Consider the following 92,949-nt stretch of genomic DNA (forward strand, 5'->3'; position numbering starts at 1 on the left):
TTGCCTGTGATAGCCGCTTTAGTACACTGGAAGTGGTGGAAATGCGCATGCCTTTGATTATCAAGCGGACAGGTGAAAAAGTGCTGTTTGATCCTGCTAAACTTTATACCAGTATAAGTAGGGCATTACATAAACGGCCAATGGATAGAGAAAGTATTGAGAATGCAGTAGCAGAGATTGAAACCAATCTTTACCATATGGGTATTAAAGAAGTGCCCAGCCATATGATTGGAGATATGGTACTGGGCTTACTGGCAAAACTGGATGAAGTAGCGTATGTCCGTTTTGCATCGGTATATAAAAGTTTTCATGATGTTTCAGAATTCACACAGCTCATCGCTAGTTTAAAAAAGAAAAATTAGAAGTATAAATTCTCATAGTGTTTCTTTCTGTTCGCTGCAATGGCAGCTAAATCTTGTTATACTTTGTAACTATTATGCCTTGTCATGAAAGCTTGAATTTATCATGTTGAAATCTCGTTTATGGTTGCTGGTTGCAATTGCTTTGCTGAGTTTATCTGCTTGTAAACAGAAAGATACCTCTGTAACGATTGATGCCAGCGACACTCAGGCAGCAAGTAGTGCCAGTGAAGCTTCTGAGACTAATGCAACCTCTACTCAAACATTAAGCAGTAACGATGGCAAAGTTAGCATTGTGTTGGATGGTGATTTTACTGATGTTTTGGATAGTGCCTCAGACTGGGTTGATCAGAGTCAGGTAAAGAATCTGACATTATTGCAGCACGATGATGGCAGCAATATTACACTGGCGGTAAATAATCTGGGCGTAATGAAAATTAAACCAGACGAATATTTTAAAAACTTAGCAGACAGCTTGAAAAACAATGCAGCCATAAGCAAAGTTAAGCTGGGAATTGCTACTGAAAACCGCATGAATTACCGCTTCAGCCATCAGCAGAACGGCACTTTATTAAATGAAAGCTGTGTTGCATTAGTGGCAAATGGAAATCTGTATACAGTTTGTGCCAGCAGCGATAGTGCTTCTGATGATGCTCTTGCCGCTACTTTGAAAACAATTAATTTACAGAATAGTTAATGATGAGCTTTTCCGAGCTGGATAGAAAATTTATGCAAACCGCCCTTGATCTGGCCTGGCAAGGGCGGTTTTCTACTTCTCCCAATCCCCGTGTTGGATGTGTCATTGCTCGTGGTGAGCAGATAGTAGGTGAGGGTTTCCATGTGCAAACTGGTTTAGCTCATGCTGAGGTTAATGCTTTGAAACAGGCTGGATCATTGGCTCACGATGCTACTGCATATGTCACACTAGAGCCTTGCAGTCATACAGGTAGAACGGGGCCCTGTGCACAGGCGTTGATAGAAGCAGGTATTAAGCGCGTTGTTGTGGCCATGCTAGACCCTAATCCACAGGTCAGTGGCAAGGGTATAAAGATGCTGGAACAAGCTGGTGTGAATGTTGAAAGTGGATTGTTTACCTTACAGGCGCGTGAACTTAATCCAGGTTTCCTTTCTAGACAAGAAAGAAACAAACCTTATATCAGACTAAAAATTGCAGCCAGTCTTGATAGTAAAACTGCATTGAGTAATGGGCAAAGCCAGTGGATTACAAGTGATGCTGCTCGTAATGATGTTCAGACATTGCGCGCTGAGAGCTGTGCAGTCTTAACTGGTATCAATACCGTTATTGCAGATGATCCGCTGCTGAATGTGCGGAGGTTTACAACCTTGCGCCAGCCAGTACGTATTATTTTGGATAGTCAGCTGCGTATTACTCCTGCTTTCCATGTGATTCAGGATACAAATAGTCCAACACTAATTGTGACTACAATCCGAGACAAGGCTAAACAGGCCGTTTTTGCACCATATCCCCATGTTTCCGTTGTAACCATTCCTCCAAACCAGCACGGACAAATAGAACTTTCCGAACTTTGGCCGATACTGCTTCAACGTAATATCGGTTTGATTCTCGCGGAAACGGGCGCGACCTTGAATTCTGCTTTACTGGCAAGCCAAGCAGTAGACGAAATTATTTATTATCAGGCGCCGAAGATTCTAGGTTCATCCGCAAGAAACGCAATCGAACTTCCTGAAAATCATGAGGCATTGAATGAATCTGAATGGCAATCAGTCGATCTTAGACTGCTGGGTAATGATTGTCGCTGGACAATACGCCATGAGCAGAGTGCTTCTTGGTTAAAAGGTAGTTTGTTATAGCAGTTAAAAATCTACCTATATCAAACATTCTTTAATTAATGTATCAAACACAGCTGAAAATAAAATTTCGTTGTGTAACAATATTCTCATTGTTAGTTTATTTTACTAATCCTACATAATGTATGCAGCATTATTGATATTACAATATTAATTATTACATTGCTCATTGATAATAAAGGCTTCGCTATGCGTATTCTATTAACGGGTTCAAAAGGTCAGGTAGGAAGTTGCTTGCGGGAAAGATTTCCTGAAAACTGGGAATTGATAGCCAGTGATTCTCAGACACTGAATATTACAGATGCACATAATGTGCTCAATATGGTTAAGACATTTGAACCGGATATGATCATCAATGCTGCCGGTTATACTAAAGTCGATGCCGCTGAAACAGATAGCGATAAAGCATTTGCAGTTAATGCAACCGGAACTCTGAATCTAGCACAGGCTGCACAGTCGATTGGTGCACGTTTGATTCATTTGTCCACTGAGCAGGTATTTGATGGACATCATCATGTGGTGCTCACTGAAAATATGGCTCCTAATCCAGCAAATATTTACGGACACAGTAAATTGGCAGGTGAATTACTTGCTTTAAATGCCCATGTTGAAACTGCAGTCATCCGAACTTCTTGGGTTTACAGTGAACATGGTCACAATTTTGTTAAAATTATGTTGCAAAAAGGTTTGGAAGCACCGACTATCCGGGTCGTTGATGACCAAATTGGTTGTCCAACCTATGCCGGAGATTTAGCTGAAGCCATCATCCGCCTAGCTGAATTAAAGAGTTCGCCACGTGGAATATTCCATTTTGCTGGTAGTCAGCAAATGAGCTGGGCAGAATTTGCTCAGCGCATTTTTATCGAAGCTGCCAAAATAGATGATCGCTATAGTAAAGTAAAGGTAGAACGCATCGCTACCGCAGATTATAAGTGTGCAGCTAAGCGTCCTGAGTTTGGTATTCTAGATAGCCGTACCTTGCAAAATATCATACAGCAACCAGTAACCGATACGCCTTTATCGCAAGTCGTTAGCAAACTTTTGAAATAAAAAATATAAAATTAGCGGGTTAATAAAAACCCGCTAATTTTAGTTTGACGATTTATTTTTCTTTACGCATATCATGGTGTTCGATTACGAATCCTGCTTCCTTATAAGTACGGAATCTTTGTCTTGCCATTGCGACTTCATCCAGATCATTAGCCACCAGCTCTAATACACGCTCTGGTCTTTGTGGTGCTTCAGACCAATAAACATCTGCCAGATTAATAACTACCCAATCATTTTTAATAGCAGGTAAATCATTGCCATAAGAAAGTAATACCCATTGTCCTTCTACGGGTAAAGGCTGTGAGTGAGGCCAGATTTCATGTGGCAGGAAACTAGTAGCGTTAAATGACCACAAAGCATGATCAAGTTCGTTGACTTTACCTGCATCTTCCAGCCAAATTAATACACTTAGCCCGCTTTTAAACACTTTTTGTGTCAGCCGGCAGGTGAACGAAACTATGTCAGAGAGGTGCGTGTAAAAAGTGGTAGTGGCCATATCATCTCGCATTTAGACTTGTTGAAGCAGATACTCCACTAGCAGTGGCACGGGTCGGCCTGTTGCACCTTTATTAGAGCCGGAATGCCATGCTGTACCAGCGATATCCAAATGTGCCCATGGGTAGGATTTTGTAAAATAAGAAAGAAATGCCGCGGCAGTAATCGTACCAGCGGGCCGGCCACCTATATTTTGCAAATCCGCAAAATTGGATTTCAGCTGTTCTTTATATTCATCGAATAACGGCAACTGCCAAGTTTTATCGTTAATATTGTTGGCTGCTTCTAACAACTGTTCTATTAGTGGTTGATTATTGCCTAGTACTCCCTGAGCTACATGCCCCAGAGCAATAATACATGCACCTGTCAAAGTAGCGAGATCGATAACAGCTTTAGGCTGGAAACGTTCCGCGTAGGTCAGCGCATCACATAAAATCAGCCTGCCTTCTGCATCAGTATTTAGCACCTCGATGCTTAATCCATTCATGGCTTTTACTACATCACCAGGCTTGACAGCATTACCCGATGGCATATTTTCACAAGTAGGAATAACTGCAACTAGGTTTAAGGGCAGCTTAAGTTTTGCTGCAGCTGCAAACGCTCCGATAACTGAAGCTGCGCCGCACATATCAAATTTCATTTCATCCATAGTTGCGCCCGGTTTAAGCGAAATTCCTCCCGAATCAAAGGTAATACCTTTACCTACCAATACCACTGGGTTCTCATCCGATTCAGGAGCACCATGATATTGCAGTTCAATCAGGTAGGCACCTGCTGTACTGCCCTGAGCTACAGCCAGTAACGCATTCATCCCCATTTCCTGAAGTTCTGCAGTAGACATGATACGGGCACTGGCACCTACGTTTTCAGCAATCCTAGCCGCTGTAGAGGCCAGATAGGATGGAGTACATACATTACCGGGTGCATTACCAAGGTCTTTACAGATATTCATTCCGTAAACTATGGCTTCAGCTTTTATAAGGTATTCATTTACTTCTTGAGTAGTATAATAATGTACTTGCTCCAATTTGATTGGCTTAGCATTTTTTTTAAAAGTGTCAAAACGATAAACTGCCTCACCTACAGCGATAGTAAATGCCTGTACCCATTTTTGCACAATGACTTTTGAAACTAAACTCAGATCCACATCAATCCGAATTTGTTCTTTGGCCCAGCATGCTACAGATGTTGCCAGTTTTTGTATGCTGGCATAATCCTCCTCTTCTATACGTGCAACCGCTACAGCTTGTAACTGATTCTGCTCAAGTGTATGTGTAGCAAGAAAATCTTTTTCTTGCTGGTCTAATTGAGACAGCAAAGTATCGATAACTGTGTTATTGCGATTATTGTTGGCAGCGGCGATAATCAGTAAAGAACTGTTGTTTTGCGGCTGCAATAGTTCGGTTTTTATGCTAAATTTCATATTTCTTCTCCCAATCTAAGGGCGTTGTATATATTCTGTTCAAATCAGCCTTTAGGCAGATTTGGATTCCCCTATTGTAACGCAGGCTGTCAGTAAAATATGGACAGTCGCAGATGTGTTTATTAATTTATGATTTATCAACGCCAATTTATTAAAGAATTATCATGGACGGCCGTTGGCATATTCGTGATTTTACTTGTTGTACTGGTGGCCACTCAGGCAATCAATTTACTTGGAAGAGCTGCCAGCGGGCGGGTAGCCATTGATGCGGTAACAGCGCTGATTGGGTTTTGGACGATAGGTCTGACGCCGGTATTACTAATTCTGACAGCCTACATCAGCATCATTACAGTATTGACACGCTACTGGCGTGACAGTGAGATGGTAATCTGGCTATCCAGTGGCTTATCATTAAGAAATTGGATTTTTCCAATTATGAAATTCAGCATACCATTTGCTGTGCTGGTTGCGCTGGTATCAATGCTGATACAGCCGTGGGCAGAATGGCGCAGCCGAGAATTTGCAGAATTACTGAAACAGAAACAGGAAATGTCTTTGCTCGAACCGGGCGTATTCAGAGAAATAGGTAAAAGCCATCCTCGAGTTTATTTCATTGAAACTTTTGATCCTGATACGGGCAAGGCCAGCAATCTTTTTGTACGTGAAAAAGAAAAAAATGGCAAAGACAGTACCGTATTTGCCAAAAGAGGGGAGTTTAAACAGGATGGAGAAAAAAGAATTCTGACACTTGAAGACGGATTCCGCTATTACGGACAACCCGGACAGGCAGATTATCAAAGAGCTTCATTTAACAAAATGACACTTGTAATCAGTGTCAATACAATGATTATTGATCCGAAGCAAAATAGACATACCATACCAACAGCGGCACTATTAAGTAGTAATGAAGCCATTTATAAAGCTGAGCTGATGTGGCGGTTGTCACTACCGATTAGCGTAATTATTCTGGCTCTGCTTGCCTTACCTTTGTCTTATTTTAATCCGCGTACAGGTCATACTTACAATATCCTGATTGCAATAGCCATTTTCCTGATATACCAGAACGGACTCACTTTTCTACGTGACTTAGTTGAGAATGAACGTATTCCGCTATGGTTGGGTATCATACCAATGCATCTGTTGATGTTTCTGGTGTTTTTATTTCTATTACGCTGGCGGGATATGCCTTCAGCACCATTTAAAACAGCATTTACATCATTGCTGGGAGGCCGCTCCTGATGCGTCTGCTCAATCGTTATGTAATTAGCCAACTATCGATTTGTACAATTTATGCACTTTTAGCGCTGATTAGCTTGTACAGCTTCTTCGATATTATGGGGGAAATTAGCCATGTTGGTGACGGACGATATACGGCCGATAAAATGCTGTTTTATGTTTTATTGCTGATTCCCACTCATGCTTACGAACTGATGCCTCTGGCCGTACTGGTAGGTGCTTTGGTTTGTCTGAATCAGATGGCCAGCCATAGTGAATTTACCGTCATCCGAACATCTGGAATTAGTCTGGCCAGCATCATTGGTATGATGCTGCAATTTGGTCTAATGTTTGCAATTATCGCAGCATTATTAGGTGAATATGTGGTTCCTAAAACAGGACCATATGCAGAACAATATCAGTTGCACGCTCGTCAAAACACTATTAGTGCTGGAGATAGCGGTATCTGGCTCAAACAGGGCCAAGATATTGTAAATGTAGCAGAAATGTTGCCAGATGGTAGTTTAAAAGATATCAGCATATACCGACACGATGATCAATTTCATTTAAGTGAAACATTACATGCTGCCAGTGCTAATGTAGATGTGCATACTCAGGCGGGTAAACAGACAAAATGGCATTTGCATCAGGTAGACCAATCAATATTGCAAGCACATCAGATTGTCATAAACCATCTGGAAAATGTTGATTGGCATATGTCCATAAATCATCAGCTGCTCAATATATTGCTGGTAGCACCAGAGCAAATGTCTATAGTCGCATTATCTACGTATATCAAGCACCTGAAAAATAATCACCAGCAAATAATTCGTTATGAACTCGCTTGGTGGCGCAAAATTGCTTATCCATTAGCCTGCATTGTTATGGCGCTGGTGGCATTGGCATTTACACCTCAACAAAACCGGCGCGGTAATATGGGCTTGAAACTATTTTACGGCATCTGTTTGGGTTTGTTTTTTCATTTCTCGGGTCGTTTATTTGGTTTTACCAGTCAATTATATGGAGTGCCAACACCGGTAGCAGCTTTTTTGCCGACACTTTTATTTTTAGGTTTGGCAGTCTATCTTATAAGGCGACAAGAAAAGAGATAGTAAGAATATATTGATGCCCTATAGGTAAAGAAATTTATCAGTAGGGTATCAATTATTTTTTTCCCCTATAGTAGTTCATAATAAATAATTCACATGAAATTCAGCAGAAATGAAATATTATTTTGATATAGAATCTAGCTTAAGTTACAACTATTCCGAATAATCAACAATCATTTTTTACAATATCATTATTATGATTTTTTTTTATATAAATAAGAATGATAGAGATAAGCTAGCTATTTCAAGCAAAATCGAATACAACTGAGCAAAAACAAATACGTCAAAAGAAATACTCTGAATAATTAGAATTTCGAAAAAAACTTTTTAAAAATATCTTTCCATTGTACGTGAATATTTGTTATTCAATATATTCTAATTTATTCATATAATTTCAGTTCTTGATTCATCATGGGGAAATATAGGTCAGCAAAGTCACTTAAGAATCTAAATTTTTATTTATCAAAACTTTCAATGAATGATTAAATAATAATCTAAACAGCTTTTAAAAAGAGTTATCAAAGTTAATTTTAATAGCTATTTAATTTTTTCTTAAATCAAATAGAAAATATATATTTAATAAAGCAATTTATGCAGTTTTTTCTGTTCGTTCATTTGTGTCAGAACACCTGCACTTTGAAGCAACTGTATATAAGTAGTAATGTAGCTATACTGCGCTTCTGCCAGTTTTTGCTCTGCATCAGCTTTGGCCTGCAAAGCCTGTAATTCGTCCAAATTGCTTCGTATGCCAACCTTACGTCCCAATTGCGTAGCTTGAAGTTTTACTGCATTGGCTTTCAATAATTGTTGTTGGGCCTGAATCTGGTATAGATTACCCATAGTTGTTTGATAAGCCTGATCTATGTTCAGCTTAATTTTACGTTCAGTAGCAATTAGTTGAAATTTATTTTGCTGTTCTTTGGCTGCTGCTTCCTTGATTTTACTGTGAATCATTCCTCCTGAAAATAAAGGCATTGAAAGTTGAACGGTTACAATACCTCCTTTACTTCGCGTGCCATGATCCATACCATAAAACTGCTGAATCTGATGATTATCCTGATACCCACCATTTAGAGTTAGTTTAGGCCAGTTTTCAGCTTTGGCGGCAATATAAGCCTGTTTGGCATTTTGCAGAGCCAGTTTTTGTTGCTGCCATTCCGGATTATTTTTTTGTGCCAGCATCAGCCAGTCTGATTTACTTGTTTTCCCAAGTAAATCACCAAAATCGGTGTGTTTCAACCGCTTTGTTTGTTTGGGATCCAATCCTGTAATATTGGCTAGATTATTTTGTGCTACCAACAAATCTGTCATACTACTGACTTTTTTTGCGCGGGCAGCTTCATAGCCTGCCTGAGCTTCATTGGTGTCTACAATAGTGGCCGCACCCTTATTGAATAAAGCTTTAGCCTGTTTGATTTGCATGGCGTAAGCTTCTTTTTCTTTCTCAATTGAAACCAATTTGTCTTCTATCAATAAAACCTGAAAATAGGCTTTAGCAACTTTAAAAAGTAAATCTTCTTTCACATTTTCCAGCTGCCAATCAGCCATGCTGGCTGTGATTTTACCCTGCTGATATTGTGCCCATTTGGATTTATCAAATAATGATTGACTTGCCTGAACATTCCATCCGTGAGTCTGAGTCGTACTGGATAAAGAGGAAGGTTGTTTCTGGTATACATAGTTAGTATTTACTTGTGGCAGTAAAGCAGCTCGAGTTTGTGGCAGTTGTTCCTTTTGTACATCCCGCTCGCTTTGTGCCGCAGCATAATCTGCAGAGTAATTGATTGCAGCCTGCCAAGCTTCGAATAAATCGAATGCCTGTGCATTAGAGTGTAGAAATACGAAGCCGAGTAAAGTACAGATAAATTTTCTGCAATTAAAGGGGTAATTTTTGTGCATCAGCGTTCTCGCATACTTTCATCTACTTTGGTTTGTAACGGGCTTAATAAATAAGTAATAACGCGACGCTTACCGGTTTTAATTTCAACAGTAACATTCATACCTGCAGTCAAATTAACTTTTTTACCATCTATCATTAAATAATTTTTGTCTAGAACAATTGTTGCAGCAAACACCAATCCTAGTTTTTCATCTTCAATAGCATCAAAGCTAACATTTTTTACTTTTCCGGTTAGATAACCATAACGAGTGTAGGGGAAAGATTCGATTTTAATAACTGCATTCTGCCCAGCTTTGACAAAACCGATATCTTTATTTGATACCAATGCTTCAATTTCCATCTGATCCTGATCAGGCACCACCACCATAATCTGTTGAGCGGCAGTCACCACACCGCCCACAGTATAGGTGGCTAGCTGCTGTACTGTACCATCAACAGGGGATTTCAAAGTCATTAGCTGTTTGCGTTGTAAAGCCTTTTCTGTTGCTTCAGTGAGTTGCTGTATTTGTTCGTTTGCCTGTCGAAGCTGATCTAGCGTATCTCGTTTGAGTGTACTGGTTTGTAATTGACGATTTTGCTCTGCTTCACGAATACTTTCCTGTATCTGACGTAACTGACTGCGCTGACTAGCTAAATCGTTTTTATTCTGAATAAATTTGCTTTCCTGTTCATAGTAAGCGTGTTTCGAAACAAAATTTTGTGCCAGTAAGTCTTTATAGTCTGATGTACGGCTTTGTTCAATGGCTGTAGTTTGCTCCAGCTTGCTTACCTGAGACTGAGTACCCTGAAGCTGAGCCTGATGTTCACGCAGCACCGTTTGCAATTGTGCATCTTGAGTAAACCAAGTCTGATACTGATTTAAAGCCAGAGATTGTGCTTCTGTAATCTGATCGGGACTAAGGTGCCACTGCGTAGCAAGCTCCTTATCCAGCATAGGAGGCTGATGAGAATTTAATGCGCGGATTACAGCCTCCAGACGCAATTTATTCAAACGAGCCGCCTGTAAAGATTTTTCCGATTGTGCATAATCACTGTCAGAGCCAATGCCACTTAACTCGACAAGTACTTGCCCGTTTTTCACATGGTCGCCATTTTTTACTGCAATTTTATCTACTACCGAAGTTTCCAATGGTTGAATAACTTTGCTGCGTCCACCTGGTGTTGTTTTGCCCGTGGCCACTGCAACAATATCCAGTTTACCAATTAGAGCCCATAGAAGAGCGATTACTGCGAACAGAATAATCAGACGAGCGGTCCACTTTGGTGCCGCGGATAGAGGAGTTTCGGTTAATTCCAGATGTGCTGGTAAAAAGGCACGTTCATCTTTATCGCGTTTAGGTGGATCGAGTTGAAACCGTACGGCCCACACATTTTTCCATACTGTGCTATAACGTTGCAGGAAATCTTTAAATGCTTGAATGCGAATACTCATATATTATTTTCTTATTCTGATTCGTTTCAGCTGTTTTGCAGCTGATATAAATAGCGATAATAGCCATCTGGTTTAGCCAGTAATTCTTGATGAGTACCTTCTTCTACAATGCTACCCTTATCCATGGCAATAATGCGATTAGCCATACGCACTGTAGATAAGCGATGAGCAATAATCAAAACGGTACGACCTTTACAAATAGCCTGCATATTTTTCATTATTGCACGTTCAGATTCATAATCTAGCGCACTTGTCGCTTCATCAAGTATTAAAATACGCGGATTTCCAACCAGTGCTCTAGCAATGGCAACACGTTGTCGTTGTCCGCCAGACAATCCTGCACCTTGCTCACCAACAATTGTGTCGTATCCTTCAGGCAACTCCATAATAAAATCGTGTGCACCAGCCATTTTTGCTGCATACATTATTTTTTCTAACGGCATGCCGGGATCTGCAAGAGCAATATTAGCGCGGATACTCTGATTTAGCAGAACGTTTTCCTGTAAAACAACGCCTACCTGACGACGTAACCACGCAGGATCTGCCAGTGCTAAATCATTACCATCAACCAGTACCCGTCCACGCTCTGGCGTATATAAGCGTTGCACTAGTTTGGTTAATGTAGATTTACCAGAACCGGAACGACCAACAATTCCTAGTATTTCACCCGGCTTAATCTTTAAATTCAAATCACGTAGAATTTCTGCACCATCTGGACGATAGCGAAATGAGATTTTTTCAAACTCGATTTGTCCTTTAATATTGGGTAAGGCCATACGTGAAGTGGGATTTTCTGTTGGGGTATTTAAAATGTCCCCAAGTCTGGACACAGAGATACCCACCTGCTGAAAATCCTGCCACAACTGAGCCAGACGGATAACCGGAGCGGCTACTTGTCCTGCAAGCATGTTAAAAGCGATCAACTGTCCTACAGTGAGTTCACCTTTAATTACCAGATGCGCGCCAAGCCATAAAGTAATAAGTGTGACCATTTTTTGGATGAACTGTACGCCTTGCTGGCCTATAGTAGCCAGACGGGCAACACGAAAGCCCGAGCTGACATAAGCTGCAAGCTGCTGATCCCAGCGTCTGGTCATCTGAGGTTCTACAGCCATGGCTTTGATCGTACCAATGGCAGTTACCGATTCAACAAGAAAAGACTGATTATCAGCATTGCGCGCAAATTTTTCATTCAGTCTAGAACGTAGTATGGGACTGATGGTGGCGGACCAGAAGGCATAACAGGGGAGTGAAATAATCACTACCAATGTAAGCCAACCACTATAAAACCACATGACTATCAGAAATATAAATGAAAAGCACAAATCCAGAACAGAGGTCAGAGCTTGCCCAGTTAAAAAGTTACGGATTTGCTCAAGCTCCCGTACTCTTGCCACCGTATCACCTACTCGGCGATGTTCAAAATAAGCCAGAGGCAGGCTTAAAAGATGACGAAAGAGTCTTGCGCCTAATTCGACATCAATACGTGAGGTAGTATGGGCGAAGACATAAGTACGCAGACCACTGAGGACTACATCAAAAATAATAATTACTAGTAATGCAAAGGTAATAACATCAAGAGTAGAGAAACTGCGGTGTACCAGAACTTTATCCATGACCACCTGAAAAAACATAGGCGTCACCAGAGCGAAAATCTGAATAAAAACCGATACTACCAATACTTCCAGAAAAATCCGGCGATATTTAATTACAGCAGGAATAAACCATGTGAAATCAAATTTAGCTAATTGCCCAAGTACAGATGCTCTAGAAGTAACCAGAATCAGTTGACCAGAATAACGCTGTGCAAATTCTTCTTGGCTGAGTATAACCGGTTTGCCCTGTGTTATATCCTGTATCAGATACCGGTCGCCATCTACTCTGGCTAAAATAAAATGTTGTCCATCATCCCGCCAGACTACTGCTGGTAATGCTACTAATGAAAGCCGCTCTATACGATGCTTTACCAGCTTTGCTTTCAGCCCTAAATCTTTTGCAGCAAGAAGCCATTGCTCAACATTTAAATCTTCTTTTTCTGTGTATTTATGCGTTATATCTGCCGGATTGACTGCAATACCATGATAGTGGGCTAGTAAAACGAGTGCTGACAAAGCAATATTATTTTTTTGTGCTGAAGATGTTTCAGATGATTCCGAAGATGGCTGCATAGGTGTGAGTAAATAAGTTAGTATAATTTATTATAATTTAACACAAATTCTTAAAAATTAATACACCTAGAATAGTTTGAAAATTATGTGGTTATTATATTTATTAGTTAGTTATAATTTTTAATATTGAAATGGTATAGAGTTGGATAATTAAATTTCAGTATATATAATGAATTAAAAAAAAGAGTTTTATATATATTTGTCTTACAAAATTAATGTCTATGAAATAATATTTAAATAATTTGCTAATTATAAACTCTAATATTAATTTCAAGTTTCTCTCTAATTATATTAAAATTAAGTTTATCAGTATTATATTAAAAGATTTATAACTTTATAGCCATATTTAGATTCAGGCTTAGATCGGGAAAGATATAATGAATAAGGAAAACGAATATTTAAATTATTAAATTTTTCATGTGGTTAATAACATATTTTTGGCTTGCTAGGTTTAAAAATAAAACACTATGATTGAAACTAAACAAGAAAATGATAATAGATATATCTTGAAATAATAAATACATACAGATTATGGCAATTTAGATTTCTAGATTTTATAATTTATTATTTAACAGCCATCTATTTACTAAAAAAACATGGAAATTAGGCTAATAAAATATTAGAATATTTCTTTTTAATTGTTTGATATTATTTATTCTTTTCATCAGTTGTTTTGACTATCGATTTATTTTAAGTTTTAAACAATATTTTCAAAACAAAAATAGAAATCAGAAATCCTTAGTTTTAAATGTTTAAGGATTTCTGATAGACATGAATAATTAAATTAAAACCGCGCAACCTTGAGCTGGATCGCTGCTGCGCGCAGCCAGAGCATCTTCAACGGTCATGCCTAAGGCTTTGGCTACACCGGCGCCATAATCAGGATGGCAGGCATGGCAATTGCGGATGTGGCGATATTTAATAAAATCAAGTGCATCCCCCATGGCTCGTGCGGTATTTTCAAACAATACCTGTTTTTGAGCATCACTCATCAGATTAAAAAGAGCTCGCGGCTGACTGAAATAATCATTATCGTCTTCATGAAAATTCCAGAAGTCTGCATCTCCGTGTATTTTTAATGGTGGTTCTCTGAATTCAGGTTGTTCTTGCCACTGATGAAAACTATTTGGTTCGTAATGTGGCAGACTACCGTAGTTGTCGTCCACTCGAGTTAAGCCATCACGATGATTGCTGAATACGGGACAACGGGCTTTATTTACTGGTATCTGATGATGATTTACGCCAACGCGATAACGAGCAGCATCTGCGTAGTTATATAAACGAGCCTGCAATACTTTATCGGGTGAAACGCTTATGCCCGGAACCAAATTGCTGGGGGCGAAAGCAGCTTGTTCAACATCAAGATAATAGTTATCGGGATTATGGTTTAGTTCGAATTCGCCTACTTCGATAAGCGGATAATCGCCATGTGGCCAAACTTTGGATAAATCAAATGGGTGATAAGGTACTTTTTCTGCATCAGTTTCGGGCATGATTTGAACGTACATAGTCCATTTTGGAAAATCTCCTTTTTCTATAGCATTGTAGAGATCTCTCTGATGGCTATCCCGATCCTGTCCCATGATGTTGGCAGCTTCTTCATCGGTAAGATTTTTGATGCCTTGTTGGGTACGGAAATGAAACTTAACCCAAAATCGTTCTTTGTTGGCATTGATAAAGCTGAAGGTGTGGGAACCAAAACCATGCATATGACGGTAACTAGCTGGAATGCCTCTGTCTGACATAGTAATAGTGACTTGATGAAAGGCTTCGGGAAGCAGTGTCCAATAGTCCCAGTTATAAGTAGGGCTCCGCAGGTTGGTACGTGGGTCACGTTTGACTGCTTTGTTTAAATCCGGAAATTTGCGAGGATCGCGCAGAAAAAAAACAGGTGTGTTATTACCAACTATGTCCCAATTGCCTTGCTCGGTGTAGAAACGCATGGCAAATCCTCGAATATCCCTTTCTGCATCGCCGCCGCCACGTTCGGCTGCTACTTCTGAAAAGCGAACAAACATTTCGGTCTTTTTGCCAATCTGACTAAACAATTTGGCACATGTATATTGTGTAATATCGTGAGTAACAGTAAATGTACCAAATGCGCCAGAACCTTTGGCATGCATTCGTCGTTCGGGAATGACTTCGCGCACGAAATTAGCCAGTCTCTCATTTAGCCACAGATCCTGTGCCAATAATGGGCCACGAGGACCGGCGGTGAGACTGTTCTGATTATCAGATACCGGGGCACCCAGATCAGTGGTCAGGTGGGTAACTGGGCATTTTTTTAAATCATGGTTCATGGTAAAGCTCCTTATTAATTTATTATTAAGTAAGAAAGGCCTTTACTGCTCTGGCACCTTGATTATTATAAGCTTGGTATAAAAATTCTAATGTAAATAACTTGTTATTTTACATTTTATTGAAGATGACAGATTTTTTTTAAAACTTGTCAATTTAATTATATTTTAATGTTCATTGTTTAGTTAAAAAATAAACCAGCCTGTTTTGGCTGGTTGAGGTTTTTTTAAATTTAGTTAATTTTGATTTATTTTAATTGAATTGCTTTTAAAGTTTTAGGGTTAAACAGAAAAAGATGAACCACAGCCACATGTGGTGGTGGCATTGGGATTGCGGATGACAAATTGCGAACCATGCAGGCTTTCGGAGTAATCAATTTCTGCTCCGACAAGATATTGGTAACTCATTGGGTCAATCAAAAAGGTTAATCCGTCTTTTTCAATTTCAAAATCGTCTTCATTTACGATTTCATCAAACGTAAAGCCATACTGAAAACCAGAACAACCTCCTCCAGTTACAAATACCCGCAGTTTAAGATCGGGGTTATTTTCTTCAGCAATCAAATCTTTAACTTTGGTACAGCAGCTTTCGGTAAATACAATGGGTGTTTCAATATCGGTTTCTGACATGGCAATTCCTTTTAAAAGATAAGTGCATACTGGATTGTCTATCCTGCCGGCTATTATGGCAATAGGGGAGCAAATGTTAATCCACAGCTTTCGTCCAGCCCATACATGATATTCATGTTCTGAACTGCTTGTCCCGCTGCGCCTTTAACTAGATTGTCTATGACTGACAAAATAATCCATGTATTATTTTCAGGAGCTTGTTGTACGCTGATTCTACAAAGATTTGCTCCGCGAACAGACCGAGTTTCCGGCGTACTGCCAACTGGCATGACGTCTACTACCTGACTGTTACAATAGTATTCATCAATCATTTTGGCTGGATTGTAACCATTTTTTACCTGTACATATATGGTGGCATGCATGCCGCGAATCAAGGGGGTAAGGTGGGGAACAAAAACTAGATTGTTTCCCATCTGGGGATGTAGATGATTAAGGGTTTGTCTAATTTCGGGTAAATGACGATGTCCGCTGATGCCATAAGCCTTAAAGTTATCGCTGCATTCAGCATACAGATTGCTGGAGCTCGCTTTGCGCCCTGCACCGGAAACACCAGATTTGCAGTCTGCTATTACTGGCTGATTATCAATCAGGCATTGCTTTTGCAGCAATGGGATTAAAGGCAGGCTGACGCAGGTCGGATAACAGCCTGGGTTCGCTACTAATTGTGCATTGGCGATGGTTCTGCGGTTTAGTTCGCACAGACCATATACAGCTTTCGCAACCCATTCTGGGCTACTATGAGTAAATGGATACCATTGTTGCCACAGAGAAACATCTTTGATGCGGTAATCCGCTGATAGGTCAATAACTTTTACACCTTGTGCCAGTAAAGGTGGTGCTTCCTGCATAGCTATGCCATTGGGAGTAGCAAAAAAAACGACGTCACAATCCTTTAAAGAGGCTTGTTCTGGATGTTGAAACACCAGATCATCGTACTGCCCACGCAGACTGGGAAAGTATTCACTTAATTTTATTCCTGCTTCATTTCGGCTGGTAACGGCAATGATTTCTGCTTCGGGGTGGTGGGCAAGAAGGCGCAGTAATTCTACTCCTGTGTATCCTGTAGCACCGACAATACCAATTTTAATACTCATAAATTTTTCCTGTTTTGGTAACGGGTATGTTGGTTAAATGACTACTTGAGCGCCCAGTTCGACTACACGGTTAGCAGGGATATGGTAGTAGTTTGTAGCTGTTGCGCTGTTTTTATATAGCCATTTAAATATGCGGGCGCGTAAGCGTCCCATATTGCCATGTTTGGTTCGAGCAGCAACGACGATGCTGTCATGAGAAAGAAAAAACGATGTATCCATGGTATCAAGTGTGATGCCTTGTTCGGCCATCAATGACAGAATGTGGCTAATGTTGGCGGTTTCCTGAAATCCGTAATTTGCAATTACGCGGGTAAAACGTGGCCCTATTTGCTTCATGGCAATGCGTTCATTATCGGCGATATAAGGTATTTCTTTGGTTTTGATACTGAGTAAGACATTGTAGCTATGTAAGACTTTATTATGTTTAAGGTTATGAAGTAATGCGCGAGGTACGCTGAATGGATCTGATACCATAAATACGGCATTACCTGTAACTATCTGTGGTGGGAAGTCATGTAGATTTTCGACAAAGTTATCAAGTGAAAATTCTTTGCTTTGCTGTGCTTGATGCAATTGCCATTGTCCACGGCGCCAGGTTGAAAAAAGAGTAACGACAATCAAAGCTACCATTACGGGAAACCAACCTCCATGAATAAGTTTCAATAGATTGCTGCTGAAAAAAACCAGATCAAAGCAAAGGAACAATGAGGTAAGCATTACTGCAATGGGTATAGGCCAGTGCCAGTTTTTAATCATGACAACACAAAACAGGCATGAGGTAATGACCATGGTTCCGGTAACGGCAATGCCGTAGGCTGAGGCTAGATGTTCAGAATCATGAAAAGCCAACACAACTAAGGTAACGGCAGTTAGTAATAACCAGTTGACTAATGGCAGATATATCTGACCAATTTCTTCATTATTGGTATGGATGATGTTCATGCGTGGTGCGAATCCAAGCTGAATGGCCTGACGAGTGAGAGAATAGGCACCAGCTATAACAGCTTGACTGGCAATAATGGTTGCGAAGGTAGCAAGTATGATTAATGGGATTAATAACCAGTGTGGAGCACTCAAATAGAAAGGGTTGTTAATTGCCGTTGGGTTATGCATAATCAATGCTCCCTGTCCCAGATAATTGACTATCAGGCTTGGCAACACTATTTTAATCCATGCTGTTTGAATGGGCTGGCGACCAAAATGCCCCATATCGGCATATAAAGCTTCAGCACCAGTAACAGCTAATACAACACAACCCAATCCGATAAAGCCATCCCAGCCATGATCGATGGCAAATTTGATGCCATAGTAGGGATTGAATGCCAGAATTATTCTTGGTGCCTGTACTATCTGATAGAGACCTATCAAGCCGATGGCACTAAACCAAACTAGCATAACAGGGCCAAACAATTTGCCGATTTTATGAGTGCCCTTTTTTTGTATCAGAAATAATCCGAATAGGATTGCCAGTGCTATCGGCATTACGTATGGCCGAAAGCTTTCATTGATGACGGTCAGGCCTTCAGCAGCTGAAAGTACAGAAACAGCAGGGGTAATCATGGCATCGCCATAAAATAATGCTGTGCCGGTAAGCCCCATCATCATGGCAATCCAGACTGGTTTCCCTTTTAGATGCCGCATAGCCTGTTGCATGAGGACTACCACTCCACCTTCACCATTGTTGTCAGCTCGCAAAATAAAAAGTACATATTTCAAGGTGACTATTAGAAGCAATGACCAGAGAATAAGAGAAACAAAACCTAATATATTTGCTTCAATGGGCGCTAAAGAAGATGCGCGAAAGCTTTCTTTTAAGGCATACAGAGGGCTGGTGCCAATATCGCCGTAGACAATGCCCAATGCTGCAAGTGTCATTGTCGTATTGGCAGAAAACTGTATACGCATTTATTTACCCTATTGATGTGTTTAACAGGGGGAGCAGTTTAGTCTTAACATGGGGTTTAGCCAATCCCTTAATATTGGGTTTTTATAGATTTTTTGTTTATTAGACCTTGATGTGTGCTCTTGGTGTGCAATGAGTGCTTATTTGTGGTAAATATGCTGTTTTCAGACAGTTTAAGTTAAGGTAGTAACAAGTATTGTTGTAATAAAACCAAGGGTTAAGCTAAAAGTTTTTAAGATTGAACTATTAAGAAGTTGTAAGAATATAAGAACCGATACAATTGATTGATATGTCTAGTTTTATCGTATGATATGGACAATCAAAATAATGGCAGGTGGTTTCTTTTTTTTCAACAATGAGTTAAAATAAAGAAATTTTTCGAATTATTGAGAAATGGCCCTGAGGCCATTTTTTTGTTTTTACGGAGCACAGATGGATATTCAGGGCATTTTGGAAAAAACTTTGCCAGGTCTGGGCTATGAGTTGGTGAATTATGAGCTGACTTCGCAAGGAGATTTACGGGTCTTTATTGATAAAGCTGAAGGCGGCATTTCTCTGGATGATTGTGTGGCTGTTAGCAACCACTTAAGTCGTGTATTGGCGGTGGAAGATGTTGATTATCAGCGTCTGGAAATTTCCAGTCCTGGTTTGGATCGTCCGCTGACTAAGCCTGCTGATTTTGCACGTTTTGCAGGACAACTGGCTAAGATTAAAACCCGTTTGCCGATTGATGGCCAGAAAAATTTTATCGGTCGCATCAATGGTATTGATGATAATGGTTTGATTAGTATTACGCTGGAAGAGGCGAATGAAATACGCAGGGCCAAACGTGCAGCGGTTGCAGCCGGTAAAACGGTATGTATTGAATGGCAGAATGTTGACAAAGCACGTTTAAAGCCAGAGTTTGATTTTTAAATTAAATTTTCATATTGTTGTAAGCGCAGGCTTGCAAGGAGAATTAAATGAGTCGTGAAATTTTACTACTGGCCGAAGCTTTGGCAAGTGAGAAAAACGTTGATACAGAAGTAGTATTTAGTGCACTGGAGTTTGCTCTGGCCAGTGCAGCTAAGAAAAAAACCGAGCGTGAAAATATGGATGTGCGGGTAGTGATTGATCGCAATACTGGCGATTACCGCAGTTTTCGCCGCTGGCTGATTGTGGCGGATGAGGATTATACGTATCCGGATATTCAGAAAACGATTGAAGAAATACAGGAAGAAATTCCGGATACAACGCTCCAAATTGGTGAATATTATGAAGAGCCAATTGAGAATGTTGAATTTGGCCGGATTGGTGCCCAGACCGCTAAGCAGGTTATTCTGCAGCGCATCCGTGATGCAGAACGCGAACAGATTTTAAATGAATTCTTACAACGCAAAGATAATCTGGTTCTTGGTACGATTAAACGTATGGAACGGCATGGTGCTATTGTGGAAATCGGACGATTGGAAGCATTGCTGCCGCGTGATCAGATGATTCCTCGGGAAAATTTTCGAAATGGAGACCGTGTAAGAGCTCTGTTTTTACGTGTCGACCAGATCGGCAATCGCAATCAGGTTATCCTGACGCGTATTTCGCGTGAATTTTTGCTGAAACTGTTTGAAATGGAAGTGCCCGAAATTGAGGACGGTCTGCTAGAAATTAAAGAAGTCACTCGTGATCCTGGCTTACGCGCCAAAATAGCGGTGAAATCAAATGATGCCCGCATTGATCCGCAAGGCACCTGTATCGGTGTTCGTGGTTCTCGTGTGAATGCGGTTACTGAGGAGCTGGCTGGTGAACGTATAGATGTGGTTTTGTGGTCACCTGAAACCGCTCAATTTGTGATTAATGCATTAAGTCCGGCTGAGGTTACGCGCATTCTGATTGATGAAGATCACCATTCTGTAGATGTGATTGTGGCTGAAGACCAGTTGGCACTGGCGATTGGTCGTGGTGGTCAAAATGTACGACTTGCCGCAGAACTGACTGGCTGGCAACTGAATATTATGACTGTGGAAGAGGCGCAGGAACGCCACGAAGCCGAAGATAAGGCTATTCGTGAACTCTTTATAAACAATCTTGGCGTTGATGAAAATGTGGCCGAAGTGCTAGTTCAAGAAGGATTTACCAGTCTGGAAGAAGTGGCTTACGTGCCTGTTCAGGAAATGCTGGAAATTGAAGGTTTTGATGAAAGTACAGTTGAAGAGTTGCGTAACCGTGCTCGTGATGCGATTCTGACTCTGGCTATTGCCTCTGAAGAGCAGCTGGAACGCATGGATGAAGACCTGAAAAATCTTGAGGGTGTCGATCAGGAGATGCTGCATGATTTGGCTAATGAGGGAATTAAAACCCGTGATGATCTGGCTGAGCTATCAGTTGACGAACTGATTGAAATTACTGGCATTGATGAGGAAACCGCCAAGAAAGTGGTGATGGCTGCACGCGCCCACTGGTTTGACGAAGTATGAGGGTACGCGAATGAGTAATCAAATAACTGTAGAACAATTTGCCTCGGAGCTACATATGTCTACTACTAGACTGTTGACACAGCTGGCCGAAGCAGGAGTACATAAACAGACAGCGTCAGATAAACTGACTGCTGAAGATAAGAAACAATTGCTGGTTTATTTAAAGCAGTCTAATGGTAGTCAGTCTGCCAGTACCATCACACTGAATCGTAAGAAGCAGGCCGAAAAGAGTACGGTAGGTGGGGTACAGGTTGAAACCCGTCGTCGTCGCCGTATTGTAGTGCCACCTGAAGAACAGCAGGTCAGTTTGTCTGAAGAAAAGCAGGCACCTGTTAAACATGAATCAGAACCAGTTAAGGTAGATACTGAAGCTGAGCTACAGGCGAAAAAAGCCGCTGAAGAGCAGGCTGAAGCAAAACGCAGAGAAGAATCTGCTGCTGCCGCAGCTGCAGAGGCGGCGCGTTTGAAAGCAGCAGCCACGGCCAGTAAAACCGAACAAAAACCTAAAGCGGAGGCTGTGCAGACAGAAGTGGTAAAACAGGAAGTGAAACAACAAGAAGTTAAACAACAAGAAGTTAAACAACAGCAGGTTGAAGTGGTAGCTCCTAAGGCAGAAGTTCCTGCTGATAAAAAAGCAGCAGATAAAAATGAGCAGCACAAATCCAAACGCAATCGTAATCGTAATAATGCGAAGAAAGTGGATTTGGCTGCTTTGGTGGCCGAAGCAGCCAAACCGATTATTAGTCCGGAAGAGCAAGCTCAACGCGATGAAGAAGCACGTCGAGCAGAGGCTTTACGAGAACAGCGTGAAATGCTGCTGAAACAGAAGCAAGAGCGTCAGGCGCGCCGAGAAGCGGCCAAGCAACAAGCTATGGAACAAAGCAAAGCCGCCAGCGAGCAGAAATCTGCAGAAGTACGTTCAGCCAAACCGACTGAGAAGAAATCGGTTAGCAGTGCTTCTGTCAAAGCTGCGGATAGCGGGACTGATTCAGGTTCACGGCGCAAAAAAGATGAGCAACGTCATCAGCGTGAAGATGATATGCCTAAAAATAAATCTGCTCGCGGAGGTAAAAACCGTCGCGGAACAGATATGGGTAATGGCGAAGACAGCCGTAGACGTGGTGGTAAAAAAGGTGGTAAGAAACAGCTTAAACTAGAGCCGAATCAGCATGCATTCCAAGCACCTACAGAACCGGTAGTACATGAAGTGCTGGTACCAGAAACCATCACGGCGGCGGAGCTGGCTCATAAAATGGCTGTTAAAGCAGCTGAAGTGATTAAGACCCTGATGAAGATGGGTATGATGGTGACCATTAATCAGTCATTGGATCAGGAGACCGCCCTGATTGTTGTGGAAGAAATGGGTCATATCGGTAAGGCTGCGGCAGCAGATGATCCTGAAGCATTTCTGGATGAGGATACGACTGTTACTGAAGCTGAAGCATTGCCACGTCCACCGGTGGTGACAGTAATGGGTCACGTAGACCATGGTAAAACTTCTTTATTGGATTATATTCGCCGTGCCCGTGTGGTACAGGGTGAGGCCGGTGGTATTACTCAGCACATCGGTGCTTATCATGTTGAAACGCCTCGTGGTGTGATTACCTTTTTGGATACTCCGGGGCATGAAGCATTTACGGCTATGCGCGCTCGTGGTGCTCAGGCTACTGATATCGTTATTTTGGTTGTGGCTGCCGATGACGGCGTAATGCCACAGACGATAGAAGCGATTGCTCACGCTAAAGCAGCCAAAGTACCTTTGGTTGTGGCTGTAAACAAGATTGATAAAGAAGGCGCTAATCCGGAACGTATTCGCCAAGAACTAACGGCACATGAGGTGGTGCCGGATTCATGGGGTGGTGATGTACAGTTCATCGATGTTTCTGCTAAGCAGGGTACGAATATTGACGCTTTACTGGAAGCAGTACTGCTCGAAGCGGATGTGCTGGAACTGAAAGCACCGGTTGATGCTGCTGCTAAAGGTATTGTTGTTGAATCACGGCTGGATAAAGGGCGTGGTGCTGTGGCAACTTTGCTTGTACAAAGTGGTACTCTGCACAAAGGTGATGTGGTGCTGGCCGGTACAACTTTCGGTCGTGTACGTGCTATGGTGGATGAGAATGGCAAAACTATTGCTGCTGCCGGCCCATCTATTCCAGTTGAAATTCTGGGATTATCTGATGTGCCTAATGCGGGTGAAGATTTCATCGTACTGGCAGATGAGAAAAGAGCTCGTGAAATTGCATTGTTCCGTCAGGGTAAATACCGCGATGTACGCTTAGCCAAGCAACAGGCAGCAAAACTGGAAAACATGTTTAATAACATGGGTGAAAATCAGGCACAAAGTCTGCCGATTATCATTAAAGCCGATGTACAGGGTTCTTATGAGGCTTTGGCTGGAAGCTTGCGTAAACTATCTACTGATGAAGTACGTGTAGATGTATTGCACAGTGGTGTAGGTGGCGTAAGCGAATCTGATGTTAATTTGGCGATTGCATCCGGTGCTGTGATTATTGGCTTTAATGTCCGTGCTGATGCTACTGCACGCAAACTGGCTGAGCATGAAGGTATTGAAATCCGCTATTACAACATTATCTATGATGCTATTGATGATGTGAAAGCTGCTTTGAGTGGCATGTTGGCACCTGAGCAGAAAGAAAATGTAATCGGTACGGTAGAAATCCGTCAGGTTATTACGGTATCTAAGGTAGGCAATATTGCTGGTTGTATGGTTACGGATGGTTTAATTAAACGTGACTCGCATGTACGCTTGATTCGTAATAATGTGGTTGTTCATACTGGCGAACTGGCTTCATTAAAACGTTTCAAAGACGACGTTAAAGAAGTACGGCAGGGCTTTGAATGTGGTTTGATGCTGAAAAACTATAATGACATTATGGAAGGTGATCAGCTGGAAGCATTTGAAGTGGTTGAGGTTGCCCGTAAACTTTGAAGATAATGAGCAGTAACAGGCAGCCTAAAAGGATATTTTGGGCTGCCTGTATTCTTTGCCTGTTCATAGAAAGGAATGATTATGCGCAAACCACAACGCGGTTATGCACGTCAGGATCGTGTCAAAGAGCAAATTATGCGTGAGTTGGCCAATTTGGTACGTGTGGGTCTGAAAGACCCGAGAGCCGGTTTTATTACGATTAATGAAGTTGAAGTAACTCGTGATTATAGCCACGCTACTATTTATTATACGGTGCTGGATGATGCTACACGTGCTGTTACTGAAGAAGCTTTAGAACATGCTAGAGGCTATTTGCGCAGTGAACTGGCGCGGCGAATTACTCTTTTCCGAACACCTGAATTGACGTTTATTTATGACGATTCTCTTGAACGGGGTATGAGTATTTCGCATCTGATAGATACGGTGGCAAAAGAAAAACCCATAGAAGATTGAAGAAAAATTATGAATAAAAGGTTGGTCTTTGAAGGCCAACCTTTTTTATATTTGGTGATAAATTAATATTATTGAATTAATTATCGACCGTAGTAAATAGTAATCGAAGCTTGAGCAATAGCATGGCTGTTGATTATAAAACCTGCATGGCTGGTTGTTACATCCGTCGGCAAATCAATTTTATTGGTATCTAAAGCATAAATGGTAAAAATATAACGATGGGGCGGAGTGCCTTCCGGTGGGTAGAATCCTGAATAACCTAGGGTTCCTGTGTCATTACGTAGTTGCTGTGCACCTAAGGGAAGATTTTGCCCATCTGCTGCTCCGGCATTGCGTTGTAATTCGGTTACGTCTTTAGGAAGATTGACTGCCATCCAGTGCCACCAGCCTGCACCTCCAGTTGGTGCATCCGGATCATGACATTGAATTGCAAAACTTTTGGTTCCGGCCGGTGCATTCTGCCATGCTAATGCTGGCGACTGATTATCTCGGTCACTTTGATAGGAGGAATCAACGGTATCGCCATTTTTAAATTCGGAACTGGTTAAAATAAAATTTTGGGTCATGATTTCCTCTCAATCAATTAATAATGTTAATGAATGTTTAATTTTGCGATATGTGCTGTGTCAAGTCAATTTTGCTGTGAATGTTGAGGTTTAAGGTGCGGATATAGTTATATGTATTGCATCTATGCAGGATGGCATAATGTTTATTATTCAGAGGATGTGGTTGAGAAATTTTGTGCATGTGTAGGGCGCGGTGATTGATGATAGCGTTGGTTGAAAATACTAATTACTTGCTAAAGTGAGTATTTGTAATGGTATTTCTGCTTGCTAGGGAAATAGAGACAATTAATGATTGTTATCTTGAAAAATGGCTCGCTGTTTTGCTTTAAATGCTTTAGCTTGAGTTGATATAGAATACTGATATATTAAGCCTGCTGTATTTTTATTTATGTGCAGAATACAAAATACCTGTTTTGATTTGTTAGTGGGCAGAGTAGAAATTAAGCTGATATTTAATTTGTAAAAATAATTTTTTTTGATGGTGAATTATAAAATGTCCGACCAAGGCTTTTTACCCTGGGTATGTATTCCCGGCTTTATGCTGGATGAAACATTATGGGATGAGATGAAATCTTGTTTACCTGTTTCTCAATCTGTATGCTGTGCTTCCTTGTCCAAGGGTGAAAATATTGAAACAATGGCGGAGAATATAGCAGCTTTTGCACCGAAACGGTTTGTACTGATTGGTTTTTCTCTGGGTGGATTTGTTGCAAGGGCTTTAGCTGCAAGATATCCGCAACGGGTTGCCGCTCTGGTGTTAATCGCATCGTCATTACGTGAAGATACTCCTGAACAGCATACGGCTAAGCTGAATACATTAGAGATTCAGCAACATTTACATTTTCGAGGATTAGGAAACAAAGCCATTATGCAGACTTTGCGTCCGGATAATCAGAATAATATGGATTTAATTGCCCGTATTCGTGGTATGAGTGAACGTTTAGGGTTTGAGGTTTTAAAACGACAGTCGCTGCTCAATCGGGCAACGCCAACTGACCAGAAAATTTCTTGTCCAACTCTGGTTATTGCTGCAGCACAGGATCAGATGCGCTCTTTGAATGAGGCACAAGAGTTGCAGGAATTTATACCACAGGCCAGCCTTAAAGTCATTAACAATTGCGGGCATATGATTCCCTTGGAGCAACCGGAAGTACTTGCTCAGACCATTTCTAATTGGATAAACCTATTGTGATTAATTATGCTAAATATTTTATTATTTTTGGAATAGGTTTATTTGGTAAAAGTAGAATATATCAATTTAAATTGATGCATTTAATGATTGTTACCAATAACAGTTGTGGTTTGAGCATTCTGCTCTAGCCATCTTTGTGCTGGTTCGATTTCACTAAAGTATTTTGGGTGTTGCAATGTCAATAGATTGGCAAAACGTGCACCAAGCCGAATCCATATGTCTTCAACAACGATAGCGGTACGGCCGAAGTCATGTGCATGTTGGCGTAAAAATCGTAGATGTTCTAGAGCCATATCGATGGTAAAGTCTTTCATTTGGCTCAAATCCAGCAATAAATCAGGCTGTTGTTTTTGATTAATGGCTGATAATAATGCTTCTTCCAGTTGATTGAAGTCTTTAAGTGTAAAGTCGTTATGCAATACAACATTGAGACCGTAACTTGTTTTCTGAATAGATATCATTTATCTGCCTTTTTATTTCCTACTTATGTGCAACGTGCGCCTGTGATTTATATCATCATACTGATGGTTAAATATACTGGCTATCTATATTACTGCTTTATGCTTTAATATCGACCTGAAATGGCTAGTAGCTGTCGTAGGTATACAACTGAATTTGGTAATATGAAATTTAGATTTGATACAAATTAAATGACATATCATATCTGTTAATAAAAACAGCTTTCATTAATGAAAGCTGTTTATCTGGGTAATTATTGATATGTCATCTTGTGGGTATGGTGGCTGATGTATCAGTTATGGTTGTGAGCGTTCCAGAGGGTACAAAGCGGTAAAATACTTCGCCTTCTTGTATATATCCCAGTTTATCGCGAGCCATTTCGTTGATTGCATCTTTTCCATCAGCAAGATCTTTAACTTCAGCAGTGAGGGCACGATTGCGTTGTATCAATGCTTCATTACTGGAATTTTGCGCAACAACACTTTTTTCCAGTTTCCACATGTCTTGCCAGCCGCCATGTCCCATCCACAGGTCGTATTGCAAACTGGCCAGTGCCAATAACAGTACCCAGGTTACCCACTTCATCTTATTTGCCTATCAGTTTTGCCTACATCCGTTTTAGCCCAGCTGATAAAAGGCTTTTTTACCTGGATAATAAGCAGCGCTACCTAGTTCTTCTTCAATTCGCAGCAATTGATTATATTTGGCGATTCGATCGGAACGTGACAGGGAACCAGTTTTAATTTGCATGCAGTTGGTACCCACGGCTAAGTCAGCAATGGTGCTGTCTTCAGTTTCACCTGAACGATGGCTCATTACACTGGTATAGCCTGAACGTTTCGCCAGATCTACAGCTTTTAGTGTTTCTGATAAGGTACCAATCTGGTTAACTTTAACGAGTAATGAATTAGCTAGTCCCTGAGCAATGCCTTCGCTTAAAATGGCGGGATTGGTGACAAATAAATCATCGCCTACCAACTGTACTTTTTTGCCCAATCGCTCTGTTAATAATTTCCAGCCATCCCAATCGTGTTCACTCATACCATCTTCGATTGAGACAATCGGATATTTGTTCACCAGTTCTGTAAGATAATCTGCAAATTGCGCACTGGTCAGGTTCAGTCCTTCTGCTGTTAATTGGTAATGTCCATCTTTATAGAATTCACTAGATGCACAATCTAAAGCCAGAACGATGTCTTTGCCGGGTTCATAGCCTGCGGCTTCTACTGCAGACAGTATCAGTTTGATTGCTTCTTCATGGCTGGACAGATCGGGTGCGAAGCCGCCTTCATCACCAACGCAAGTAGACATTCCTTTGTCGTTGCATAATTTTTTCAGCTGGTGGAAAACTTCTGCACCGCATCGCAGAGCTTGACGGAAAGATTCTGCACCTACCGGCATAATCATGAATTCTTGAATGTCCAAACTGTTGTTGGCATGTGCACCTCCATTAATAACATTCATCATGGGCACGGGCATAGACATGGGTCCGGCTCCACCGATGTATCTGTATAAAGGTAAACCAGCATCTTCTGCAGCGGCACGGGCGACAGCCAGTGATACGGCGAGGGTAGCATTGGCTCCAAGGCGACCCTTATTTTCGGTACCATCCAAATCAATCATAATCTGATCAATGTAGCTTTGTTCGCTGGCATCGATGCCAATTAATGCTTGTGCAATCTCATTATTAACATTTTCTACAGCGTGTAATACCCCTTTACCAAGATAACGCTGTTTGTCTCCGTCACGCAGTTCCAATGCTTCTTTTTCGCCGGTTGAAGCACCAGACGGTACTGCGGCTCTGCCCATTACGCCTGATTCTAGTAAAACATCACATTCAACTGTAGGGTTACCACGTGAATCGAGTATTTCACGCGCAAAGATGTCAATGATTGCACTCATGCAAGTCTCCAGATTTTTTAAATTTTTGTATTGTTGTGCGATAAATTGTACAAACAACAGGCCTGTCAATGATTAGCAGGTTAAGGTAATTAAGCTTGGTATTATACCGAAGCCTTGGTATGAGAACAGGGTAATTTACACTTGGATAAGACAGGCTGAAATTTGGAAAGCATTTTTTTGTATAGTGCAGCAAATTTTGACCCTTTAGGCGTGTAGCTATGTTAATACAAAATATCGTTTTTACTATTTGTATTGGAATAGTTTTAGCTTGAGATTGATACTTTGCTGGAATTGTCTGTGCTATGGAGGTATTTGCTTTATGTAATAAAATTATGAAGCTGATGATGGATTTTATCGAAAAGAAAATATCTTTTACTGTTAGTGTGTTAGAAATTGTTCTAATATTTCTGGCTGTTTTGCCGCGAATATTGTTTGACAGTAAAGCATCGATTGGGTATAGTTCGCACTTCTCTACGGAGAGTTGGCCGAGTGGTCGAAGGCGCTCCCCTGCTAAGGGAGTATACGGGCAAAACCTGTATCAAGGGTTCGAATCCCTTACTCTCCGCCATTTTTGAAAAATCCCTGATTTATTCAGGGATTTTTTATTTATTCTCATTTAGATAAATAAAACTGATTTGTTTTAAATAAAAATATCGAATCTTCTGGGCTGTGCTGCCTTTCTAATTGCGCTCATTGAGTCTGAGATAGTCATTCTTGCTTTCTTTGTTGTAGCTCTGATTGATGCTTTGTCAATAAATTTAATGCTTTTATTGTTTATTTATGTTAAATTACATAATGATTATTATTATCATTATGTAAATGTAACGCTTTAGTTTAAGCGTTTTTTTTGGCGTGATCATTTTCAGGAGTCTATTTTTTGTATGCGCAAACTCGTCCATCATTCTTTTTCGCTGGCGCTTCTGCCTACTTTGGTTTCTCCATTATATGCCGCGGAGGCGGATTTGGCTGATGTAGTGGTGACTGCATCTGGTTTTAAGCAACAGGCAAAAAATGCTGCAGCTTCAATTACAGTAATTAATGCTAAGGAGCTGGAAACTAAAGAGTACCATGATGTGACTGATGCTTTGCAAGATGTTCCGGGTGTGGTGATAACCGGTGGCGGCAGTACTAAGGACATTAGTATCAGGGGTATGTCAGGCGCGTATACGCTGTTGCTGATAGATGGTAAGCGTGTAAATTCGCGTGGTGTGCGCCCGAATTCTGATGGGCCGGGGATTGAACAGGGGTGGATGCCGCCCATATCTGCAATTCAGAGAATAGAAGTGATTCGGGGACCGGCTTCGGCTTTATATGGCTCTGATGCGATGGGTGGTGTAATTAATATTATTACGAAAAAAACGGCTGCTGACTGGACAGGATCGGTGAAAGCAGATGGTACGATTCAGCAGCACAGCAATAGTGGCAATATATTGCAAAGTAGTGTGTATGTTTCCGGTCCTCTGATTAAAGAGCGTCTGGGTATTCGAGCCAATGCAGGATATTCTCATCGGGATGAGGATAAGTTTATTGGTGGCTATAAAGAACAGCGTATGCGCAATGGTGATTTTGTGCTGTCTTGGACGCCTGATGATAGTAACACGGTTGATTTTGAAGTCAGCCGCAGTCTGCAGAATCGTAATGGTAAGGTCGGTAAAACGATCGATCCGACTCCGCGACGCGGAGCTAAACCAACTGATGACTATACGCTATATGACCGTAATCAATATAGTGTCACTCATCGTGGATATTATGAAAATATTGATACTCAATCATATGTTCAGCGAGAGGAAAATGATAACCCGTCTCGTGATATGCATGAAAAAAATACTATTTTCAATACGCAAACTCAGTTTCGCTTGCATCGGCATACGCTAAGTATTGGTGGCAGATGGCAGCGAGAGCAGCTTAATGATTCCGGTAATCAGTTGATTATTAATGGACGAAGGTTAACAAAACTAGAGCGTGATTCTTGGGCAGTTTTTGGTCAGGATGAGTGGCGTATTGTGCCAACTTTTGCTTTAACTGGTGCGGCACGTCTTGATCATGATGAAAATTATGGTTCGGAGTTAACACCGAAGTTGTATGGGGTATGGACGCCGAATGAAAAATGGACGATTAAAGGAGGATATTCCCGTGGCTACAAGGCGCCGGCGTTACGAGCTGCGTCAGATGGCTGGGGACAGGCAACTGGTGGTGGTTATTCTAATGGGATGATTGTGGGTAATTCTAAATTGAAACCAGAAAAATCAGATAATTTTGAAATCAGTTTTAATTGGGATAATAACCGTAATTTGTCCGGCGGGGTGACTGCTTATCACACTAAATTTAAAAATAAAATAACAGAAGTACGTACTTGTCAGGGTAAGGCTGGTTCAAATGCTTGCTCATGGCGAAATGAGTATTTTGATTTCATAAGTCAGCGTGAAAATGTGGATAAGGCGCTCTTGCGCGGTATTGAGGCAACTTTTGGCTGGAAAGTTACGCCTAAAGTAGATTGGTCTGCTAATTATACTTTTACTCGGAGTGAGCAAAAAAGTGGGCAGTTTAGTGGTAAACCGCTAAATGAGATGCCGAAACATATGTTCAATACCACGCTGAATTGGAATGCGAATACAAAATTTTCTAGTTGGGCGCGCTGGAATTTCCGCAGTCGTACTTCAGATTATTTGTCACGTACTTCTATGGCGATTGGTAAGCCTTCTTATGGTTTTGTGGATACTGGACTGGTATATAAACCTCGGAAAGATTTGATTCTGAGTGGTGGGATTTATAATATTTTTGATAAAAGAGTTGATCAGCAAGATTATGGCCGTACTTTGGATGGACGCCGCTATAATATCAGTGCACAAGTCAATTTTTAATCTAAGTATTTTAGTTAAACAAGGGGGAGATTTTCCCCTTGTTTAATTTTAAATGATTTAGTTTATCTGCGGGTTCTTTATTTTAATAATAAATGCATAAAATTACAGAGGAATCGGGGTGTAGCATGTTTGGAAATTATAATTCATTGCATTTAAGTAAGATCTGGCTGTACCAGATGAGTGATTAAATACATTATCTTTGTAAATAAGAGTTTAATTTATATTTAATAATTTAAACATATTTTGAGTGGTGATAGTGGCGATATCCTGCCAATGCATGTTACGCAAGTTGGCTATGATTTTAGCTATCTGAAGTAAATGCTCAGGACTGTTGCTGTGTTGAGGGTTAGGGGACATATAGGGTGCATCTGTTTCGATGACCAGATGCTGTAAAGGAAGCAATGTGGCGATTTGGCGTATTTTTTTAGCCTGTGGGCGCAAAAGCAGAGAACCGGCACCAATTAGAAAACCCTGTTTAATCCATGCCTGCGCTTCTTCTATGCTTCCAGAAAATGCATGTGCAATACCTCCATTGGTAAAACCACAGCGTTTAATGCTGCGCAAACAGTCAGCTGTAGCATGTACATGATGAATGATTGTTGGTCGCTGAGTTGTTTTGGCCAATTGTAATTGGGCTTCGAAACAGTTAATTTGTTGGTTTTTATCATTTATATTTTCAGCATGAACATAATCAAGTCCGATTTCGCCAATTAAGGCTTGTGAATGCTGAAGCAGCAATTTTTCCAGATTGTCGATTGCAGTATCGCTAAAGCTGTCTAAATACCATGGATGAATGCCGATTGCTGCGTATATGTAAGGTTGAGATTGTGCCAAATTAAGGGAGGCTATCCAGTCGTCAGGATTGGTTGCTGGCACGAGGAAGTGGCTGATGTTTTTTTCGGCAGCCAGCTGCAGCACTTGAGTCAGGTTCTCAATAAGTGGGCTATGGTTAAGGTGGCAGTGGCTATCAAAGAGCATAATATGAAAACACGAGCATGAAGCTCGTGTGTTAAATATGTAGTACTAGTTTTGTGTTTGTTCGCTATCGATACTTTGGCCAGGTTCTAGAACTTCTTTTTCAGTGATTGAAGTATTGTCTGCAACTGGTTTGGTGGTTTGCATCGAGGGATGTTGCTTAGCAATGGCTTGTTCTTCTGGTGAAACTTCACCTTTGAAGCGGTTATTCAGGTCAAAGCGTTTGCCGCCGCGTGCCAAAGATTTGATATAACGTGGCCGGCGACAGTGATTAGCTAGTACACGCGCAATCAATGCTGGATCATATTGTGGCAGTGCTGTGATTAAGTCCTGATCAATACCAATTGCCAATGGTTTGAAATGTTTGAATACGTCGTACTTACGGTAGATATGTTCGGCAATCATATCAGTTTGTTTTTTCTTGCTCATGGTTTGTACAGCTGATTTGAGGGCTGCACCCAAAGCGGTTTCTTGACTCATATAGTTACTTCCTTGTTGTTTACGGCCACTTTAGTAATTGGAATTAATCAGTTGATGATTCAGTTCATTACATGTATGGATGGCTATAAAAATTACATCTAGATATTGGTGGGCTATTGGTTATGATGGGCAATATTTGGTGTATTTACCTGTATATCCGCATTCTGGGCTCGATGGCGTAATGCATGATCTATCAATACCAGTGCAAGCATAGCTTCTGCAATCGGCGCGGCGCGTAAACCTACACACGGATCATGGCGACCATGGGTGGCGAGTATAACTGGTTGACCATGAATGTCGATAGAGTGTCGCGGTGTGGCGATGCTGCTGGTAGGCTTGATGGCTAGATTAATGTGAATATCTTGGCCACTGCTAATTCCGCCAAGTATACCGCCAGCATTGTTGGATAGAAAGCCTTCGGGTGTCAGTTCGTCTCCATGTTCGCTGCCTTTTTGGCAAATACTTTCAAATCCGGCTCCGATTTCAACACCTTTTACGGCGTTGATGCTCATCATGGCATGGGCTATATCGGCATCCAGTCGATCAAATACAGGTTCGCCTAAACCTACTGGAACATTACGGGCAGTAACATGCAGTTTAGCTCCGATAGAGTCGCAGGCTTTGCGGATGCTGTCCATGTATTGTTCCAGTTCTTCAATCTGGCTCTGATTGGCAGCGAAAAAAGGATTGTTGTTTATAAAACTTTCGTTTTCGAATGGTATTTTTTTTTCGCCAATTTGGGTAATATAGGCAACAATTTCAGTTTGATAATGTTCGCGTAGCCATTTTTTGGCAATGGCACCAGCAGCGACTCGAGCGGCAGTTTCGCGAGCAGAGCTACGCCCACCACCACGAAAATCGCGAATACCGTATTTGTGCCAGTAAGTGTAATCAGCATGTCCGGGGCGAAAGCTTTGGGCAATAGCGCCATAATCTTTACTACGCTGATCGGTATTTCTGATTAATAATCCGATGGGTGTACCAGTGGTTTTGCCCTCAAATATACCAGAAAGTATTTCGACAGTATCTTCTTCACGACGCTGAGTGACATGGCGGCTAGTGCCTGGTTTTCGTCTGTCAAGATCTTGTTGAATATCAAATTCACTTAGATTCATTCCAGGCGGACACCCATCTATCACGCAACCAAGTGCGGCACCATGGCTTTCACCAAAGGTGGTAACAGTAAAAATTTGCCCGAAAGTATTGCCAGCCATAGGTTTTACTCTGATTTTTGAGTAATTAATTTAAGTTGCTGTTGAGTTTAGCACGGTTTATACGGTTTAGGCATAATTTGTCTAAAAGCTATTTTGTTTTTGTGGCATAGGTATTGATGTTGTTATGAATTTACATGATTTGGAAGTGTTTTTTGAGTTTGCAGTGTCTATCTCTTTGGTATTTTGTTTATGTTTTATTGATTGTTAAGTTTAATGCCAGTATTGCCAAACAGGCTATCTTGCTGGTTGTTTCTTGTTTGAAGCAGATGGAGTGGCAGTAGGAGAGCTGCTTTTTTCGGTACCTGCTATGGCAGGCGGTTCTGCAGGTATTGGCTTGGTTTTAATAGGAAAATATATTGACGTGCCTAGTCCGAAATTATGATTACCTCCGCCTATACCTATGGCGACGTTGGAAGGCACTCCTATGCTACAGGCACAAAGTAAGAAGCAGGCTATCTGTGAAACGATAAAAGGTTTCATGGCTTTTTTTCAAAAGAAATAAGTGTTTTATTATAAATCTTTCTTCTTGTCTGGCGATGAAATTGTTTGATGCTTTAAATAGACTGATTTTCTTTCGCAGGAATTTTTTAATTTAATTTTTCAGTTATACCCTCGGTTGACATTCTGTGGTTTGCTCTAACTGAAGTTATAGATAATATGAATTAGTGTAGTCAATGTTTTTAAACAATCGATTAAGCATTTCGGCCAGTTAAACAATAGTTTTACTGGCCGAATTTGTGCGAATGATAAGAGAAAATAAGTTTAGTCAGCAGGGGCTATGGTTTGTGCTACGTTGGATAGTCCCTGTGCTAGTGCATTAACCATGTTGCTGTAGCCATTACCTTGCTGCGGAATATGGATATTGAAATTTTTGTTGTTTTCAGTTGCTCCTTGCCAGCTGCTGTAACCATTGATGTTTATATATCCATCATAGCTACCCTGAAAAGATTGGATGTATACGGTGAGTGTGGCTTTGGTTTTGTTTTCTGGTGTAAACCAATATCGCTCGCTTTTTTTGTTTAGTTCATTAGCCAGAACCAGTTTGATTTCGTTGCTCAAGTCGTCTGCCCATAAATGTGTCTGGGTAAATTGAAGGGTGGTTGGACTGTCTTGATACACTAGATTACCTTGATTGAGTCGTTCTGCCAGAACAACTTTTATCTGTACCGGTATTCGCTGGCTTGTGGTGGGCAACTGATAATTGCTGCCTGGTAGTTGATAATAGGTCACTGGTGTGCCAGCACACGCGGTGAGGGTCAGAGCAGCAGTGCATACAAGTGATAGTATGATTTTCATTATCTGGCTCCTTTAGGTTCAGGATCATGGCCGCGACGGTTGAAGATAAGGGCGTTTGGTTGCTGTCTGAGGGTTTTCAAGGTTGGCTGTGCTTCTTTAAGAGTAGTATCTATACTTTTCAGGGTTTGCTGAATATCACCATAAAGTGGGGATGTGCTGGAAACACCTTGCAGAGTGGTGCGCAATTCTTTCAAGGTGGCGGTAAGCTCTGCTGGTAGTTGCTGGGTTTTATTCTGTGCCAGCAGTTTGTCTGCGCTGGCCAGTGTGGTTTTTAGCTGTGCTAGTGTGCTGTCCAGCTGTTTCATGGAATGTTCTATCGGTAGGTTATTGAGTTTTGTCAGTAAGGCAGAAAGTTGATTCTGAATCATATCTAATCCGGTTCGATTGCTGCCGATAACGGTGTATCCCTGATAGCGTGTGAGCGGTTTGAGCAGTGTTTCCCCCGGTTGAGCCTGTGTGAGGCTGATGTATTGATTACCAGTGATTAAGTTGTCTTTTTCTAGCGAGGCAGAAAGACCGTGATTAAGTGCCTGCTGAATTTGCTGCTGCCAGATTTTGTCATCTTGTTTACTGGCATTAATTTCCATGCGCCCGGGTTCGATACGCAGCCGAACGGGTACCCAGCCATGCTGAAAGAGTTTATGGCTGTCATTGAGTGCAAAATAGGGTACGTCGGCAACGGAACCAATATTAATGCCTTGATACTCTACTGGAGCCCCGACACTTAAGCCACGTACGGATTGCTGGAAGAAAACAACGTAATATTGGGCGCGTTTGGTAGGCAGGTTGTCTAGTTCTCGTTCGCTGTTGTATAGAGTAAATTCTGTATTATTGCCTACAGGTGTACCTTTGCCTTCAAACATAGTTTTAAATACGATGGCACCGGATAAAAGAGCAGGTAATGGTGCTGAGTCGATATGGACGCCGCCGCCAGATGCGGTAACCTGCACACCGGTTTGGAGCCAAAATTTGACTTTATCACCAATAAGGCTGTCGTAAGGGCTGTTGATATATATTTGGTAGTGAACGTTGTTGTCTTTGGGATCAAAATAGGCCTTTTCTATCTGGCCGGCACTGATATCACCATATAAAACAGGGCTACCGGGGGTAAGCAGTTTGTCACTGTGACCCTTAAGGCGCAGACGGATGCCGCTCTGAGAAATGGCGCTAACAGGTGGTAAATCTGCTACGGTAAACGTTTCAGCTTTTTCTTTGCTGTGCCCAGGCGTAAAGGCAATATAGGAACCCGATACCAGTGTGTTCAGTCCGGTGATGCCGCTTTGATCGATGCGTGGTTTGACTATCCAAAACTGTGTATCTTTACGCAGCATATTTTTGACATCGGCATTCATTTTGGCTTTGATTTGTACACCTTTTTCATCCGGACTGATGCTGATTGATGTGACTTTGCCTACCGTAACATTTAATACTTTAATTTCTGTTGAGTTGATTGCAATTCCATCAGCATCATTGATATATAAGGTAATTTCCGGTCCTGTATGGCGAAGATGTTGTATGAGTAGCCATGCGCCAGTGAGTAAGGCTAGGGCAGGAATAATCCATACCAGTACATTGAATGGAGGTTTATGCTTTACAATTGCTGTAGTTTGCGTTGTTTCGTTTTCGTTTTCGGTTTGGCTCATGATGTATGCCTTATTGCGCTGTTTTGATGCTGGGCTTGTTGTTTTGCTCATCCCAGATTAAGCGTGGATCGAAACTAAGTGCCGAGACCATGGTCAGGATTACTACGCCGCAGAAATATATGGTAGCTGAACCCGGCGCTACGTGGGCAAGTGGTGTAGAGAATGCGGACATCAGTATGATTACTACAAAGATATCTATCATAGACCAGCGTCCAATTGATTCAGTAATGCGATATAGAATGGTTAAACGGCGAGGGGACATCAGCGGGTGATAGGCTGCAGAATAGAGCAGTATCAGCATAGAAATGATTTTAAGCACAGGAATGGCCATACTGGCACTGAATATCACGACGGCGATAAATACATCTCCATCACTCCACATGTATTCGATACCATCAAGAATGGTGCTGGCAAGATTGGTACCTGGAGAACGAGTGATCATCATTGGTAATAAATTGGCCGGAATATAAAAAATAATGGCAGCCAATAAAAAGGACATGCTGATACTGAGGCTGAGAGGTTTGCGCCGGCTCAGATAAGAGCCACACACACCGCAGACATTTTGGGTATCTGGTTGTTCAAACAAGCAGTAATTGCAATTAATGGTGTGGTCGCTGTAGATTTGTCTGGTAGGATCGTTTCCGGTAAGTCGCTGTATCTGATAAAAAATCCAATGTTCAGGTACGCCTTGAGAAGTGCGAATCAATAGAATAGCTAAAACCATCATAAACCAGAATGCCAACCCAAAATGCATTTGTGCCATGGCACTGATTTTAATGTATGACACCAGTGTGGCTATATAAAAAACGTCTATCATAATCCAATGGCGCAGGCGTACTAGTGTTCTTGTGGCGTACAGCATACCAGGTAGAACTTGCTGATAACGCAGTCCGGTATATACGTACAGGCACAGCAGTAGAAACAGAACTGGTGAACCAAAAGTGAGAAAAAACATTACTTCTGCCAGTATTGAATAGTCCTGCTGGGCTAAAGTACCCATTATATAGGGAATGGTAAGGTCAACATGAATGCCAAGCATGTCTATAGTCATGTACAGTTGTGTATATACAATTGTCATGATAATTAGTGAGGCGATGGCAAATGCTATCGGAGTATCAAGAGGGTGAGTTTCTATGCGAACCAGTCGCTGCTGGCAGCGCGGACATTCGGCAGATTCGCCAGGTATTAGAGCAGGAATAGTTAATGACAAGCCACAGCAAGGACAGCCAACATGATGTGCGGGCAAGCTGCCGGCAGGCAGGTTTGTAGTTTGATGTTGCGCTGGTTGTATTAAACGGTAGCTCAAGATATTCGATTTCAGTAAAGAAAACAGCTGTACAAAAAATAACTTAACAGAGAGTTGGCATGCTCTGTTAAGTTAAATATACGTAATTTGAAGCGCTTGTGCAATTGACTTATAGTGCAGCCAGTACAGCATCACCCATTTGGCTGCATGAAACACGCTGGCAGCCTTCTTCATAGATGTCACCAGTACGTAGCCCTTGTGCCAATACTTTGCCTACTGCTTGTTCGATTCTAAATGCGGCTTGCTCATTATTTAGGCTGTAACGCATCAGCATCGCTAGTGAAAGAATGGTGGCAAGCGGATTGGCCAAATTTTTGCCAGCAATATCGGGTGCAGAACCATGTGACGGTTCATACATGCCTTTACCTGTTTCGTTGAGCGATGCTGAAGGGAGCATACCTATGGAACCGGACAGCATAGAAGCTTGATCGGAAAGAATGTCACCAAATATGTTACCCGTTACAATAACGTCAAATTGCTTAGGTGCTTTTACAAGTTGCATGGCTGCATTGTCGACATACATGTGGCTAAGGCTGACATCAGGGTAATCTTTATTCATATCGGTCATGATTTCACGCCACAACTCGGTAGTTTCCAATACATTGGCCTTATCTACTGAACAAAGTTTTTTATTGCGTTTTTGTGCTGCCTCAAAGGCAATCTTACCGATACGGCGAATTTCACTTTCGCTGTAACGCATGGTGTTAATACCTTCGCGTTCGCCATTTGGCAAGGTATGAATGCCGCGTGGTTCGCCAAAATAGATATCGCCGGTTAGTTCACGCACAATCAAAATATTTAGACCAGATACTACTTCTGGTTTTAGGGTAGAAGCATTGGCCAGCTCAGGATAGAGTATGGCTGGACGTAGATTGCCAAATAAGTTGAGATCTTTTCGGATGGCAAGTAGTCCGCGTTCGGGACGCAGTGGGCGTTCAAGGCTGTCGTACTGTGGACCACCGACTGCACCAAGCAACACTGCGTCTGCAGCGCGGCAGATTTTTTGAGTAAATTCTGGATAAGGATGGCCGTATTCATCATAGGCAGCACCCCCTAATGGAGCATATTGATAATCTGCATCTAGTCCTTCTGCAATCAGTTTGTCTAAAACACGGACGGCCTGAGCAATAATTTCCGGACCGATTCCATCCCCCGGAAGAATAGCAAGGTGTTTACTCATTTTATTCTTTCTGAATGTTGTCTGACTGCCACTGATTGGCACTCAGTAATAATTTATTTTTAGTGTATGAAAACGAAACAGGTTTCTATGGAGTCAGGACTGATACAGCCATGGTTGTTGTTGTTTGTGGCTGCTTTCATAAGCTTTTATAGCATCCGCATGTTGCAAGGTCAGGCCGATTTCATCCAGACCATTGAGGAGACAATGTTTGCGGTGTTCGGTGATATCGAAATAGTAATGATGACCGCTGGGTGTGGTAACGGTTTGTTCGGGCAGATTGATGCTGAGCTGATAGCCTTCATGAGAAGTAACTTCATGAAAAAGTTGATCCACTACTTCTTCGGGCAAAATTATGGGTAATAGACCGTTTTTATAGCAGTTGTTGAAAAAAATATCTGCAAAAGATGGTGCAATGATGGCGCGAAAACCGTAATCATCTAGAGCCCATGGTGCGTGTTCGCGGCTTGAACCACAACCAAAATTCTTACGGGTCAGCAGAATGTGTGCACCCTGATAACGTGGCTGATTGAGTACAAAATCCGGATTCAAGGGACGTTTGCTGTTGTCCATACCCGGTTCACCGTGATCAAGATAACGCCACTCATCAAAAGCATTTGGGCCGAAACCACTGCGTTTGATTGATTTTAAAAATTGTTTAGGAATAATGGCATCTGTGTCTACATTAGCGCGGTCAAGCGGTGCTACCAGAGCCGTAAGAGTTGTAAAAGATTTCATGCGGGTGATTCAGTATGTGTGTAGTTAATGATTGAATTTAGTGCAAGCCCTGTCGGGCTTGCATGCAGTTACATTTCTGAGCGTACGTTGTCTGAAGCATTACTTACTGCCTGACCACCGGCAGAAATATCACGACCAACGCCGGAAACTGTATGACAACCAGCCAGAAAACCAACAATGGCAACGCTTAAGAGCATCAGTTTTTTCATGGTTTTATCCTTGTAATATTATCGACTAGCTGCGTTGGACAGATGCTGACCCCCAGCACGGACGTCTTGTCCTACGCCATGAATTGTGTGACAACCAGAGAGTACAGCCATAACCATTGCAGCAATTAACAACATTTTTTTCATGCTTTACTCCTTCAACAAAGATAATAATTAACACATTCAATCAGAACTACATGCTTATCATGCACTTGCTGGCTTAAAACTGCAAGTTATTCACTTTATATGTGTCGCACATCAGTAAAATGGCCAGTGACTGCTGCAGCTGCTGCCATGGCAGGGCTGACCAGATGAGTGCGACCGCCGTTCCCTTGACGGCCCTCAAAGTTACGATTGGAAGTTGAAGCACAACGTTCATGTGGCTGTAATCGATCTGCATTCATAGCCAAGCACATTGAGCAGCCTGGTTCACGCCACTCAAAACCTGCGGCTGTAAAAATTTTATCCAGCCCTTCTGCTTCAGCTTGTTGTTTGACTCTTCCTGAGCCGGGTACTATTAATACCCGATTAACATTATCTGCCTTATGTCGTCCTTTCGCTACTTGGGCAGCAATGCGTAAATCTTCAATTCTTCCGTTGGTGCATGAACCAATAAATACAACATCAACTGGAATTTCATTGACTGGTGTACCGGCAGTTAAGCCCATATATTGCAGTGCCCGCTGCATACCCTCCCGTTTTACTGGATCCGTTTCTGCGTCAGGGTCGGGCACTTGTTGATTTACTGCAATTACCATTTCTGGTGAGGTTCCCCATGTAACCTGTGGTTCGATGTCCTCCGCATTAAAATGATAAGTTTTATCAAAGCTGGCTCCTGCATCTGAGACCAGTGTTTTCCAGTAACTAACAGCCTGCTCCCATAATTCACGTTTAGGTGCGAAATGGCGATCTTTGATGTAATCGATTGTGGTTTGGTCAACTGCTACAAGGCCTGAACGGGCTCCTGCTTCGATGGCCATGTTGCAAAGGGTCATTCGACCTTCCATTGATAAATTGCGGATTGCTTCACCGCCGAATTCAATTGCATAACCAGTGCCTCCGGCAGTACCTATCTGGCCAATAATATATAAAGCAATATCTTTGGCGGTTATACAAGGTTTTAGCGTGCCGGTAATTTCAATCAGCATGGTTTTTGATTTTTTGGCAGTAATACACTGTGTGGCCATGACGTGTTCTACTTCTGATGTACCGATGCCATGAGCCAGCGCACCAAAAGCACCATGGGTGGACGTGTGTGAATCTCCGCAGACTACTGTCATACCTGGTAAAGTGGCGCCTTGTTCGGGGCCTACTACGTGCACGATACCCTGATTGATATTTTTGAATGGATAATATTTTTCTACACCAAAGTCGTGTATGTTTTTATCCAGTGTATTGACCTGAAGCTTGGAAATAGGATCGGTGATGCCTTTGTCCCAGTGGTCTGTAGGGGTGTTGTGATCAGCAGTAGCAACTATACTTTGTTCGCGCCACAATGGACGATGAGCCAGCTTCAGTCCTTCAAAAGCTTGCGGGCTGGTGACTTCATGTACTAGATGGCGGTCGATATAGAGTAAAACTGTGCCATCAGCCTGTTGTTGGACAATATGGCTATTCCACAGTTTTTCATACAGGGTTTGTGCTTTCATTGTACTAGCTTTGTTTTGTTATGTTTTATGTGTGAAGCATCTTAATACTGTTAAGAAGGATTTACAAGCATTTTGTCTAAAAATATAAAATATTCAGATTTGAATGTAATTAAATGAATATTTTTGGACTTATTGTCTATTTTTTGCAAGTGTAGATGTCCTGAATGTCTGTTTGAAAACGATTATAGTTGCTGTTTTCTGTTAATCTGGCGTTTGTTGTTATAATAATGACCACTATATGCACTAAGTAATGCAGCATATATATGTAGAAAGGACTGAAATATGAGTTTACCTGATGTGGCCGCAGCGCATCGCTTGGAATTGCAGAATTTTGAACGGGCAATTTTAGCCAAACAGACGCAGATTGAATCATGGTTTCGTACCCAATGGCGACATCACCACGCTCCTTTTTACGGTTCGGTGGATATTCGTAACAGCGGATATAAACTTGCCAGTATTGACATGAATCTGTTTCCGGGTGGTTTTAATAACCTGAATCCTGTTTTTTTGCCTTTGGCTTCTGTAGCGGCACAGGATGCAGTGGAACGTGCCTGTGCAGAAGCACAGTCTGTTTTGCTGATACCTGAAAACCATACGCGCAATACTTTTTATCTGCAAAATGTTTACGCACTCTATTCTATATTGCGTCATGTGGGATTAAATGTGCGAATTGGTACAATTAATCCCGAAATTACTCAGATTACCACACTAGAAACGGCGCTTGGTGACCACATTACTCTCGAGCCAGTATTGCGGCAGGGTAATCGATTACAGCTAGCAGATGGTTTCACTCCTTGTATGATTTTGCTGAACAATGATTTGTCAGGAGGCGTACCAGATATTCTTCAGGGATTGGAACAGAAACTATTGCCACCATTAAAAGCTGGCTGGACCACGAGGCGAAAAAGTACCCATTTTCATGCATATAATCAAGTGGCAGCAGAGTTTGCCAAACTGGCAGGCATAGATGAGTGGACGATTAATCCATATTATGAAGTATGTAGTGGTTTAGATTTTGCCAGCCACGAAGGTGAAAACCGTCTGGCAGATACTGTGGAACGTCTCTTACAACGTATTCAGAATAAATATGATGAACTGGGCATTCAGGATAAACCGTTTGTGATTGTTAAAGCCGACGCCGGTACTTATGGTATGGGGGTGATGAGTGTTCATTCGGCAGAGGAGGTGCGTGGCCTCAATCGCAAAAAACGTAATAAAATGGCTAAAATCAAAGAAGGTCTGGAAGTCAGTGAAGTGATTGTGCAGGAAGGTATTTATACTTATGAAACACTGCATGGTGCTACCGCAGAACCTGTGGTTTATATGATGGACCGGTTTGTAATCGGTGGCTTTTACCGTGTGCATGAGGGACGCGGACCAGACGAAAATCTGAATGCTATAGGGATGCATTTTGTACCATTGCACTGCAATATTGTCTCACCGGAAACTGAGATTACGGAAGAAGATACTGCCAGCAAACGCGAATTTCAGCCGTGGGAACAATTGGGTATCGTGCAGACAGAGAATGTTAGTCAGGCCAGTGATTGTGAAAGTGTCCGTCTTTATGTGTATGGTGTACTGGCCAGATTATCGTTGCTGGCTGCAGCTATAGAGCTTGAAAATATGCCTGAGCTAGCGGTTTGATTTACTTCTATCATTCAGACTTTCTCACTGCAACGTTATTTAGAGTAAGCAGAAAATTTTGTTTCAAAATAATATTAATTTTATAAAGTACGATTCATAATGAAAAAAACGCGCGTTTTAACTGGTGTTACACCCAGCGGCATACCGCATCTGGGTAATTATGTGGGTGCTATTCGTCCGGCTATTCAGGCGAGCCAGAATCCAGATGTGGAATCTTTCCTTTTTTTATCTGATTATCATGCTTTAATTAAATGTCATGATCCGGAAAAAGTTCACGAATCAACCAAAGCTGTAGCTGCAACATGGCTGGCCTGTGGTCTTGATCCTGAGCGTACAACTTTTTACCGTCAGACTGATATTCCCGAAGTAATGGAACTGAACTGGATTCTGACCTGCAATACAGCTAAGGGACTAATGAACCGTGCCCATGCGTATAAAGCAGCCGTACAGGAAAATGCTGAAAAAGGACAGGAGGACCTAGATCACGGCATTGAAATGGGGCTTTTCTGTTATCCGATGCTCATGAGTGCAGATATTCTGATATTTAATGCCGATAAGGTACCGGTAGGGCGTGATCAGATTCAGCATCTGGAAATGGCGCGTGATATAGCAGGCCGTTTCAATCATCGTTTCAAGCCTTTGTTTACTTTGCCCGAAGCTCAAATAGATGACAATGTGGAAACATTGGTTGGTCTGGATGGCCGAAAAATGAGCAAAAGTTACGGTAATACCATTCCATTATTTGAACCGGAAAAGAAATTGCAGAAAGCGGTAAATAAGATTGTTACCAATCTGAAAGAACCGGGCGAACCGAAACAGCCTGATGAAAGCCCTTTGTTTGATATTTATAAAGCTTTCTCTACACCGACAGAAACGAGCAGCTTTACTCAGATGCTTGCTGAAGGTCTGGCTTGGGGCGAAGCTAAAAAAATGCTAGCAACAAAAATCAATGAAGAGCTGGCTGAAAAGCGTGAGCGATTTACTCAGCTAATGGCAGAGCCCTCATTGATAGAGGATATTTTGCAGGCAGGTGCGGTAAAAGCACGTGCACAGGCAAAACCCCTACTAGAGGAAGTACGTGAAGCAGTAGGCATTCGTTCATTAAAATAAAGTACTGGTTTAACCGGCTGGAAGTAGATTTTGAGCCGGTTAAATTATCTGTAGGTAAATATAATGAAAATCTTGTTTATAGCCGACCCAATGGCTGGCTTCAAAACTTATAAAGACACCACATATGCCATGATGCGGGAAATGGCTGCACGAGGCTGGACATTGTTTCACACATTAGCCAGCCAGCTAAGTGTTCAGCAAGAATATGTTGTGGCAGAGGCTAGCGAATTTGGATTTACCGAAGCCAGGGATGATTATGACCATTGCTGGTTTAGTCTTTTGTCTCAACAGCAATATCGGCTAAACAGTTTCGATGCAGTGATCATGCGTACTGATCCGCCGTTTGATATGCAGTATTTATATGCGACTCAATTACTGACTTTAGCTGCCAAACAAGGTGCCCGTGTTTATAACAGCGGGCAGGCTATGCGCGATTTCAATGAAAAACTAGCTATTTTAGATTTTACAGAGTTTACTGCTCCGACTTTGGTCACTACCCGTGCAGCAGATGTGCGTGCTTTTTTGCATGAATACCACGATATCATTATTAAGCCGCTGGATGGTATGGGGGGTATGGGGATTTTCCGCTTGCAGCAGAATGACCCTAATATCAGCAGTATTCTGGAAATGCTGATGCGTTTAGACAGCCGTACAATTATGGTACAGCGTTATATTCCAGAAATTGTTCATGGCGATAAACGCATATTAATTATTGGTGGGCGAGTTGTTCCCTATGCATTGGCACGTATTCCACAGCAGGGCGAGACACGAGGCAATCTGGCTGCAGGTGGCCATGGCGTGGCGCAGCCACTGAGTGAACGAGATAGGCAAATTGCTGAAACATTGGCTCCGGAACTGGTACGCAGAGGTATTCTGCTGGCTGGACTGGATGTGATTGGTGATTATCTGACGGAAATCAATGTTACCAGTCCGACTGGTTTTCAAGAAATTAGCAAGCAAACTGACTGTGATGTGGCTGCTATATTTGCCGATGCTGTTGAAGAAGCTGCACGTTTATATGGTTCCCCGCTTTAAAAAATCTTGTGCAGCCATATCCGATTTTAAAAGGACAATAATATTATCATGCCGGAAAATAATAAGCAGTATGCCAATACTATTAAAGGTAAAACCGGTATACGCCGCATATTCAACGCCTATGGTTACTCTCTGGCTGGTTTGAAAGCGGCTTGCAGCGAATCGGCTTTTCGTCAGCTGTTGTGGTTAAATGGAATTTTGATTGTGCTGGTTTTTGTATTGGATTTTGGCATCCTGACGCGTATGGTTTTAATTATGGCTTCGTTTTTAAGCTGGATTGTAGAGCTTTTTAATACGGCTATTGAAGCAGCTGTCGACCATACTTCGTTGGCAAAACATCCGCTGGCCAAACGGGCTAAAGATACAGCATCGGCTGCTCAATTATTAACCATGTTACTACTGGCAATTTTATGGGTGCTGGCGCTGTGGCGAGATTATCTGGTTAACTGGTTTTAAACCATAGTCACATTGCTGCCATTATGTACGAGCGCTGCCAGATTAAGAATTTCTAAAATTTTTCAGACATATTGACAATCCGATATCTGTTTATCGGTAAGGATATATTATGCATTTTCTGATGATTTTATTACCGGTTTTCGGAATTTTTGTTACTGGATTCATTGGTCAGAAAATCCTTAAATTCGATATAGCCGGATTATCGAAAATGTCTTTGTATATCCTTTCTCCCTTTCTGGCCTTCAAAACGTTTTACAGCCATCAGCTTACTTCTGCTTATGCTTATTATGCTTTCTATGTATTGATTTTGTGTATCGGACTGATTGTGCTGGTGTATCTGTGGTCGAAAATTTGTCATTACCGCAATCAGGATAATTGCGCCTTGATTTTGGCATCATGTTTTATGAATAATGGAAACTACGGTACACCGGTGATTCTGGTATTTTTCGGCAGTGCAGGTTTTGATATCGCTGTGATTCTGATGGTACTGCAACAGTTTGTTATGAGTACATTAGGCACTTATTTTGCAGCAAAAGGCAGCAATGATGTTGAAGGCATCAGCCAGCGCACGGTTTTGAAAAAAGTATTACGCATGCCGATTGTACATGGTGCTTTGTTAGGTTTGATATTTCAGATACTGCATATTCCACTCAGTAAAGAAATTCTGCTGGCTGTGGGAATGATAGGAGATTCTTCTATTCCTGTTATTATGCTTATTTTGGGTATGCAGCTGGCTACATTACATATTAAGCAGATTGAACTGCCCAAAATAAGCTTTGCGTTGATACTCCGATTGATAGTATCGCCTTTGTGGGCTGTGCTGCTGGTGTATTTTATGCCGCTAGACCTGATGGCAAAAAAAATATTAATTGTTCTTGCTGCCATGCCGACAGCAGCCAATACTACATTGATGTCTGTACAATTCAACACCAAACCACAACTAGTTTCTTCTGCTACTTTTTTCAGTACGGTATTAAGCTTGATTACCTTGCCGATAGTGCTGATGCTGGTGCAGCCGCCGGTTATGAATCTGTAAGCAATTTGAGTAGCGAGAGATGCAAATAAATGTATATTCGATATACGCTTATCTGAATCAATTACAGGCCTATTGTTGATTTTCTGGATCTTAAAGTTGTTTGATGTTACTTTATGTAATAAGACTTATTACTCGCTCTATAATGTTCTTTTACTTGAAATGAATTATAACAATATGCAGTACAATTTATTTCAGGATAAAAGACATGGGTATTAACAGACAATTTAGTTGCAGAAGTATTGTATATCTATTGATTACGGTAATTGGTTGGGGAATTATGTATCCCGCATCCAAACATGCCGTATCTTCAGGTATTGATGGCTATTATCTTACTTTTATTCGTTATGTTTTGGGGGCAATGCTTGTCAGTGTGATTTTAATCATTCTAGAAGGTAAAAAAAGTTATCAAACTGAAGGTAAAACCTTGTTACTCTGGTTTTTTGGAAGTATCGGCTTTGCAGGACTAAATTTTCTCACGTTTATTGGAATAGGTTATTCTTCAGCAGAACATGCAACGATTATATTAGCTCTGATGCCTTTATTATCGCTTGCGCTAACATGCATTATTCATCGTAGCTTCCCAGATTCTAAAACTAGTTTCTGCATGCTATTAGCTTTTACTGGTATTGTTTTGGTAATTACTAATGGTAATTTTAGTCATTTGAGGGCTTCATCTAGCTTTATCGGTGATTTGCTACTATTGGCAGCCACTATCTGCTGGGTAATATATACCTATTTTGCCAATATTATGATTTCAGTATATGGCTGGAGTGCTTTACGTGTCACTGCTTTAAGCTCTTCCTTAGGAACACTGAGTATAATATTCATTACTATAGCGGCAACATTATTAGGTTATGCCAGTTATCCGAATTTTCAGGCAATGGCAGCCAGTAAATTTGATATTTTTATTTTGGTTATAACTACTTTAGTGATTATCAGCTGGAATGCAGGTATTAAAGCGCTAGGCACAATCAATGGAGTTTTGTTTGTTAATTTGGTACCCGTTATATCGTACATTATTGGCCTTTTGCAAGGGCATCATGTTTCGTATATTGAAGTTTTGGGAATGGCAGTTACGCTTATAGCATTAATAATGAATAATCTCTATATGCGTCAAAATCAAGCAGATATTCAGTTGTTGAAATGAAAAACCATTTACAGGGTATGAATTTAGCTAGTCTTGAACTGTTTCTCGTAGCAGCTGAAAATGAAAATTTCTCAGCTGCTGCTGAGTATTTGAATATTACACCTGCTGCTGTAAGCCGCTCTATTAAAAGGCTTGAAGAAAGAATTGGTATTGAATTATTCAGTAGAAATACACGTAAAATCAAATTAACACCAGAGGGGAAAATTTATTATAAAAAATGCTCTGAAATTTTAGAATCATTAATCAGTATTGAACGAGAGCTTAAAGAACAAAAAGAGTCTGTAGCTGGAAGACTGAAAATCAGTGTTCCAGAAAGTTTTTTTAACTATAAAATGGCGCCATATTTAAATAAATTTTGTGAACAATATCCAAAACTGAAGCTAGATTTTCATGTAACTAATCGAAATATTGATTTTGTGGCTGAAATTTATGATTTATCAGTGAGGTTGATTCAGCCTGAGACCAAACTTGAGCCCTTTTTAATTAAAAAAAAATTGCATGATGCTACATCCGGTCTGTTTGCTAGTCCTGAATATTTGTCTAACAACAGCATGATACAATCGCCTTCAGATATTAAAAATCATCAGTGTATCAATTTCAGCATAAGCGAAAATAACAAAAAATTCTTATGGAATTCTGTAGATAATCATTCAAAAAGGGATTTTCATTATTCGAATCATATCCAAGTGTTTGACAGCATTCTGGCGACTAAGGTTCTTGCATTGAATGGTTGTGGAATTGTACATTTATTTAAATTTGCGGTGCAGAATGAGTTGCAGAGTAATAAATTGGTAGAAATCTTACCTGAATATTCTATTAATCATACATGGCAATTTTGTTTTCTTTACCCAGAGTCAAATAGGAATTTAGCAAAACTTAGAGTTTTTATCGATTACTTCATTGAAAACATTAAATAATCAAGCAAAAATATTTAGTATATATGCTGATATTTATAAAAAATAATAGGCTGATAGTATTCAGTGTTTCAATAATCAGATGATTTTCATTTTTTTAATACTATTTCTTATATCAGAATATATATTATTAGCGGTTTATACTGAATCTGATTCAAAAGATGAAGTATAAAAAATCACAGTTTAAGTTATTTTTTAAATCATATAAATGTAAAGATTTTTGATTTTATTGGTGTTCAGAACTTATCGTTATCAAGATAAATCGGTATCATAGTCGCCTATCTGCTGGAATAATAAACTGGGCGGCTTATGACAAAGTTAAAATTTACCAAAATGCATGGCTTAGGTAATGATTTCATGGTTATTGATGGTATCAACCAGAAATTTAACCCGAGGACAGCACCAATTGCCGCATGGGCACAACGGCATACCGGAGTTGGATTTGACCAGCTTCTTCTGATTGAGGCACCACGACAAGCAGAAGCTGATTTTCGCTATCGGATTTTCAATGCAGATGGTTCTGAAGTGGAACAGTGTGGAAATGGCGCACGGTGTTTTGCCCGCTTCGTTTATGATAAAGGATTAACCAGTAAAAAGCAGATTGTGGTAGAAACAGCTGGCGGTGTGATTGTGCCCCGTTTAACCGATGATGGTTTGGTAACAGTAGACATGGGTGTGCCGTTGTTGGCTCCGGAGCAAATTCCGTTTACCGCTATTGATGAGGATGATGCTCGTAGTATCAGCCATCAGCTTGTAATCGGCAATGAGACTGTTAGTGTTACCTGTGTCAATATGGGCAATCCGCATGCGGTGATAGTGGTGAAAGATATTGAGCAAGCACCTGTACACCGGCTGGGAGCAGCTATTGAAAACCACAAACAGTTTCCTCAACGCGTTAATGTCGGTTTTATGCAGATTGTGGCACCACGCAGGATTCGTCTGCGTGTTTTTGAGCGAGGTGTTGGAGAAACTCAGGCCTGTGGTACGGGTGCCTGTGCTGCAGTTGTAGCCGGAATCAGTTTGGGATTACTGGGCGATGATGAACCGGTAGAAGTTAATTTGACTGGGGGGCAGTTATTAATCAGTTGGCAGCAGCAACCTGATGCTCATGTATGGATGACAGGGCCGACCCAGAGTGTTTTTGATGGGGAGATTGATTGTTTATGAGTATCAAAGAAGCAGATGTACGTGCGTTTTTACATGCTCAGCCAGAGTGGCTGTACGAACATGCAGCAGAGTTTAACCTGCGACCTATTGAAAGCAAGATAATGTCTTTCCAGCAGGGCCGGATGCAGTTTATGCAGCGTAAAACGGAAAAAATGGCTTCACAATTGGTACAGATGTTGGGAGAAGCGGATGCTAATCATACTTTGATGGCTAAGTTCATGGCTTTCGACCGACGCCTGCTCTTGGTAAATACAGTCGCTCAATGGCAAAGGGCAATTCACGATGGCTTGAAAAACGAATTTGTATTACCTGATTTCGCCTTGAAAATTGTTACCGAAGCACCTAAAAGTGTGCGTATACCTGCTTCTTTAATGGCAGATGATAAGGTTAAAGCTGTAGCAAAAAAACTGAATAAGCCCATATGTGGTACCTTACCTGTGGTTGTTTTACGGGAATTATTGCCCGTACAGCCTCGTCTTGAAAGCTTTTTACAACTGCCATTGCGCTGGCAGGAACAGACGCTAGCAATTTTGATAGTCGGCCATGAGGATGAAGCTCATTTCACATCGGATATGGCTACTGAATGGGTAAACTATATGGCAGAAAATATGGCCGTGGTACTGGCACGTCTGCTAAAACTGGTACACTGATGACTACATTAATCATTTATGCGGTTGTAATGATTTATGCAGTCCTGTTTGTGTGGCAATGTTGTAAATATCAATTTTATGGCTGGCTGGCTGCTGCGTTAACCATTTGGGTGATTTTGGCAGCTATGAGTAGTGTGGTATTGCCGGGTATTGCTGGTTTGTTTAAACCGTTAAATTTATTTCTGATGCCAGTTTATGTGCTGTTGGGTTCGGTGTTTATGCTTCATCAGCGCAATAGACTTAAAAGCAACGGTTATTTATCTAATCTGCTTTATAGTAGTTGGTTACAGTTTGGAGCGCTGGCTATCTGTTTGACGCTTATTTTATGTCTAATCAGAAATACAATTTTATTAGTTCCTTTAATGGTTAGTGTTTTACAGATGCTTACTTGGCAACCTTTATACTGGATTGGAACTCAATGGTTATTGATGTTGATGCTATTTTCACGTACAGAAAATAAACAAAAAACGGTATGGCGCATGCAGACATTGTTGCTCTTTTGTTTATTTACTCAACTGATATATCTAATGTTAAGTTTTAGAGGAAAATTGTAGTTGGAGTTTGCTATTGTTTTTGAGCCAGATCTCAACTTTGCATCCTTTTTAAGAATCAGATAATAAAAAAGCCAGACTGGAAAGTCTGGCTTTTTTAATTTGATGTGCTTAGTGAGAAGCAGCTTCAGCAGAAGCGCCAGAAGCAACAGCAGGAGCTGAAACTTCAGAAGCTGGAGCTGGTTCAGAAGCCGGAGCTGGTTCAGAAGCTACAGGAGCTGAAACTTCTGATGCAGCAGAAGCAGCAGGAGCTGATTCATCTTTATTACAAGCAGCCAAGAACAAAGACATCAGGGCAGCAGCAGCTAACAGAGATTTTTTCATGATTATGTACCTTAATCTGTATCAAAAAGTATTACTTTAGTGATGGAAGTCCAGTTTTTGCACACTATATCATTTCTTCAATAAATAGCTACAGTGCGCATAACTTGTGCAAATCGAATTATGCCCCGCCTTGCAAACTAATGCAATCTGCCAAAGGTGTATTTTTGTTAAACAGCTACAGAAGCTTGTTGAGAATGGCGCGTTAGAATCTAGTCTAGTGCAGGATATACTTACTAGATAAGCAATAAGATTAAGGTATGGGTATAGTTATAAGATATTGATAAAATTTAATAAAAGTAAATAATATTCAGCAATAATGTTACAGTTTAATGATTACCCAACAAAATTACTGCAAATTAGAGAAGTTGTTTTTTTACAACAAATTTACATATTTATGGTTTATATACCTTGGATTCAGCTTGGTTTAGCTGCTGACACTGTGGATGATTTTCGTGCAATCTTGCCACAATTAAGTTAATAGGGAATGTTGATAGAGCAGCTGACGTACTTTAGGTTTATCCTAATTACAGTCTTCAATCTGATTATCAATTTCTGAGTCTATTAACAATGAAGTAATACCAATTAATCGCAATGAAAAGGTGTTAATTTTCATATTCAGAAATCAACAAAGATTGTTGTTTGGTTTTTTAGGATTGGTTGTGTAGCCAATTTTTCAGTTTGAGAAAATCAAAGCGATTCTCAGCATGAACCCTTGCTTTGAAATGATGTGCGCAGAATATAGACTATTACTACGGTTATTCTATTGAAACAAAGCCGTTGAAAAGTTAATGTTGATAAAACCTGTTGGGATAGATATCGTACATTTATTGAAATACAGTTTATTGTATTTTTGAGAAGTAATTTTTCAGCTTATATTCAAATATTTTAAGTAATGGTTTATTCCTTGGTTTGGCTAGTGTGAAATGGAAATCAGAACAGGCTTAGTCCCTTAGTCACTGTCTGAAGCCATTGTTCGATATAATGACAAGTTTTGAGTATTCAGCATGCATTTACAGGCATGGCTACTGAATTTTGAGTAATTTTGTTTCTATGCAGGAAAACTTATCATGACAGATACCCTTGAACGCGAGAGCATGCAATATGATGTTGTTATTGTGGGTGCCGGGCCGTCAGGTTTATCTGCTGCCATACGTTTAAAACAATTGGCCGCTAAACAACAGCGCGAGATTAGTGTATGCGTTGTCGATAAAGGTTCTGAAGTTGGAGCGCATATTATTTCGGGTGCTGTAATTGACCCTCGTTCATTATCTGAGCTGATTGAAAATTGGCAGGATAAAGACGCTCCGTTGTCGTGTGCGGTGAAACAAGACAGTTTGCTGTTTTTAACCGAAAAAAAAGCTTACCGTCTGCCAACGCCAGCCAGTTTTAATAATCAAGGCAATTACATCATTAGTCTGGGCGTGTTTTGTCGTTGGCTGGCGCAGCAGGCGGAAGAATTGGGCGTAGAAATATATCCTGGTTTTGCCGCTACAGAAATACTTTATCATGCTGATGGTTCGGTACGGGGAATTGCCACCGGCGATATGGGCGTTCAACGCGATGGTACTCCTGGTGACCAATATCAGCAGGGTATGGCACTGTTGGCACAACAGACTATTTTTGCTGAAGGTTGCCGCGGTTCGCTTACTAAAGTACTGATGCAGCAATTTGATTTAAGAAGAGACTGCCAGCATCAAACTTATGGAATCGGAATTAAAGAATTATGGGAAATCGCACCGGAAAAATCCAAACCCGGAACTGTGATTCATACTATAGGCTGGCCATTGGATCAGAAAACCTATGGCGGTTCTTTTTTGTATCATTTGAATGATAATAAAGTAGCAGTTGGTTTTGTGATTGGTCTGGATTATCAGAACCCTTATCTGTCTCCGTATGCAGAAATGCAGCGCTACAAAACTCATCCGGCCATTCGAGCTACATTAGAGGGTGGTAAACGTATTGCTTATGGTGCAAGAGCGCTGAGTGAAGGTGGCTTGCAAAGTTTGCCCAAACTAACGTTTCCTGGTGGTGTTCTGGTTGGTGATACTGCTGGTTTTCTGAATGTGCCGCGAATTAAAGGTATTCATGCTGCTATGAAATCCGGTATGCTCGCAGCAGAGGCCATTGCTGATGTATTAAGCGAGGGAGCTGGCGAAAGCAGTAATGCAGAGGCAGTAAATTACACAAGTTTATTCAGAAACAGTTGGTTATTTAGTGAGTTGAATAAAGTCCGCAATGTACGTCCTGCATTCAAATGGGGTCTGTTGGGAGGCCTAGTTTATGGTGCACTAGAAGAATATGTGTTCAAGGGTAAGGCACCATGGACTCTAAGGCATCAGCAGGCGGATTATGCGTCTTTACGACCAGCACAAGATTGCCAGAAGATTGATTATCCTAAACCGGATGGCAAACTCACATTTGATCGTATGAGTAGTGTATTTTTGGCTGGTATCAGCCATGCTGAAAACCAACCTGTTCATCTTAGGTTACATAATCCAGAATTGGCCATTAGTGTTAATTATCAAAAATTTGCTAGTCCAGAAACGCGTTATTGTCCTGCTGGGGTGTATGAAATTATGGAAGAAGCAGGAGAACCACAATTGCAGATTAATGCGCAGAATTGTGTACACTGTAAAACCTGCGATATTAAAGATCCTGAGCAGAATATTGACTGGGTGTGTCCCGAAGGCGGCAGCGGACCAAATTATGCCGATATGTGACTGCCGGCATGAAAAATATCAGAGTTGAGCATATACAGACCAGCTATCTGCTGCTGGTCTGTTTTATGATTTAATGTTCGCGTTCATGAAAAAAAGCGTAAGTGGCATCATGAAATAATTCTACTTGCGGATTCTCTTCATACTGCAATTCAGCAATTTCGTTATCAAAAGCTGTTCGAATAGATTCTGTAGCTAGTTCTGCTAAATCTGCGGGTAAGGCTCTCAATAAACCTTTCAGTGCAGTGGCTAGTACACGGTTTTGCATGAGTAGGGCTTCATTATTTTCTTCGAGAAATTCAATTCGTTGTTCTAAGGTACTCATTATTTAATTCCTAATAAAATTGGACAAAATATACATTATTTTAGCATTTTAACCTACAAAAGTTGTTATAATTACCTATATATGGCACAGTGAAAATTCATGTGAAGCGAGCCAGAATACATCAGACGATAAGAAGTGAGGGCATGGTGAAAAACCAGTATGAACAACAAAATCAATTTGTTTTTACTTTGAGTGAAGATAATCCGCCTGCACAGCAATCTATGACTAATACAGATAGTGAGTCGGCTGAAGCCAAACCTGATTGGGTACGCAATCTTGAACAACTGCGCCAGAATAAAAAGAAGCATGATAATCATGCTGTTCATCATGATGTGAACAAGAGTATTAAACCGACAGTGGTTGTGCATCAAACCAGAAGACACGAGCACGCTTTTAATACTTCTGCTGTAGTAACAGGTACAGTACCTCACAACCGGCAGCCTGCTACAGCTAAACCAAAAAAACCTAATCCTTCCCAGTATAATCGGACTGATGAGGTAGTATTGGATCCGATACAGCGAGAACGTGTTTATCGTGCCTACCTGCAGCAATGGCAGCAGCAGAGTACGTTGGAGGCTCAGCAACAAGAATCTGCTTTGAATGATACAGCATTACTGATTCAGGAAGACTGGCTGGCTGCCCAAAGCTGTTTGCAAAGTGCTCCGATTGATGAAACTTTGCCATCTGGCTGTACTGTTCAACTAAAAGGAAATCAGGCAACGATTGTGCAGGCTGAGACTTCTGAGTCTGATGTTACTGATGTCAATACAGACTTTAGTGAAAATGGCCAGCCAGTAATTCATGTACATATGCATGTAATCGAGCCGCGAGGTACAGCAAATCGTGCTGTTACCTGCATTTCAGAACAGGCTCTATTGCAGCAGCTTAGTGAAAAATTACGCCCTCATCTAGCCGATGTATTATCTGGTATGGTCAGGGTAGCGGTACAGAAACATACTGCTGGGCTGGTAACAACGCTACAGCGTGAGCTATTGGCGGAAGTGCCTTCGGCAGTGGATGACGTGCTGAAATATAACTTGACACAAGTTATGAACAATTTTAAGAAAAGACAACGTTAAAAATTGAATGTCAGTATTTTAGCTTTGCTATTTGCTTCTGTAAAAAAGTAGTAGCTGAAGGTGCTAACAGATCTATTGATTATTAGAAATAAAGAATTTTTCTAACATAGCTATAGTAGAAAGAAATTGTATTTCGAATAAAATTATGCTTATTGCGATTATTTTTAATTAACAGAAGCATAAAATTTAATGAGATAGTAACGCATAAAATGTACGGCTGCTAAATAAGTTTTATATGTATGATTAAGTATAAATTCTTAAGATTTTAAGATTTCAGGCATGTTTTGTTAATGATGGTGAATCAAAGGTAGGTATGTTATACTGCGCGCCACACTGAAAAAATTTATCCGTCAGCCAGTATAGCTCAGTTGGTAGAGCAGCGCACTCGTAACGCGAAGGTCGTAGGTTCGATTCCTATTACTGGCACCATCAAACCCATATTTATCAATATTTTATAGCAAGTATGTGACAATTCTGAGTCACTTTCTTTATATATNCGAAATCTTTAGTGTATCGTTACGCTTTTGACCAATAGTCTTGCATTTATGGCCACTATCGTAAAGCGCGGCGAAAAATATACTGCGCGCGTTCGCATTAAAGGTAATGAGATATCTAAAACATTCACTTCTAAAACAGAGGCGCGGGAGTGGGCTACGCAAACTGAAGCTGATATAAATAATCGAAAACTTGGATTAGCTCCCAAAAATATCACTGTTGGTGACCTTATTCAACGATACATGAAAGAAGTTACTATCAAGAAACGAGGCAGTAAAAATGAATGTATTAGGCTTGGGTTAATTTTAAAAACAGATTTAGCAAACGTTCTTACTTCGGAGTTATTACCCGTGCATGTCGCGCAATGGCGTGACGATAGATTAAAACAAGTTCAATCTCCAACGGTTGCGCGAGAACTAAGCACGCTATCAAGCGTTTTTAATTACGCTTTAAAAGAATGGAGCTTGATTAACGATAATCCAGCAAGAAAAATTACGAGGCCTAAAGGTAATAAAGCAAGAACGCGCAGGCCTACAGATGATGAGATTACGCGTATTTGTTTTTGGTGTCACTATGATGATGACACCCCGCCGGTGCTCAAAAAGCAGAGGGTGGCTTTAGCATTCTTGTTTGCAATAGAAACAGCTATGCGGGCTGGCGAGTTGTGTGGCCTAAAATGGCATGATATCGACTTTAAACGCAGGGTAGCACACTTAGAAATGACTAAAAACGGTTACTCTCGTGATGTCCCGCTATCAAAGGCAGCACTAAAACTACTTCGCCAGCTTGAACAAATCAATTTAACTACTGTTTTCGATCTTGACCCCGACTCATTAAGCACCACATTCAGGCGCGCTTGCCGTAGTTGCGGAATATATGATTTACATTTTCATGATTCGCGCCGCGAAGCTTTAACAAGAATGTCTAAAAAGGTTGATGTAATGAATTTGGCGAAGATTTCAGGGCATAGAGATATAAAAATATTGCTTAATACATATTATGCCCCCGATGCATCCAATCTAGCAGATTTACTTGATTAGCTGTTTTCTTTCTGCGAATTTCTTAACCTCCATAGGAATCCATAAAGAATGCGCGGTTTTATTCAACTTAACCGGTCGAGGGAAATCAGGTTTACAGGCGATGCGGGTTTTAAAATGGCTGGGGGAGCATGAAAAAAAATTAGCGCAACGTTCTGCGTTCCATAAATTGCTATTATCTGTTTGAGCCCGTATAAGGGCATCAAGTTTATCAAGAATTCCGGAAAATAAATTTACTATTTCATTTTGAGATATAACCATGTCTTGTGCTCCCAATAAAAAAATAAGCCGCTATAAAAACGGCTCGTTCTTGAACATTTTTAAATTACATTGTTAGCTAACCCTTTTATATTTTCTGGGTTAGTTAGAAGAGGGTTGGATTAAATTAATATCGCCATGAATTCTTGTCCTATCACCATCCATAATATTTTGGGTGTTTATTTTCTCCGCCCAAATTCCCGCGAGACCATGAGCCGCAATATTTTCGGCATCTATTGTTTTCCCCGCCCAAATTCCCGCGTTACCATGAGCCGCAATATTTGTGGCTTTTATTGTTTCCGCCGCCGAAATATCCGCGAAATCATAAAGCGTAATATTTTGGCCTTTTACATTTTTCGCCTGAATAATCACCCACCCAGTTAAATTAACATCATCCTCAATATTTACGTCGCCATTACCAATAATAAAACGCTCACCATCAATACTGGACTTAATGTCTATATTGCCGTTATGAATGATGACTTTTTCTGTTAATTCGGTTAGAACTAAGGGTTCCTGAGTCGGTGGATAATTGTCGAATAACCACTTGGCGTAGTTTACGTATTTTAAGGGGTAAAGGGCTGTGTTGGCTAATATTTGAAGCTTTCTAAGCACTTCAGTGAGGGTTGCGTGGCCGTTAGGGTACCACCTTTTAAACTCCTCAATCCCTCGGTCACATGCACCTTTTTCAGCAAGGAGGCCAAGTGTTAATACAATTTCCTTTTTCTGCATAATATCTGTCCTTGTAAACGGTAACAAAAAAGCCAGCTAGTTAGCTGGCTGTGTTTGTATTCTGTGGATTAGTTTGAGGAGGGTTGATTAAATTAATCTTGCCATGAATTCCATCATAAGAATCATCTATAATATTTTGGGTGTTTATTTCATCCGCACCAATTCCCGAGTGGTCAGAAGCCGCAATATTTACGGCGTCCATTGTTTCCCACGCCCGAATTACCGCGAAATCCTTAGCTGCAATATTTTCGGCATCTATTGTTCCCGCAAAAATTCCCGCGAAATCCTTAGCTGCAATATTTTCGGCATCTATTGTTTTCGCATGAATTCCCGAGTGGTCATAAGCCGTAATATTTTGGGCATCTATTGTTCCCGCCAAAATTTCCGCGTAAAACTTAGCTGCAATATTTATGGCTTTTACTTCTTTCCTCGCCCAAATTCTCGTGCGTCCATTTAAATTACCATTACCCTTAATATTTACGTTGCCATTACCAATAATAAAACGCTCACCATCAATACCGGACTTAATGTTTATATCGCCGTTCCAAAAGAGAAATTTTCCTGTTAGTTTATTAAGGACTAACGGTTCCTGAGTCGGTGGAAAGCGGAGAATTAACCATCTGGCGTAGTCTACGTATTTTAAGTATTTAGTACTTGTGTTAGCTAATTTTTGAAGTTTTCTAAGCACTTCAGAGAGGGGAGCGGAGCCGCTTGGGTACCACTTTTTAAACTCCTCAATCCCTCGGTCACATGCATCTTTTTCAGCAAGGAAGCCAAGTGTCAATACAATCTCTTTTTTCTGCATAATATCTGTCCTTGTAAACGGTAACAAAAAAGCCAGCTAGTTAGCTGGCTGTGCTTGTATTCTGTGGGTTAGAAGAGGGTTGGATTATATTAACCTTTCCATCAATTTTAGCATTATCTTTAACATCAAGGTTTTGGGTGTTTAATTCCACATAAACCCGTATGTAACTGTTATGACGAGCGTTGACTACACGTGCGGTTAATATATCAACCCAAATACGAGCCCAATCACGAACGTTGGCTTCTTGAGCATTTATTTCCTCAGCTTTGATAGAAGCATAATTCCCATAAACGGTTATTGTTTGGGTATATATTTCCTTAGCTTTAATGTAATCTTCGCCAGAAAGCTCGATACTATCTTCAACGGTTAATCTACCTCCGATAATTAAGCGACAGCCGCCACGTATTTTACTTTTAACGTGAACATCACCGTTATAGAAAAAGTAACCCTTGGGAAGTTTATCAAAAATTAAAGAGTGATGATTTTTTTTGGTGAATGCTATTATACACTCAGCATATCCTACATATCTATCTGCACATTTAGGCTCAGCGTTCGCTAATTCTTGTAACTTTTGTAGCCACTCAGAAAATAATCTAAATCCTTTCTTATAAAGTCTTTTAATAATTCCGAGGTCTAGTTCGTTTTGATTTTCCATAGTATTTGCTTCTAAACTACAATAAAAAAGCCAGCTAAATAGCTAACATAATTTGGTAATCTGTATGACCGCTTACGGCGGTCAATCGGCACATGCCTTTGACTAAGGAAAATCAAACCATGTGCTGCGCGCTGGGGGCAGAACACACCACACAAAAACTGATTACCCTCGGGTACTTTTTCTTTCTTTAGGGCAGTACGGAGGCAACAACGTGAATGCCTGCTTTTACCAGCTTGTAAATTACATTATTCATTTAATTACTCTTTGGGAATGTTATGCCTCTCACATAGTTGAATATAATGATTTAACTGGCCAATTAACTCGGTAATTTCTGCCTCTAATTCCTGCCCTAGCTTGGTGGTAGTGCAATGCTCCGCCCACTCCCTTTCTTTTAAGGCGTTAACAATCCCAACTACATCATCTCTAAGGTTACCTTGTTTCATTTTTATTCTTTCATTATTAGTCATCTCAACACCTCCGCATCACCATGTAATCGCTCTTCATCACTCATCCGTGCATAGGCATCAGCCATGCGCTTAACCTTTAAATCTGCCTGTAATTCCTTTTCCTGCTTTAGCCGTGCAGTGTAATCACTTTGCATCTGTTCTTGTTCTTGCAAGGTTAAAGCGGGTGAAACAGTTAAAAAGGTAGCCATAAAAAAAACTGCAATGAATGCAGTTATCTGTACCTTTATCATGATTTTTCCTTAGCTAAACAGAATTAATTCGCACATAACGACAATTTTTCTTTCCTGTTTTTTTTGCTGATTTCGGACTGACGCTGTGCAATATAAAATATTTTTATATCATCATATTTTTTTGCCATCTCTATAAATTCATAACACCGGCTTATACTGTTATAATCAGGTGAAATGCGGTAAGCATTTTTAGATTGATTGAGTCTTTGTTCTGGGGTAGTAGGGTAGCCAATTTTATTTTTTTGTTTTTCTTTTTCTGCCTCTAACGATTTACCAAAAACGGCAAACATAATTGCGCTCCTTTCTTAGAATTTTACTGGCTAAATATAGGGCCACGAAAAAGCCAGCTATTTAGCTGGCTGTGGTTGTGTTCTGCTGGTTAGAAGAGGGGCGGATTAAATTAATATCGCCACGAATTCCCCACCTAGTATCATCCATAATATTTTGGGTGTTTATTTTCTTCGCCGAAATTTCCGATTGGTCATAAGCCGCAATATTTACGGCATCTATTGTTTCCTCCGCCGAAATTCTCGCGTCGCCATAAGCCGCAATATTTATGGCTTTTATTGTTTCCTCCGCCAAAATTCCCGCGTCGCCATAAGCCGCAATATTTACGGCATCTATTGTTTTCACCCCAATTTCCGCGTCGTCATAAGCCGCAATATTTATGGCTTTTATTGTTTCCTCCGCCCAAATTCCCGCGCAATCATAAAGCGTAATGTTTTGTCCTTTTACATTTTTCGCCCAAATTCGCGCACATTCAGTCAACTTAACACCACCCGCAATATTTAAGTCGCCATTACCAATAATGATATGGTCACCATCAATACCGGACTTAATGTCTATATCGCCGTTCCAAAAAATAACTTTTTCTGTAAGTTCATTTAGAACTAAGGTCTCCTGAGTCGGTGGGAAATTGTCGAATAACCACTTGGCGTATTCAACGTATTCATCGTAGTCAGCACTTGTGCTAGCTAATTCCTGAAGTTTTCTAAGCACTCCAGTGAGGGGAGCGTGGCCGTTAGGGTACCACCTTTTAAACTCCTCAATCCCTCGGTTACATGCGTATCTTTCAGCGAGGGCGTCACTTGAAACTTCATTTTCTTTTTTCTGCATAATATCTGTCCTTGTAACCGGTAATAAAAAAGCCAGCTAATTAGCTGGCTGTGGTTGTTTTCTGTAGATTAATTAGAAGAGGGTAAGTCAATTAAAATAATCTCGCCAGTTTTGGACAAAACTGCGCGTTTACGTATAGGTTGAGAATAATATTCACGGTAATTAGCTTTAGGCATGGGTATATCTTCTATCGGAATGTAATGAGTAATCTCTTCTAATGAGTGTCCCGACCATTCTGGCGGCTCGATAGAATATAAATAATCTGTACGCACTCTGCCCTCTGGTTTATTGGTACGACGCACAATTAAGTAGTTACCTTTTTTAGTTGGCCACCCATCTTTTACTACTGAATGCCAATTAATATGATTAATCATCCCTAAATCCTTTGCGTGATGTTTAATGGTCAAGGTTTGGATAATTCAACCCTTGGTTTAACTGTTGAGGCTACTTTTTTTGCGTCCTCTGGGTTAAAAAAGCAAAGGCCTAAATCAAGCAAATTTTTATGTTCAAGGTTATCTGAATTAAAATCTATACAAATAAACCCGTCGCTATTACGTGGTGATGGTGTGTAGACTTTAGTGCCATTATCTGGGTAGGTAGTGTAATAGTGGTATAGTTCACTCTCATATACTTTGTTAAACACAGCGATAGCAGTTTTACAAGCGTAAATAGCTTTGTCTTCATTTTTAAAAAGCATATGATTACGCCATGCTTGTTCGAAATGATGGTCGCCACTTTTATATTTAAGTGCTAAATAGTGACCCTCTGCACTTAATCTGGCAGCGTAAACCAAATCCCCATTTTTGGGTTCGTTTTCAAGGTAATCAAAATCATTTTTATGAGCCTCAAAAATATTAATAAACATATTGGAGACCAGCCTCGCCTCTCCATTGGTCGTGTAAATAAGACCGGCATTGAGGCAAGCGCATTTATAAGGAGTTTTGCCCCATGAATCTAAAATATAACCATCAGCATTAATATAATCGGCTATATAGACCATACTACCAAGAATAGGTGTTATTACTGGGTTAAGAGTAAATTCTTTGGTCATTTTATTCTCCTTAAAGTGATTGGGGTATTGTAAACCTGTAATACGCCGCGATTAAATCCAAAAACTAAAGCCTGCTTAGGGGCAGGCTTAGATTTTTGAACTAGTTTATGTTTAGCTGGTTTTTAAGTGTTACTCATCGCTACCATTATCGCGCGCAGCAGGCGCGGCGGTTGAACGTCTGGTACATCAGGCACAGCCTTAGGCATAGTAGGATTAATCTGTTGTATGAGGTGTTTACACGCTCGTACAGCATCCTCTTCTGAGGTATAAAGTAGTCTTGATTCCAAAAGATACATATGATGTGGGTCTTTACTATTAAATCGCAGTGGAAGACAACCAAATCGGCTATAGGGGCTTACGACATGCACACATGTACCATCTGCAGGGGCTTTGGTTAGACAATTTAAGTTTTGCCTTAAGACTTTGGCTTTCAGCGCCGCTAAAATAAATTTAGCTGCTGCGCGGGCGTCCTTTTGGGAGGAAAACAGCATGTGGTTTTTGAAAACCGTCTGATGCACATTATTGGAATGCGAAAAACATATTAAAGAATAGTGGTCACAGGAGAGAAGATCTGTAACCCAAACCCTAGCACCCTCATCCGGCTTAGAAGTAATGCATCCGGAAAGAGGTTCTGTTTTACGCATCAAATTGAATATAAAATTTGCAGCGCGTTGTGCGTGTTTTTCCTCTTTAAAAGCAATACCTCTTTCCAGTACCCTATAATCAGTTAAATCCCCAGTAAAAGTTAATTCTTTTACCCATATAGCCTCATCACCTCTTTCTCTTACAAGGCGACCCACAACATAATAATCAATTCCTGCATTTGGGGTTTCTTCCATAGGTTTAATTTTCTTAGTCATTTCTATCTCCATTAAAAATTAAAGCCAGCTGATTAGCTGGCTTTGTGTATAAATTTAAAAACTAAAGCGCACTTGCTCGTAACAAATGCGCTGCGGTTTTTAAATTCACTCTTTCTTTAATTTTCCGACAACAAGGGTTTCTGAACTGATTATCTGATATTTTTTTGGGAAGTTATATTCTATCCTTTCCCCAATAAAAAGCAGAATTAGCCGCTCTTTAATGCTTAAATTTCTTTCTTCTGTGTAACCTTTCTCAGGCGTCATGCCTAACGTTGACAAAGCGGCCACCCTTGCAGGGTGGGCAAGGCCATCAATTTCCATTGAGTCATTTATCTGTACACGTCTGTATCTTCTTTTAATGGCATTTATGTTTTTATCATCTAAACAGATAAAAAGGGTTATATAATCGCGGTATTTTGCCTCAGCAACCTCAGATTTAGATTCGGATAAAGAGGTTATTTTAATAAAAGCCGCAATAGCAATAATAAAACTAAATACAATTGGATAATTCAAGCCCGTAGCAATAAAAATAGCTGCCAGTAAAATAACAAGTGAGGTTAATTTGTCTAGGCGGGAATAGAATTTGTACGTAAACTTTTCGTAAAAAGCCGAATATGCTAAAGACAATTTTAGATTATGCACTTCTTGTGCGGTGTCCATATATATCTCCAATTGAAATGGTTTGGTTAGGGTGGCAGGTGGTTAGGCACTCACTGCCATCGTGCATGTGCTAGAATGTAGTTCCCAAAAACAACCTAGCAAATAGAGGTACTTATGAGTAATCTTTTTGAACAGGTGAAAAGCGATATGTTGTCTACACTAGCCAAATACCCCATGCGACCGTTACCGGAATCTGAATTGGATACCTTATGCGAAAAATATGATGAGGAGGAATTATTTGCCGCTGTGCAATTTTTAATCGCAAAAGGAATGATTGACCCTAGGGCAGTATATGAACTCAATGATGGCTTTCATATAGACCCCGATAGATTAATGCTTACCGCAGATGGATATGATATTGCCGCCGGCGATAAGCTTGGATACAAAATTAGTGGAGTTACTGTTAAATTACACGGCAATACTCTTCAGCATTTAGATTCAATTATTAAATCTTCGAATCTAAAGGAAGAAGATAAAGAAAAATTACTGGCTGAATTAAAAGAAAAAGGAGCGGAGCACATTCTTACTCGCTGCATAGATTTAACCTTATCTAATGCTAAAACTGCTGGGGTGATGCTTATGCAATATCTTCAAAATATGTAGCATTAAATCTATACAATAAAGCCAGCTAAATAGCTGGCTTTTTAAATTCAAAAACTAAAGCGCACCCACTCATGGCAAATGCGCTTCGGTTTTTAACCTTACTATCCTGTGTAACGATATCTATGTATTTGTACATTTTGATACAAACTATATAAGATAATTTTTGAATTCGTTCTCCTTTCATATAAATTCTTTGGATTTTTAGACTTGTCTGTCTGTAAGCCTTACTGGCCTACTGGTTTTGTTCTGGCCGCCCGCTAAGGCTTAACGGCTTGCCAGCAAGCTCCTTAACTTGCCTCGGGCTTTTATATTCCGCTGCCCTGAGCCGATGCGGTGAAGCTGTATTGCTTCGATGGATGTATATTACAATTGTGATTGGTAAAAATCAATCACAAAATTGATTATTCAAGTGTAAAAGTGATAAATGATTGATTTTATAAAAAATAAAAAATCATAATTGTGATTATTAAGTATGAAAAAAAACCGCTAATTATTAGCGGTTAATGTAAAAAAAGGCCTTTTAACCCCCTCGCCATATCATTTTACCGATTACATGAAAGTCTTTAAGCGTCTCTTGGGTGACATGCATAGTCTTATAATCGGAATGATAGCTGATAATATCAATGCCATTTTCACTGGTTCGCAGTTCTTTTATATACAGTCTGTTTTTATAGATTACAGCATATATGTCCCCATCGACTATTTCAGTATTTGACTCATCTAAAAGTATTGTATCCATATCATAAAGCAATGGTTGCATGGAATTTCCTCGCACATACATTGCCTTTACCGATGAGGGTTTTATCCTTCGATGTTCAAACCAGCTCTCATGAAAAACTAATTTTTCTGCTGGGTCTCGAACTATCCATGTAGCGTTGCTACTATCAGGTGATATATTGATATCAAAATATGGAATTGTCACATACGCCCCTATATTGGTGATTACATCTTTATCTGAATAACAGCCTACATTAGAAGAAAGTGGAGCAAGTTTTAAATCAGTCACCCCGTTTAACAGATAGTTTGGTGTAGTCTCAAGCGCATCAGCTAATTCTATAATTTTGCTGGTACTTTTAGTTCGACCACTTTCAATCTGTGCAATGGTACTTTGAGGGATACCCGCCAATTTAGCCAATTTAGCTTGGGATAATTTTCTTTCTGTTCGAAGTGCATGAAGCCGCTCGCCGAAGGAACTCATATATATATCTCAATTGTAAAGCTTAAAATTTATCACGAATGTGATAACAGCGGCAATTAAGCTTAATCCAACCGATTAGTGTAATTACACTTGCAATACAATCAAGATTGTGATTAAATCAATCAAGAATTGATTAATTAATGGATAAGCTATGAATTGGCAAAAGTTATTAAGAGATATATATGCTAAAGGCTTAACACAAAGCGAGATTGCAAATCGTATTGGAGTATCTCAGCCTTGGGTTAACGCTGCTTTGCAGGGAAAGCGAGGTAAAAGTGTAAATTTTGACGTTGGTATTGCTATTAAAGAACTTCATGATGAACTAAATAAGATTAAAAATGTTAGAAAAGTCAACTAATTGAGTAATTATGTCTGAAGTTGACTTAAAAAACAATAAAATTTCAGCAATTATACAAATAATTGCGCAATGAAAGAATATCGTTAACTTTTGCTTTCATTTCAAATTATAAATTTTTGTTAAGTTTTCGTCATAAATAAGTGGCGCAATTATTTAGGAAAAAATATGAATAGCATAAATACCGATAGCGCTTATGATGACAAATAAAGTAAGCCAATCAAGAAAAGCTTTAGAAATTGAGAGGTTGACGAATGTTTCTGCTGTTTCAATAGTATTCCTGATAGAGAAAACAAGAATGAAGACTCAGACAAACCTGATTTTGAATAATCAAGATACAGAAGCAGCAGAGGTTGTATTTAGCCTCGCTGCTATTCGATATCAAGTAGAAAAATTAAAGCCGTATTTTCTTAATTGCAGCCTTGGCCTCAGCGATAGCGAGCTCTTTGAGTTGGCTTTTAATTTTATTGATATCGTTCCTAGTGAAGACGTGCCCGCATTTATCGCACGGCAAGCCTACGAATCGGGAAAGGTCGTTCTTTTCCCCTTTCTTTGTCTTAAGCCCTTTTTTGCCGCATTGAGGGCAAAACAGCGGGATTGAACTAGGTAAAGCCATGTAACACCCTTTCGGTAAGTAGTTGTGTAGGAACATCTATTTTACCACAGGCAAAGCGGGAAGACGCTTGACAGCCGGACAGACGGCAGTACGAAGCATACGAACCACAATGGGAATATTTCCATGCTAACAACTAAAGAAGCGCAAACAATTCAGATTCTTAAGTATCTAAAAGATGGCAATTCAATAACGCCATTAGAAGCCCTGTACAGATTTGGCTGTATGCGCCTAGGCGCACGGATTTATGACCTTAAACAAGAGGGTCATGTAATACGCACTCAGCTTGTTAAAGACGAAAATTCTGGGGCACGTTATGCGTGTTATGCGCTAGTAAAGTAAAGGTGCAATATGAGTCCATCAGATACATTAAAAATACTAGGCAGGCCAATAGCTTATCACCCACGACTAGCAAGGCTTTTGGGCAGTGTAAATGCAGCCATATTATTCGGGCAATTGGTGTATTGGTCGGATAAGACTAAGCATGAGCTTGGGATATATAAGACTGCTGCACAGATTGAAGATGAGACCGGATTAAGTGTGAAAGAACAGGAAACTGCTCGGAAGAAACTAAAAGAGCATGGGGTACTACTTGAGACACATAAGAGGCTAGAACACCGGCTGTATTTTAAGATTGATTTCGCTGCTTATGACGAACTTGTTTACAAGTATTTGGCGAATATCGAAACAGGAAATACTGAAACGCCGAATGACGAATCCCCAAACAACAAAACGGAGATTCCCGAAACGCAAAAAGGAGATTCGGGGAACGACAAATCGGGGGTTCGTGAAGCGACAAAAGAGGGTTTCGGGGATGCACAAAACGGAGATTCGTATAAAGGAGCATTAGATTACAGCATAAGAATACAGCATAAGAATACAGAAAATATAGGCACGGGGGTCGCTGACGCCCCCGCAGTGCCATCGCAGCAAGTAAAAAAATCCAAACAGGCAAACCCTGACAATGTTGCGTGTTGGCAGGCATATGCGAGAGCTTATCGCACCCGATACGGCGTACTACCCGCAAGCAATCAAAAAACAAGAGGGCAGGTTGCCACACTGGTGAAGTATGTAGGCAAGGATATTGCCCCAGCGTTAGCGGCTTTTTTCCTCACGCATAACGGCGGCTGGTTTGTGCAGTGCCGGCATGAATTTGGTTGCTTGCTCAAATCCTATCAGCAGGTACTGACAGACATGCAGCGAGGTGAGCAAATGACGCAAACAAGAGCACGCCAGACTGAGCAAACCCAAAGCAATTACGAGGCTGCTAAGGGCGCCTTGGCTAAGCTTAGAGCGAAAGGGCTGGCGTAATGAGTGCAGAAAAAATCATGCAGGCAATTGCTGTCACGGCTGAACTAACCGGTACACAATTATCCGATAACGCTATGGCTGTTATGGCAGAAGACTTGCTGGCGTATCCGCTGGATAAAGTTTTAATTGCTTTTGAGCGGTGCCGGCGAGAGCTCAAAGGCAAATTAACCCTAGCTGCAATACTGGAGCGTATAGACGACGGGTGGCAATCTGCGGAAGAAGCATTTAACGCTTTGGTATCAGGTTGGGAAAACGACAGCATATCAATCTTGACCACACACACTGCTATGCAGGCGGCACAAAGTGCAACAGCATTATTTAACGCGGGAGACAAATACCGCGCAGGGATGGCATTTAAAACCGCTTACGAGCGCATGGTTAGCGAAAAAAAAGCAAAAGGCATGCAGCCTGATTGGTTTGTTAGTGCTGGAGTGGATAAAGAGCAGCTGGCACACGTGGTCAAAGAGGCCGCCATGAACGGCCACATCACCCAAGATTATGCATTGACCTTGCTGCCGGCATCTCAAGAGCGCATAGACATTGAAACAGGTAATTTGCTGACAAATGAGCAGAGGGCGGCGGGCAAGGACAAACTGGGAAATTTAATCAATTTAATAGCGCACAAATGTGCAATGAGCTGACAACGTCTAATTGGAGCATTGGTAAAAATGAAAATTAAATACATAAAAGATTCGGCAGAAAACAAAATTAAGCACATAAAAGAGTGGGCTAAAACCAAAATTAAATACATCAAAATAGCGGCTAAATTGTGGTTAGTTGTACCAGATAAGGTACGGCGCAATCTGTTCCCCAGTGAATTTAAAGCGCTGTGTGAGGCATTGGTAATATTCTGTTTGAATGTTATTTTTTTATTGTTATGGCTGTTCCCATTCCCCATCATTTTCCTTTGGGCACTGTATTTAGAAAATGTAGATAAAAAGGAGGGGATATGAATACCTGTATAACATGCCGCCATTGGTTGTTGAGGGAAAAGAATAGCAACGGCAAATATATTCAAATGAATTAATAAAAATGCCGTCAACAACTTATGCAAATTGAAAACAGGAGTAAAAAATGACTATCGAAATAAATGTGCCATATCCTATCGATAAGATTAAAAAAACATTCAAAGAGGGTAATGATACATATGCGTTGCTTATGATATCTAACAGCCTAAATCATTTGCAGGCTATATCCAATTTATCTGGCGCATTAATCAAAGATACCCGCCTTGATAGCGGCCTTGCTGAAGAGCTTGAAAGCATCAAGCTCCAAGCAATATGTCTAAAAAAAGAATTATACAGTTTAAAAAATCTCCACTTTCCTCTAAGGGAAATTGAATGATGGACGCTATTGGAAATGAATATCTAACGGACATAAATCCAGCCATCCTTAAAGAGCAAGTACAGGCATGTCGGCGATTATGGAAGATGGTAATAATTTATGCATTACGGGAAGCTCGCGAACGAATAGCAAACACAAACCCCAAATATCTCTCTAAGGCCGTAGCCAAGGAGATGAAATATTTTAGAAGCCCAGATTTTGAAGAAATATGTGTTCGTGCTGGGGTTCCAATTAAGCCGGAGGCGATTGAAAAGGCTCTAAGAGACTTGCGGCGGTGGAATTTTCACATGACAACCACAAGGACAAGTAATGTTTAAACATTTTTACGCCCTTGGCCGCCTGCCAGTTGGTCAGATGAATAAAACCGAATGTGCTTACGAACAAGAGGTTTTAAAACCCGCCTTACACGCGGGCAAAATCGTTTGGTATCTCTTTGAGGGGGTCAAACTCAAACTGGCCAATAATACCTTTTACACCCCTGATTTTATCGTAATGAATGCTGATAGAACGATTGAAATGCATGAAGTCAAGGGTTTTTGGATGGATGACGCAAGAGTAAAAATCAAAGTAGCCGCAAATCACTACCCGTTCAAATTTATTGCAGTTAAGCGAGCGACCAAAAAGCTTGGCGGAGGCTGGGTTATTGAGGAGTTCAAATAATGGAAATCATGGCCGTTAAAGCTGTCGATAATAGTTTACGCCCCGTTACGCCTATTGATGCCGATGCTGTCAACAAACTAACGATAGGACAGGCGGTTAAACTCAAAGTGACGAGGCAAAAGCCTCGCAGCTTGCCGCACCATCGGTTATTTTTTGGCGGGTTATTGCCTCTTGCCTTTGATTACTGGCAGCCAGCAGGCGGCCTAATTAGTCCGAATGAGCGCGGTGTTGTTGAATGGGTAGCGAAAAGGTTGGACAAGTTTGCAGGAAACAAAGGCATTATCGTGGCCGCAGCTGAAGAAGCTTTGTCATTATTGGCCAAAAAACGAGCTGAAAAAATACCAACCTTAGAAAAAGATATTAACGCCTTTCGGGACTGGCTGACAAAAGAGGCCGGCTATTCTGAGCTTTTTATTACACCCTCCGGAGTAATCAAAAGAGCTAAATCTATTAGCTTTGCAAATATGGAGCAAGAAGAATTCAACGCATTCTATAAGGCATGTTTTAACGTGTGCTGGAACATGATTTTGTGTAACAAATTTTCCAGTGAAGAAGAAGCACAGGTTGCGATAGAGCATCTTATGTCATTAGGTAACTAGCCATGAGCAAAATTACTCAATCAGCAAAAGGGCAACAATGTCAGGTGCGTTTAGAGGGAATCTGCAACGGCAATCCGGAAACGGTCGTTTTAGCACATTACAGAATGTCAGGTACGTGCGGTACTGGGATTAAGCCCAACGATATTTTAGGCGCGTACGCCTGTAGTGCTTGTCACGATGAAGTAGACCGCCGGACAAGGTATATAGATGCGGATACAGCGCGACTTCATCACGCGGAAGGTGTTTTGCGAACACAATTATTATTACTCAACCAGCATTTAATACGAGTAGGCTAGGAGCGATTATGTACGAATCGATAGATGATATGCTGTGTGAAGTTTTCTACATTAAAAATACTCTCATAATGGGCAAAAGCAATTCAGCGCGTATAGAAGAGTGGATTAAATCTAAAGGCGTCATTGATAGAGAAACATCGGGATTAACTCAGCATGATTTACATGCTAACAGCGCCATGATTTTGAGCCGAGTAGAGAATATTTTAAATGACATTGAATGGACGTATATTAAAGCTGAATATGGCTATGATTTGTCAGGGATTATTGACCTGACTAATTATATAGTAGCTAGTACTAACGGGCTAAGCCGTTTGGAAAGCGATACATTATTGGAATATTTGTTTGTTGGGCAAATTAAACAGTCAACTATGCAAGACAAATTTAATTGGAGCAAAGGAAAGCTGTATAGAAAAATAAGACGGATTAAATTGGTAATTAACCGTCTTCATAATGATTGCATCATCAAGCTGGAGTCAAAGATGGAAAGCTATTTAAGTAAAAATATGTAATATATATTACAAATAAATAATATGACTAGAAAAAAGCGGGGAAAATATATACAATTTTGCTATTCTTCGGATAAGACTTACGGTAAGAGTAGTTTAATTTTAGATGTGTGTTTAATTTGGTTTGCACAATCCAAAACGCCAGCAATTTAGCTGGCGTTTTTTATTGATTCGAATGGAGTCGGAACATGGGTACCAAAGAAGCCCCCGCAGAAAAAATAAAAAGTCATCTTGAAGATGTTATATCTAAGTTTAAAGAGGATGCTCCAAATTGGAATATTTCTATATGGATTTGGAGAATTAGTAAAGTTGAGGACGATTTTGGCGGGTACCATTTTGACATGAGTCCATTTGAAAAATTGCCTTGTGTACCTTCTCCATTAACTTTGAGAGTGAATTTCTCAATTTTTTGCGAGTGGGGAGGAGAATCGCTGAGTGAATCTGATTTCCAATCGCTGGCAAGACAGTTTATTGGTTTTATGGATGAAAAATGTAAACAAGTAGGAATATTCAATTTTTACCCTTGGGAAGTGAAAACTGAGTGGCGTTCTGTTTATATTTGGGGTGTGCAAAAAGAAATTGATTATAATGATTAAGAATTCTATAACGCCAGCTAAATTGCTGGCGTTTTGTTGTTAATTAGCGCTTGCTTTAGTACTTGTACTATTCATTCTGTCAAGCGCTGCCTTGGCTAAAAAATTAGAACGAGAGTCATGGGTTAATGTTACATAGCTGTCTACTTTGTCTAATAGGTATTTTGGCCAGCTAACATTAAAGCGTTCTGGCTTTAGGGTCAGGTGACTGATATTAACTTCGATGCCAATCCATTGTGCGCCGGCATAGTCAGGGTTGGTCATGAGGGTTTCAAGGGTGGGCTGATGTATTTCAGGTTCTTCGCCATCTTCCAGCATGCCCTCAATATGGAACAAAATGGCCTGCTTGGTTTCTTCGATGGCCTTATCAAGTGTATCGCCGTATGAGAAGCATCCGGACAAGGCGGGCACGGTCACACCGTAGCCGGTATTTTCGTCCTTGTGAATAGCGATGTATAGAAACATGATGTGCCTTTCTTGTAACGCCAGCCTATTACAGGCCGGCTTGCTTGAATATGTTTTTAATTGTCCCTTTTGGTAAATCCTTTTTAGGGTGAGGGACGGTAACGCGCCCTGATTTGCTGGGGTGTTTGAATTGATGGTGGCTGCCTTTGGTTGCGACCTCGTACCATCCATCGTTGAGCAACATTTTTATCACAGCAGAGCTATTCATAATCCCCCCTTGTTTGTGTGTATTATTACACACTAGCAAAAAAATAACAATAATAATGCGTATTTGTTTGTATGAATTTTATTTGGCGGAATGGCGTGTGCTGTTCCGTTTTTTGTTTTAAGCAGGTTTACTACAGATAGTAATTTTAGATGAAACCTAACCCCATGCGCTTGCATGGGCTTTTTTTTGGAGTAGCTCATAATGAGTACATTAGGTTTTAAACAAGCATGCCTTAAAGGCCTTGGACAAGGCGCCATCAAATTCAACCAAGACGAAGAAGTAGCCGAAAAGACGCTAAATGTATTACGGCGGCTTTGTGATGATATTAAAGAGTTGGTTGGGCAGGAAAATGTAAAGTGTACAGAGAATGTGAATATATGGAGGTCATTAAAAATAGAAATTCAAATAGGCCATTTTGATTTTTTCGCGGTGACTATTAATAATATTCGCGACGGCTACCCATTAGCGGTTACCTTTGAGAACGCACTTTTTAAACAAAAAGTAGTTAATTCACAAGAAGAGCTGGTGCAAGTTCTATGTGACTATATGTCTGATGCAAGTGTTGGGAAGTGCTTTTATGAATTAATGCAGTGGATTGAACCTAGAACTCGTGAAAACAAACACCGTGCCGTTGTTGATGACAAATTAAAAGATGAGTTATGAAAATACCAACATTAAAGCCTAGCTTATCCGAGTACACAAATTCACGGGCAACGGTATTCAAAGACAAGGCGGGGGCAACAAAGCGCATTAGGGGATATGAATGGCAGTTAATCAAGCGCCGGATACTGGAGCGAGACAACTACAGGTGCCAACATTGCGGCCGAGTTGGAGGTAATTTACAGGTTGACCACATCATTCCGCTTGAGCAGGGCGGGAGTAATGACGACATTAACCTGCAGGTATTGTGTTCAGAGTGTCACCAGCAGAAAACAACAGAAGAACTACGCGAGAGATATAAGCGCGGATGGTAAATAAGAACGAAGATGAACGCGGCAAAGAATTTTAAGCAGTACCGGCGCGGTCGTGGTGCTGTGTGTGCCATGCCATGATGGTACCCAGATGGGATAGTAACATAAGGTTATTATCACGGTAGGGTGGTAGTAAAGTTGGGTTACTATGCGCTCCGACACCGCGCGTTCCCTCACCAATAAAAAAAAAGGCCTGTATACACCTGTTAATTAACAAAATCTGCTTAAAAAATAGGCAATAAAATATGATTTTAAATGAAAAACAGGAATTGTTCGCGATTAACGTTGCGGCGGGCATAAATCAGACGGAAGCGTGTATTAATGCGGGTTACAGCAAGAATGGCGCCGCGGTCGCCGCATGCCGATTAATGAAAAATCCGGCCATTTTAGCGCGGATTGAAGAGCTGAAAAACCAGCAAAACGGAATTAACAAAAAACTTAACAACACTGTTAAGTCAGATGTTAATGATGTTAATACGGAAAGCCGGCCGACAGCTGAGAATAATGACCCCTTACAGTTTTTGCTTAATGTCATGCTTGATGAGGATTCGCCGCTTAAATTGCGCGTTGATGCGGCAAAAATCCTGATGCCATATAAGCATGGCCGCATCGGGGAAACCGGTAAGAAAGAGGCGGCCAAGGATGCTGCGGCACAAAAATCGCGCCTTGGCGGGCTGTCTGCACGCTTAGAGCAAAAAGGACTACGAAAGGTAAAATAAATGGCTGATTGGGTAACAGCCTGCCCCGATTGGGAAACGCGGATTGTTAACCGAGAGTCATTAATACCATGTAAGCCGCTGTTTCCAGAGGTGGCAGAAATTGCAATAGAGGTTTTTGGCGATTTAATTGTGCCGGATATGGCGGGATTGCCCAAAATGCGCGACGTTATGCCGCCGTGGGTATTTGATTTCGTCGGCGCGATTTTTGGGGCGCTTGACCCTTATACGCAACGGCGATTGATTAAAAAATTCTTTTTGCTGATTAGTAAAAAAAACGCTAAATCAACGATTGCTGCCGGCATCATGATAACGGCGCTTGAATTGAACGAGCGGCATATGGCAGAAGCCATCATTTTGGCGCCAACCAAAGAAGTTGCGGACAATTCATTCAAACCCGCCGCGGGCATGATTGAGTTTGATGAGGAAATGAAAGATAAATACATCATTTCCAAGCACACAAAGACTATAACCCATCTGGCCACGGATTCTACTTTAAAAGTTATTGCGGCCGATGACAAATCAGCAGCAGGGGCTAAGGCCTCTTTTGTTTTAATCGATGAAATGCATTTATTTGCAGATATTGCCAATGCTGAATCTATCATTAAAGAGGCCACCGGCGGTTTGATGTCTAAGGTTGATGGTTTTTTAATCATGCTAACCACGCAATCAAAAGCACCACCGGCTGGTGTATTTAAAACCGAACTTGAGTACGCGCGTTCCGTCCGTGATGGCAAGATGGCAGACGGCGAAGAAATGGTAGATAAAACCTATTTGCCAATAATTTATGAGTTTCCGCCTCCGTTGATTAAATCGGGGGCATATAAAAAGCCCGAAAACTTCTATATAACCAACCCAAGCCTCGGCTACTCAGTAGACGAGGCTTATTTAATAAGCGAATACCGTCAGGCAGGACTAAAGGGCAAAGAAGCGTTAATAGAGTTTGAAGCCAAGCATTTAAATAAAGAGGTCGGGCTTAATTTGCGTTCTGACCGCTGGGGCGGGGCGGATTACTGGTTACAGCAGACTGATGACACCCTGACACTAGATACCCTGCTGGAACGTAGCGAGGTTGTTGTAATTGGGCTTGATGGCGGGGGGAATGATGATTTATTCGGTTTGGCTGTCGTCGGACGGGAAAGAGGTTCGCAGCACTGGCTATCATGGTGTTACGCATGGGCAAATCCACCCGTACTAAACAACCGCAAGGACATATTGCCGCAACTGGACTCATTTGCCAAAAATGGCGATTTGACTTTGTGCGAGAACGTAGGGGACGACCTAGAAGAAGTTTCCGAGATATGTTTAAAAGTGCTGCAAACAGGTCTTCTGCATTCGATAGCAGTTGACCGCTACGGCATGGAGCCGGTTTTACAAACCATACAAAATAAAATCATTGCCAATAATTACCCGTTTCCGGCTGACCTTTTTAAGGCAATTTCGCAAGGTTTCAAAATGACCGGCACCATTAAGGCTACGGAACGGGCTTTGGCAAGTGGAGAGATGTGGCATGCCAATCAGTTGCTGATGAATTGGAATGTTGGTAATGCGCGCGTTATTCAGTCGGGTAACGGCATTCAAGTTACTAAACAATATGCCGGATTTGCCAAAATTGATAGCTTAATGGCTTTGTTTGATGCTGTTGCGGTGATAGCCACCAATCCGCCATCACGCTGGGGCGGCAATATTGATGATTTTCTGGAAAATTATATCATAGGTTAGTACATGGGAACTTTGCAAGACGTTGGATTTTGGCGAAATCTGGTCAATTTTTTCCGCCCACAAATGAAGTTAGGCAAAGGCGAGCGGATGCCGCCAATATCGGGCGGTTCGTCGGTAAGTGGTGTCACGGTTACCCCTGAAAAGGCATTAAAACTTTCTGCGGTCTGGTCGTGTATCAATTTGCGGTCAGGGCTGGTTTCTACTTTGCCATTTTCTTTGCGAACGGCCGACAAAAAGAGTGCCGTAAACCATCCGTTATATGACATTCTGTGCTATGCGCCTAATGCCGACATGACGCCGGCGGAATTTTGGCAGGCAATGATGACGTCTATTGATATACACGGGAACGCCTTTGCCGAAATTAAGCGCAAAGGTGAACGAATTATCTCCTTGGAGGTTTTGGACGCCGATAAAGTGACAATAAAACGGGCGCAGAATGGTGCGGTGCAATACGAATATAACGAGGGGGACGGCATTCGGACACTAAATGCGCGTGATGTCTTCCATCTTAAGGATTTTACTGTTGACGGTATAACCGGCCTTTCGCCTTTGTCGTATGGCGCGGATATTCTCGGTTTACAAATTCATGCCAATGACACAACCGCATACGATTACAAAAACCGCTTTAAAGGGCGTGATGTGATTGTTTACAGAGGAGCGGGACAGGGTGGCACATCCATATTGACAGAGAAGCAGCGCGATGAAACAAGGAAATGGCTCGAAAAATTTTCCGCAGCCAGCGAAGCCGGTAAAACGCCGGTTCTTGAGGGCGGTTTTGACCTTATCAACCGCGCGCCATCTCTAAGCCCGATTGATGCGCAGTTACTGGAATCGCGACTTTTTGGCATTGAAGAGATTTGCCGATGTTTTGGCGTGCCGCCGCAGCTGATAGGGCATACCAGTAAATCATCAAGCTGGGCATCAAGCTACGAAAATACGGTATTAAGTTTCCAAGCATTTGTGCTGGTGCCGAGACTGACACGAATTGAGCAGGCGATTGAACATAAATTGCTTAGTCCGGCTGAACGTAAAATTCTAACGCCTAAATTCAACACAGAGGGCTTGTTACGAGCCTCTCCGGATAAACGTGCGAGCTTTTACACTTCCATGGTGCAAAACGGTATCTATACGCGTAATCACGTGCGCGACCTTGAAGACTTGCCAGCAGTCGAGGGGGGTGACGAATTAACCATTCAATTAAATATGGGGACGCTTAACCATGCAGCAAAGGAGCCTTTAAAGGATTAGACATAATGGAAACGAAACATTTAGATGTTCAACTTGATATTAAATCCGTTAATGATAACGGTTTTTTTTCGGGTTACGGTTCGGTTAGTGGGAACAAGGATTCTTACGGCGATATTGTGATGCGAGGCGCATTTACTAAGACGTTAAACGAATGGCAAACCCGTGGCCGATTGCCGCCGGTATTGTTTAATCATGATTGGGACAAGCCAATTGGATTTTTTACTAAGCTGGTTGAAGATGACCGCGGCTTATATGTAGAGGGTCAGTTATTAATTAAGGAAATTGAAAAAGCACGGGAAGTGCATGCCCTATTACGAGCTAAAGCAATTGACGGTCTTTCGATTGGATTTCAGCCGGTACAAAAAGAACACGACCGCAAAACAGATGTCACAAAATTACTGGAGGTTAAATTATATGAAATATCTATAGTAATTTTCCCAGCTAACCCAGAAGCAAGGGTTAACTGCGTCAAATTTGAGCACGGGCTACCGTCCTCAGAAGAGTTTAAAGAAATATTGAGGCAAAACGGATTTAACGAAAAGCAGGCCGCTGTCATACACGACGGCGGTTTTTTATTGCTGTCACAAAAGGCAGCACCCGAACAACATAATTCTGTGATGAATGACGTAATACAAATTTTAAGAGGTAATTAAATGGCAGGTACGAACGAAAACGAGGCAATTGAGCTGGCTACCGTTTTGAAGCAAAAGCAAGCCGAAGTAAATAAAGTCATTGACGAAGTCAAGGGGCTGGGCGAAGAGCTGAAAGGCAAAATGGATAAATCAGACAGGGTTACCGATGAAGTTAAACATGATGTTGATAAACTTCTGACCGAAGTCAATGGCCTAAAGTCACAAATACATGATTTGGAGCAAGCACAGGCTCGAAACCCCGTAACGCCCGAAGTTAAACAGACTTTAGGTGATTGGTTTGTCAAGTCGAATAATTATAAAAATTGCACGGATTTAAGGGAAAAAGGGCAAATAAGTGTTGAAGTAAACAGAAAAGCAATTGGTGGAACGGCAGGGCAGTTTAGCGGGGATGCTAGCGCATTATTGCAACCCCAAGTAGTTGATTTGGTTTCTTTGCCGCAACAGCAATTAAGGGTGCGTGATTTACTGATGCAAGGGCATACTGATGCGGAAGCAATTTATATCCCACAGGAAGCGGCGTTTGATAACAAGGCGTCAGGGGTAAAAGAGGGTGAATTAAAGCCGGAATCTAATATTACCTTTACATCTACTATGGCGCCGGTAATTACACTTGCCCACTTTATTAAGGCGTCAAAACAGATTTTAAGTGATGCCTCCGCCTTGCGTTCAATCATTGATGGACGCCTGCAATACGGACTAAAGCTAAAAGAAGAAGAACAACTTCTTAAAGGCCGCGGAGTTCAAGAATCAAACGAATTAATCGGCTTAATTCCTAACGCGACACCATTTATGAACACTACTAACCTTAAAAGCTACAGCATCATTGACCAATTACGCTTGGCGATGCTGCAAGTAGTGTTATCTGGTTACAGCGCTACGGGGCATATTTTAAACCCTATCCAATGGGCAGAAATTGAAACCGCTAAAGATGAGGTTGGCCGCTACATTATCGGCAACCCACAGGGCACGGCAGTGCCTATGATGTGGGGACAGCCGGTTGTGTCTACTTCTTCTATGCCCACGGGTCAGTTTTTAACCGGCGCCTTTAAGATGGCAGCACAAATTTTTGATAGATGGGATATGAAAGTTGATATCTGTTATTCGGACAAAGATGACTTTACTAGAAATATGGTCACCATTCTGTGCGAAGAACGGTTGGCGCTGGCTATTTATCGTAAAGATGCATTTGTAACCGGTACGTTACAGTCCACTTTGCCACCGCAGTCTGACAAAACTAAATAATGCAGTTCATCCCGCCCCACTCAAGGGGCGGATGGGGTCATGATGATTACAATTAATGATATTCGCAAGAATTGCCGGATTGATGATAACAGCGAAGATGGATTGCTGATGATTTATCTGGCGGCAGCTAAGGAGGCGGTAAAACAGTACACCAACCGGAATTGGTACGAGTCGGCAATACCGGAAAACGACCCAGACGGCATGCTTTATAACGATGCAGTAGATATGGCTTTACTGCTGATTACTGCGCACTGGTACAAAAACCGTGAAGCCGTTTCCGCGTTAAATGCCTCATGGCTACCGTGTGGCGTGGCTTTTTTATTGCAGCCTTACATGATGATGTGGGGTAAAGAATGAGTATTGCAGCAGGGAAACTAGACAAGCGGGTGTTGTTGCAGCGTCCACAGCTGAGCAAAGGCACGCTGGGAGAGTTTGATAAAAAATGGGTCAATGTCGGGTATTTGTGGGCAAATATATCCTATCTTTCCGGCCGTGAGTTTATTAAAAACGGATTGGACTCTTCTAGTTGCAGCGCATCCATTCAGGTGCGCCGCAGTAGTCTGACGTCCAACATTAGCCCCGAGTGGCGCATTATCTACAATGACATTATTTTTAATATACAAGCGGTGCTGCCTGACTCTTCGCATTCAGAGGCAATTAACTTGCCCTGTACAACCGGACTTAATGAGGGTTAGCCATGGGCGTAAAAATAACTGCCAGCGGTCTAAATGAGCTGCATAAAAAAATGCAGAAGCTGATTAATGGCGTAAATGGCGAAATCAGCAAAAAAGCAACCGGCAGGGGGGCGGCGATTATCCGTGATGAGGCGGTTAAGGGCGCTTACAAAGCCCCTGCGCCATACCGTATATACAACAAAAACAGCACTGGCGGCAAGACTGCGACAGTCGTTCAGCCCGGACACGTCGCCCGCAGCATCATTATGAAGCGGCTGCCGCCTAGCGAACGTTTAGGGATGACCTCAAAGCATATTGTTACTGTTTCTAATTCTAAAGAAATCCCTAAAGGGGCTAGGCAGATTGCCACGTTTGTAGAGTATGGCATTAACATGTCGCAGGCACATCCATTTATGCGTAACGCATACGACAGCAAAAAAGGGGAGGGCAGAAAGGAGGCAGTAAAAGTTCTGATTCAGGGAGTTAAAAAGCAATGGAAGAAATAGCAGCTTTTTACAGCTTGATTGGGGATTTGTGTGGCGGGCGTGTGTATCCGGACTTTATTCCAGAACAGAACAGCGGAGCCGACCCGAATTGGTGGCCAGCTATGCGTTATACAGTGATTTCCGGACAAGTAGATGGAACAAACTGTTACCAACAATTCAGGCCACGCGTGCAGATAGACATTTATGCCAACAGTCCGCAGGAGCGCGCGCAATGCGTAGAGCAGGTGATGGACACATTACAGGAAGCAGAAGAAATAGATTGTGAACTAAAGACCTCCCCTATTTTCTCATACGACATTGAGCGGAAGAAGTATCAAGCAACAATTGATTATTTAATTTTTTAGTAAGCAAATGATTTTTACCAGCCACGGGAAACCGTGGCTTTTTTTATGGGAGTTAGATATGGCGCAAGCACCAAAAAAGACCCGAATAAGCACCAAGCGCGGGACGCCTTTTACCAATCAAACCGCTGTTTTTGATTTACCCGATGTCCCGACAAATGAAATTACCAATCTGAGTAACTCTAAGCCGGCTATTGCGACATCGCTGGCGCATGGTTTAAGTACATCAGATGCTATCTGGATTGAAAGTGAAACCAACAGCGCAATTAATGGGTATTACCTCGTAAGTGTCAATACGGAAGACTCTTTTGCCGTGATTGGATTAAATGGCGAAGATTTAGGCACCATTACCGATGCGAAATTTACAAAACTAATCCGTTATCCGTTTTGTGATGCTACAAGCATCAAAATATCGCCTATTAAAACTACAGAAAAAGACGTCACCACCAATTGCGACGAAGACCCCGTAACAGAAGTTCAAAAAGAATCAGGCACCATCAGTATGTCGGGATTATGGATGCCTGATAAAAAGGTACAGGACTTTTTAGAAGAGATGGCCGAAGCCACAGAGACAATATTTTTAACCGTGAAGCCTAAAAAAAGCAAAACCCTACGCGGCTATCAAGGCAAAATTACTAGTTTTGATCAAGACGGTAAAAGCGGCGATTTATGGCAATTCTCCATAGAGTTAAAAATTGTCGGACGTCAACGCAAACTAGATACCACCAGCGGAGTAATTTAACATGACCACAACCCATAACACAGAAGACCCAAAAGCCGCATTCATCAACAATGCGCGCCAGTATATGAAGTCCGTCATTAGTCCTGTTCCGGACATCGCCCCGTATGAGGGGTTGTTTGTCAAATTGCTCAGCGTGCGGGAAATGGCGGATTTTTTTCGGCGCTGTGACGAATTTGAAAATAGTTACGATGATGGCTTAAACGGCGTACGGGAAAAAGCTCTGATGATTTTGGATGGCACTGGGCAGCCTATGTTTCATCCTGACAATCGGGAGGACGTTGCCTTTCTGGCAGAATTGCCGAGCCAAGTATTAGCCAAGGTCAATGAATATTTTTTCCAGATTAACGGGGAGCAAGGGTTAAAAAAGCTGTCACAAGACGCGAAAAACTCATAATTGAATTGTCTTTTGCGTTGCATTTGCCGGCTTTTGAGATAGACAAATGGCCGGTAAGTGAATTTAATCGTTATGTAGCATATTACCAGCGTTACGGCTTTCCGCAGTGGCGTATTGAACAGTATTTTGCCTATAACACGCTTGTTACAGCACGTGCGGCAGGTAATGAGGATATCACGCTACAGGATTTATTGTTACCCAATGCCGCTGATGATGAATTTGAAGAAGATGACGCCGGAGGCAATGCAGATGAAGTGGATGATGTAGACGCCTATCTGGATTCATTTGGGTTGTAGTAAGCCAGCGGCCTTGCGCCGCTGTTTTGTTATAGGTGCAAATATGGGATGTGATTGCAATCAAGGCGAACAGGCTAGGCAGGACAGTCGCAGCCGTTATGAGCAAAAAAAAGCAATTTGCGCTGGGTGTGCAGAAATTGTGCGTTGGGTACCGGATACAAAGCCTGATGCGCCAATTAACACGTTTGATAGGTGCGGCCGCTGTGGGTGTTTCATCAAGCCTAAGGCCAGAATATGGGGGCTACACTGTCCACTTGAAAAATGGTAGGGGAAAGGAGCCGACATGTCTGATGATATAACCATAGGTTTCGGCCTTGATGCGCGGGGGTTTATCGCTGGTATACGCAGCACAGAAGAGCAGGCCAAAAAATCCACACAGGCCTTGATGCGCGCCTATCAATCTTCAGCAAGCAGCGCCAATGGCTTAAGTGATGCCGTAATTAATACGAGGGCACAAACCCTGCTTAATCTTGGCGTCACTATGAAGCAGGTAGAGGCGTTTAAAGAAACGGCTGTTTCAGTACGCAAGTATAAAGAAGAGTTAAAAAGGGTCGGGGAGGAATATCAAAATGATTCAGCGCGCTTAAACGCGCATTTGCTTGCCTATGGCAAACAGAATGACCTGTTATCACTCGCCACCATCAATACGCGCGAATTAGCCGCAGAGGAAGCGGCTTTAAATGCCGCCAGAAAGGCCAGACCGCAGGCCATAGAGCCGTCTCCTGTCAAAGTGGCCAAAGTAGAGTCGACCGCTCCGGCGGTTATTAAAGCTGGGGTGATAGATAGCAGCGGCCTGAATGACTTTAATTCGAAAGTTGACGCCGCCACCGCTAAAGTTAAAAGCTTAGCTATTGCCATGCTAGGGATTGGAAGTGCGCGTCAATTGTCCGCTATGGCGGATGAATGGACGACCGTCAATAACCGCCTGAAATTGGTTATCAGTTCTTCATATGAGCTGAAGCAGGTTCGTGGCCAGTTAATGGCCAGCGCCAATAATACCGGTCAATCACTGGGTACAGTGGCTGAGTTGTATAACAAACTGGCCATGTCGCAGGCACAAACCGGAATCAGTGGCAGAAAGTTGCTGCAATTAACTGATACCATCAATAAAGCCATGGTCATCGGTGGCGGTTCTGCTGAATCTCAGGCCGCAGCACTGGTGCAACTATCTCAGGCTTTTGCCTCCGGTACCTTGCGCGGTGAAGAACTTAATTCAGTCCTTGAACAGGCGCCCGGATTGGCGCAAACCTTGGCGAAAGGGTTAGGCGTAACCGTTGGCCAGTTGCGCGCGCTGGCCGCCAATGGCAAGCTGACATCTGAGGCAGTGGCCAATGCCATTTTAAAACAGTCCGCCGATGTCAATGCCCAGTTCGGCAAGATGGACAAAACAATAGGACAATCTGCTACTTCGTTAAAAAACAAAGTCATGTCCTATGTTGGTGCGCTGAACGAATCCAGCGGTGCCACCCGTAAAGCCGGTGCGGTCATGGAGTGGATGGGCAATCATCTCGGCACCGTATCTACGGTGCTTAGTACCGTATCGGCCATTTATACCGGCAAATATGCTGCCTCTATTACCATGGTGATAGTGCGCAAGTATGCCGAAATATCCGCCTCAAAACAGTCAGCTGCGGCCATGCTGAAAGAGGCTGCCGCCGCCAAACTGCTTGCCGCCGCTAAGACAGGCGGGGCGGGCAATGCGGCTAAAGGAGGAGCCGGAGCCGCCAGCGCGTTAGAAGCCGCGGGAGGGGTGGCCAGCATGGCCAAGGGCGGATGGGTGGGGCTGGCTGCCGGACTGGCTACAGCGGCTTATGCTTACTATCAAATCCGGCAGGCCTCTAAAACGGTTAATGATTCCCTCCAGACGCAGATTGGTTCACTTGATGAGCTGATTGCCAAATACAAGCAGGCATCTGACACCGGTAAACAGGCATTACGCAAACAGGCAGAAGACGCTTACGACCAGTCCGCCCATGAATTCCGCAGCGGACTTAAGGATTTACAAGAGAAGTACTACGGCCTAATAGAGACGGAGCTAGCCAGCAATAAGACAGCGCCAGCCAGCAATATGACAGTGCCCGAAATTGCTAAACAAATCAAAAGCATATTTGCAGAAATTAAAGCAGGCCGGAGTACCGTCGCCGAGGGAGCCCAGCAGTTAAACAAATTGTTCGGAATCAGGCATGATTCTAAGCTGGCGGGCGAGCTGGCCGTTCAGGCCATGGCACTCGAAGATGTCGCTAAAAAAGCCAATCAGGCGGCAGATTCAGTTAATGCTATGGGCGGGGTTGCGCCTAAGTTTAAAGCATCATCTGAGCAAATCGCGGCCGCGGCTCAGCAGACCAGCGCCGCCATACAGAAGCTGATAGACGCCCAGAAAAAGAATATAGACCTGCTGCAAAAACAGAAGCAACTGATGGCCGGCGGGTTGTCTAGCGGGGTTGCCGAAGCGGTGGCCAAAGCGAATGCCGAGGGTATGACCGGCCAGAAGCTGAAAGAATATACCCAGCAGCAAAAACAGCAAGAAAAATTACAGCAACAGATAGATGACATTAAATCCGTTGCTGATACTCTGCAATCACTGGGCAAAAGCGCCGAAGAAGCAAAGGCGGAATTAATTGCGGGCAAGGACGGCCTGACCCTGTTTCAGTTGTCTGCAAAGAATGCCACCAGTGCGCAGATTGAGCAGGCTAAACAGTTACAGGCGCAAAGCAAAGCATATAAAGAGCAGTTGCAGAATCAACAAACGTTAAAAGACATGATTCAGCAGGCGCAGGAGGCGCGCGCAGAACTGTTTGGCGGTAAAAATGCGTTAATTGCCTTTCGGATGGGGCTAACGCATGCGACCAACGAGCAAATACGGCAGGCGCAGGCAGTAAACGCGTTAACCGAACAGATACAGAAGCAGAAATCTGTTTTAGCGACACTGGAGGGGCTGAAAGAACAGGTGGCCACGCTGGGTATGGATTCAGTCCAGCGGCAATTGTACGGCCTGCGCAAGGAGGGCGCGACGCCGGAGCAGTTGCGGCAGGCGGAAGCCATGCTGCGGCAAATTAAATCATTTGATGATGCGCAGAAAGATACCAAGGCCGCTGCCAAGGATTTATCGGATGCTGCTGCGGAGTTAAAGGATTCCAGCCGCAGTGGTGACGATACCAAACAGCTAAGCATATTCAGCAAAGAGTATCGCGACCGCGAAGAAGCGTACTGGACAAAGAAACGGCAGCAGGAGCGCGACGGCAGTGGCATTGGCTATCTGTCTGGCCGCGCATCAAATCCTGTGATGCAGAATTTAAACCCATCGCCATTGCCGACCAGCTTTAACCCGCCCAGCCAGATAAACAAGGACATGAACGAACTGTTAAAGGCCTCGGAGGTGGTGCAAATTGTATTAAGCGATGGGAAAAAAGATGTCACATTCAAAGGACTGTTTAACACGCCGGACGGGGCAAAACAGTTCAAAGATATTTTAAAGACCAGCTTACACAGTATAGCTAATGATATGAGATAACCGGCTGAGTGCCGGTTTTTTTGAGGACATTTTATGGCATTTACTTTATATACAGACGCCAAAATGACAACCGAAGCAAGCAGCCCTTATCAGCTTGACTTTAACGGGGTGGGCGTTAGTGATTTTAAACTGTTTTTTGGTAGCCCTTATGTATATGAGACCTTAAAGCCTAAGTCTGACCAGCAAATCATGTTAATACCGGCCAGCCGGCTAAAAAAATGGCAGGCCGGCGGCACGTATGGGTTTGGCAACATTGTTGAGCCTACAGTGGCTAATGGCTGTATGTATCAATGCTTAGGCAGTGGACAGGCGGGCAGTAATGAGCCGGCATGGAGTACGGATTATGGCAGTGAATGCACTTCCGGCGGGCTGGTATTCGTCAATCTTGGGGCAAAATTCCAGCCGACAGATATTCGCATGGCTTTAAAGCAATCCGACCTTGGCAGCGCCGTATCTGGTGAAGCCTTGGCCATTGGGACAGAGCTAAAGGGCGGTACGGCTATCCCTGTTTATATCAGGGTGACCAACTCTAATAACGCGGTACGCACAGACCGCACAGACCCGTGCATCAGTATCAGATTAAATGCAACCACAACCGAAACGGTTGTACAAACGGGCTAGCGATAGGAATAAAACATGCTTGGCTTATCTCCACTTAATACATTCTTACTGGCTACGGCTGATAATGAACAGGGGGCAGAATATGCCGGCACGGAATTACTAAAGATTTGTTGTTCTGTGCATTCCAGACAGCAGACAGGGGAATTGTTAGCCATTTCGCGCAGTGTTTACCGTAAGGTAGATACCGGAGGGGACTTGCTGAGCATTGCCCGAATAGTTAACCCTGTGGCGGATGCCGAAATTTTACAATTAAGTCAGCATGTGCTTAATCGTGCGCCCAATCGGTTTATGCGCGCCAATTTTGCCAAGGGGTTTGACGGCGAAAAATACGCAATTCGTATATTTATTGCCGGCATTGAATTATGTAATGCAGTTCGTTCATGTGAAGTACATTTCACGGAAAAAGAATCAGCTACCGCAAATTTGTATTTACTGGAGCCCTGTGGCCAGCTTGATTTGTACCGGTACTATAACCAGCCCATTGTAATATTTGCGCAAACGGATAAATACTTATATCAGGTATTTTCTGGGGTTGTTGATATGCCCAAAATAGATTATTCGGAACGTTTGCGCAATATAACAGCCACTCATGACCGCAGTAAATCCGTGGAAAAAATGAGTTTAGATACTATCCATCACATCGGCTACTGGTCGGAGTCGGTATTTGGAGAGGAAAAAAACTACGAAACCAAGAACGCACAGTTAACTGACCGTCTAAGCACTATTCCTGTTTCTTTTGATTATGATGCCAAGGGGCAGGGGCACTTAACTTCATGGCTGCCCAAAACCAAGGAAGATTGGCATCTGGGTGGCTGTGATATTTACTTAGAGAATATGAGTCTGGAGTTAAGTAGTGCGGTATCGCTGGTAAATCGGGTTGAAATAGAACTGCACCACCAGTATGACCGCCTGATACATCGGGAAATTACGTTTAGTTATCGTTATCTTAACTTCATGAGCGATTACGATTACATTGTTAGAGTGGCCGCAGAAAGTCCGGCGCCAAAGCTTGCCGATGTTGTCAGTGCCGCGAATGGAGGCGGGTGGATTACCGGAAAATGGGCAACGAAAGGGGCACCGCCTCCGGGATATTACAACGGCATCCTGTGGCGTGCCGCCGATTATCACTATTCCTATCAGCCTACAGGCGAAAAGGATAAAGACGGAAATAACATCGTTAATATCGTACAAACGGCGGACAGTAAAGACAGTGAATTATATGCCCTCTCCGCCTCGTGGCATGCCATTAAACGCTGGAAACAGGCAGTTGACGAAAAATACAGCATTGTCGTGCTTAATCAGCCCTCTATATCCATACATGGAGAGAAAAAAGAGAAAGTAACGTACGGTATCAAACACGACAGCAACGAAGATAAAACGGCCAAAAACTGGGGCAACGAAAAGCATTACAAGCTACCCATGGGTGTATTGCAGCCCAATGGCGATTATGCTACCAACGTCGATAAGGTTATACCAAACGGATTTGCGAACGGTTATCAAGTTGCCGTGCAGATTGCTTATACAAGAATGCTGGAAAGTCACCGGCAAAACAGCATCAATCTGGATTGTAAGTTTTTGCCGTTCATTAGTTTAACCGACACGGTACATATTCAAACTAATAGATTTAACGCAAACGTTAAAGTAGCCGCATATAGTCACAGTTGGGATTTCAGAAGCAAGCGCGGAAAAACCACCTTGACCGGTAAATTCTTCATGAATCCGGCCAGCAACAGCAAAGAATTCAGCCCCGTATGTCAGCCGGTTAACCGGCCTGTTTTGCCGTCTGAGCCGTATCAGAACAAATTCATTTTAAAAGATTACGCTATTGCCTATGGCGTCGAAATTATCGAACAAGACCCAGACGAAGATAAAAACGAAGACGAAGACGAAGATAAGGAAGACAAGCAGGACGGGAGCAGCTGGGCTGGTGTTGGCCAATCTAAATTCAGGTTAGACAAGGCTAACGGCTATGTGAGGAAAGAAACCGGTTATACATTCAACGGCAAAAGAGTCTTGCGCGGCCTCGCGTTTCGGGTAGAAGTGCCGTCTGTAGAGGAAAAAAGCACAGATACTTTGGATGTGAATGGGGTAAGTCAGATAATAAATGTTGATATTCCTCACAACGAGCCCTACGCGCATCTAACTTGTTTGAAAGGTTAAATCATATGAGCCTAGAAGATGATTTGCGCACCATATTCGGGCGCCTCAGACCCACCTACAAGCGCGCCCCCAATCGCCCGCGCCTGTTGGGTCAGGCTGGGGTGAGCATGATTAACGAGGGCAGCGACATGGATAAAAATACTTTTTGTCTGGATATATATTCTATGCTGCGGTTTAATGAGAGCACGGGCTTACCCTCAATTAATAACGCTCGTGTGATTGATGGTTTATTTGACATCAAAAGCGGCCGACAGGTGCGCGTGTATTTAGACCCCTTGGCGATTGTCTGCGATAACGTCACCAAGGTTAGCCAGTACACTTGGTACAAATTGCAGCTTAAAAACAAACACCGCGCCGTTGTTGATGAAAAAATATTTAAGGAAGATAAAAATTTATCTGATTACAGATATTGGATGAACCTTGACGTGCTGTCTGTAAATTTACGGGCATCGCCACAAGAATGCATATTGACGCGAGAATGGCTGAAAATTGATACCCTAAAAGATACCTTTTATAAAATGCTCACACAAACTGAGCTGAATGCCGATGCATTTTTCACCACGGTACCACTATCGGAAAACCTCTTAAACAGTAACCGCGACCAGTATACAAAGGCGGTCAAAGAAATAAACCAATACTTGACCGTTTATGTAAATAAGGCCAATGGATACGATTCTAACTTTAATTTAGAGCTGTATTTTAAGTACCAAAACCGGAACTCATTTGAAACCAATAGTGATAGTAATGACACCAAGAAAAATTGGCTGATTTATTGTATTGAACAGCACGCTGGTAAAAAAATACCTAAAATTGATGGAATGCCGCAGTTTTATAAATGGACGACGGCTAATGCGCCTATTTCTTACTACACGGCGTTTACTTGGACAATTAGCGCAAGTGAAGCATATTGGGGTATCCCGCCCGAAAACTTGAACGTATATGAAGCACGCTGGAAGTGCGCGGACGATTTGGCATATGGCGTGAAGATGATAAAAGACTACGCCCTGAAACAGGCTGAAATTAAATCAGATGAAGATATTACCGCAGCAATCGCCCCTTATGTCAAATATGCTGACCATTACATACAGAGTATCGATTCTTCTGACGGGGCGCAGCAGTTCATGTATCAGCAGGATTTAGATTTTTATTACCGCGATAAATACGATGAAAAGGGCAATTTAACCACGGACAAAGATTATAAATTGTTCACCACCATTAAAGCAGATGGTAAGTTAAGTCTGTGGAGTTTAGACATATATCCCGATAGCGCCATCATTGATATTAAATACAATCCCAGCAAAGGTAAATTTATTCCGGCTCACCCGTTCGGGACAGATTTGCTGCCGCCGTCATTACAAGAGATGGATACGCTGGATTTACAAGACTCTTTAGGCAACCAATATCACATTACCCCTAATCAAAAGGGTTTTTTTCTTATCAGCGAACGACTGGCCGGCAAGCGGTGGACAATTGAGCGTGATGAGTATCAGCTTACAGAATAGGTAACAATATGCGATGGTATATCAATAACTTTAATGTTGCGTTACAGCAGGAACTTGAAGCAAACAAACAAGGGGCAATGCTATTTTTAGATGACGTGTCCACCCAAAAAATAACGACCATTCTGCCGAATAGCAGCAGCGAATCGAATCCGCCGCATTTTATGCGGCTGACGTTGCAGCCTATTGACTCTTCGGGCTATGAATTAATAGATATCTGCAACATAGGCGGCATGCTCATGATTCTGCGCGCTGGGGTAGAAAATACCCAGCCAGCAGCATGGCCGATGGGGACGCGGGTGCTTTGCGCGGCGACTGCTCATGGATTCAAAACAACCGGCAATACTTACATCATAAATCGAGAGCTGGCCATGTACCCTGATTGGCAAAGCTTAACCATTGATGCCACGAACGGCACTAACCAGATATTACCGCCAGCTACTGGCGAGGCTGACAACCCGCCAATCGTTATCAGCAATATGCATGATGGTGATGAAATCATTCTGGAACTATGCGGCACCAATGATATAGCCGATATTCCGGTTTTTCTTAATGCAAGCAGGCTGTAAGAGGGTAAACATGAGTGTTTTAGTAAAAATCTATGCCCATAACGGATGGCGTTATTATCAACCACTCGGCATCATCAATGCCCATAACGGCAGCCCCTCTGCAACTGCGCCCAGTCCTGTTGCAAGTTTGCCGTTTACCGCTGCACAGTATGATGCCGGAACTACATGGACGGATGCCGTCAACGGCAGAAATTATCTGAATGTCGGGGACAATCAAACCATGGGATTATATAAAATCAAGGACAATCAGGACGCCTTGGTATTACGCAGTTACCGCACCGATTCTGGTGTTCCTCTCAATCTCCCCATTAGCTCCACTTCATCAAAGTTATTCGGTAATGCACTGACATTAAGAATAAAAATAGGACAATTTACTGATGCCTCCATGATGTTATGTGTGTTGTACGGAGCAAAAGGCCGGCAAAATGAAAAACTAATCATAGCCGTAGAAAATCTACAGATTGTTACCTATTATTTTAAATTAAATGATGAAGAAAATAATGTAGAAAAAACAGATACTAATATCTATATAAACGGAGACAGTCAGTGGGCAAGTATCGGCTTTAATTTTTATAGCGGCGACCGTGCCGGACTGGCTGGGGTTTTTGTCAATGGGCAATATACAGAACTGAATATCAGCCCATTAGTACATTTGAATAATTTTTGGCTGTTCGGCGTTAATCAAGACGAATCCCCAATTCATCAAAACAAAGTTATATACCCGTTTAACGGCGCTATCTCGGATGTAAAAGTTTTTGAAAACCCATTAAGAGATGATGAGTTCGGCAGCGTGCTGGGCGGATATGACGATACTGCCGATATGGGTGCCCCTCTGACTGTGTTTGAAACCGGCGGCGAATTAATGCAAATGTTCATCAACGTTAAAAAATCGGATGTAAATGCACCGTCGATTGGTGATGGGGGCAGTAGTGGGTCGGGCAATACTGGCAACATTAATGACGCGACAAACGGCGGGCAATCGGGTAAGCAAGACCCCTTAGGCTAAACAATTAATTCAAACCGGCTTTTAGCCGGTATTTTTATGGAGTTTGATAGTTATGAAAAAGGCATTTAAATGGTTGCATAAGGCACTGGACTGGGTGGTTGAGTTCCGGTTTCTGCCGGCGTGGTTTCAGAATTTTTTGTTCGGTACCTGTACACGCGTCATTGAGATTACCAGCGGGTTAGTCATGTTGGGTTTTGCGGTGGTTTTTGCCTTGCATGGAAACGAAATGCTAAAGGAAGACNTGTGCTGGTTGCCGTCCTGTTCATCGTATCTGTTAGCCAGCTAAGCGCTGCTGTTTTCCAATCCAGCCGCAGCAATATTATTTCAGGCTGCTTGCTGATATGGGCATCCTTAATCTGGTTCTTGATTGCAGGGGCATTT

General features: G+C 41.8%; 103 protein-coding genes and 2 tRNA genes (1 of these 105 cut by a window edge). 62 read left to right on the plus strand and 43 right to left on the minus strand.

The window, feature by feature from the left end:
- The 4 genes from nrdR to rfbD all read left to right on the plus strand — a co-directional run.
- Positions 1 to 362 carry the 3' portion of a transcriptional regulator NrdR gene (gene nrdR / locus J3U75_RS06270; RefSeq protein ID WP_100141320.1) on the plus strand. It extends 94 nt beyond the left edge of the window, so the window shows 362 of its 456 coding nt (coding positions 95-456); its start codon lies off the left edge, out of view; it ends in the stop codon at positions 360 to 362.
- A 103-nt stretch (positions 363 to 465) separates the two neighbouring features.
- Complete coding sequence (locus J3U75_RS06275; RefSeq protein ID WP_267391080.1) at positions 466 to 1,056, plus strand: cytochrome C; 591 nt, start codon at positions 466 to 468, stop codon at positions 1,054 to 1,056.
- Positions 1,056 to 2,192, plus strand: a complete 1,137-nt coding sequence (ribD, locus tag J3U75_RS06280) for a bifunctional diaminohydroxyphosphoribosylaminopyrimidine deaminase/5-amino-6-(5-phosphoribosylamino)uracil reductase RibD (protein ID WP_267391082.1) — start codon at positions 1,056 to 1,058, stop codon at positions 2,190 to 2,192. The genes J3U75_RS06275 and ribD overlap by 1 nt, the downstream gene beginning before the upstream one ends.
- Positions 2,193 to 2,378: 186 nt before the next feature.
- Positions 2,379 to 3,239, plus strand: a complete 861-nt coding sequence (gene rfbD, locus J3U75_RS06285; RefSeq protein ID WP_267391083.1) for a dTDP-4-dehydrorhamnose reductase — start codon at positions 2,379 to 2,381, stop codon at positions 3,237 to 3,239.
- Between the two features lie 52 nt (positions 3,240 to 3,291).
- Here rfbD and J3U75_RS06290 read toward each other — a convergent pair whose 3' ends face one another.
- Positions 3,292 to 3,747: a DNA polymerase III subunit chi gene (locus J3U75_RS06290; protein ID WP_267391085.1), complete on the minus strand. Its 456-nt coding sequence runs from the start codon at positions 3,745 to 3,747 to the stop codon at positions 3,292 to 3,294.
- Positions 3,748 to 5,157: a leucyl aminopeptidase gene (locus J3U75_RS06295; protein WP_267391087.1), complete on the minus strand. Its 1,410-nt coding sequence runs from the start codon at positions 5,155 to 5,157 to the stop codon at positions 3,748 to 3,750. It abuts the gene before it with no gap.
- A 129-nt stretch (positions 5,158 to 5,286) separates the two neighbouring features.
- Between J3U75_RS06295 and lptF the strand changes: the two genes are divergently transcribed.
- Together lptF and lptG are read left to right on the plus strand one after the other, a co-directional pair.
- A complete protein-coding gene (gene lptF / locus J3U75_RS06300) occupies positions 5,287 to 6,396 on the plus strand; it encodes an LPS export ABC transporter permease LptF (protein ID WP_267391089.1) in 1,110 nt (369 codons plus the stop codon).
- The gene (gene lptG / locus J3U75_RS06305; protein ID WP_267391091.1) at positions 6,396 to 7,484 is read left to right on the plus strand and encodes an LPS export ABC transporter permease LptG; all 1,089 of its coding nucleotides are present in this window, start codon (positions 6,396 to 6,398) and stop codon (positions 7,482 to 7,484) included. Before lptF ends, lptG begins: the two co-directional genes overlap by 1 nt.
- Before the next feature lie 573 nt (positions 7,485 to 8,057).
- Here the strand turns inward: lptG and J3U75_RS06310 are convergent.
- The 7 genes from J3U75_RS06310 to J3U75_RS06340 all read right to left on the minus strand — a co-directional run bounded on the left by J3U75_RS06310 (position 8,058) and on the right by J3U75_RS06340 (position 18,907).
- Complete coding sequence (locus tag J3U75_RS06310) at positions 8,058 to 9,380, minus strand: TolC family protein (protein ID WP_267391092.1); 1,323 nt, start codon at positions 9,378 to 9,380, stop codon at positions 8,058 to 8,060.
- Positions 9,380 to 10,813 (minus strand): HlyD family type I secretion periplasmic adaptor subunit, encoded by a 1,434-nt coding sequence (locus J3U75_RS06315; protein ID WP_416384694.1) that lies wholly within the window; start codon positions 10,811 to 10,813, stop codon positions 9,380 to 9,382. Before J3U75_RS06315 ends, J3U75_RS06310 begins: the two co-directional genes overlap by 1 nt.
- A gap of 26 nt (positions 10,814 to 10,839) precedes the next feature.
- Positions 10,840 to 12,981, minus strand: coding sequence for a type I secretion system permease/ATPase (locus J3U75_RS06320; protein WP_267391094.1), 2,142 nt, complete (start codon positions 12,979 to 12,981; stop codon positions 10,840 to 10,842).
- Between the two features lie 779 nt (positions 12,982 to 13,760).
- A complete protein-coding gene (locus J3U75_RS06325) occupies positions 13,761 to 15,281 on the minus strand; it encodes a catalase (protein ID WP_267391095.1) in 1,521 nt (506 codons plus the stop codon).
- A gap of 279 nt (positions 15,282 to 15,560) precedes the next feature.
- On the minus strand, positions 15,561 to 15,908 hold the full coding sequence (erpA, locus tag J3U75_RS06330) for an iron-sulfur cluster insertion protein ErpA (protein WP_100141308.1): 348 nt from the start codon (positions 15,906 to 15,908) through the stop codon (positions 15,561 to 15,563).
- Positions 15,909 to 15,961: 53 nt separating this feature from the next.
- Positions 15,962 to 17,002, minus strand: coding sequence for an N-acetyl-gamma-glutamyl-phosphate reductase (argC, locus tag J3U75_RS06335; RefSeq protein WP_267391096.1), 1,041 nt, complete (start codon positions 17,000 to 17,002; stop codon positions 15,962 to 15,964).
- Between the two features lie 33 nt (positions 17,003 to 17,035).
- Positions 17,036 to 18,907, minus strand: a complete 1,872-nt coding sequence (locus J3U75_RS06340; protein WP_267391097.1) for a potassium transporter Kup — start codon at positions 18,905 to 18,907, stop codon at positions 17,036 to 17,038.
- A 430-nt stretch (positions 18,908 to 19,337) separates the two neighbouring features.
- Between J3U75_RS06340 and rimP the strand changes: the two genes are divergently transcribed.
- The 4 genes from rimP to rbfA all read left to right on the plus strand — a co-directional run bounded on the left by rimP (position 19,338) and on the right by rbfA (position 24,761).
- Positions 19,338 to 19,820, plus strand: a complete 483-nt coding sequence (rimP, locus tag J3U75_RS06345) for a ribosome maturation factor RimP (RefSeq protein WP_100141306.1) — start codon at positions 19,338 to 19,340, stop codon at positions 19,818 to 19,820.
- A gap of 47 nt (positions 19,821 to 19,867) precedes the next feature.
- The gene (gene nusA, locus J3U75_RS06350) at positions 19,868 to 21,355 is read left to right on the plus strand and encodes a transcription termination factor NusA (RefSeq protein WP_100141305.1); all 1,488 of its coding nucleotides are present in this window, start codon (positions 19,868 to 19,870) and stop codon (positions 21,353 to 21,355) included.
- Between the two features lie 10 nt (positions 21,356 to 21,365).
- Positions 21,366 to 24,308 carry a translation initiation factor IF-2 gene (infB, locus tag J3U75_RS06355; protein WP_267391098.1) on the plus strand — a complete coding sequence of 981 codons (2,943 nt, stop codon included), beginning with the start codon at positions 21,366 to 21,368 and terminating at the stop codon, positions 24,306 to 24,308.
- A gap of 81 nt (positions 24,309 to 24,389) precedes the next feature.
- Positions 24,390 to 24,761 carry a 30S ribosome-binding factor RbfA gene (rbfA, locus tag J3U75_RS06360; RefSeq protein ID WP_100141364.1) on the plus strand — a complete coding sequence of 124 codons (372 nt, stop codon included), beginning with the start codon at positions 24,390 to 24,392 and terminating at the stop codon, positions 24,759 to 24,761.
- A gap of 80 nt (positions 24,762 to 24,841) precedes the next feature.
- Here rbfA and J3U75_RS06365 read toward each other — a convergent pair whose 3' ends face one another.
- Positions 24,842 to 25,327, minus strand: a complete 486-nt coding sequence (locus tag J3U75_RS06365; protein WP_267391099.1) for a YbhB/YbcL family Raf kinase inhibitor-like protein — start codon at positions 25,325 to 25,327, stop codon at positions 24,842 to 24,844.
- A 493-nt stretch (positions 25,328 to 25,820) separates the two neighbouring features.
- On the opposite strand from J3U75_RS06365, the gene J3U75_RS06370 reads away from it, so the two are divergent.
- The gene (locus J3U75_RS06370; RefSeq protein ID WP_267391100.1) at positions 25,821 to 26,519 is read left to right on the plus strand and encodes an alpha/beta fold hydrolase; all 699 of its coding nucleotides are present in this window, start codon (positions 25,821 to 25,823) and stop codon (positions 26,517 to 26,519) included.
- 80 nt (positions 26,520 to 26,599) lie between these two features.
- Here the strand turns inward: J3U75_RS06370 and J3U75_RS06375 are convergent, their stop codons facing one another.
- The 3 genes from J3U75_RS06375 to eno form a co-directional block, all read right to left on the minus strand.
- Positions 26,600 to 26,980 carry an STAS/SEC14 domain-containing protein gene (locus J3U75_RS06375; RefSeq protein ID WP_267391101.1) on the minus strand — a complete coding sequence of 127 codons (381 nt, stop codon included), beginning with the start codon at positions 26,978 to 26,980 and terminating at the stop codon, positions 26,600 to 26,602.
- 262 nt (positions 26,981 to 27,242) lie between these two features.
- The gene (gene ftsB, locus J3U75_RS06380) at positions 27,243 to 27,563 is read right to left on the minus strand and encodes a cell division protein FtsB (RefSeq protein ID WP_267391102.1); all 321 of its coding nucleotides are present in this window, start codon (positions 27,561 to 27,563) and stop codon (positions 27,243 to 27,245) included.
- 33 nt (positions 27,564 to 27,596) lie between these two features.
- Positions 27,597 to 28,880, minus strand: a complete 1,284-nt coding sequence (eno, locus tag J3U75_RS06385; protein ID WP_100141299.1) for a phosphopyruvate hydratase — start codon at positions 28,878 to 28,880, stop codon at positions 27,597 to 27,599.
- A 475-nt stretch (positions 28,881 to 29,355) separates the two neighbouring features.
- Here eno and J3U75_RS06390 point away from each other — a divergent pair.
- Both J3U75_RS06390 and J3U75_RS06395 read left to right on the plus strand, forming a co-directional pair.
- Positions 29,356 to 29,448, plus strand: a tRNA-Ser gene (locus J3U75_RS06390).
- 313 nt (positions 29,449 to 29,761) lie between these two features.
- On the plus strand, positions 29,762 to 31,741 hold the full coding sequence (locus J3U75_RS06395; RefSeq protein WP_267391103.1) for a ligand-gated channel protein: 1,980 nt from the start codon (positions 29,762 to 29,764) through the stop codon (positions 31,739 to 31,741).
- A gap of 213 nt (positions 31,742 to 31,954) precedes the next feature.
- Here the strand turns inward: J3U75_RS06395 and J3U75_RS06400 are convergent, their stop codons facing one another.
- The 12 genes from J3U75_RS06400 to leuC form a co-directional block, all read right to left on the minus strand.
- On the minus strand, positions 31,955 to 32,719 hold the full coding sequence (locus J3U75_RS06400) for a TatD family hydrolase (RefSeq protein ID WP_267391104.1): 765 nt from the start codon (positions 32,717 to 32,719) through the stop codon (positions 31,955 to 31,957).
- Positions 32,720 to 32,764: 45 nt separating this feature from the next.
- Positions 32,765 to 33,196: a ProQ/FINO family protein gene (locus tag J3U75_RS06405; RefSeq protein WP_267391105.1), complete on the minus strand. Its 432-nt coding sequence runs from the start codon at positions 33,194 to 33,196 to the stop codon at positions 32,765 to 32,767.
- 113 nt (positions 33,197 to 33,309) lie between these two features.
- Positions 33,310 to 34,410, minus strand: coding sequence for a chorismate synthase (gene aroC / locus J3U75_RS06410; RefSeq protein ID WP_100152036.1), 1,101 nt, complete (start codon positions 34,408 to 34,410; stop codon positions 33,310 to 33,312).
- 234 nt (positions 34,411 to 34,644) lie between these two features.
- Positions 34,645 to 34,890 (minus strand): hypothetical protein, encoded by a 246-nt coding sequence (locus J3U75_RS06415; protein ID WP_267391107.1) that lies wholly within the window; start codon positions 34,888 to 34,890, stop codon positions 34,645 to 34,647.
- Between the two features lie 282 nt (positions 34,891 to 35,172).
- Positions 35,173 to 35,706 carry a PqiC family protein gene (locus J3U75_RS06420; protein WP_267391108.1) on the minus strand — a complete coding sequence of 178 codons (534 nt, stop codon included), beginning with the start codon at positions 35,704 to 35,706 and terminating at the stop codon, positions 35,173 to 35,175.
- Positions 35,706 to 37,349, minus strand: coding sequence for an intermembrane transport protein PqiB (gene pqiB, locus J3U75_RS06425; RefSeq protein ID WP_267391110.1), 1,644 nt, complete (start codon positions 37,347 to 37,349; stop codon positions 35,706 to 35,708). Before pqiB ends, J3U75_RS06420 begins: the two co-directional genes overlap by 1 nt.
- A gap of 10 nt (positions 37,350 to 37,359) precedes the next feature.
- Positions 37,360 to 38,655 carry a paraquat-inducible protein A gene (locus J3U75_RS06430; protein ID WP_267391111.1) on the minus strand — a complete coding sequence of 432 codons (1,296 nt, stop codon included), beginning with the start codon at positions 38,653 to 38,655 and terminating at the stop codon, positions 37,360 to 37,362.
- A 109-nt stretch (positions 38,656 to 38,764) separates the two neighbouring features.
- Positions 38,765 to 39,835, minus strand: a complete 1,071-nt coding sequence (gene leuB / locus J3U75_RS06435) for a 3-isopropylmalate dehydrogenase (RefSeq protein ID WP_267391112.1) — start codon at positions 39,833 to 39,835, stop codon at positions 38,765 to 38,767.
- Positions 39,836 to 39,928: 93 nt separating this feature from the next.
- Complete coding sequence (gene leuD / locus J3U75_RS06440) at positions 39,929 to 40,570, minus strand: 3-isopropylmalate dehydratase small subunit (protein ID WP_100152041.1); 642 nt, start codon at positions 40,568 to 40,570, stop codon at positions 39,929 to 39,931.
- Positions 40,571 to 40,638: 68 nt separating this feature from the next.
- Positions 40,639 to 40,779 carry an entericidin A/B family lipoprotein gene (locus J3U75_RS06445; protein ID WP_100141290.1) on the minus strand — a complete coding sequence of 47 codons (141 nt, stop codon included), beginning with the start codon at positions 40,777 to 40,779 and terminating at the stop codon, positions 40,639 to 40,641.
- An 18-nt stretch (positions 40,780 to 40,797) separates the two neighbouring features.
- Positions 40,798 to 40,923, minus strand: coding sequence for an entericidin A/B family lipoprotein (locus J3U75_RS06450; RefSeq protein ID WP_100141289.1), 126 nt, complete (start codon positions 40,921 to 40,923; stop codon positions 40,798 to 40,800).
- 95 nt (positions 40,924 to 41,018) lie between these two features.
- Positions 41,019 to 42,425, minus strand: coding sequence for a 3-isopropylmalate dehydratase large subunit (gene leuC, locus J3U75_RS06455; protein ID WP_267391113.1), 1,407 nt, complete (start codon positions 42,423 to 42,425; stop codon positions 41,019 to 41,021).
- A gap of 282 nt (positions 42,426 to 42,707) precedes the next feature.
- Between leuC and gshA the strand changes: the two genes are divergently transcribed.
- From gshA to J3U75_RS06505, 10 genes are all read left to right on the plus strand, one after another.
- Positions 42,708 to 44,069 carry a glutamate--cysteine ligase gene (gene gshA / locus J3U75_RS06460; protein ID WP_267391114.1) on the plus strand — a complete coding sequence of 454 codons (1,362 nt, stop codon included), beginning with the start codon at positions 42,708 to 42,710 and terminating at the stop codon, positions 44,067 to 44,069.
- Positions 44,070 to 44,168: 99 nt separating this feature from the next.
- Complete coding sequence (trpS, locus tag J3U75_RS06465; protein ID WP_100152044.1) at positions 44,169 to 45,179, plus strand: tryptophan--tRNA ligase; 1,011 nt, start codon at positions 44,169 to 44,171, stop codon at positions 45,177 to 45,179.
- A 60-nt stretch (positions 45,180 to 45,239) separates the two neighbouring features.
- Complete coding sequence (gshB, locus tag J3U75_RS06470; protein WP_267391189.1) at positions 45,240 to 46,214, plus strand: glutathione synthase; 975 nt, start codon at positions 45,240 to 45,242, stop codon at positions 46,212 to 46,214.
- Positions 46,215 to 46,262: 48 nt separating this feature from the next.
- Entirely contained in the window at positions 46,263 to 46,670 is a 408-nt protein-coding gene (locus J3U75_RS06475) for a diacylglycerol kinase (protein WP_100141284.1), read from the plus strand.
- A 109-nt stretch (positions 46,671 to 46,779) separates the two neighbouring features.
- Entirely contained in the window at positions 46,780 to 47,706 is a 927-nt protein-coding gene (locus tag J3U75_RS06480) for an AEC family transporter (protein ID WP_100141283.1), read from the plus strand.
- Positions 47,707 to 47,911: 205 nt separating this feature from the next.
- Positions 47,912 to 48,853 (plus strand): DMT family transporter, encoded by a 942-nt coding sequence (locus J3U75_RS06485; protein WP_267391117.1) that lies wholly within the window; start codon positions 47,912 to 47,914, stop codon positions 48,851 to 48,853.
- Positions 48,850 to 49,770 carry a LysR family transcriptional regulator gene (locus J3U75_RS06490; protein WP_267391118.1) on the plus strand — a complete coding sequence of 307 codons (921 nt, stop codon included), beginning with the start codon at positions 48,850 to 48,852 and terminating at the stop codon, positions 49,768 to 49,770. The genes J3U75_RS06485 and J3U75_RS06490 overlap by 4 nt, the downstream gene beginning before the upstream one ends.
- A gap of 306 nt (positions 49,771 to 50,076) precedes the next feature.
- On the plus strand, positions 50,077 to 50,934 hold the full coding sequence (dapF, locus tag J3U75_RS06495; RefSeq protein ID WP_267391119.1) for a diaminopimelate epimerase: 858 nt from the start codon (positions 50,077 to 50,079) through the stop codon (positions 50,932 to 50,934).
- Complete coding sequence (locus J3U75_RS06500; RefSeq protein WP_267391120.1) at positions 50,931 to 51,584, plus strand: DUF484 family protein; 654 nt, start codon at positions 50,931 to 50,933, stop codon at positions 51,582 to 51,584. Before dapF ends, J3U75_RS06500 begins: the two co-directional genes overlap by 4 nt.
- A complete protein-coding gene (locus tag J3U75_RS06505; RefSeq protein ID WP_267391121.1) occupies positions 51,584 to 52,138 on the plus strand; it encodes a hypothetical protein in 555 nt (184 codons plus the stop codon). Before J3U75_RS06500 ends, J3U75_RS06505 begins: the two co-directional genes overlap by 1 nt.
- Before the next feature lie 108 nt (positions 52,139 to 52,246).
- Here the strand turns inward: J3U75_RS06505 and J3U75_RS06510 are convergent, their stop codons facing one another.
- Positions 52,247 to 52,459 carry a hypothetical protein gene (locus J3U75_RS06510; RefSeq protein ID WP_100141277.1) on the minus strand — a complete coding sequence of 71 codons (213 nt, stop codon included), beginning with the start codon at positions 52,457 to 52,459 and terminating at the stop codon, positions 52,247 to 52,249.
- A 1,067-nt stretch (positions 52,460 to 53,526) separates the two neighbouring features.
- On the opposite strand from J3U75_RS06510, the gene J3U75_RS06515 reads away from it, so the two are divergent.
- Positions 53,527 to 55,179: an electron transfer flavoprotein-ubiquinone oxidoreductase gene (locus J3U75_RS06515; RefSeq protein WP_267391124.1), complete on the plus strand. Its 1,653-nt coding sequence runs from the start codon at positions 53,527 to 53,529 to the stop codon at positions 55,177 to 55,179.
- Positions 55,180 to 55,249: 70 nt separating this feature from the next.
- On the opposite strand, the gene J3U75_RS06520 is transcribed toward J3U75_RS06515, so the two are convergent.
- On the minus strand, positions 55,250 to 55,501 hold the full coding sequence (locus J3U75_RS06520) for an NGO1151 family protein (RefSeq protein ID WP_100141275.1): 252 nt from the start codon (positions 55,499 to 55,501) through the stop codon (positions 55,250 to 55,252).
- Positions 55,502 to 55,644: 143 nt separating this feature from the next.
- On the opposite strand from J3U75_RS06520, the gene J3U75_RS06525 reads away from it, so the two are divergent.
- The 3 genes from J3U75_RS06525 to J3U75_RS06535 all read left to right on the plus strand — a co-directional run bounded on the left by J3U75_RS06525 (position 55,645) and on the right by J3U75_RS06535 (position 58,115).
- Positions 55,645 to 56,580 carry a hypothetical protein gene (locus J3U75_RS06525; RefSeq protein WP_267391125.1) on the plus strand — a complete coding sequence of 312 codons (936 nt, stop codon included), beginning with the start codon at positions 55,645 to 55,647 and terminating at the stop codon, positions 56,578 to 56,580.
- Between the two features lie 353 nt (positions 56,581 to 56,933).
- Positions 56,934 to 57,009, plus strand: a tRNA-Thr gene (locus tag J3U75_RS06530).
- Positions 57,010 to 57,125: 116 nt separating this feature from the next.
- Complete coding sequence (locus J3U75_RS06535) at positions 57,126 to 58,115, plus strand: tyrosine-type recombinase/integrase (RefSeq protein WP_100157100.1); 990 nt, start codon at positions 57,126 to 57,128, stop codon at positions 58,113 to 58,115.
- Here the strand turns inward: J3U75_RS06535 and J3U75_RS06540 are convergent.
- The 12 genes from J3U75_RS06540 to J3U75_RS06595 form a co-directional block, all read right to left on the minus strand.
- Positions 58,104 to 58,373 carry a hypothetical protein gene (locus tag J3U75_RS06540; RefSeq protein WP_267391126.1) on the minus strand — a complete coding sequence of 90 codons (270 nt, stop codon included), beginning with the start codon at positions 58,371 to 58,373 and terminating at the stop codon, positions 58,104 to 58,106. The two genes, J3U75_RS06535 and J3U75_RS06540, sit on opposite strands and share 12 nt — an antisense overlap.
- A 99-nt stretch (positions 58,374 to 58,472) precedes the next feature.
- Entirely contained in the window at positions 58,473 to 59,102 is a 630-nt protein-coding gene (locus J3U75_RS06545; RefSeq protein ID WP_267391127.1) for a hypothetical protein, read from the minus strand.
- Positions 59,103 to 59,142: 40 nt separating this feature from the next.
- The gene (locus J3U75_RS06550; RefSeq protein ID WP_267391128.1) at positions 59,143 to 59,907 is read right to left on the minus strand and encodes a hypothetical protein; all 765 of its coding nucleotides are present in this window, start codon (positions 59,905 to 59,907) and stop codon (positions 59,143 to 59,145) included.
- Between the two features lie 40 nt (positions 59,908 to 59,947).
- Complete coding sequence (locus J3U75_RS06555) at positions 59,948 to 60,562, minus strand: hypothetical protein (RefSeq protein ID WP_267391129.1); 615 nt, start codon at positions 60,560 to 60,562, stop codon at positions 59,948 to 59,950.
- A gap of 257 nt (positions 60,563 to 60,819) precedes the next feature.
- Entirely contained in the window at positions 60,820 to 61,029 is a 210-nt protein-coding gene (locus J3U75_RS06560) for a hypothetical protein (protein ID WP_267391131.1), read from the minus strand.
- Positions 61,026 to 61,217 carry a hypothetical protein gene (locus J3U75_RS06565; RefSeq protein WP_267391132.1) on the minus strand — a complete coding sequence of 64 codons (192 nt, stop codon included), beginning with the start codon at positions 61,215 to 61,217 and terminating at the stop codon, positions 61,026 to 61,028. The genes J3U75_RS06560 and J3U75_RS06565 overlap by 4 nt, the downstream gene beginning before the upstream one ends.
- A gap of 65 nt (positions 61,218 to 61,282) precedes the next feature.
- The gene (locus tag J3U75_RS06570; RefSeq protein WP_267391133.1) at positions 61,283 to 61,549 is read right to left on the minus strand and encodes a hypothetical protein; all 267 of its coding nucleotides are present in this window, start codon (positions 61,547 to 61,549) and stop codon (positions 61,283 to 61,285) included.
- Positions 61,550 to 61,610: 61 nt separating this feature from the next.
- On the minus strand, positions 61,611 to 62,375 hold the full coding sequence (locus tag J3U75_RS06575) for a hypothetical protein (RefSeq protein WP_267391134.1): 765 nt from the start codon (positions 62,373 to 62,375) through the stop codon (positions 61,611 to 61,613).
- Between the two features lie 68 nt (positions 62,376 to 62,443).
- On the minus strand, positions 62,444 to 62,749 hold the full coding sequence (locus tag J3U75_RS06580; protein ID WP_267391135.1) for a hypothetical protein: 306 nt from the start codon (positions 62,747 to 62,749) through the stop codon (positions 62,444 to 62,446).
- Between the two features lie 29 nt (positions 62,750 to 62,778).
- Positions 62,779 to 63,426: a hypothetical protein gene (locus tag J3U75_RS06585; RefSeq protein ID WP_267391136.1), complete on the minus strand. Its 648-nt coding sequence runs from the start codon at positions 63,424 to 63,426 to the stop codon at positions 62,779 to 62,781.
- A gap of 122 nt (positions 63,427 to 63,548) precedes the next feature.
- Entirely contained in the window at positions 63,549 to 64,286 is a 738-nt protein-coding gene (locus J3U75_RS06590) for a hypothetical protein (RefSeq protein WP_267391137.1), read from the minus strand.
- Positions 64,287 to 64,391: 105 nt separating this feature from the next.
- A complete protein-coding gene (locus tag J3U75_RS06595; RefSeq protein ID WP_267391138.1) occupies positions 64,392 to 64,946 on the minus strand; it encodes a hypothetical protein in 555 nt (184 codons plus the stop codon).
- A gap of 114 nt (positions 64,947 to 65,060) precedes the next feature.
- Here J3U75_RS06595 and J3U75_RS06600 point away from each other — a divergent pair, with 114 nt between their 5' ends.
- Positions 65,061 to 65,549 (plus strand): hypothetical protein, encoded by a 489-nt coding sequence (locus J3U75_RS06600; protein WP_267391139.1) that lies wholly within the window; start codon positions 65,061 to 65,063, stop codon positions 65,547 to 65,549.
- A gap of 520 nt (positions 65,550 to 66,069) precedes the next feature.
- Here J3U75_RS06600 and J3U75_RS06605 read toward each other — a convergent pair.
- A complete protein-coding gene (locus J3U75_RS06605; RefSeq protein WP_267391140.1) occupies positions 66,070 to 66,747 on the minus strand; it encodes an XRE family transcriptional regulator in 678 nt (225 codons plus the stop codon).
- Between the two features lie 151 nt (positions 66,748 to 66,898).
- On the opposite strand from J3U75_RS06605, the gene J3U75_RS06610 reads away from it, so the two are divergent.
- The 13 genes from J3U75_RS06610 to J3U75_RS06670 all read left to right on the plus strand — a co-directional run bounded on the left by J3U75_RS06610 (position 66,899) and on the right by J3U75_RS06670 (position 73,027).
- The gene (locus tag J3U75_RS06610) at positions 66,899 to 67,105 is read left to right on the plus strand and encodes a hypothetical protein (protein WP_267391141.1); all 207 of its coding nucleotides are present in this window, start codon (positions 66,899 to 66,901) and stop codon (positions 67,103 to 67,105) included.
- Between the two features lie 193 nt (positions 67,106 to 67,298).
- The gene (locus J3U75_RS06615; RefSeq protein ID WP_267391142.1) at positions 67,299 to 67,703 is read left to right on the plus strand and encodes a hypothetical protein; all 405 of its coding nucleotides are present in this window, start codon (positions 67,299 to 67,301) and stop codon (positions 67,701 to 67,703) included.
- A gap of 138 nt (positions 67,704 to 67,841) precedes the next feature.
- Complete coding sequence (locus tag J3U75_RS06620; protein WP_267391143.1) at positions 67,842 to 68,057, plus strand: helix-turn-helix domain-containing protein; 216 nt, start codon at positions 67,842 to 67,844, stop codon at positions 68,055 to 68,057.
- Between the two features lie 9 nt (positions 68,058 to 68,066).
- Complete coding sequence (locus J3U75_RS06625; RefSeq protein WP_267391144.1) at positions 68,067 to 69,026, plus strand: hypothetical protein; 960 nt, start codon at positions 68,067 to 68,069, stop codon at positions 69,024 to 69,026.
- Positions 69,026 to 69,667 carry a hypothetical protein gene (locus tag J3U75_RS06630; RefSeq protein ID WP_267391145.1) on the plus strand — a complete coding sequence of 214 codons (642 nt, stop codon included), beginning with the start codon at positions 69,026 to 69,028 and terminating at the stop codon, positions 69,665 to 69,667. Before J3U75_RS06625 ends, J3U75_RS06630 begins: the two co-directional genes overlap by 1 nt.
- Before the next feature lie 27 nt (positions 69,668 to 69,694).
- A complete protein-coding gene (locus J3U75_RS06635; RefSeq protein WP_267391146.1) occupies positions 69,695 to 69,979 on the plus strand; it encodes a hypothetical protein in 285 nt (94 codons plus the stop codon).
- 121 nt (positions 69,980 to 70,100) lie between these two features.
- Positions 70,101 to 70,370, plus strand: coding sequence for a hypothetical protein (locus J3U75_RS06640; protein ID WP_267391147.1), 270 nt, complete (start codon positions 70,101 to 70,103; stop codon positions 70,368 to 70,370).
- Positions 70,367 to 70,687, plus strand: a complete 321-nt coding sequence (locus tag J3U75_RS06645; protein ID WP_267391148.1) for a hypothetical protein — start codon at positions 70,367 to 70,369, stop codon at positions 70,685 to 70,687. The genes J3U75_RS06640 and J3U75_RS06645 overlap by 4 nt, the downstream gene beginning before the upstream one ends.
- Positions 70,680 to 71,030 (plus strand): DUF1064 domain-containing protein, encoded by a 351-nt coding sequence (locus J3U75_RS06650; RefSeq protein ID WP_267391149.1) that lies wholly within the window; start codon positions 70,680 to 70,682, stop codon positions 71,028 to 71,030. Before J3U75_RS06645 ends, J3U75_RS06650 begins: the two co-directional genes overlap by 8 nt.
- The gene (locus J3U75_RS06655) at positions 71,030 to 71,629 is read left to right on the plus strand and encodes a DUF1367 family protein (RefSeq protein ID WP_267391150.1); all 600 of its coding nucleotides are present in this window, start codon (positions 71,030 to 71,032) and stop codon (positions 71,627 to 71,629) included. Before J3U75_RS06650 ends, J3U75_RS06655 begins: the two co-directional genes overlap by 1 nt.
- A 2-nt stretch (positions 71,630 to 71,631) precedes the next feature.
- Positions 71,632 to 71,925 carry a DUF1364 domain-containing protein gene (locus tag J3U75_RS06660; RefSeq protein WP_267391151.1) on the plus strand — a complete coding sequence of 98 codons (294 nt, stop codon included), beginning with the start codon at positions 71,632 to 71,634 and terminating at the stop codon, positions 71,923 to 71,925.
- A gap of 8 nt (positions 71,926 to 71,933) precedes the next feature.
- Entirely contained in the window at positions 71,934 to 72,434 is a 501-nt protein-coding gene (locus J3U75_RS06665; protein ID WP_267391152.1) for a hypothetical protein, read from the plus strand.
- A gap of 185 nt (positions 72,435 to 72,619) precedes the next feature.
- Positions 72,620 to 73,027: a hypothetical protein gene (locus tag J3U75_RS06670; protein ID WP_267391153.1), complete on the plus strand. Its 408-nt coding sequence runs from the start codon at positions 72,620 to 72,622 to the stop codon at positions 73,025 to 73,027.
- A gap of 39 nt (positions 73,028 to 73,066) precedes the next feature.
- Here J3U75_RS06670 and J3U75_RS06675 read toward each other — a convergent pair whose 3' ends face one another.
- Positions 73,067 to 73,489 (minus strand): type II toxin-antitoxin system HicB family antitoxin, encoded by a 423-nt coding sequence (locus tag J3U75_RS06675; protein ID WP_267391154.1) that lies wholly within the window; start codon positions 73,487 to 73,489, stop codon positions 73,067 to 73,069.
- 28 nt (positions 73,490 to 73,517) lie between these two features.
- Complete coding sequence (locus J3U75_RS06680; RefSeq protein ID WP_100156144.1) at positions 73,518 to 73,697, minus strand: type II toxin-antitoxin system HicA family toxin; 180 nt, start codon at positions 73,695 to 73,697, stop codon at positions 73,518 to 73,520.
- 201 nt (positions 73,698 to 73,898) lie between these two features.
- On the opposite strand from J3U75_RS06680, the gene J3U75_RS06685 reads away from it, so the two are divergent.
- Both J3U75_RS06685 and J3U75_RS06690 read left to right on the plus strand, forming a co-directional pair.
- Positions 73,899 to 74,360, plus strand: a complete 462-nt coding sequence (locus J3U75_RS06685) for a hypothetical protein (RefSeq protein ID WP_267391160.1) — start codon at positions 73,899 to 73,901, stop codon at positions 74,358 to 74,360.
- Complete coding sequence (locus J3U75_RS06690; protein WP_267391162.1) at positions 74,357 to 74,671, plus strand: HNH endonuclease; 315 nt, start codon at positions 74,357 to 74,359, stop codon at positions 74,669 to 74,671. Before J3U75_RS06685 ends, J3U75_RS06690 begins: the two co-directional genes overlap by 4 nt.
- Positions 74,672 to 74,702: 31 nt before the next feature.
- Here the strand turns inward: J3U75_RS06690 and J3U75_RS06695 are convergent, their stop codons facing one another.
- Positions 74,703 to 74,885 carry a hypothetical protein gene (locus tag J3U75_RS06695; RefSeq protein WP_267391163.1) on the minus strand — a complete coding sequence of 61 codons (183 nt, stop codon included), beginning with the start codon at positions 74,883 to 74,885 and terminating at the stop codon, positions 74,703 to 74,705.
- 28 nt (positions 74,886 to 74,913) lie between these two features.
- Between J3U75_RS06695 and J3U75_RS06700 the strand changes: the two genes are divergently transcribed.
- The 19 genes from J3U75_RS06700 (at position 74,914) to J3U75_RS06790 (ending at position 92,568) form a co-directional block, all read left to right on the plus strand.
- Complete coding sequence (locus tag J3U75_RS06700; protein WP_267391164.1) at positions 74,914 to 75,387, plus strand: terminase small subunit; 474 nt, start codon at positions 74,914 to 74,916, stop codon at positions 75,385 to 75,387.
- Complete coding sequence (locus J3U75_RS06705; protein WP_267391165.1) at positions 75,388 to 77,106, plus strand: terminase large subunit; 1,719 nt, start codon at positions 75,388 to 75,390, stop codon at positions 77,104 to 77,106.
- An 87-nt stretch (positions 77,107 to 77,193) separates the two neighbouring features.
- Positions 77,194 to 78,354: a phage portal protein gene (locus J3U75_RS06710; RefSeq protein ID WP_267391166.1), complete on the plus strand. Its 1,161-nt coding sequence runs from the start codon at positions 77,194 to 77,196 to the stop codon at positions 78,352 to 78,354.
- Positions 78,355 to 78,359: 5 nt separating this feature from the next.
- Positions 78,360 to 79,007, plus strand: a complete 648-nt coding sequence (locus J3U75_RS06715) for an HK97 family phage prohead protease (RefSeq protein ID WP_267391167.1) — start codon at positions 78,360 to 78,362, stop codon at positions 79,005 to 79,007.
- Entirely contained in the window at positions 79,008 to 80,249 is a 1,242-nt protein-coding gene (locus J3U75_RS06720; protein WP_267391168.1) for a phage major capsid protein, read from the plus strand.
- 39 nt (positions 80,250 to 80,288) lie between these two features.
- Positions 80,289 to 80,606 (plus strand): head-tail connector protein, encoded by a 318-nt coding sequence (locus J3U75_RS06725; RefSeq protein ID WP_100156152.1) that lies wholly within the window; start codon positions 80,289 to 80,291, stop codon positions 80,604 to 80,606.
- On the plus strand, positions 80,603 to 80,944 hold the full coding sequence (locus tag J3U75_RS06730) for a phage head closure protein (RefSeq protein WP_100156153.1): 342 nt from the start codon (positions 80,603 to 80,605) through the stop codon (positions 80,942 to 80,944). Before J3U75_RS06725 ends, J3U75_RS06730 begins: the two co-directional genes overlap by 4 nt.
- A 2-nt stretch (positions 80,945 to 80,946) precedes the next feature.
- Positions 80,947 to 81,429, plus strand: a complete 483-nt coding sequence (locus tag J3U75_RS06735) for an HK97-gp10 family putative phage morphogenesis protein (RefSeq protein ID WP_267391173.1) — start codon at positions 80,947 to 80,949, stop codon at positions 81,427 to 81,429.
- Positions 81,417 to 81,773 (plus strand): hypothetical protein, encoded by a 357-nt coding sequence (locus J3U75_RS06740; protein WP_267391174.1) that lies wholly within the window; start codon positions 81,417 to 81,419, stop codon positions 81,771 to 81,773. Before J3U75_RS06735 ends, J3U75_RS06740 begins: the two co-directional genes overlap by 13 nt.
- 58 nt (positions 81,774 to 81,831) lie before the next feature.
- On the plus strand, positions 81,832 to 82,512 hold the full coding sequence (locus J3U75_RS06745; RefSeq protein ID WP_267391175.1) for a phage tail tube protein: 681 nt from the start codon (positions 81,832 to 81,834) through the stop codon (positions 82,510 to 82,512).
- A gap of 1 nt (position 82,513) precedes the next feature.
- A complete protein-coding gene (locus tag J3U75_RS06750; protein ID WP_100156157.1) occupies positions 82,514 to 82,906 on the plus strand; it encodes a hypothetical protein in 393 nt (130 codons plus the stop codon).
- A gap of 5 nt (positions 82,907 to 82,911) precedes the next feature.
- The gene (locus tag J3U75_RS06755; protein WP_267391177.1) at positions 82,912 to 83,202 is read left to right on the plus strand and encodes a phage tail assembly protein T; all 291 of its coding nucleotides are present in this window, start codon (positions 82,912 to 82,914) and stop codon (positions 83,200 to 83,202) included.
- 98 nt (positions 83,203 to 83,300) lie between these two features.
- Positions 83,301 to 83,501, plus strand: coding sequence for a hypothetical protein (locus J3U75_RS06760; RefSeq protein WP_267391178.1), 201 nt, complete (start codon positions 83,301 to 83,303; stop codon positions 83,499 to 83,501).
- The gene (locus tag J3U75_RS06765; RefSeq protein WP_267391179.1) at positions 83,486 to 86,713 is read left to right on the plus strand and encodes a tape measure protein; all 3,228 of its coding nucleotides are present in this window, start codon (positions 83,486 to 83,488) and stop codon (positions 86,711 to 86,713) included. The genes J3U75_RS06760 and J3U75_RS06765 overlap by 16 nt, the downstream gene beginning before the upstream one ends.
- 33 nt (positions 86,714 to 86,746) lie before the next feature.
- Positions 86,747 to 87,334, plus strand: a complete 588-nt coding sequence (locus J3U75_RS06770) for a hypothetical protein (protein ID WP_267391180.1) — start codon at positions 86,747 to 86,749, stop codon at positions 87,332 to 87,334.
- Between the two features lie 15 nt (positions 87,335 to 87,349).
- The gene (locus J3U75_RS06775; protein WP_267391181.1) at positions 87,350 to 89,494 is read left to right on the plus strand and encodes a hypothetical protein; all 2,145 of its coding nucleotides are present in this window, start codon (positions 87,350 to 87,352) and stop codon (positions 89,492 to 89,494) included.
- Positions 89,495 to 89,499: 5 nt separating this feature from the next.
- Positions 89,500 to 90,996, plus strand: a complete 1,497-nt coding sequence (locus J3U75_RS06780; protein WP_267391182.1) for a hypothetical protein — start codon at positions 89,500 to 89,502, stop codon at positions 90,994 to 90,996.
- Between the two features lie 8 nt (positions 90,997 to 91,004).
- Complete coding sequence (locus J3U75_RS06785) at positions 91,005 to 91,562, plus strand: hypothetical protein (RefSeq protein WP_267391183.1); 558 nt, start codon at positions 91,005 to 91,007, stop codon at positions 91,560 to 91,562.
- A gap of 10 nt (positions 91,563 to 91,572) precedes the next feature.
- Positions 91,573 to 92,568, plus strand: coding sequence for a hypothetical protein (locus tag J3U75_RS06790; protein ID WP_267391184.1), 996 nt, complete (start codon positions 91,573 to 91,575; stop codon positions 92,566 to 92,568).
- Positions 92,569 to 92,949 lie beyond the last annotated feature (381 nt).

The sequence above is a fragment of the Snodgrassella sp. B3088 genome, assembly GCF_026535815.1.
GTDB lineage: Bacteria > Pseudomonadota > Gammaproteobacteria > Burkholderiales > Neisseriaceae > Snodgrassella > Snodgrassella alvi_E.

Coding starts and splice junctions, on each gene's coding strand:
- J3U75_RS06275 (WP_267391080.1), top strand. CDS start 466: ATGTTGAAATCTCGTTTATGGTTGCTGGTTGCAATTGCTTTGCTGAGT.
- ribD (WP_267391082.1), top strand. CDS start 1,056: ATGATGAGCTTTTCCGAGCTGGATAGAAAATTTATGCAAACCGCCCTT.
- rfbD (WP_267391083.1), top strand. CDS start 2,379: ATGCGTATTCTATTAACGGGTTCAAAAGGTCAGGTAGGAAGTTGCTTG.
- J3U75_RS06290 (WP_267391085.1), bottom strand. CDS start 3,747: ATGCGAGATGATATGGCCACTACCACTTTTTACACGCACCTCTCTGAC.
- J3U75_RS06295 (WP_267391087.1), bottom strand. CDS start 5,157: ATGAAATTTAGCATAAAAACCGAACTATTGCAGCCGCAAAACAACAGT.
- lptF (WP_267391089.1), top strand. CDS start 5,287: ATGATTTATCAACGCCAATTTATTAAAGAATTATCATGGACGGCCGTT.
- lptG (WP_267391091.1), top strand. CDS start 6,396: ATGCGTCTGCTCAATCGTTATGTAATTAGCCAACTATCGATTTGTACA.
- J3U75_RS06310 (WP_267391092.1), bottom strand. CDS start 9,380: ATGCACAAAAATTACCCCTTTAATTGCAGAAAATTTATCTGTACTTTA.
- J3U75_RS06315 (WP_416384694.1), bottom strand. CDS start 10,813: ATGAGTATTCGCATTCAAGCATTTAAAGATTTCCTGCAACGTTATAGC.
- J3U75_RS06320 (WP_267391094.1), bottom strand. CDS start 12,981: ATGCAGCCATCTTCGGAATCATCTGAAACATCTTCAGCACAAAAAAAT.
- J3U75_RS06325 (WP_267391095.1), bottom strand. CDS start 15,281: ATGAACCATGATTTAAAAAAATGCCCAGTTACCCACCTGACCACTGAT.
- erpA (WP_100141308.1), bottom strand. CDS start 15,908: ATGTCAGAAACCGATATTGAAACACCCATTGTATTTACCGAAAGCTGC.
- argC (WP_267391096.1), bottom strand. CDS start 17,002: ATGAGTATTAAAATTGGTATTGTCGGTGCTACAGGATACACAGGAGTA.
- J3U75_RS06340 (WP_267391097.1), bottom strand. CDS start 18,907: ATGCGTATACAGTTTTCTGCCAATACGACAATGACACTTGCAGCATTG.
- rimP (WP_100141306.1), top strand. CDS start 19,338: ATGGATATTCAGGGCATTTTGGAAAAAACTTTGCCAGGTCTGGGCTAT.
- nusA (WP_100141305.1), top strand. CDS start 19,868: ATGAGTCGTGAAATTTTACTACTGGCCGAAGCTTTGGCAAGTGAGAAA.
- infB (WP_267391098.1), top strand. CDS start 21,366: ATGAGTAATCAAATAACTGTAGAACAATTTGCCTCGGAGCTACATATG.
- rbfA (WP_100141364.1), top strand. CDS start 24,390: ATGCGCAAACCACAACGCGGTTATGCACGTCAGGATCGTGTCAAAGAG.
- J3U75_RS06365 (WP_267391099.1), bottom strand. CDS start 25,327: ATGACCCAAAATTTTATTTTAACCAGTTCCGAATTTAAAAATGGCGAT.
- J3U75_RS06370 (WP_267391100.1), top strand. CDS start 25,821: ATGTCCGACCAAGGCTTTTTACCCTGGGTATGTATTCCCGGCTTTATG.
- J3U75_RS06375 (WP_267391101.1), bottom strand. CDS start 26,980: ATGATATCTATTCAGAAAACAAGTTACGGTCTCAATGTTGTATTGCAT.
- ftsB (WP_267391102.1), bottom strand. CDS start 27,563: ATGAAGTGGGTAACCTGGGTACTGTTATTGGCACTGGCCAGTTTGCAA.
- eno (WP_100141299.1), bottom strand. CDS start 28,880: ATGAGTGCAATCATTGACATCTTTGCGCGTGAAATACTCGATTCACGT.
- J3U75_RS06395 (WP_267391103.1), top strand. CDS start 29,762: ATGCGCAAACTCGTCCATCATTCTTTTTCGCTGGCGCTTCTGCCTACT.
- J3U75_RS06400 (WP_267391104.1), bottom strand. CDS start 32,719: ATGCTCTTTGATAGCCACTGCCACCTTAACCATAGCCCACTTATTGAG.
- J3U75_RS06405 (WP_267391105.1), bottom strand. CDS start 33,196: ATGAGTCAAGAAACCGCTTTGGGTGCAGCCCTCAAATCAGCTGTACAA.
- aroC (WP_100152036.1), bottom strand. CDS start 34,410: ATGGCTGGCAATACTTTCGGGCAAATTTTTACTGTTACCACCTTTGGT.
- J3U75_RS06415 (WP_267391107.1), bottom strand. CDS start 34,890: ATGAAACCTTTTATCGTTTCACAGATAGCCTGCTTCTTACTTTGTGCC.
- J3U75_RS06420 (WP_267391108.1), bottom strand. CDS start 35,706: ATGAAAATCATACTATCACTTGTATGCACTGCTGCTCTGACCCTCACC.
- pqiB (WP_267391110.1), bottom strand. CDS start 37,349: ATGAGCCAAACCGAAAACGAAAACGAAACAACGCAAACTACAGCAATT.
- leuB (WP_267391112.1), bottom strand. CDS start 39,835: ATGAGTAAACACCTTGCTATTCTTCCGGGGGATGGAATCGGTCCGGAA.
- leuD (WP_100152041.1), bottom strand. CDS start 40,570: ATGAAATCTTTTACAACTCTTACGGCTCTGGTAGCACCGCTTGACCGC.
- J3U75_RS06445 (WP_100141290.1), bottom strand. CDS start 40,779: ATGAAAAAACTGATGCTCTTAAGCGTTGCCATTGTTGGTTTTCTGGCT.
- J3U75_RS06450 (WP_100141289.1), bottom strand. CDS start 40,923: ATGAAAAAAATGTTGTTAATTGCTGCAATGGTTATGGCTGTACTCTCT.
- leuC (WP_267391113.1), bottom strand. CDS start 42,425: ATGAAAGCACAAACCCTGTATGAAAAACTGTGGAATAGCCATATTGTC.
- gshA (WP_267391114.1), top strand. CDS start 42,708: ATGAGTTTACCTGATGTGGCCGCAGCGCATCGCTTGGAATTGCAGAAT.
- trpS (WP_100152044.1), top strand. CDS start 44,169: ATGAAAAAAACGCGCGTTTTAACTGGTGTTACACCCAGCGGCATACCG.
- J3U75_RS06475 (WP_100141284.1), top strand. CDS start 46,263: ATGCCGGAAAATAATAAGCAGTATGCCAATACTATTAAAGGTAAAACC.
- J3U75_RS06480 (WP_100141283.1), top strand. CDS start 46,780: ATGCATTTTCTGATGATTTTATTACCGGTTTTCGGAATTTTTGTTACT.
- J3U75_RS06485 (WP_267391117.1), top strand. CDS start 47,912: ATGGGTATTAACAGACAATTTAGTTGCAGAAGTATTGTATATCTATTG.
- J3U75_RS06490 (WP_267391118.1), top strand. CDS start 48,850: ATGAAAAACCATTTACAGGGTATGAATTTAGCTAGTCTTGAACTGTTT.
- dapF (WP_267391119.1), top strand. CDS start 50,077: ATGACAAAGTTAAAATTTACCAAAATGCATGGCTTAGGTAATGATTTC.
- J3U75_RS06500 (WP_267391120.1), top strand. CDS start 50,931: ATGAGTATCAAAGAAGCAGATGTACGTGCGTTTTTACATGCTCAGCCA.
- J3U75_RS06505 (WP_267391121.1), top strand. CDS start 51,584: ATGACTACATTAATCATTTATGCGGTTGTAATGATTTATGCAGTCCTG.
- J3U75_RS06510 (WP_100141277.1), bottom strand. CDS start 52,459: ATGAAAAAATCTCTGTTAGCTGCTGCTGCCCTGATGTCTTTGTTCTTG.
- J3U75_RS06515 (WP_267391124.1), top strand. CDS start 53,527: ATGACAGATACCCTTGAACGCGAGAGCATGCAATATGATGTTGTTATT.
- J3U75_RS06520 (WP_100141275.1), bottom strand. CDS start 55,501: ATGAGTACCTTAGAACAACGAATTGAATTTCTCGAAGAAAATAATGAA.
- J3U75_RS06525 (WP_267391125.1), top strand. CDS start 55,645: ATGGTGAAAAACCAGTATGAACAACAAAATCAATTTGTTTTTACTTTG.
- J3U75_RS06535 (WP_100157100.1), top strand. CDS start 57,126: ATGGCCACTATCGTAAAGCGCGGCGAAAAATATACTGCGCGCGTTCGC.
- J3U75_RS06540 (WP_267391126.1), bottom strand. CDS start 58,373: ATGGTTATATCTCAAAATGAAATAGTAAATTTATTTTCCGGAATTCTT.
- J3U75_RS06545 (WP_267391127.1), bottom strand. CDS start 59,102: ATGCAGAAAAAGGAAATTGTATTAACACTTGGCCTCCTTGCTGAAAAA.
- J3U75_RS06550 (WP_267391128.1), bottom strand. CDS start 59,907: ATGCAGAAAAAAGAGATTGTATTGACACTTGGCTTCCTTGCTGAAAAA.
- J3U75_RS06555 (WP_267391129.1), bottom strand. CDS start 60,562: ATGGAAAATCAAAACGAACTAGACCTCGGAATTATTAAAAGACTTTAT.
- J3U75_RS06560 (WP_267391131.1), bottom strand. CDS start 61,029: ATGACTAATAATGAAAGAATAAAAATGAAACAAGGTAACCTTAGAGAT.
- J3U75_RS06565 (WP_267391132.1), bottom strand. CDS start 61,217: ATGGCTACCTTTTTAACTGTTTCACCCGCTTTAACCTTGCAAGAACAA.
- J3U75_RS06570 (WP_267391133.1), bottom strand. CDS start 61,549: ATGTTTGCCGTTTTTGGTAAATCGTTAGAGGCAGAAAAAGAAAAACAA.
- J3U75_RS06575 (WP_267391134.1), bottom strand. CDS start 62,375: ATGCAGAAAAAAGAAAATGAAGTTTCAAGTGACGCCCTCGCTGAAAGA.
- J3U75_RS06580 (WP_267391135.1), bottom strand. CDS start 62,749: ATGATTAATCATATTAATTGGCATTCAGTAGTAAAAGATGGGTGGCCA.
- J3U75_RS06585 (WP_267391136.1), bottom strand. CDS start 63,426: ATGACCAAAGAATTTACTCTTAACCCAGTAATAACACCTATTCTTGGT.
- J3U75_RS06590 (WP_267391137.1), bottom strand. CDS start 64,286: ATGACTAAGAAAATTAAACCTATGGAAGAAACCCCAAATGCAGGAATT.
- J3U75_RS06595 (WP_267391138.1), bottom strand. CDS start 64,946: ATGGACACCGCACAAGAAGTGCATAATCTAAAATTGTCTTTAGCATAT.
- J3U75_RS06600 (WP_267391139.1), top strand. CDS start 65,061: ATGAGTAATCTTTTTGAACAGGTGAAAAGCGATATGTTGTCTACACTA.
- J3U75_RS06605 (WP_267391140.1), bottom strand. CDS start 66,747: ATGAGTTCCTTCGGCGAGCGGCTTCATGCACTTCGAACAGAAAGAAAA.
- J3U75_RS06610 (WP_267391141.1), top strand. CDS start 66,899: ATGAATTGGCAAAAGTTATTAAGAGATATATATGCTAAAGGCTTAACA.
- J3U75_RS06615 (WP_267391142.1), top strand. CDS start 67,299: ATGATGACAAATAAAGTAAGCCAATCAAGAAAAGCTTTAGAAATTGAG.
- J3U75_RS06620 (WP_267391143.1), top strand. CDS start 67,842: ATGCTAACAACTAAAGAAGCGCAAACAATTCAGATTCTTAAGTATCTA.
- J3U75_RS06625 (WP_267391144.1), top strand. CDS start 68,067: ATGAGTCCATCAGATACATTAAAAATACTAGGCAGGCCAATAGCTTAT.
- J3U75_RS06630 (WP_267391145.1), top strand. CDS start 69,026: ATGAGTGCAGAAAAAATCATGCAGGCAATTGCTGTCACGGCTGAACTA.
- J3U75_RS06635 (WP_267391146.1), top strand. CDS start 69,695: ATGAAAATTAAATACATAAAAGATTCGGCAGAAAACAAAATTAAGCAC.
- J3U75_RS06640 (WP_267391147.1), top strand. CDS start 70,101: ATGACTATCGAAATAAATGTGCCATATCCTATCGATAAGATTAAAAAA.
- J3U75_RS06645 (WP_267391148.1), top strand. CDS start 70,367: ATGATGGACGCTATTGGAAATGAATATCTAACGGACATAAATCCAGCC.
- J3U75_RS06650 (WP_267391149.1), top strand. CDS start 70,680: ATGTTTAAACATTTTTACGCCCTTGGCCGCCTGCCAGTTGGTCAGATG.
- J3U75_RS06655 (WP_267391150.1), top strand. CDS start 71,030: ATGGAAATCATGGCCGTTAAAGCTGTCGATAATAGTTTACGCCCCGTT.
- J3U75_RS06660 (WP_267391151.1), top strand. CDS start 71,632: ATGAGCAAAATTACTCAATCAGCAAAAGGGCAACAATGTCAGGTGCGT.
- J3U75_RS06665 (WP_267391152.1), top strand. CDS start 71,934: ATGTACGAATCGATAGATGATATGCTGTGTGAAGTTTTCTACATTAAA.
- J3U75_RS06670 (WP_267391153.1), top strand. CDS start 72,620: ATGGGTACCAAAGAAGCCCCCGCAGAAAAAATAAAAAGTCATCTTGAA.
- J3U75_RS06675 (WP_267391154.1), bottom strand. CDS start 73,489: ATGTTTCTATACATCGCTATTCACAAGGACGAAAATACCGGCTACGGT.
- J3U75_RS06680 (WP_100156144.1), bottom strand. CDS start 73,697: ATGAATAGCTCTGCTGTGATAAAAATGTTGCTCAACGATGGATGGTAC.
- J3U75_RS06685 (WP_267391160.1), top strand. CDS start 73,899: ATGAGTACATTAGGTTTTAAACAAGCATGCCTTAAAGGCCTTGGACAA.
- J3U75_RS06690 (WP_267391162.1), top strand. CDS start 74,357: ATGAAAATACCAACATTAAAGCCTAGCTTATCCGAGTACACAAATTCA.
- J3U75_RS06700 (WP_267391164.1), top strand. CDS start 74,914: ATGATTTTAAATGAAAAACAGGAATTGTTCGCGATTAACGTTGCGGCG.
- J3U75_RS06705 (WP_267391165.1), top strand. CDS start 75,388: ATGGCTGATTGGGTAACAGCCTGCCCCGATTGGGAAACGCGGATTGTT.
- J3U75_RS06710 (WP_267391166.1), top strand. CDS start 77,194: ATGCCGCCAATATCGGGCGGTTCGTCGGTAAGTGGTGTCACGGTTACC.
- J3U75_RS06715 (WP_267391167.1), top strand. CDS start 78,360: ATGGAAACGAAACATTTAGATGTTCAACTTGATATTAAATCCGTTAAT.
- J3U75_RS06720 (WP_267391168.1), top strand. CDS start 79,008: ATGGCAGGTACGAACGAAAACGAGGCAATTGAGCTGGCTACCGTTTTG.
- J3U75_RS06725 (WP_100156152.1), top strand. CDS start 80,289: ATGATGATTACAATTAATGATATTCGCAAGAATTGCCGGATTGATGAT.
- J3U75_RS06730 (WP_100156153.1), top strand. CDS start 80,603: ATGAGTATTGCAGCAGGGAAACTAGACAAGCGGGTGTTGTTGCAGCGT.
- J3U75_RS06735 (WP_267391173.1), top strand. CDS start 80,947: ATGGGCGTAAAAATAACTGCCAGCGGTCTAAATGAGCTGCATAAAAAA.
- J3U75_RS06740 (WP_267391174.1), top strand. CDS start 81,417: ATGGAAGAAATAGCAGCTTTTTACAGCTTGATTGGGGATTTGTGTGGC.
- J3U75_RS06745 (WP_267391175.1), top strand. CDS start 81,832: ATGGCGCAAGCACCAAAAAAGACCCGAATAAGCACCAAGCGCGGGACG.
- J3U75_RS06750 (WP_100156157.1), top strand. CDS start 82,514: ATGACCACAACCCATAACACAGAAGACCCAAAAGCCGCATTCATCAAC.
- J3U75_RS06760 (WP_267391178.1), top strand. CDS start 83,301: ATGAGCAAAAAAAAGCAATTTGCGCTGGGTGTGCAGAAATTGTGCGTT.
- J3U75_RS06765 (WP_267391179.1), top strand. CDS start 83,486: ATGTCTGATGATATAACCATAGGTTTCGGCCTTGATGCGCGGGGGTTT.
- J3U75_RS06770 (WP_267391180.1), top strand. CDS start 86,747: ATGGCATTTACTTTATATACAGACGCCAAAATGACAACCGAAGCAAGC.
- J3U75_RS06775 (WP_267391181.1), top strand. CDS start 87,350: ATGCTTGGCTTATCTCCACTTAATACATTCTTACTGGCTACGGCTGAT.
- J3U75_RS06780 (WP_267391182.1), top strand. CDS start 89,500: ATGAGCCTAGAAGATGATTTGCGCACCATATTCGGGCGCCTCAGACCC.
- J3U75_RS06785 (WP_267391183.1), top strand. CDS start 91,005: ATGCGATGGTATATCAATAACTTTAATGTTGCGTTACAGCAGGAACTT.
- J3U75_RS06790 (WP_267391184.1), top strand. CDS start 91,573: ATGAGTGTTTTAGTAAAAATCTATGCCCATAACGGATGGCGTTATTAT.